This window comes from Streptomyces solicamelliae (assembly GCF_045348655.1).
GTDB lineage: Bacteria > Actinomycetota > Actinomycetes > Streptomycetales > Streptomycetaceae > Streptomyces > Streptomyces solicamelliae.
In genome coordinates this window covers 5155204-5269107 of the sequence record NZ_CP160404.1, presented here as the reverse complement: position 1 = coordinate 5269107, position 113904 = coordinate 5155204, and the positions used below count along the sequence as shown (strand labels likewise).

Genomic DNA, 113904 nt, shown 5'->3' with positions numbered 1-113904 from the left:
CTCCTGGAGGCGGCCGGGGTGGTGCGCAAGCTGTGGGTGGACCCGCCGGCCGGGCACGGTTTCGAGTCGGTGGCGGAGCGTACGGCGCGGCAGGCGGCGGCGATGGAGGCTCATGGGGCGGTGTCGTCCGCGGCCCTCGACGCCCGCGAGGAGCTGCTCGCCGGGGACGCCGAGTCCGTCCTGCTGCACGGCTGCTTCCGGCAGGGCAAGGTCCTGGCCGGGGACCGGGTGCCGTGGCTGGCGGTGGGACCGGAGCCGCTGGTCGGAGAGCGCGCGTACGACCTGGCGCGGCTGGTACGGGACCGGGTGGAGGACCTGGTCGCGGCGAGCGCGGGCGCGTCGGCGGCCCGGCGGCGGCTGAACCGGCTCGCGGACTCGGTGGACGTGGACCGGGAGCGGCTGCGCGGCTGGACCTTGTTCCGCGCGGTGGAGTCGGCGACGCGTTGGCTGGCGGCGGGGCGGCGGCCGGAGGCGGAGCTGCTGCTGGAGTTCGCGGGCTGGCTGTGAGTTCGCGAACCGACTGCGGGGGAATACCCTTTTTGTAGCGATTTCGCTCGGCTCGGACCTCTGGGGGTCGAGATGGTCGAGGAGCTGTTGGCGGTAGCGGCGGGTGTGGCAACGGCCGCCGTCGTGTACGGAGCGGCTGCGGCGCGCGTGGTGAAGCAGTACGAGCGGGGCGTGGTGTTCCGCTTCGGGCGGCTGCTCAGTGAGGTGCGCCAGCCCGGGTTCACGATGATCGTTCCGGCGATCGACCGGCTGCACAAGGTGAACATGCAGATCGTGACGATGCCGGTGCCCGCGCAGGAGGGCATCACCCGGGACAACGTGACCGTGCGGGTGGACGCGGTCGTGTACTTCAAGGTGGTCGACGCGGCCGAGGCGCTGGTGCGGGTGGAGGACTACAAGTTCGCGGTCTCGCAGATGGCGCAGACCTCGCTGCGCTCGATCATCGGCAAGAGCGAGCTGGACGATCTGCTGTCCAACCGGGAGAAGCTCAACGAGGGCCTGGAGCTGATGCTGGACTCGCCGGCGATCGGATGGGGCGTGCAGATCGACCGGGTCGAGATCAAGGACGTCTCGCTGCCGGAGACGATGAAGCGGTCGATGGCCCGGCAGGCGGAGGCGGACCGTGAGCGGCGGGCTCGGGTGATCAACGCGGACGCGGAGCTGCAGGCGTCGAAGAAGCTGGCCGAGGCGGCGCACCAGATGGCGGACGCGCCGTCGGCACTGCAGCTGCGGCTGCTGCAGACGGTGATGGCGGTGGCGGCGGAGAAGAACTCGACGCTGGTGCTGCCGATCCCGGTGGAACTGCTGCGCTTCCTGGAACGCGGCTCCGCGACGCCCCCGCCGGCGCCCGCGGCCCCGGTGACCCAGGCCCCGCCGGTCACCCAGGCCCCGCTGCCGGGCCTGGAGCCCAGCCCCGCGTATCTGCGGGGCGCGGCGGACGCGGCCGACGGGATCGACGCGATCGAGGACCTGGCGGGGGCGCCGGTGGAACCGGCGCCGAAGGAGGAGGAAGACGGGTAGGCGACGGGGGTAGGCGACGGGTTCGAAACGACCGAAGGGGCAGGGCCGACGGCCCTGCCCCTCACGCGTCAGGCAATCACGCCGTCAGGCGGGCGATGGCCTCGTCGACGGTCAGCTCCTCGCGCTCGCCGGTGCGGCGGTCCTTCAGCTCCACGACGCCCTCCGCCGCGCGGCGGCCGGCGACGAGGATCTTCGGGACACCGATGAGCTCGGAGTCGGTGAACTTCACGCCCGGGGAGACACCCGCGCGGTCGTCGACCAGGACGCGCAGGCCCGCGGCCGAGAGCTTCTCGGAGACCTCGAGCGCCAGCTCCGTCTGGAGCGCCTTGCCCGCGGCCACGACATGGACGTCCGCCGGGGCGACCTCCGCCGGCCAGCACAGGCCCTTGTCGTCGGCGGTCTGCTCCGCGAGCGCGGCGACGGCGCGCGAGACGCCGATGCCGTACGAGCCCATGGTCACGCGGACCGGCTTGCCGTTCTGGCCGAGCACGTCCAGCTTGAGGGCGTCCGCGTACTTGCGGCCCAGCTGGAAGATGTGACCGATCTCGATCGCGCGGTCCAGCTTCAGGCCGGTGCCGCACTTGGGGCAGGGGTCGCCCTCCTGGACGACGACCACGTCGACGTACTCGGAGACCTCGAAGTCACGCCCCGCGACGACGTTCTTCGCGTGCATGCCCTCCTTGTTGGCGCCCGTGATCCACGCCGTGCCGGGCGCGACCCGCGGGTCGGCGAGGTAGGTCACCTTGTCCAGGCCCTGCGGGCCGACGTAGCCGCGCACCAGGTCGGCGCGCTCGGCGAAGTCCGTCTCGGTGACCATCTCGACGGTGGCCGGGGCGAAATGCGCCTCGACCTTGCCCAGGTCGACCTCGCGGTCGCCGGGCACGCCCACCGCGACGATCTCGCCGTCGACCTTGACCAGCAGGTTCTTCAGCGTGGCGGAGGCCGGGACGCCGAGGGAGGCGGCCAGGGTCTCGATGGTGGGGGTGTCGGGGGTCGGGATCTCCTCCGCGGCGGGCACCGCGGAGCCGTCGACCGGCTTCAGCTCGTAGGCGATCGCCTCGGTGTTCGCGGCGAAGTCGCAGTTCGGGCAGTCGGCGAAGGTGTCCTCGCCGGCGCCGGCCGGGGCGAGGAACTCCTCGGACTTCGAGCCGCCCATCGCGCCCGCGGTCGCGGCGACGATCCGGTAGTCGAGGCCGAGGCGCTCGAAGACCCGCCGGTACGCCTCGCGGTGCAGCGCGTAGGACTGCGCCAGGCCCTCGTCCTCCAGGTCGAAGGAGTACGAGTCCTTCATCAGGAACTCGCGGCCGCGCAGGATGCCGGCGCGGGGGCGGGCCTCGTCGCGGAACTTCGTCTGGATCTGGTACAGGATCACCGGCAGGTCCTTGTAGGACGAGCACTGGTCCTTCACCAGCAGCGTGAAGATCTCCTCGTGCGTCGGGCCGAGGAGGTAGTCGCCGCCCTTGCGGTCCTGGAGACGGAAGAGCTCCGCGCCGTACTCGTCCCAGCGGCCGGTCGCCTCGTAGGGCTCGCGGGGCAGCAGGGCCGGCAGCGAGACCTCCTGGGCGCCGATCGCGTCCATCTCCTCGCGGACGATGCGCTCGACGTTGGACAGCACCTTCTTGCCGAGGGGCAGCCAGCTCCAGATGCCGGCGGCGGTACGGCGGACGTAGCCCGCGCGGACGAGGAGCTTGTGGCTGAGGACCTCGGCGTCCGCCGGGTCGTCGCGCAGCGTCTTCGCCATCAACTGGGACATGCGCTGGACCGGTGCGTTGGCCATGGTTCTCGTACTCCTGCCGGATGTTTAGGTGATGGCTAGGGGGTGTCTGACAATTCCCCGTGGAAGAAGGAGCGGCGTCCGGTGCGTGCGATCGCAAGGCGCCGGAGAGCCCTCGTAGCGGAGCTACTAGGGCTTTTCGGCAACGCGGCGAGCGTGCGTGCCGGGCGTCGCGACGCCGCGGGGAATTGTCAGACACCCCCTAGGGAGGTTAGCCCCGGCGTGCCCGGTCGCGGAAATCAGTTCAGCGCGGCGGGCCGCAGCAGCGGCAGCGGCGCGCCCATGACCGCGTACGGGCGGGCCGCGGACGGGAAGTGGACCTGACGGGCGAGGTCGCAGTAGCCGAGGCTGCGGTAGAGGCCGCGGGCGGGGCTCTCGGTGTCGATGGCGGAGAGGATCGAGCGGGGCTCCGCGGCGGTGTCGGTGATCGTGGTGATCAGCTCGCGGCCGAGGCCGCGGCCCTGGTGGGCGGGGTGGACGTGGAGCTCGGTGATCACGAAGGACTCGTCGAGCCAGCGGTCGTTGCCGTTGGCGCGCAGATACGGTTCGACGACGGTGGACCACCAGTGGGTGCGGTCGTTGGGCATCCCGTACACGAAGCCGACGAGCCGTCCCTCGGCGGTGGTCGCGCCGTACGCGCGGGCCCCGGGGTTGCGCAGGTGGCGCAGCACGATGTGGTGGCGCACGGCGACCTCGTCGTCGCTCAGTCCGAAGGCGAGGGCCTGTACGGCGAGCGCCTCGTCGACGCGCTCGGCGAGGTCGACCGGTCCGATCGTGATCTCGGCGTCATCCATGCGCGCACCCTACAAGCGCGTCAGAACAGCACGCTCATGAACGCCCCGACCTCCCGGAAGCCGACCCTGCGGTAGGCGGCGCGGGCGGGGGCGTTGTAGTCGTTCACGTACAGGCTGACGACGGGCGCGACGTCGGCGAGCGCGTACCGCAGGACGGCGGCCATGCCGGTCTCGGACAGGCCGCGGCCACGGTACTCGGGGTGGACCCAGACGCCCTGGATCTGGCAGGCCTGCCGGGTCGCGGCGCCGATCTCGGCCTTGAAGACCACCTTGCCGTCCTCGACGCGGGCGAACGCCCGCCCGGAGCCGACGAGTTCGGCGACCCGGGCCTGGTAGAGCAGTCCGCCGTCGCCGGCCATCGGCGAGATGCCGACCTCCTCGGTGAACATGGCCACGCAGGCGGGCATGATCAGGTCCATCTCGTCCTTGCGGACGCGGCGGACCAGCGGGTCGGGCGCGATGTGCGCGGAGGGCTCCTCGGTGACCATCAGCGGCTGGTGGGCGCGGATGTCCCTGGCGGGGCCCCAGCCGGGCTCGAGGAGCTGCCAGAGCCGGGAGGTGGGCTCGGCGGGGCCGACGATGGAGGAGCAGCGGCGGCCGATCCGGCGGGCCCGGTCGGCGAAGGCGCGCACGGCGTCGGGGGTGGCGCAGATGGGGACGAGGTTGGCGCCGGAGTAGCACAGGGAGCGCAGCCGGCCGTCGGTGTACCAGCCCCACATCTCGCCGCCGAGCCGCCAGGGGTCGAGGCCGGCGGCCTGGACGCGGGCGGTGACGAAGGCGTTCTCGACCGGCGCGCTCTCGAGGACGGCGAGGGCCGCGCCGAGATCGCCGGGATCGAGCACCCGGAGGGTGGTCTGCGTCAACACGAGGGCCGCTCCAGCACTCCTTCGCGGCAACGACAGGATGTCGGCCTGCTGATCTGAGGAACTCTACCCGCACTCCCGCCCCGGCACCGCTCCTGCAAGATCCCTCCCGGCCCGCACCGGGCCGACCCCGCAGAGGCGTGCGGGAGCGGGCCCGAGTCCGACGGGAGCGGCCCCGCGTCGGACGGCGAGGGGCCCGCACCCAACGAGGACAGGCCCGCGGGCGGCGAGTACGAGTCGGCGTCCGCCGCGCGGTCGGGATCGCGTCTGCGGGACAGTCCCGCGGCCGACGGGGGCGGGGCCGCGTCCAGGGGATACAGGTCGGCGTCCGCCGGAGACAGACCCGCGGCCGGCGGGTGACGGCCCGCGTCCGGCCGGGACCGTGTGGGCGGAACATGGCGGCGGGCCCGTACGGCCGGGGTCTTCCCGGCCGTACGGGCCCGCTCGTGTGCCTTGTGTCCCGCGGTCAGCCGACGGTGAGGACCTCGGGCTCGCCGGACATGACGCCGTCCTTCTCCATCTGCTCGGCGATCTTCATCGCCTCCTCGATGAGGGTCTCGACGATCTTCGACTCGGGGACGGTCTTGATGACCTCGCCCTTGACGAAGATCTGGCCCTTGCCGTTGCCGGAGGCGACGCCGAGGTCGGCCTCGCGGGCTTCGCCGGGGCCGTTGACGACGCAGCCCATGACGGCGACGCGGAGCGGGACCTCCATGCCCTCGAGGCCGGCGGTGACCTCCTCGGCGAGCTTGTACACGTCGACCTGGGCGCGGCCGCAGGACGGGCAGGAGACGATCTCCAGGCGGCGCTGGCGCAGGTTCAGCGACTCCAGGATCTGGATGCCGACCTTGATCTCCTCGGCCGGCGGGGCGGAGAGGGAGACGCGGATCGTGTCGCCGATGCCCTCGGAGAGCAGCGCGCCGAAGGCCACCGCGGACTTGATCGTGCCCTGGAACGCGGGGCCCGCCTCGGTGACGCCGAGGTGCAGCGGGTAGTCGCACTGCGCGGCGAGCTGGCGGTACGCGTTGACCATCACGACCGGGTCGTTGTGCTTGACCGAGATCTTGATGTCGCGGAAGCCGTGCTCCTCGAAGAGCGACGCCTCCCACAGCGCGGACTCGACGAGCGCCTCCGGCGTGGCCTTGCCGTACTTCGCCAGCAGCCGGGCGTCGAGCGAGCCGGCGTTGACGCCGATCCGGATCGGGGTGCCGGCCGCGGAGGCCGCCTTGGCGATCTCCTTGACCTTGTCGTCGAACTGCTTGATGTTGCCCGGGTTCACCCGCACCGCCGCGCAGCCCGCGTCGATCGCGGCGAAGACGTACTTCGGCTGGAAGTGGATGTCGGCGATCACCGGGATCTGCGACTTCTTCGCGATCGTGGCGAGCGCGTCGGCGTCGTCCTGCGTCGGGCAGGCGACCCGGACGATCTGGCAGCCGGAGGCGGTGAGCTCGGCGATCTGCTGGAGCGTGGCGCCGATGTCGGAGGTGCGGGTGGTCGTCATCGACTGCACCGAGACGGGTGCGTCGCCGCCGACGGCCACGGAGCCGACCATGATCTGGCGGCTCTTGCGCCGCTCCGCGAGCTTGGTCGGAACGGACGGCATACCGAGAGAAATCGCGGTCATCAGCTGTGCAACCCCAAGTGTGGCCTGGTGTGGATCGAGTCCCGTACGGCTGCGGGCTCCGGCCCTACGAGATTACAGCCCCGGGGGTGGGCGGCCCGACACCGCAGGGGTGTCCGGCCGCCCGTACGGACGCGCTCGCGGTCAGGTGATCTTGACCGGATTGACGATGTCGGCGACGAGGACGAGCAGCGTGAAGCAGACGAAGACGCCCGCCACCACGTACGCCACCGGCATCAGCTTCGCCACGTCGAACGGACCCGGGTCGGGCCGCCTGAACAGGCGCGCGGTGTGCCGCCGCAGCGACTCCCACAGGGCGCCGGCGATGTGGCCGCCGTCCAGCGGGAGCAGCGGCAGCATGTTGAACAGGAACAGCGAGATGTTGAACATCACCAGGACGCTCAGCATCATCGACAGGATCCGCTCGGGCGGGGCCTCCACGGCCATGATCTCGCCGGAGATCCTGGCCGCGCCGACGACGCCGACCGGGGAGTCCTGCTTGCGCTCGCCGTCGCCGAAGGCCGCGTCCCACAGGTCGGGGATCTTGCCGGGCAGGGCGATGACCGATTCGACCCCGGACTCCATGAGGTCGGTCATCCGGTCGACGGACTGGCCGAAGGTGAGCGGCAGGACCTCGGTCTTGGAGACGAAGCCCAGATAGCCGGCCTTCACGGTGTCCAGCGGCTGGACGACCTTGCCGTCCTCGTCCTTCTTCAGCACCTCGTTCTCGATGAGCGTCGGGTGCAGGTCCATCCGCTGGCCGCCGCGCTCGATGGTGAGGGTGGCCGGGCCGATGGTGTCGCGGATGCGGTCGGAGAGGGTGTTCCAGTCCTCGACCGGCTTGCCGTTGAAGGCGACGATCTTGTCGCCCTTGAGCAGGCCGGCCGCGTGCGCGGGTGAGACCGGGTCGGTCTTGGCGCAGTTCTCGCGCTGCTCGCCCTTCGGGTTCTGCTCGATGACGCACTTCTGGACGCCGGCGACCTTGGTGGTCTGGGTCTCGTAGCCGAGGACCATCGAGCTGCCGAAGAAGACCACGGCGGCGAGGATCAGGTTCATGAACGGGCCGGCGAACATCACGATCACGCGCTTCCACGGCTTGCGCGTGTAGAAGAGCCGCTTCTCGTCGCCGGGCTGCAGCTCCTCGAAGGACGCCTCGCGCGCGTCCTCGATCATGCTGCGCCACGGCGAGGTGGAGCGGGCCTCGATCTTGCCGTCCTTGCCGGGCGGGAACATGCCGATCATGCGGATGTAGCCGCCGGCGGGGATCGCCTTGATCCCGTACTCCGTCTCGCCCTTCTTCCGCGACCAGATGGTCGGGCCGAAGCCGACCATGTACTGCGGCACGCGGATGCCGAACAGTTTGGCCGTGGAGAGGTGGCCCAGCTCGTGCCAGGCGATGGAGATGAGCAGCCCCAACGCGAACAGCACGATGCCGAGCACCGTCAGGAGTGTGGTCATGCGCGCGCCTCCACGATGGACTTCGCCGCCAGTTCACGGGCCCGGGCGCGAGCCCAGGTCTCCGCTTCGAGGACGTCCGACACGGTGAGCGAGGTTCCCGTGGGGGTGCCGTGCTCGGTGACGACGGCGGTGACCGTGTCCATGATCCCGTTGAACGGCAGCCGGCCGTCCAGGAACGCGGCCACGCACTCCTCGTTCGCGGCATTGAACACCGCCGGGGCCGTGCCGCCCTGCTCGCCCACGTGCCGGGCGAGTCCGACGGACGGGAACGCCTCGGTGTCGAGCGGGAAGAACTCCCAGGTGGAGGCCTTGGACCAGTCGAAGGCGGGGGCTGCGTCCGGTACCCGCTCGGGCCAGCCGATGCCGATGGCGATCGGGCCGCGCATGTCCGGCGGGGTGGCCTGGGCGAGCGTGGAGCCGTCGGTGAACTCGACCATGGAGTGCACGTACGACTGGGGGTGGACGACGACCTCGATGCGGTCGAAGGGGATGTCGTAGAGCAGGTGCGCCTCGATGACCTCCAGGCCCTTGTTGACCAGGGTGGCGCTGTTGATCGTGATGACCGGGCCCATGGCCCAGGTCGGGTGGGCGAGCGCGTCCTCGCGGGTGACGTGCGCGAGCTCCGCGCGGGTGCGGCCGCGGAACGGGCCGCCGGAGGCGGTGACGACCAGCTTGCGCACGTCGGCGCGGGTGCCGGCGGCGAGTGCCTGGAACAGCGCGGCGTGCTCGGAGTCGACCGGGATGATCTGGCCGGGCTTCGCGAGCGCCTTGACCAGCGGGCCGCCGACGATCAGCGACTCCTTGTTGGCCAGGGCGAGGGTGCGGCCCGCCTCGAGCGCGGCGAGCGTCGGGGCGAGGCCGATGGAGCCGGTGATGCCGTTGAGGACGGTGTGGCAGGGGGACGCGGCGAGCTGGGTGGCGGCGTCCGGCCCGGCCAGGATCTCGGGCAGGGGCTCGGCCCCGTACCGCTCCTTCAGCGCCTCCTTCAGCTCCGGCACGGCCTCCTCGCGGGCCACGGCGACCGTGCCGGCCTTCAGCCGGTGCGCCTGCTCGGCGAGCAGCGCGATCCGGCCGCCGGAGGCCGCGAGCGCGGTGACGCGGAAGCGGTCGGGGTTGCGCAGGACGAGGTCGACGGCCTGGGTGCCGATGGACCCGGTCGAGCCGAGGACGACGATGTCCCGGCGGCCTTCGGTGCTGTCGAAGGCGGTGTGCGGGTCCGCGAGAGGAGAGGGGCGAGCGCTCATGCCCCCCATTCTTGCCTCATTCGCGGACCGCTCGTGCCTCAGGCCCGGCCTCAGACCTTGGCGGCGCCCTGGAACTTCTTCCACTGGGCGTCGATCACCTCGGGCGGCACGCCCCCGATGTCCTTGGTGTCCGTGATCTCGCCCCGGAAGGAGAGGGTGGTGGTGCCGGAGCGGACGACGGTGAGGTACTCGTACAGCTTCAGCTTGCCCTTGACGTCGAGGATGGTGAACTTGAACGCGACGGCCTCGTCGCCGAGTTTCGGCGCGGTCAGCGTCTCGACCTTCAGGTACTGCGCCTTCGCGATCGCCCGCTCCTCGGTGAAGCCGCCGGCGCACTGCTTGCCGGCGGTGTCGAGGTTCTTCAGCACGGTGGCGGCGCCGTCCGAGCCGTAGGAGCGCAGGGTCACGCCGACGGTGGTGCCGGTCAGCTCGTCCGGGACGTCGACGTTGCGGTGGACCTCGGCGGCGGGGTCGGGGTCGGCGACCTCCTCGGCGAGGCTGACCAGCGGCTGGCAGACGGCCGGGGCGGCGGTGTACGACTCGCCGAGGGGGGCGCCGAGGGTGTACTCGGAGGCGGTGTAGCGGCCGACCTTCTCGCCGTCGGCGAGGGCGGCGGCGTTCAGCTGCGCCGACGTGAGCGCGCCGGCGGTGTCGGGCGCGGGGGCGCTCGTGCTGGCCTCGGGCTTGGGCTCGGTCCCGCCCTGGGGCTTGTCGTCGCCGCCGGAGCCGTCGCCGCACCCGGCGAGCAGCAGCCCGCCGAGGAGGAGCGCGACGCCCGTCCTCATCCGCGTGTGTGTCCCCGTGGTCCCCGTGCCGAACATGCCCTGCCCCTATCGGTGATGATCGTGAGCCGCCAGATTATCGGCCGTGGGCGGCGCCGAAGGCGGCGTGGAACCCGGGGAAGGTCTTGCGGACGCAGCCGGGGTCGTCGAAGGAGATGCCGGGGGTCCGCAGGGCGGTCACGGCGAAGGACATGACGATCCGGTGGTCGCCGTGGGTGGCGATCTCGACGGGGCCGGTGGGCGTGCCGGGGTGGATCTCGATCCAGTCGGGACCGGTGTGCACCTCGATGCCCAGCCGGCGCAGGTTCTCGGCACAGGCGTCGAGGCGGTCGCACTCCTTGACGCGGGTGTTGGCGACGTCCTCGATACGGACCGGGCCGTCGGCGAAGGGGGCGAGGGCGGCGAGGGTGGGCATGGTGTCGGAGATGTCGCGCATGTTGACGGTGAGTCCGCGGAGCGAGCCGGTGGAGCGGACGGTGGTGCGGTCGTCCTCGACGCGGACGTCGGCCCCCATGCGCCGCAGTACGTCGACGAAGGCGAGATCGCCCTGGAGGGCGTTCGCGCCCAGACCGGGGACGGTGACCTCGCCGCCGGGGAGGAGGGCGGCGGCGGCGAAGAAGTAGCTGGAGGTGGAGGCGTCGGGCTCGACGGCGTAGGTGGTGGCGGTGTAGCCGGTGGGTTCGACGGTGTACGTACGACCGCCCTCGGGGCCGTCCTCGCGGGTGACGCGGGCGCCGAAGGATCGCATCATCGCGAGCGTGATCTCGACGTACGGCTCGGAGACCAGGTCGGTGACGGTGATCGCGAGGCCCTCGGCGGTGAGCGGGCCGAGCATGAGCAGCGCGGTGAGGTACTGGGACGACTGCCCGGCGTCGAGGGTGAGCGCCCCGCCCTTGATGCCGCGGGCGGCGACGGTGAGCGGGTGGTGGCCCTCGCGGTCCTCGTGCGTGAGGTCGACGCCGAGGGTGCGCAGCGCGGTGCTCAGGGGGCCGAGGGGGCGGCGGCGCATCTGGGCGGAGGCGTCGAAGCGGTACGTGCCGTGGCCGGCGGCGGCGAGCGTCGGCAGGAACCGGGCGGTGGTGGCGCCGTCACGGCAGTAGACGTCGGCGGTGTCGTGGGCCGGGCCCTCGGGGCGGCCGGTGATGTGCCAGGCGTCCTCGTCCTGCCGCACCTCGTACCCCAGGGCCTTCAGCCCCTCGGCGAACCCCTCGGTGTCGTCGGACCGGAGCGGCTTGAGCAGGGTGGTGGTCCCGCGTGCGGCGGCGGCGAGGAAGAGCGCGCGAGCGGTGACGGACTTGGAGCCGGGGATGTCGATGACGGTCACGGGAGCATCCTGCCGGGGCACGGCGCGCGAGCGCGCCGCGTTCCGCATGGCGGACCCCCGGGTCCGTCAGGTCGGGCCCGCGCTCGTCTCGCCCCCCGTGTGGGCGGGGAACGGCCACAGCTCAGACGCGGCCGTAGCGTTCGTAGACGACTCTGGGGGCGAAGGTTCTTGTTTCCAGCAGGTCCAGGTGGATCGGGGTGGTGACCGGGGGGAGGAACGGGGTGCCGCCGCCGAGGATCACCGGGCTGCGGAACATGCGGAGTTCGTCGACGAGGCCGAGTTCGATCGCCTGCGCGGCCAGATCCGCGCCGCCGATCTCGACGTCCTTGTCGGTGGCGGCGAGCGCCGCCGCGACCTCCTCGGCCAGCGGCGCCTTCGCGAGCCGGGCGTTGCCCTGGACGCTGTCGAGCGTGCGGCTGAAGACGACCTTCGGGAGGGCGTTCCAGACCTCGGCGAACGCGGCGCCGAGTTCGTTCTCGCTCAGCGACGGGTCCGTCTCCCACACCAGCATGGTCTCGTAGAGCCTGCGGCCGAGCAGCAGGCCGCCGAGTTCGCGGGTCTGCTCGACGTGGAATGCGAATTGCTCGTCACTCGGGACGCCCCAGTCGAACGCCCCTTCGCGGTCCTTGATGAAACCGTCCGTCGAGACGCCCATCGAGTAGATCAGCATGCTGCACGCTCTCCCGTCCGTCAGGGCAGTTTGCGGTGGACGTTCTCGTGGGTCGACGGCCCCGGTTCCGGGTCGGCGATCCAGGGGGCGTCGCCGGACTGGTCGATGACGCCCGCCTCCAGCCAGGTGTACTCGCCCGACAGGACGCCGTCCACGACCCGGCGGTCCACGTCGTCCGTGTTGGACCACAGGCGGCCGAAGAGCTCCTCGACCCGGAGCCGCGACTGGCGGCAGAACGCGTCGGCGAGGCGGTACGCCTCGCGCCCGTGGTCGCCGGAGGCCCGCAGGTGCTCGGCCCGCACGCACGCCGCGCTCATCGCGAACAGTTCCGCGCCGATGTCGACGATCCGGCCGAGGAACGCCTGCTTGGTCTCCATCCGGCCCTGCCAGCGCGACATCGCGTAGAACGTCGAGCGGGCGAGTTTCCGCGAGGTGCGCTCCACGTACCGCACGTGCGTCGCCAGCTCGCCGAACTCCGCGTACGCGCCCGGCACCTGCCCCGCCCCCGCCACCAGCTTCGGCAGCCAGCGGGCGTAGAAGCCGCCCGCCTTCGCGCCCGCCTTCGCCTTGTCGGAGAGCGACTTCTCGGGGTCGATGAGGTCGCCCGCCACGGCAAGATGGGCGTCCACCGCCTCGCGGGCGATCAGCAGGTGCATGATCTCCGTCGAGCCCTCGAAGATCCGGTTGATCCGCAGGTCCCGCAGCAACTGCTCGGCCGGCACGCCACGTTCGCCGCGCGCCGCGAGCGAGGCGGCCGTCTCGTACCCGCGCCCGCCGCGGATCTGGACCAGCTCGTCCGCCATCAGCCAGGCCATCTCGGAGCCGTACAGCTTCGCCAGCGCCGCCTCGATGCGGATGTCGTTGCGGTCCTCGTCGGCCATCTGCGACGCCAGGTCGACCATCGCCTCCAGCGCGAACGTGGTCGCCGCGATGAAGGAGATCTTCACCCCCACCGCCTCGTGCCTCGCGACCGGCCGCCCCCACTGCTCCCGCACCGCCGACCACTCGCGGGCGATCTTCAGACACCACTTCCCGGCCCCGACGCACGTCGCCGGCAGGGACAGCCGGCCGGTGTTCAGCGTGGTCAGCGCGATCTTGAGGCCCGCGCCCTCCGGGCCGATCCGGTTCGCCGCCGGCACCCGGACGCCGTGGAACCGGGTCACCCCGTTCTCCAGGCCGCGCAGGCCCATGAACGCGTTGCGGTGCTCCACCGTGATCCCGGGCGCGTCCGCCTCGACCACGAAGGCGGTGATCCCGCCCCGGTGGCCCTCCGACTTCGGCACGCGCGCCATGACGACGAGCAGGTCGGCGACCACGCCGTTGGTGGTCCAGAGCTTCACGCCGTCGAGGACGTAGGTGTCGTCCCCGTCCGGCACCGCCGTCGTCGCGAGCCGCGCCGGGTCGGAGCCGACGTCGGGCTCGGTGAGCAGGAAGGCGGAGATGTCGGTGGTCGCGAGCCGGGGCAGGAAGGCGTCCTTCTGCTCCTGGGTGCCGAACAGCTTCAGCGGCTGCGGCACGCCGATCGACTGGTGCGCGGAGAGCAGCGCGCCGAGCGCCGGGCTGACGGAGCCGACGAGGGCGAGGGCCTTGTTGTAGTACACCTGGGTGAGGCCGAGCCCGCCGTACTTCGGGTCGATCTTCATCCCGAGCGCGCCGAGCTCCTTCAGGCCGGACACGACCTCGTCCGGCACCCGGGCCTCGCGCTCGATGAGCGCCCCGTCGACACGGGTCTCGCAGAAGTCCTTCAGCCGGGCCAGGAACGCCTCACCGCGCCGCACGTCCTCGTCCGCGGGCAGCGGATGGGGGTGGACGAGGTCCAGGCGGAAGCGGCCGAGGAAGAGTTCCTTGGCGAAGCTGGGCTTGCGCCAGTCCTGCTCGCGCGCCGCCTCGGCGACCTGTCGCGCTTCTCGTTCGGTGACCTTGGGCCGCTGGGTGGGTGCGGTCATGAGGAGCTCACCTCGCCGCTCGTCGGGGCTTGTGGCTACTCGTCCGTCGTACCCGATTTCCGGCGGTTCGGAAAGACGGAGGGCCCGCTTCGTACGCCGCACGGGGCGAAGTCCGTCACTCCAGGGCCCAGCCGTCCTCGCCCACCCGCCGGGCCAGGTCGATCTTCGTGAAGGTGGGGCGGCCCGCCTGCTGGTACTTGTCCTTGACGCGGTCCAGGTAGTACTTGGCCGTGTGCGGGCTGATGCCCGTCCGGCGGGCCGTGGCCTTGAGGGTGAGGCCGGAGGCGTACGCGAGCAGGACCTCGATCTCCTTGGGCGCCAGATGCGGGCGGGCCGGGCCGTCGGCATGGGCCCAGGCGAAGGCCAGTTCCGGGGAGTGCACGGTGCCGCCCCGGGCGAGTTCCCCGACGGCCCGCACCAGCGTCGGCAGGTCGTGGTCCTTGGTCAGATAGCCGCCGGCGCCGGCGGCGACGGCGCCGACGATCTGCCCGCGGTCCGCCACCGTGCTGATGACCAGCACCCGTGCGCCCGCCTCCCTCAGCCGCCGGATGTTGTCGGCCGGTACGGACCCGTCCTGCAGCAGCAGGTCGAGGAGGACGACGTCGCAGGTCGCCCCGGCGGCGAGCAGCCCGTCCACCGTGCCGGCCGCGGCCGTCAGCCGCAGGCCCGGTGCGTCGCCGAGCCACGCGCGCAGCCCGTCGAGCAGCATCCGGTCGTCGTCGACGACGGCCACGTCGATCACACGAGCCGCGTCGGTCACGTCGGTCACGTCGGTCACGCCGGCCACCGCAGCTCCACCCGCGTGCCCTCCCCCGGTGCGCTGTCGACCTCGGCCGCGCCGCCCGCCTCGCGCATCCGGGCGTGCACCGAACACCGCAGGCCGAAACCTTTCATCTCAGCCTCGGCCTCGGGGTCGAAGCCCACGCCCCGGTCGACGACCGTCACCACGAGCGGGCGGCCTCCCTCCCCCTCCGGCCGCCCGGTCACGGTGACGTAGGCGTGGGACGTACCGGAGTGGCGCAGCACGTTGTTGAGCGCCTCCGTCATCGCGTCGGCGAGGGCCGAGGCGGCAGGGGCGGGCAGTTCCGGCACGGCGTGGTACTGGGCGCTGACCCGCAGCCCGAGGCTCTCCGCCGACCGTACGGCGCGCTCCAGGGTGGTGGCCGTGTCCGACGCGGGCTCCCCGTCGGCCTGTTGCCGGACGAGCCGGCGCAGATACGCGGCCTCCCGGGCGCACCGGTCCCGTACCGGCTCCGCCCCGGGATCGGCCCGACCGCTCGCGATGGCCGTCAGAGTGGCCAGCACCGTGTCGTGCAGCGCCCGGTGGTGGGCGATCCGTTCGGCGAGCCGGGCCTGACGGGCCTCGGCCGCGAGCGCCTTCGCGGTCGCCTCGTCCAGCAGGGAGCCCTGGCGGCGCAGGTACCACCAGAAGACGGCCGCCAGCACGGCCGAGGAGACGATCGAGTTGAGGTTGCCGGCCACGACCCCGAACTCCGCGCCGGTCAGCCGGTACCCGACCGCGTGCACCAGGCAGAGGCCGGCCACGACGCCCGCCACGACCGTCCACCGGGCGAACGCCACCGCCGCGACCGCGCTCGAGGAGCCGCCCAGCATCATCACCCACGCGACCTCGGCCGTCGTCACGTCACCCGCGCCCGCGACGAACGGCAGCGCACCGCCCACGACGATCACGTCGGCCGCCGCCGGACCGGTGCCGAACCAGCCGCGTGTCCGGGCCGAGGCGAACACCGCGACGCTGCCCGCCAGCGCCGCGCCGAGGGCGGCCCAGGCCAGTGGCCGGTCCCTCTGGTGCTGGGTGACCGCGACCACCCCGGCCGCCAGATGGCTGGCCCGGTACAGGCCGGTGGCCAGGATCATGAACGACTGCGCGCGCTGGAGCCCCGATCCGAGGCTCACCGCGCGCTTCCCCCCTGCATACGCACGTGCATACGCACTCCCCTTGCGCGCAACCCCCCTGAACGAGCGGTACAGCCGCCCGCCCGGCCGCCACTAGCTTTCCGGTCGGCACCTGTGGCGACGAGTCATCAGATCATCGCCCGGCGTCACGGTGCACGTCGGAATCCGGACAGAGAAGGAAGCCACAGTGGCCCGAACCGCTCGCGCAGGAATCCTCGTCGCCGTCCTGGCGTCGTTGCTGGCCGTGCTGATGCCCGGCACGGCCAACGCCGCGGACCCGCCCATCCGTTACACGACCGACCTGCGGAACGCCGCGATCTACGAGATGCGCGCCTCGTACTCCTGGCAGTGCATGGACGTGCGCGGCGGGTCCACCAACCCGGGCGCGATCATCCAGCGCTACGACTGCAACGGCAAGCTGCACCAGCGCTTCTACTTCACCCAGTCCGGCACGCCGGGGCTGTTCTTCATCGGCACCCTGGGCCGGTACTGCATCGGCGCCAACACGACGCCCGGCCCGGACTACTACAAGACGGTCGTGACCAACTACTGCCAGGGGCCTGGCCAGCACTTCCGCTGGGTCGACCGGGGCAACAACCACTGGGAGATCGTCGAGGCCCAGACCGGTCTGTGCCTGCACGACACCGGACGGCGCGTCGCCATGGAGCTCCGCCCGTGCGGCAACATCACCGAGCCGTACCCGAGCCTGTGGACGCCGCGCTACCACACGCAGTACAACTACGGCAGCATCTGGGGATGAGCGCGAGAAGGCGGCCCGAACCCCCGCACGGTGGGTTCGGACCGCCGGTCTCGGGGGACGGTCCGTGCGGGCGTACGTGTCGGCGTACGCCCGTACGGGCCGTCGGGCGTACTAGAGCGCCAGGCCGGTGAGGACCAGGACGCGCTCGTAGGTGTAGTCGTCCATCGCGTACTTGACACCCTCGCGGCCGACGCCGGACTTCTTGGCGCCGCCGTACGGCATCTGGTCGGCGCGGTACGACGGGACGTCGCCGATGATCACGCCGCCGACCTCGAGGGCGCGGTGGGCGCGGAAGGCGGCCTGCAGGTCGTGGGTGAAGACACCGGCCTGAAGACCGAAGTCGGAGTCGTTGACCGCGGCGAACGCCTCGGCCTCGCCGTCGACCCTGGCCACGGTCAGGACCGGGCCGAAGACCTCGGCGCGGGCCAGGGTGACGTCGGCCGGCAGCTCGGTGAGCACGGTCGGGGCGTACGAGGCACCGTCCCGCTTGCCGCCGGCGAGCAGCTTCGCGCCGGCCGCGACGGCCTCGTCCACCCAGGACTCGACGCGCTTGGCGGCGTTCTCGTCGACCAGCGGGCCGACGTCGGTGGCGTCGTCCGTCGGGTCGCCGGTGACCTGCGCCTCGACGGCCGCGACGATCTTCGGCAGCAGCCGGTCGTACACGGCGGCGTCGGCAATCACGCGCTGCACGGAGATGCAGGACTGGCCGCCCTGGTAGTTGGAGAATGTGGCGATACGGGTCGCCGCCCAGTCCAGGTCGGCCTCCGAGGCCCAGTCGCCGAGGACGACGGCCGCGGCGTTGCCGCCGAGCTCCAGGGTGCAGTGCTTGTGCGGCACGGACTCCTGGATGGCGAAGCCGACCTTGTCGGAGCCGGTGAAGGAGATGACGGGGAGGCGCTCGTCCTGGACGAGGGCGGGCATCCGGTCGTTCGGCACGGTCAGGACGGACCAGGAGCCGGCCGGCAGGTCGGTCTCGGCCAGGATCTCGCCCAGGATCAGGGACGAGATGGGGGTGGCCGGGGCCGGCTTGAGGATGATCGGGGCGCCGACGGCGATGGCCGGGGCGACCTTGTGGGCGCTGAGGTTCAGCGGGAAGTTGAACGGCGCGATGCCGAGGACGACGCCCTTGGGGATGCGGCGGGTGAGGGCCAGCCGGCCGACGCCGCCGGCGTCGGTGTCCAGGCGCTGCGCCTCGCCGCTGTTGAAGCGACGGGCCTCCTCGGCGGCCCAGCGGAACACGGAGACGGCGCGGCCGACCTCGCCGCGGGCCCACTTGACCGGCTTGCCGTTCTCGGCGGAGATCAGCTGGGCGATCTCCTCGGTGCGCTCGACGAGCCGCTTCGACACGTGGTCGAGGGCGGCGGCGCGGACGTGCGCCGGGGTGGCGGCGAACTCGTCCACGACGGCGTGGGCCGCGGCGACGGCCTCCTCGACCTGGGCCTCGGTGGGCACGCTGACCTTGCCGACGAGCCGGCCGTCCCAGGGGGAGGTGACGTCGAAGGCGGTCTCGCCGGTGGCCTCGCGGCCGGCGAGCCAGAAGGCGTGGGTGGCAGTCATTGCGGGCCCGGCCCTTTCGTGTGCGGTCGTCGCGGGAGGGGTGCTCCCGCTTGTCGTCCTTCACGTTAGGGCCGAGCGCGCGCTCGGTGGTTTGTCCGGGATGGAGTGGTGGCGGGTCGGGCCTGTCCGCATTGGCCGAAGGCGGCGCCGGAGGTGGGGCCGGAGGTGGGGCCGGAGGTGGGGCCGGAGGTGGGGCCGGAGGTGGGGCCGGAGGTGGGGCCGGAGGTGGGGCCGGAGGTGGGGCCGGACGCCCGAGGGGTCAGCCCCTGCGTTCCGTCGAGACGATCAGCCCCACGCCGAGCACCACGATCGCGCCGCCGAGGGCGATCGGCAGGGTCAGCGCCTCGCCCAGGATCAGCGCGCCGAGCAGCACCGCGACGACCGGGTTGACGTACGCGTACGTCGCGACCAGTGACAGCGGGGCGGTCTGGAGCAGCCAGGCGTACGCGGTGAACGCGATCAGCGAGCCGAAGAGGACCAGGTAGGCCCAGGCGACCCAGGAGCGGGTGGAGATCTCGCCGAGGTCGAGGCCGTGCTGCTCGCCGCGGAACAGGCCGAGCGCGGCGCACGCGAGTCCGCCGGCCAGCATCTCGTACGCACTCGCCGTGAACGGGTTCTTCGGCATCGGCAGGCGGGAGGAGGTGAACGAGCCGGTGGACCACATCAGCGTGGCGAGGACGACGAGGAGCACGCCGCCCATGTGGACGGCCCCGGTCAGCCCCGGCAGCGTCAGGACGGCGAGCCCCGCGAGCCCCATCAGCACGCCGGCCAGGCCGCCGAGGGTGGGCCGCTCGCCGAACAGGGCCTTGAGGACCACGACCCACGCGGGCACGACGGCGATGAGCAGCGCGGCGAGGCCGGAGGGGATGGAGGTCTCGGCGAGCACGACGAGCCCGTTGCCGCCGAGCAGGAGCAGCACGCCGACGAGGGCCGCGGAGCCGAGCTGCCGCGGGGTCACCTTCAGCGCCCCGATCCCCTGCCGCCAGGCGATGATCGCGGCGAGCAGCAGCCCCGCGACGACGAAGCGGCCGCCGGCGGACAGGAAGGGCGGCATGGTCTCGACGACCACCCGGATACCGAGGTACGTCGACCCCCACACGACGTACACGATCGCGAGCGCCGCCCATATCGCCCCGCTGATCCGCCGGCCGGCGGGCGCGGGGACGGCGGTGACGGGCGTGCGGGACGAGGGCGGTGACGGGACCTCGGAGGCCGGCTCGGCGGCAGGGCTTGTCATGAGCAGGAGCGTAGAGACGCCTGACACGAAAGGCCAAGAATTTTGCCCGAGTTCGGGCAGCGCACGCGGATTTCGGACGCGCTACGCCGTCCCGCCGTCCTCGCCGGTGGCCTTCAGGGCCAGCCACAGCTCCATGCGGACGTCCGGGTCGTCGAGGGAGCGGCCGAGGATCTCCTCGACGCGGCGCATGCGGTAGCGCAGGGTGTGGCGGTGCACGCCCAGGTCCGCGGCCGCGGCGTCCCACTGGCCGTGGCGGGAGAGCCAGGCCCGCAGCGAGGCCACCAGGTCGCCGCGGCCGGTCGCGTCGTGCTCGCGCAGCGCGCGCAGCAGCCCGTCGGCGAAGGCCCGCACCGCGTCGTCGGCGAGCAGCGGCAGCACCGAGCCGGCCGCCAGCTCCTCGTGCTCGACCAGGGCCCGGCCGCGCCGCCGGGCGACCGACAGGGCCTGCTCGGCCTGCTTGTACGCGGCGTTCGCCGCGATCGGACCGGTCGGCGCCGACAGGCCCACCACCAGGGCGGCCTCCTCGGCCTCCCGCTCCGCGTACCCCTCGCAGGCCGCGACGACGGCCCCGCCGTCGCCCGCGAGCACCACGAGCCGGTCATCGTTCTCCGGCACCACGAGCACCGCCTCGCCCGCCCGCGCCGCCGCCGACTCCAGCGCCTCGGTGAGCACCGGAAGCGGCGGCTCCCCGTCCGCCGGAACGCCCGCCGGCTCGGCGATCAGCAGCCGGAACGGGGCGTCGAGCAGCCCTCCGTACAGGTCCCCGGCCACCGCGCGGGCGTGGTCGGGCTGGCCCGACAGCAGCATCCGCAGCACTGCCGCGCCCAGCCGCTGCTCGGCCGCCTGGAGCGAGCGCGAGCGCTCCGTGGTCAGGGTGAGCAGGGCGATCGCCGAGTGCACCGCGTACCGCTCGGCCGTGCCCAGCGGCGCGCCCGTGCCGACCGCGAGGGCGCCGCGCACCCGCCGCCCGGTGCCGAGGGACTGCAGCTCGACCCGGTCGTCGGTGCCGCCGACCACCGCGCTGGCCGGGGCGGGCCGCTCGCGCAGCCGCTCCACGTCCGCGGTCAGCCGGGCGGCCCGGCGCGCCGCCCAGTCCGGGGAGACCGCGAGCACGGCGCCGGACGCGTCGTACAGCGCCGCCCAGCCGTCCACGTGCGCCGCGAGCCGGGCGACCACCGCCTCCGGACCCTCGGCGAGCGCCGCGCGGGTCAGCTCGCGCTGCGCCTCGAAGCCGGCGGTCACCGCGCGGTACTGGTCCGCCGCGATGGCCGCCGACACGGCCTTGCTGATCGCCAGGAAGGGGGTGCGGCGCGGCACTTCGAGCAGCGGCAGGCCCTCCTCGTGGGCCGCGTCGACGAGCGCCTGCGGGATGTCGTCGTAGTTGACGCCGATCGCGAAGCCGAGCCCGACGACGCCCGCGCCGAGCAGCCGCCGCACGTACCGCCGGGTCGCCGCGGGGTCCTCCGCGTCCAGGGTCAGCGCGGTGGTGAGCAGCAGTTCGCCGCCCTCCATGTACGGGACGGGGTCGGCCAGCTCGCTCACGTGCGCCCAGCGCACGGGCGTGTCGAGCCGGTCCTCCCCGGCGCGGACCGTGAGCTTCAGGGCGGAGTGCTGGACGAGGGACGCGAGGGTGGGCGGCATGGGCCGTATCGGACCTTAGGGCAGAGGACCGCCCGGACAGGGGAGTGACCGGGCAGCGGGCGGGCGCCGCTCCGGGGACCGGCGCCCCCGATTCTGCCAGGGCCCCCGGCCCGCCGCGCCCGGTCCCGGAGACCCGCGCGGCGCTCAGCCGCGCAGGTCCACCAGGAGCGGCGGCGTGCTCCCGCCCCGTACATGGGTCAGGGACAGCACGGCGTGCCCGGCCGGCACCTCGTGCGCCAGCTCGGAGGCGGACCAGCGCTCCCGCTCCACCTCGCGCACGGTCACCGCGTCCGTGGTCACCGCCTTGCCGGTGACCATCTTCCGTACGGCGTGCAGCGCGCGGGTCATCGGCTGGTCGGCGAAGACCGTGTGTTGGGCGACCTCGGTGGTCTCCACCCGCTCCGTGCCCCACGCCTCGGCGAAGGCCCGGCCGTCCCAGGTGGTGACACCGGAGAACGCCATCCGGCAGCCGACCGCGGCGAGCAGCTGCCCGTGCAGCGCCTCGGGCACCTCGGCGAGGCTCCGCAGCGCGAGCACCGCGCCCGCGTTCTGCGGCCGCAGCCGCGCCAGACCGCGGACGGTGCCCGGGGTGAGCGCGCCGGCCGCGTCGTCGAGGACCAGGCAGACGAAGTGCTTCCGGCCGGTGTCGGCGCGGGCGACCGTCTCGAACTGGGCGAGCAGCAGCCGGGCGAGCAGCCGCGCGGTCTCCTCGTGCCCGCCCTCCGGCAGCGTGATCCGCACCCGCAGCGGGTGCGCGCCGACGGAACGCAGCGAGAACGGCCGTACCGTGCCGCTGCCCCCGCCGAAGAACTCGGCGAACACGGGCCGGTCCAGCGAGGCCAGCCGGTCGGCGAGCGCCGGGCCGACGTCGGCGACGGTGCCGACCTGGCGGATCCGGGACTCCAGCTCCCGGCGCATGCCGGGCGCGGCGTCCTGCGGCAGCCGGTCGAGCAGCACCTGCAGGGTCTCCGGGCGGGCCTCCAGGAGCTCGCGCAGCGCGGGGACCGTCGGGAACGCGCCGTGCGCCTCCCGGTACGGGCCGATCAGCTGCGCCAGCGCGGTGGCGGCGCGCCGGGTCTCGACGCCCTCGACGTCCCCGACCAGGCCCTCGGCCAGGAGCGCGGCGGCCTCGTCGGGGTCGCCGGCCCCGGCGTACAGGTCGAGGTCGTGGCGGGAGGCCGGGTCGCCGATCCGGATCACGACGTCGTACGCGTCGTCCGGGCCGAGCGGCGCTCCGGGGGCGCCGACGGCGACGACGGCGCAGGCCCCGGTGAGCGCCTGCAGGGTGAGCGCCTCGACGACGGGAGCGGTCAGCCGGCGGGTCTTGCCCGCGCCGGACGGGCCGACGGCGAGCAGCGAGGTGCCGAGGAGCCCGGGGTCCAGGGCGAGCCCGGCGCCGGTGTACGCGTGCGGGGTGCGCTCAGCGGGGGCGTACCGGCCGATGCGGACCTGGCCGAGGAGCAGGTCGTGCTCGCCGGCCCGGCGCGGCAGGTCGCGACCGCCGGAGGGGTGCAGGGCGGTGGCGGCGCCCTTCTCCACGACGGTGTCGACAAGGGCGGCCCGGCGGCGGGCGTCGCCGCGGGCGAGGGTCCAGGCGCGGCTCACGCGCGCGCAGTCCACGTCGTTCATCCGCCCGGCGCGGACCTCGGCGGTGAGCCGTTCCGCGGCCCGCTGCTCACCGGCGGCGCGCAGCTCGGGCCACTGCGAGGCGGGCGCCTGCGGGGCGGCGGCCCGGACGGGCGCGGGGCGGTTCCGCCAGTGGGCCAGGGCCTCGCGCCACTTCCCCACCCGGGCGAACGGCCAGACGACGGCGGCGGTGATCAGCGCGTACAGGGGATACACGAGGAACGGCGAGGTGAGCACGGTGTACCCGTCGCCGATGAGCACGACCAGGGAGAGCACCGGCTGGGCGATCGGCAGCGGGTCCCAGCCGACGCCGAAGGCGTCCGGCCAGACGAAGACCAGCGCCGCGAGCGCGCCGGCCGCGGACAGCGCGGCGCGGGTGCCGGGGCCGAAGCGGTCCAGGTAGTGGTGGATCACCTTGCCCCAGGAGCCGAGGCGGGCGACGGCGTACGCGATGAGCAGGAAGATCACGCCGCTGTACACGACGTGCGCCTCGGCGCCGCGCCAGTCGCGGGGCGAGGTGGTGCCGGAGTGCCACCATTCGGCGGGGGTGAGCGTCTGGAGCGGGATCCAGAGGTACGGGACGGTGCCGCGCCGCCACGCGGACCACAGGATCAGCCCGATGACCAGCGGGATCAGCAGCCCGACGACGGTGATCGGCGCGAGCCGCGCGGGCTCCCGGAGCGGCGGCTCGACATGCCGGAACCGCCAGATCCCGAGCCCGGCCTTCGGCCGCGGCGCGTCCAGCCACTCGGCGACGGCAGCGCCGCCGGCCGCCTCGGGGGCGCGGGCGGGCAGCCCGGCCGGCCTCGGCGGGGTGCTCGGCAGGGGCGGGGCCTGGGCCGGTACGGGCGCCGGGGGGCGGTTCACGGGGGCCGGGGGTGCCTCGCCCTGCGGGCCCCGGGCCTCGTACGTGCCGTCCGTGTCCATGTACCGCTTCCCCCTGACCCGCCGGGCCGCACCCGCGCCGCATCTGTCCGTCCGTCAATCTAGTGCCCCGGCCGGGGAGGTTCACCGTTCTGCGGACGCGTCTCGCGGCCCGGCCGGGCCGGGCGCCGCACAATGGGGACGGCCCCCGGCCGCAGCCCCGCTATGTCCGCTTCGGACAACGCGGCACCCCCAACACTCCCGATCGGCGCATGCCCGCCCCCCGCCCGCCCGCCTAGCCTGCGGAAGAAACCCGCACAGTGCGTCCAGAAAACCCCCAGGAGCCCCGCATGAACGCTGTCCCGCAGGAGCGGCGCGTCGTCACCGCCATCCCCGGCCCGAAGTCGCAGGAGCTTCAGGCCCGCCGCCTCGACACCGTGGCCGGCGGCGTGGGCTCCGTGCTGCCCGTGTTCACGGCCCGGGCCGGCGGGGGCATCATCGAGGACGTCGACGGCAACCGTCTGATCGACTTCGGCTCCGGCATCGCCGTGACCACGGTCGGCGCGTCCGCCGAGGCCGTCGTGCGCCGCGCCACCGCGCAGCTCGCCGACTTCACCCACACCTGTTTCATGGTCACCCCGTACGAGGGCTACGTCGAGGTCTGCGAGGCGCTGGCCGAGCTGACCCCGGGTGACCACGCGAAGAAGTCCGCGCTGTTCAACTCCGGCGCCGAGGCCGTCGAGAACGCGGTCAAGATCGCCCGCTCGTACACCAAGCGCCAGGCCGTCGTCGTCTTCGACCACGGCTACCACGGCCGCACGAACCTCACCATGGGCATGACGGCGAAGAACATGCCGTACAAGCAGGGCTTCGGCCCGTTCGCCCCCGAGGTCTACCGCGTGCCGGTCGCCTACGGCTACCGCTGGCCCACGGGTGCCGAGAACTGCGGCCCCGAGGCCGCCGCCCAGGCGATCGACAACATCACCAAGCAGATCGGCGCCGAGAACGTCGCCGCGATCGTCATCGAGCCGGTCCTCGGCGAGGGCGGCTTCATCGAGCCGGCCAAGGGCTTCCTGCCGGCGATCGTGAAGTTCGCCAACGACAACGGCATCGTCTTCGTCGCGGACGAGATCCAGTCCGGCTTCTGCCGCACCGGCCAGTGGTTCGCCTGCGAGGACGAGGGCATCGTCCCGGACCTGATCACCACCGCCAAGGGCATCGCCGGCGGTCTGCCGCTGGCCGCGGTGACCGGCCGCGCCGAGATCATGGACTCCGTGCACGGCGGCGGCCTGGGCGGCACCTACGGCGGCAACCCGGTGGCCTGCGCCGGCGCGCTCGGCGCGATCGAGACCATGAAGGAGCTCGACCTCAACGCCAAGGCGCAGCACATCGAGTCGATCATGAAGTCGCGCCTCTCCGCGATGCAGGAGAAGTACGAGATCATCGGCGACATCCGCGGCCGCGGCGCCATGATCGCCATCGAGCTGGTCAAGGACCCGGCGACGAAGGAGCCGAACCCGGAGGCCGCCGGCGCGCTCGCCAAGGCCTGCCACGCCGAGGGCGTCCTCGTCCTCACCTGCGGCACCTACGGCAACGTGCTCCGCTTCCTCCCGCCGCTGGTCATCAGCGACGAACTGCTGAACGAGGGCCTGGACGTCATCGAGTCCGCGTTCGCCCGGATCTGACGCTCCGTGTGAAGAGGTTGTGGGGGCACGATGGCGGGATGGAATTCCGCCTGTCGGTCCCCCCGCCCCTGCCGTACGGTTTCTGCAGATGAGAGAAACACCCCGCCCGCAGGGGACTGCGGGCAACGGGGCGGAGCCTCCCCAGCCTCGCCCTGACCGTGCCCTCGCGCACACCACTGGAGCCTCCGGCTCTGGAACTCCTCACCGATCGGACGGTCGCCCGCCCCACACCCCCCGGGGCGCGCGGCAGCCCGGTCCACGCCAAAGGGCAGAAGCAACCCCCCCTGCTTCTGCCCTTTGGCCTTCCTCGCCGGGTCGGGCGAAGCGTCAGGTGCTGTGGCAGAACGCCAGCCGCTCGCCCGCCTCCGCGGGCTGCCCCGGCGAGGACGAACGCCTCACCCGGACGCGACCGAGACCTCCGGGAACGAATAGGAGCGCGGCGATCTCCCGCTGGACAGCGACGGGCAGCCTGAGCCACCTCGTGAACACATTGCCCCCAGGTGGGAACAACGAGCGTCAGGGCGCTCGGTAGATCCACTTCGGCAAGGCGGTCCTCCAGCTCCTCGGCCATACGCTCCAGCCGCTCCGCAGCGTGCACCACCTTGCGTGCTTCAGCCAGTGAGCGCGGCTGGAGCTGCTCCACCTCCGCGCGCTCGGCCCGGATCCTGGCCAACTCTTGCCGCAGACCTGACACCCGATCCGCGCCCCGCTCAGCCGGCGAATGGGCTTCAGGGCACATGAGCGATGCCACCACCACGCCGGTCAGGACCTCGTCCGCACCTTCCTTGTCCAGTGTGACGCAGCCTCGCACCTTGCAGACATAGACGCTCCTGCCGCGCCGGTTCCGAACGGCAATGCCGCCTGCGCAGGCGTCGCACACCAGGACACCGGTGAACGCATGCCGTGGCACGCCGGGGCCCGTCCGGCGCCGGGAGGGATCGTTGACGATGGACTGCACCTCATGGAACAGATCATCGTCAACCAGTCCGTCCCAGGACGCCGACACTACAGTCCCCTTGGTGGTGCGGAGTCCGATGTACGCGACATTGAGAACGAGGTCTCGCATGGTCTCCGCGGAGATCGGCCTGCCGCGGCGCCCTTTGACTCCTTTCGCAGCCCAATCCCGCGCGATCGCGCGAAAACTATCCCCGGCCCGTGTCCGGAGGAACAACTCGACGACCAGTGGTGCCCAGTCAGGATGTGCGTACTGGCGGACCGGGACCAGCTTGCCTTTGAGCGTCGCGTAGTCGCGCTGGAAGCCGAAGGGACAGATCCCGTGAGGCTTACCGGCCAGAGCGCTCGCCCGGCATCCCCGCCGTGTGCGATCGCTGATCTTGGCCGACTCGTACTCGCTGTCCACGGCGTCATCGAGCAGGGAGCGACGATCACGGGCGAGGGTCGGGTCGTACGAACGGCCGTGAGACGTGACGTGGATGCAGACCCCTCGCTCCTCGCAGAGTTCGATCAGCTCCACCCATTCCGCCACGCGACGCGAACCGCGTGAGGGCTCCCAGAGAATCAGCACCCCCGCACCGAAGCATCCCTTCTCGAGGTCGCTCACCAGACGGACGAAACCGTCGCGCTCACGGGAGGCGTACCGGGACGCACTCCCTCGGTCCTCGTACGGCGCGCCGAGCGACATGCCTTCCCGGCAGGCTGCCTCGCGGTTGTCTCTGTGCTGCTCGGGAATGGACCGGGCATTCGTCGCGGAGACCCGGAGATACTCCCGTGCGGTCAGCCCTGTCAGGCTGGTCATCGTGCTACCTCGTTTCCCTGCCGAGCGGTTCCGCCCCAGCAGTACTCCCGATCACGAACCAAGACCCCCTGTTCCAGGCCGTTTCAGCGTATTCATGGCGGTACTGGTCATCTCCCTCGTAACCTGGCAAGTTGCCGTGCGAGGCCCGCTGGCCCGGCTGGACGAGAGAATGTCGCGCGCGGTCGTCGATGCCGTCCCGCGATGGCTGTCCGAGGCCGGGGCGGACCTCGGGAACATGGAGGTCGCGCTTCCGGTCCTGGGGTGCGCGATGGCGTACGCGGTGTGGCAGGGGCGGCGGACGGCCGCGCTGTACGCGGGGCTCGCCATGGCCGCCGTGCCGCTGCTGGTGATCCCGCTGAAGGAGTGGACCGCCCGGCCCGGGCCGCTGGAGCCCTGGGCGCAGGGGTACTTCCCCTCCGGGCACACGGCGACCGCGATGGTCGCGTACTGCGGGGCGGCGATGCTGGTGCGCCGGCGATGGGCGATGCCCGTCGCCTGGGTGCTCACCGCGGCGACGGGCATCGGGCTGATCCTGCGGGGTTACCACTGGCCGCTGGACGTGGTGGCCAGTCTCGGTCTGGGGCTGCTGCTCCTGGCCGCCGGCTCCAGGGGGCGGCGCCCTACGGGAAGTACGCGTCGAAGTTCCGGCTGAACTCCCACTGGTTGTAGCGGTCCCAGTTGATGGACCAGGTCATCAGGCCCCGCAGGCCGGGCCAGGTGCCGTGGGTCTGGTAGGAGCCGCAGTTCTGCTTCTTCGTCAGGCAGTCGAGCGCCTTGTTCACCTCGGCCGGGGTGGTGTGGCCGTTGCCGGCCTGGGTGGAGGCGGGGAGGCCGATCGCCACCTGGTCGGGACGCAGGGCGGGGAAGACGCGTGCGGTGTTGCCGGCGACGGGGAAGCCGGTGAGGAGCATGTCGGTCATGGCGATGTGGAAGTCCGCGCCGCCCATGGAGTGGTACTGGTTGTCGAGGCCCATGATCGGGCCCGAGTTGTAGTCCTGGACGTGGAGCAGGGTGAGGTCGTCGCGCAGGGCGTGGATGACCGGGAGGTACGCACCGGCGCGGGGGTCCTGGCCGCCCCAGGGGCCGGAGCCGTAGAACTGGTAGCCGAGCTGGACGAAGAAGGTCTCCGGGGCCATCGTCAGGACGAAGTCCGGGCCGTACTCGGCCTTCAGGGTCTTGAGCGCCGCGATCAGGTTGACGATCACCGGGGTGGTCGGGTTGCGGAAGTCGGTGTCGCCGGTCTGGAGCGAGAGGGAGTGACCTTCGAAGTCGATGTCGAGGCCGTCGAGACCGTACTCGTCGATGATCTTCGAGACGGAGGCGACGAAGGCGTCGCGGGCCGCCGTGGTGGCGAGCTGGACCTGGCCGTTCTGGCCGCCGATGGAGATGAGGACCTTCTTGCCGGCGGCCTGCTTGGCCTTGATCGCCGCCTTGAACTCGGCCGGCGACTCGACGTTCGGGCATTCGGTCTGCGGGCAGAGGCTGAAGCGGATGTCGCCGGAGGTCACCGAGGTCGGTTCGCCGAAGGCGAGGTTGATGACGTCCCACGAGGCGGGGACGTCGGCCATCCGGGTGTAGCCGGAGCCGTTGGCGAAGCTGCTGTGCAGGTAGCCGACGAGGGCGTGGGCGGGGAGCTTGCCGCCCGGGTCGCCGCCGCCCGTGTCCGCGGCCGTCGTCGCGGTGACGGTCGCCGACTTCGGGGACTCGCCCGCGCTGTTCACGGCGCTGATCTGGAAGCCGTACGCGGTCGAGGGCGCGAGGCCGGTGGCGGTGTACGAGGTGCCGGTGACGGTCGCGAGGAGCGCGCCGCCCTTGTACACCTTGTACGACGTGGCGCCCGACACCGCGGGCCACGTGAGCGGGACCGTCGTGGACGTCGGGGCGCCCGCCGTCAGGCCCGTGGGCGTGGCCGGGATCTGGACCGGGTCGCCGCCGGGGCCGGTGAGGGAGAGGTCGTCGGCCTGGTAGGCGCCGGTGCCGTACCAGCCGTGGGTGTGGACGGTGACGGAGGTGGTGGACGCACCGGTGGTGAACGTGGTCGTCAGCTTCTGCCAGTCGGGGGCGGACTGGGTCCAGGTGGACGCGTCGGCGGTGCCGGTCCCGGTCGCGCCGAGGTACACGTAGCTGCCCCGCACCCAACCGCCCAGCGTGTAGGTGGAGTTGGGCTTCACCGTGATGGTCTGGGTGCAGCGTGCGTTGTCGCTGCCCGCGGGTGTGGCCTGGAGGGCCTTCGTACCGGTGCGGACGGGCGTGCCGACGACGGCGCCGCTGCCGGCGGTGCAGCTCCAGCCGTCGAGGCCGGCCTCGAAGCCGCCGTTGCGCAGGAGTTCGGAGTCGGCGGCCTGGGCCGCGGGGGTGAGCGCGACGAGTCCGCCGGCGGCGACGGCGCCGGCGAGCAGAAGGGTGAGGGGTCCGTTGCGTGCCACGACTTCCTCCGGGGACGGGTGTGGGGAGGTGAGCGCGCCACAGCATGGTCCAGACCAATTGAGTGGTCAAGACCTCTGGACCCGATACGCTGTTCGAAAAGTGGGCGCTACTCCTCTTTCTCCCTTGCCAGTTGGCCCGCCGCCTCGTGCATCGCCAGTTCCAGCAGGGCCGCGTCGGTGAGCGTCCCGGAGCCGTCCGGCGGGATCAGCCATCGCACTCCCCCGGCCGCCCGGCCCGGGTACGGCACGACGATCCAGGTCCCGCCGCCCGCACCCCGCACGCCCGTGCCGCACCAGCGGGTGACGGTGCCCGGCGGTACGAAGAAGCCCATCCGGGCGTCGCCGAAGTCGGCGAGCACCGGGCCGGGCCGGTCCACCAGGCGGGTGAGGACGTCGAGCGTCGGATAGCCGAGCTCGGACGGCAGGATCAGCACGTCCCAGCGCCGGCCGGCGGGCAGCAGCGCCACCCCGAGCGGGTTGCGCTCCCACTCCCACCGGCAGGCGTCGGGGTCCGGCGCCACCGAGACGAGCCACTCCACCGCGGCCTTCGGCCCCGAAGCAGTCATCGCGAACGGTCTCCCTTCGATGCGCGGACACCATGTCCACACGCACTCAGAGAGCGGTCGGCCGCGATCATTACGCGGGTTCGGGGAGGAGAATCCGCAGCGTGGAGGCGCAAAAAGGATTCGCCCGGCGCGCGTGGGGCGCATACCGGGCGGATCAGCCGATGAACCGCCGGTCGACGAACCGTCGGCCGGCGGTCCCGCGAAGCGTCGAACCGTCAGCTGTCGAAGCCCAGACCCATCCGGTCCATGGCCTTCAGCCACAGGTTCCGCCGCCCGCCCCTCTCGTCGGCGCGGGCCAGCGACCACTTGGTGATCCCGATCCCGGCCCAGGCCAGCGGCTCCGGCGGGAACGGCAGCGGCTTGGAGCGGACCATCTCCAGCTCGGTGCGCTCGGTCCGCTCCCCCGCCAGCAGGTCGAGCATCACGTCCGCGCCGAACCGCGTCGCGCCCACGCCGAGCCCGGTGAACCCCGCCGCGTACGCGACCTTGCCGCGGTGCGCCGTGCCGAAGAAGGCCGAGAAGCGCGAGCAGGTGTCGATCGCGCCGCCCCAGGCGTGACTGAAGCGCAGCCCCTCCAGCTGCGGGAAGCAGCGGAAGAAGTGCTCGGCCAGCTTGAGGTACGTCTCCGGACGCTGGTCCATCTCGGAGCGGACCCGGCCGCCGAACTCGTACACGGCGTCGTAGCCGCCCCACAGGATGCGGTGGTCGGCGGTGATCCGGAAGTAGTGGAACTGGTTGGCGCTGTCGCCGAGCCCCTGCCGGTTCTTCCAGCCGACGGAGGCGAGCTGCTCCGGGCTGAGCGGCTCGGTCATCAGCGCGTAGTCGTAGACCGGCACGGTGTAGTGGCGCAGCCGTTTGACCAGGGACGGGAAGACGTTGGTGCCGAGCGCGACGCGGCGCGCGACGATCCTGCCGTACGGGGTCTTCACGCCCATGCCGGGGCCGACCGCGAGCAGGTCCAGCGCGGGGGTGTTCTCGTAGATCCGTACACCCGCCTCCAGGCAGGCCCGCTTCAGGCCCCAGGCCAGCTTGGCCGGGTGGAGCATGGCGACCCCGCGCCGGTCCCACAGGCCGCCGAGGAAGGTCGGCGAGTCGACCTCGGCGCGCACCGCGTCGCGGTCGAGCAGCTCCAGGCCGCCGGCGAGTCCGCGCCGGTCGGCCTCGTCGTACTGCTCCTGCAGCTCCTCGACCTGGTACGGCTCGGTGGCGACGTCGATCTCGCCGGTCCGCTCGAAGTCGCAGTCGATGCCGTAGCGGGCGACGGCCTCCTCGATGGCGTCGAGGTTGGCCTCGCCGAGCTGCTCCAGCTTGCCCAGCTCGTCCGGCCAGCGGGCGAGGCCGTTGCCGAAGCCGTGGGTGAGGGAGGCGGCGCAGAAGCCGCCGTTGCGGCCCGAGGCGGCCCAGCCCGCCTCGTGTCCTTCGATGAGCACGACGTCCCGGGAGGGGTCGCGCTCCTTGGCGAGGAGCGCGGTCCACAGTCCGCTGTATCCGCCGCCGACCACCAGGAGATCGCAGTTCTCGGTGTCGGTGAGGGCGGGCAGCGCTCCGGGCTTGCCGGGGTCTTCCAGCCAGAAGGGGACGGGCCGGGCGTCGGAGAGAGATTGTGCAGCGAGACGCATGGCGACTGGGGCCATGGTTTCCAACTCCTTCAGGTGTTGCTGGGGTTGCTCAGGTTGTCGCGTGTTTCTTCCGCCGGTTGGCGATGACCTGGCCGGCGACGACCACCAGGACGGCGATGACGAACATGGCCGTGCCGATGACGTTGATCTGGACGGGCGTACCGCGCTGGGCCGAGCCCCAGACGAACATGGGGAAGGTGACGGTGTTGCCCGAGTTGAAGTTGGTGATGATGAAGTCGTCGAAGGAGAGCGCGAAGGACAGCAGCGCTCCGGACGCGATGCCCGGCGCGGCGATCGGCAGCGTCACCCGCAGGAAGGTCTGCGCGGGGCCTGCGTAGAGATCGCGCGCGGCCTCCTCGAGCCGCGGGTCCATCGACAGGACGCGCGCCTTGACGGCGGCGACCACGAAGCTGAGGCAGAACATGATGTGGGCGATCAGGATCGTCCAGAAGCCCAGCTCGATGCCCATGTTGAGGAAGAGCGCGAGCAGCGAGGCCGCCATCACGATCTCCGGCATCGCCATGGGCATGAAGATCAGCGAGTTGACCGCGCCGCGGGCCCGGAAGCGGTACCGGACCAGCGCGAAGGCGATCATCGTGCCGAGCACGGTCGCGCCGACGGTCGCCCACAGGGCGATCTGCAGCGAGAGCGAGAGCGAGCCGCACATGTCGGCCACTCCGCAGGGGTCCTTCCACGCCTCCAGGGAGAACTCCTGCCAGGCGTAGTTGAAGCGCCCGGCCGGGTTGTTGAAGGAGAACACCGTGACGACGACGTTCGGCAGGATCAGGTACGCGAGCGTGAGCAGGCCCGCGATGACGACGAGGTTCCGACGGAGCCAGCGCATCAGACCAGGTCCTCCGTTCCCGCGCGGCGGATGTAGACGGTGACCATGACCAGCACGATCGCCATGAGGATGAACGACAGCGCGGCGGCGGTCGGGTAGTCGAGGATGCGCAGGTACTGCGACTGGATCACGTTTCCGATCATTCGGGTGTCCGTGGAGCCGAGCAGTTCGGCGTTGACGTAGTCGCCGCTCGCCGGGATGAAGGTGAGCAGGGTGCCGGAGACGACGCCGGGCATCGACAGCGGGAAGGTCACCTTGCGGAAGGTGGTGGCCGGGGAGGCGTACAGGTCCTTGGCCGCCTCGTGCAGCCGGCCGTCGATCCGCTCCAGCGAGGTGTAGAGCGGAAGGATCATGAACGGCAGGAAGTTGTACGTCAGACCGCAGACCACCGCCATCGGGGTGGCGAGCACCCGGTCGCCCTCGGTGAAGCCGAGCCAGCTGGTCACGTCGAGGACGTGCAGGGTGTTGAGGACGGAGACCACGATGCTGTCGTCGGCCAGGATCGTCTTCCAGGCCAGCGTCCGGATGAGGAAGCTGGTGAAGAACGGGGCGATGACCAGGACGAGCAGCACGTTGCGCCAGCGGCCCGCCCGGAAGGCGATCAGGTACGCGAGCGGGTAGCCGAGCAGCAGGCACAGGACGGTGGCCGTGCCCGCGTACAGCAGGGAGCGGACGAACTGCGGCCAGTACTCCTGGAAGGCGTCCCAGTAGGTCTGGAAGTGCCAGGTGACCTGGAAGCCCTGCTCCAGGGAGCCGGTCTGCACGGAGGTGGACGCCTGGTACACCATCGGCAGCACGAAGAAGACGAGCAGCCAGAGGATGCCGGGCAGCAGCAGCCAGTACGGGACGAGCCGCTTGCGGCGGGAGGGCTTGCGCAGCACCGGCTCGGGCACGGCAGGCGGCGCCTCCTTCGTCAGGGTGGAGGTCACGAGGCGTCCTCCACCGATTCCACACCCGCGTCGCCCACTGTCCCGGCAAGCAGGGACTGCGCCGCGTCCAGACCGAAGGTGTGCGCCGCGTTCCAGTGCAGGACGACCTCGGCGCCGGGCACCAGACGGGTGTCGCGCTCGATGTTCTGCTCGTACACCTGGAGTTCCGCGCCCGCCGGGCTGTTCACCACGTACTGGGTGGAGACGCCGATGAAGGAGGAGTCGACGATCCGGCCGGTGACCCGGTTGCGGCCGTCGGCGATCTGCCCCGCGTCGTCGGCGTGCGCGAGGGAGATCTTCTCTGGGCGGACGCCCACCAGCACCTTGCCGCCGGTGCGGACGGCGTCCGTGCAGCGGTCGCCGGGGACGCGGAGCTTGCCGCCGCCGGCGGTGACCAGGACCTCCGTGCCGCCGGTCTCGACGACCTCGGCCTCGATGAGGTTGGAGGTGCCGAGGAAGTTGGCGACGAAGGTGGTGCGCGGGTTCTCGTACAGGTCGGCGGGGGCGCCGAGCTGCTCGACCCGGCCGCCGTTCATCACCGCGACCTGGTCGGCCATCGTCATGGCCTCCTCCTGGTCGTGGGTGACGTGCACGAAGGTGATGCCGACCTCGGTCTGGATGCGCTTCAGCTCCAGCTGCATCTGGCGGCGCAGCTTCAGGTCCAGGGCGCCGAGCGGCTCGTCGAGGAGCAGCACCTGCGGGTGGTTGATCAGGGCGCGGGCGACGGCGACGCGCTGCTGCTGGCCGCCGGAGAGCTGGTGCGGCTTGTGCTTGGCCTTGTCGCCGAGCTGGACCAGCTCCAGCATCTCGTCGACCTGCTTCTTCACCGACTTGATGCCGCGCCGGCGCAGACCGAAGGCGATGTTCTCGTAGACGTCCATGTGCGGGAAGAGCGCGTAGGACTGGAAGACGGTGTTCACCGGCCGCTTGTACGGCGGGAGGTCGGTGACGTCGCGGTCGCCGAGGAAGACGGTGCCGGTGGTGGGCTCCTCCAGGCCGGCGATCATCCGCAGCGTGGTGGTCTTGCCGCAGCCGGACGCGCCGAGCAGGGCGAAGAACGAGCCCTGCGGCACGGTCAGGTCGAGCGGGTGGACGGCGGTGAAGGCGCCGTAGGTCTTGCTGATCCCGGTCAGACGGACGTCGCCGCCGGTGTTCGTGTCAGTCATGGGTGGGAATCCCGGGGTGTCGAGGGGCTGGACGGAGTCGGGGACCGGCTCAGGCGCCGATGAGCTTGGCGAACTTCTCCTCGTACGCCGTCTCTTCCTTGCTGCTGAGCGAGCGGAAGGCGCGGGACTTCGCGGCCATCGCCTTGTCGGGCAGGATCAGCGTGTTGTTCGCGAGCTCGGGGTCGATCTTGGCGAGCTCGTCCTTCACTCCGTCGACCGGGCAGACGTAGTTGATGTAGGCGGCGAGCTGGGCGGCGACCGGGAGCTCGTAGTAGTAGTCGATGAGCTTCTCGGCGTTGGCCTTGTGTCGCGCCTGGGCGGGGACCAGCAGGTTGTCGGTGGAGGTGATGTAGCCGGCGGCCGGGATCGCGTACTTGATGTCCGGGTTGTCGGCCTGCAGCTGGATGATGTCGCCGGCCCAGGCGAGACAGGCGGCCAGGTCGCCCTTGTCGAGGTCCGAGGTGTAGTCGTTGCCGGTGAAGCGGCGGATCTGCTTGGTGTCGACGCCCTTCTGGAGCCGGCCGATCGCCGCGTCGTAGTCGGCGTCGGTGAAGTTCCCCGGGTCCTTGCCCATGTCGAGCAGGGTCATGCCGACGGAGTCGCGCATCTCGGTGAGGAAGCCGACCCGGCCCTTGAGGGTGGGGTCGTCGAGCAGCTGGGTGACCGAGTCGACCTTCCGGCCGCCGGTGGCCTTGGAGTTGTAGGCGATGACGGTGGAGATGCCGGTCCACGGGTAGGAGTACGAGCGGCCCGGGTCCCAGTCGGGGCGGCGGAACTGGGCGGACAGGTTGGCGTACGCGTTCGGCAGGTTGGCCGGGTCGAGCTTCTGCGCCCAGCCGAGCCGGATGATCCGGGCGGCCAGCCAGTCGGTGACGTTGATCAGGTCGCGGCCGGTCTCCTGGCCGGCGGCGAGCTGGGGACGGATCTTGCCGAAGAACTCGACGTTGTCGTTGATGTCCTCGGTGTACTTGACCGTGATCCCGGTCCGTTTCCGGAACGCCTCCAGCGTCGGGCGGGACTTCTCGTCCTCGCTGATGTCCATGTACTCGGTCCAGTTGGAGAAGGCGACGGTCTTCTCCTTGGCCGAGTCGTCGATGGAGGCGGGCCCCTGGCCCTCCCGCTTGGCCGGCGGGATGCCGCAGGCGCTCAGCCCGGCGAGACCGCCGAGGGTGAGCGCGCCGACGCCGCCCGCGCGCAGCATCGAACGGCGGCTGAGCGCGCCCCGGCCGCTCGTGAGACTGCGCCGCATCGCCGCGATCTGCGCGGCGGACAGGCCTTCGGGCTCGTACTGCTCCATGCGCTGTGCCCTTTCGGAAATGGTGTCGGGCCGCTGGTCGGGCGGCGAAGTTGTTATCTGTCCCCGAAGATCGTGCGGTGCCAGTCCTTCGCGGCGACCGCCGTGTTGTCGAACATGACGTGCTTGACCTGCGTGTACTCCTCGAAGGAGTAGGCGGACATGTCCTTTCCGAAGCCGGACGCCTTGTACCCGCCGTGCGGCATCTCGCTGATGATCGGGATGTGGTCGTTGACCCAGACGCAGCCCGCCTTGATCTCGCGGGTGGCCCGGTTCGCCCGGTAGACGTCGCGGCTCCAGGCGGAGGCGGCGAGTCCGTAGGGGGTGTCGTTGGCGAGCCGGATGCCCTCGTCGTCGCCGTCGAAGGGCAGCACGACGAGCACCGGACCGAAGATCTCCGACTGCACGACCTCGCTGTCCTGCGCCGCACCGGTGATCAGGGTGGGCCGATAGTACGCGCCCTTCGCGAGGTCACCGCCGGGGGCCTCGCCGCCGGTGACGACGGTGGCGTACGCGCGGGCGCGGTCGACGAAGCCGGCCACCCGGTCGCGCTGGGCGTGGCTGATCAGCGGGCCGAGGTCGGTGGCGTGGTCGAAGGGGTCGCCGAGCCGTACGGACTCCATCAGCTCCGCGACCCGCTCCACGAACGCGCGGTACAGCGGGCGCTGGACATAGGCGCGGGTGGCGGCGGTGCAGTCCTGGCCGCTGTTGATGAGGGAGGCGGCGACGGCGCCGTGGGCGGCGGCCTCCACGTCGGCGTCGTCGAAGACGACGAAGGGCGCCTTGCCGCCGAGTTCGAGGTGGAGCCGCTTGACGGTGGCGGTGGCCAGCTCGGCGACCCGCTTGCCGACGGCGGTGGAGCCGGTGAAGGACGTCATGGCCACGTCGGGGTGGCCCACCAGGTGCTCGCCCGCGTCCCGCCCGGCGCCGGTGACGATGTTGACCACGCCGTCGGGGATGCCCGCCTCGGAGGCGGCCTGGGCGAAGAGCAGCGAGGTGAGCGGGGTGAGTTCGGCGGGCTTCAGGACGATCGTGTTGCCGGCGGCGATCGCCGGGAGGATCTTCCAGGCGGCCATCTGGAGCGGGTAGTTCCAGGGGGCGATGGAGCCGACCACGCCGATCGGCTCCCGGCGTACGTACGAGGTGTGGTCGCCGCTGTACTCGCCGGCCGACTGACCCTGCAGGTGGCGGGCGGCGCCGGCGAAGAAGGCGGTGTTGTCCACGGTGCCGGGCACGTCGAACTCGGTGGACAGCTTGACGGGCTTGCCGCACTGCAGCGTCTCGGCCTGCGCGAACTCCTCGGCCCGCGCGGCGAGCACGCCGGCGAAGCGGTGCAGCGCGTCGGAGCGCTCGCCGGGGGTGGCGCCCGCCCAGCCGGGGAAGGCGTCCCGGGCGGCGGCGACGGCGGCGTCCACGTCGGCGGGGGAGGCGAGCTCGTAGTCGTACACGCTGTCGCCGGTGGCCGGGTCGACGACGCTGTGGGTCCTTCCGGACGTACCGGTCCGCAGCCGTCCGCCGATGTACTGCGCCCCGTCCGCGAAGCGGTCCGTTGCCTGGAAGCGGTTGCCCATGACGCTCTCCGTTGTCCCAGCTCGAATTGAGTGCCGATCCTGACAGAGGGATGCCGCCCCAACAAGGGATTCCGTAGTTGCCTTTTTATTACGCGACGGATTCGGTCGACCATGTGTCGAGGCGGCCGGAAAATCTCCGTACGGAGTGTCCGTGGCAGCTGCCAGACTCGCGTGTATGGGGAGCACGGTGAACAGAGAATCACTGACCGAGCAGGTCAAGCGGGGTGACAGGATCAAGTTCCTGCACTTCTGGGGGCACCGGCCGCGGCACGACGGGCAGCTCTCGGCGAGCTGTCTCAGCCAGTGGTGGCCGGCACCGTTCGAGGTCGACGGCATACGCTACGCGACCGCCGAGCACTGGATGATGGCCGGGAAGGCGCGCCTGTTCGGCGACGCGGAGGCGGAGCGGGCGGCGCTGGAGGCGACGAGCCCGGCAGCGGCGAAGAAGGCGGGGCGGCTGGTCCGCGGTTTCGACGACGCGGTCTGGGAGCGGGAGCGCTACGGGATCGTGGTGGACGGCAGCGTGCACAAGTTCGGCTCGGACGACGCGCTGCGGGGGTTCCTGCTCGGCACGGGGGGTCGGGTCCTGGTGGAGGCGAGCCCGCTGGACCGGATCTGGGGCATCGGGCTGGCCGCGGACGATCCTCGCGCCGGGGACCCCACGCGCTGGCGGGGGCTGAATCTGCTGGGCTTCGCGCTGATGGAGGCGCGGGAGCGGCTGCGGCAGGGCGCCTGACGCACGGGCGGCCGGGCGGAAACGCGTGAGCCGGGCCCGTGGGCCCGGCTCGTCCGCGTCGGCGGGTGGATCAGGTGCGGTCGGTGACCACCAGGCTGGTCTGCAGCGGGTCGTCCTCGAGGGTGTTGTCCCGCTCCCACTCGTCGGCGTTCGCGATGATGAAGCCGAAGAGGGCGATCATGGCGATGCCGAAGACGATGCCGATCGAGCCCATGATGATGCCCGCCAGCGCCTGGCCGGCGTTGTTCGCCTCACCGCGCTGGACGCGCTTGCGGCCCAGGATGCCGAAGATCAGCGCGAGCACGCCGAGGACGATGCTCGGGAGGCCGTAGAAGCAGAAGAGGCAGATGGCCAGGATGCCGAGCACCATGCTCGCCGTGCCCATGCCGTTCTGCGGTGCCTGTCCCCAGCCGGGCTGCTGGCCGTAGCCGCCGTAGCCCGGGTAGGCGGGGTAGCCGTACGCGCCCGCGGCCGGCGGCGGGGTCGGCGGCGCGGGGTACCCGTAGGCCGGGCCGGTCGGCGCCACCGGGGGCGGCGGCACGTCGCCCGGCGCCGGGAAGCCCGCGGGCGGGGTCGCCGACGGCATGGCGGCCATCGTCGGCTGGTCGTGCACGGTCGGCGGCGTCGGCGAGGACGGCTGACCGGGCTGCCCGGAGGTCTTGCCGAGGTCGACGCGCTCCGGCGGCGCCCACGGGTCCGCGGGGTCGAACCCGCCCTGACCGCCCTGGCCGCCCTGCGCGGGTCCGCTGCTGTCCGTCATGGTCCTCCCCCATCGTCGTTCGCTCATGCTACGACTTCGCTCGGACAAGGGTGCGGCCCGGGCGCCCGCGGCCCCGCCCTACGATGACCGGATGACCGATCTGCATCCGTTCATCGCGGGCCTGCCCAAGGCCGAGCTGCATGTCCACCACGTCGGGTCCGCGTCCCCGCGGATCGTCGCCGAACTGGCCGCCCGGCACCCCGACTCCAAGGTGCCCACGGACCCCGAGGCCCTCGCCGCGTACTTCACCTTCACCGATTTCGCGCACTTCATCGAGGTCTACCTGTCGGTCGTGGACCTGGTGCGCACCCCGGAGGACGTCCGGCTGCTGACCTTCGAGGTCGCCCGCGACATGGCCCGGCAGAACATCCGGTACGCCGAGCTGACCGTCACGCCGTTCAGCTCGACCCGCCGCGGCATCGACGAGCACGCCTTCATGGCGGCGATCGAGGACGCCCGCCGGGCCGCCGAGGCCGAGCTGGGCGTCGTCCTGCGCTGGTGCTTCGACATCCCCGGCGAGGCCGGCCTGGAGGCCGCCGCCGAGACCGCCCGGCTCGCCGTCACCGACGGCCTGCGCCCCGAGGGCCTGGTCTCCTTCGGGCTCGGCGGCCCCGAGATCGGCGTGCCGCGCCCCCAGTTCAAGCCGTACTTCGACCAGGCGATCGCGGCGGGGCTGTACTCCGTCCCGCACGCCGGCGAGACGACCGGTCCGGAGACGGTCTGGGACGCGCTGAACGACCTGGGCGCGCAGCGCATCGGCCACGGCACCAGCTCGGTCCGGGACGAGAAGCTGCTCGCGCACCTGGCCGAGCACCGCATCGCCCTCGAGGTCTGCCCGACCTCCAACATCGCGACCCGGGCGGTCGCCACGCTGGAGGAGCACCCGATCCGGCGGATGGTCGACGCCGGCGTGCTGGTGACGGTCAACAGCGACGACCCGCCGATGTTCGGCACCGACCTGAACAACGAGTACGCGGTGGCGGCGCGGCTGCTCGGCCTCGACGAGCGCGGGGTCGCGGACCTCGCGAAGAACGCGGTCGAGGCGTCGTTCCTGGACCCGGCCGGCAAGGCCGTGATCGCCGGCGAGATCGACGCGTACACCGCCGCGTGGCTCGCGCGCTGAGCCCCGTGCCGAGCGTTCCCGCCCGCGAGAATGAGGCCATGCGCAACGTCAGAGTCGTCGCCCACCGGGGCGACCCCTACCGCGTCCGCGAGAACACCCTCCGCTCGGTCGCCTCGGCGGTCGGGCGGGGCGCGGACGCGGTCGAGATCGACGTCCGGCTCACCCGGGACGGCGTCCCGGTGCTGCTGCACGACGACACGTTGAAGCGGCTCTGGGGCCACGACCGGCCGCTGTCCGCGCTCTCGTACGCGGAGGTCCGCGGCCTGACCGCCGACGGGATCCCCACGCTGGACGAGGCGCTGGCGGAGGCCGGGGACCATCCGCTGATGATCGACCTGCCCGGCGGGAACGAGGCGTCGGTGCGCGCGATCGTCGGCGCGGTCCACGACGCCGGGGCGGGCGACCGGGTCTCGTACTGCGCGGGCGGCGTGGCGATGCTGCAGGTGCGGGCCGCCGACCCGGCCGCCGAGATCGCCCTGACCTGGACCTCGCTCGCCCCGCCGCGGCCGGTCCTGCTGGACGCGGTGAAGCCGCGATGGCTCAACTACCGCTTCGGTCTGGTCACTTCGGCGCTGGCCGAACGGGTGCACCGGGACGGTCTGCTCCTGTCGGCCTGGACCGCGGACACCCGCCGCACGATGCGCCGACTGATCGCGGCCGGCGCGGACTCGATCACCACCAACCGCGTCGACGCGCTCGTCTCCGAGCTGGGGGGCCGCGGCCGGTAATGGGCGTACGGGGGGACGTACGGGAGTTGGGGGCGCGGCTCCGGTCGCTGGGCGGAGCCAACCCGTGGGCCGTGGACATCGGCCTGGCGGTGCTGGTGCAGGCGGCGGTGACGATGCCGTTCGTGGTGCCCCGCGCGCCGGAGCTGCCGCCGGCGACGTGGGCGGCGTACGGGCTGACGAGTCTGACGGTGCTGCCGCTGGTGTGGCGGCGCCGGGCGCCGTTCACCGTCCTCCTTGCGATCATGGCGGCGAGCGCGCTGTACCAGCTGGCGGTGGACGGGCCGGGGCAGCCGCTGCCGTACACCGGTCTGGTCGCCGTGCACACGATCGCCGCGCTCTGCCCGGCGCGGACCCGGCTCGTGACGGCGGTGCTGCTGACCGTGGCGGTGCCTGCGTCGGTGTGGCTCAACACCCGGTCGGTCCGCGAACTGACCTTCTCGCTCTTCGTGTTCGCGGCGGCGTACGCGTTCGGCCGGCTGGCCGACGCGCGGCAGCGGGCCGCGCGGGTGGAGGCGGAGCGGGCGGCGGCGCGCGAACGGGCGCGGATCGCCCGGGAGATGCACGACATCCTGTCGCACGCGGTGAGCCTGATGGTCGTCCAGGCGGAGGCGGGACCACTGGCGGTGCGCAGCGCGCCGGAGAAGGCGGAGGCGGCGTTCGACGCGATCTCGGAGACCGGGCGGGACGCGATGGCTCAGCTGCGGCGGATGCTGGGCGTGCTGCGGGAGGGCGACGGCCCGGCGCCGCGCGCGCCGCAGCCGGGGCTCGACACCCTGCCGGAGCTGCTGGCGCGGGTCCGGGCGGGCGGTCTGGAGGTGGCGTACGAGACGGCCGGCCGGACGCCCGCCGTCGCACCCGCGCTGGGCGCGACGGTGCACCGGATCGTGCAGGAGGCGCTGACGAACGTGGTCCGGCACGCGGCCGCCGCGTCGGCGACGGTCCGGCTCGACCACAGGCCGGGGCGGCTGACGGTGACGGTGACCGACGACGGGCGCGGGCCGCGGGGCGGCGCGTCCGGCGGGCACGGTCTGATCGGGCTGCGGGAGCGGGCGGCGGCGCACGGCGGCAGGGCCGTCGCCGGGCCGGGTCCGGGCGGCCGGGGTTTCGAGGTGCGGGCCGAGTTCCCGCTGGACGAGCGGGTGGAGGCGGGGAGTTGACGATCCGGGTGGTGCTCGCGGACGACCAGGAGCTGGTGCGCAGCGGCTTCGCGATGATCCTGGACGCGCAGCCGGACATCGAGGTGGTCGCCGAGGCGGGGGACGGGGCGGCGGCGGTCGCGGCGGTGCGGCGGCACGCGCCGGAGGTGGCGCTCCTCGACATCCGGATGCCGGGCACGGACGGCATCGAGGCGTGCCGGGCGATCACCCGGGACACGGACTGCCGGGCGGTGATGCTGACGACCTTCGACGCCGACGAGTACGTGTACGAGGCGCTGCACGCGGGCGCGAGCGGCTTCCTGCTGAAGGACGTGCGGCGGGACGACCTGGTGCACGCCGTACGGGTGGTGGCGGCGGGCGACTCGCTGCTGGCCCCGTCGGTGGCGCGCCGGCTGGTGGAGCAGTACACGGCGGGCGGGCCGGCCCGGCCCGATCCGCGCCTGGACGCGCTGACGGCGCGGGAGCGGGAGACGCTGCTGCTGCTCGCGCGGGGCCGGTCGAACGCGGAGATCGCGGCGGAGCTGGTGGTCAGCGAGCACACGGTGAAGACGCATGTGGGCAACGTGCTGGCGAAGCTGGGCCTGCGGGGCCGGATCCAGGCGGTGATCTGCGCGTACGAGTCGGGTCTGGTGACGCCGGGGACTCCCCCGCCCGGGGGAGGAAGGGGCCGGGCGTAGATCGCCTGAGCGAGCGATCCGCGCCGGCCCCCCGGTCAACAGGATGGGAGCACTGACGAACAGCGTTCCCCGAGCGAGGAGTCGACCATGAATCGGACCGCCCGCACCCTGCTGGCCGCCGCACTCGTCCTGGGTGTCGCGGCCGGCCCGGCGACGGCCACGACCGCGCCGGCCCCCGTCGCGGCGACGGAGGCGGCCGGCACCGCCCGGCTGGAGGCGGCGCTCGCGGGCCTCCCGTCCGCCGACGCGACCGCGGCCCTCGTCCGCGTCGGCGGCACGGAGGGAACGTGGCAGGGCGTCGCGGGCGTGCACGACCTGCGGACGAACCGCCCCGCCGACCCGGGGGCGCGGTTCCGCGCGGGCTCGGTGACGAAGGTCTTCACGGCGGCGGTCGTGCTGCAGCTGGCGTCGGAGGGCCGGATCGACCTGGACCGCCCGGCCCGCGCGTACCTGCCGGAGCTGATCCCGGCGGCGTACGCGGCAGTGACCGTGCGTCAGCTCCTCGACCACACGCACGGCATCCCGGCGCCGGACTTCCCGGGCACGACGGTCGAGGAGTGGTACGAGAACCGCTTCGTCGTGCACCGCCCGCGGGACCTCGTCCGCTCGGCGACGGCGAAGCGGCCGGAGTTCGCGCCGGGCGAGCGCCAGCACTACCTCAACATCGGCTACACGATCGCGGGCCTGCTGATCGAGCGGGTGACCGGCGAGCGGTACGAGGACGTGCTCGCCGGCCGCGTGCTGCGCCCGCTGGGGCTGCGCGACACGTACTCCCCCGGCACGGACCCGCGGATCGCCGGCCGACACAACCACGGCTACCAGTGGATGAAGCAGGACGACGGCACGAAGGCGCTGCGGGACGTGTCGGTCTGGGGCACCACGGACGGCTGGGCGGCCGGCGACCTCATCTCCACCACCGCGGACCTGGAGCGCTTCACCCGGGAGCTGTTCGCCGGCCGGGTGGTCCGCGGGCCCCTCCTGGAGGAGATGTTCACCCTCCCCCCGGTCCCGGACTTCGCGTCGGGCGCGCCGGCCGCGTACTCCGCGGGCCTGTCGATGAAGCGGCTCGGCGGCCGCGAGGTCTGGGGCAAGACCGGCGGCCGCTGGGGCTACAACGCGGCCGTCGCCTCGACCCGCCACGGCGAGCGCACCCTCGTCTACAGCGTCAACTCCACCGACGCCAAGGGCCAGGACATGAACCGGGTCGCCCAGGACCTCATGCTGGCGACGTTCGGAGCGCCGTCTCCGTCTCCTTCGCCGTCTCCCGCTCCAGCCGCTTGATCATCCGGCGGACGATCAGCAGCGGGACGATCCCGAAGACGCCGAACGACATGTCGATGACGGACCACCAGAACGGGATGTCGCGGATCGGTCCGCAGATCAGGGCCAGCGGGATGATGCCGGCGCAGGCGATCATGCCGAACTCGACGACCCAGATGTTGCGGACCGGATCGCGGTAGACGCCGTAGAAGGCGACGGCGATGACGAGGTGGGCGAAGGCCAGCCAGTCGGTGCCGTACAGCACGAAGGGGTACTCGGCGTCCGCCTGTTCCAGGCCGCCGCGAACGCGGGCGATCCACTCGGCGAGGCCGGGGAAGACGTCCGCGACCGGGGCGGCCCAGGTGGTCAACGCGGAGTCGAGGAGGCGGAGTTCGGTCACGAGGGGGAAGGCGGTGAGCCCGCTCAGGACCAGGCAGACGACGAAGAACGCCAGCCAGACACGGATGCGCGCGAGGAGGGCTCTCGGCCCGTTCGAGTCGCTCATGACGGCAGCGTACGCCCCCGTCTGAACGTGTTCAAAACCGGGGTGCGGTGGGCCTGGCGGGCTCGGTGGTTACCGGGCGGGTGCGGTGAGCCTCCTGGCGATCGCGTGGGCGGCGACCGTCGCACCCGCCGCCACCGCCAGCCCCGTCACCGCGTCCCGCGCCCGCGTCGGGCGCAGCACGCCCGCGCGGCGCAGCCGGCCACGGGCCCAGAGCGTGAACGGCACGACGATCAGCGGCGAGGTCACCGAACCGGGGGTGTAGCCGCGTACCGCCGCCGCCTGCGCCAGATGCACCAGGCCGTGCAGCCCAAAACCGTTCAACGCGCCCTGGTACAAGCCGGACCGGCCGCCCGAACGCGCCCCGACCGCCGCGGCCACGCCGACGATCACGCCCATCGCGCCGACCGCCGCCCGGAACTCCCGGTCGTCCACCCGCTCCATCGCCCGCCACACGGCCTCCGGCGCCTGCGGGAACCGCTTCCGCAGCATCGGGACGTTCTCGCGGATCCAGCGCGGTCCGAAGGCGACCTCCTCCGCGTCGTGCAGCGCCCAGGCGAGCAGGAGGCCGTAAGTGACCAGCGGGCCGGGGGTGTCGGGGTTCTCTGCGCTCTTCTCCATACCTCCGGAACTCACCGGCCGACGATCGAGTTCCACCGCTTCGCGAAGTCCCGCCGGTCCGTCGACCCGGACGCCGCGGCCCCGGCACCCTGTCGGTCAGGGTGCCGGGGCCGCGTCAGGGCCGGGCGGTTCAGCCCAGGGACGTCATCACGTGCTTGATGCGCGTGTAGTCCTCGAAGCCGTACGCCGACAGGTCCTTGCCGTAGCCGGACTTCTTGTAGCCGCCGTGCGGCATCTCGGCGACCAGCGGGATGTGGGTGTTGATCCACACGCAGCCGAAGTCGAGGGCCTTGGACATGCGCATCGCGCGGGCGTGGTCCTTGGTCCAGACGGAGGAAGCGAGGGCGTACTCGACGCCGTTCGCGAACTCCAGGGCCTGCTCCTCGTCCCGGAAGGACTGGACGGTGATGACCGGGCCGAAGACCTCGTGCTGCACGATCTCGTCGTCCTGGTTGAGGCCGGAGACGACGGTCGGGGCGTAGAAGAAGCCCTTGTCGCCGACGCGGTGGCCGCCGGCCTCGACCTTGGCGTGGGCCGGGAGGCGGTCGATGAAGCCGGAGACCTGCTTGAGCTGGTTCTCGTTGTTCAGCGCGCCGTAGAGCACGTCCTCGTCGTCCGGCTGACCGGTCTTGGTCTCGGCGGCGGTCTTGGCGAGGGCGGCGACGAACTCGTCGTGGATGGACTCGTGCACGAGCACGCGGGTGGCGGCCGTGCAGTCCTGGCCGGCGTTGAAGTAGCCGGCCACGGCGATGTCCTCGACGGCCTTGGCGATGTCGGTGTCCTCGAAGACCACGACCGGGGCCTTGCCGCCCAGCTCCAGGTGGACGCGCTTGACGTCCTTGGACGCCGACTCGGCGACCTGCATGCCGGCGCGCACGGAGCCGGTGATCGAGGCCATGGCCGGGGTCGGGTGCTCGACCATCGCACGGCCGGTCTCGCGGTCGCCGCAGACGACGTTGAAGACGCCCTTGGGGACGATCTGCCCGATGATCTCGGCCATCAGCACCGTCGACGCCGGGGTGGTGTCCGAGGGCTTGAGGACGACCGTGTTGCCCGCGGCGAGGGCCGGGGCGAACTTCCACACGGCCATCATCATCGGGTAGTTCCACGGCGCGACCTGGGCACAGACGCCGACCGGCTCGCGGCGGACGATCGAGGTCATGCCCTCCATGTACTCGCCGGCGGACTTGCCCTCGAGCATCCGGGCGGCACCCGCGAAGAAGCGGATCTGGTCCACCATCGGCGGGATCTCCTCGCTCGCGGTGAGCGCGACCGGCTTGCCGGTGTTCTCGACCTCGGCGGCGATCAGGTCCTCGGCACGCTCCTCGAAGGCGTCGGCGATCTTGAGGAGGACCTTCTGGCGCTCGGCGGGCGTGGCGTCGCGCCAGGCGGGGAAGGCGGCCGCGGCGGCCTCCATGGCGGCATCGACGTCGGCCTGGCCGGAGAGCGGCGAGGTCGCGTACACCTCGCCGGTGGCCGGGTTGATCACGTCGATCGTGCGGCCGTCGGCCGCGTCCCGGAACTCCCCGTTGATGTAGTTGCGCAGCCGGCGCAGCTCGGTGGTCACTTTGCCACCCCTCCTGTCACGTTCTGTGTCGCACGTCGTCGTGCGTGTCCCAATGGATGAGACACCCAAGCCTAAACGCTCGACCGACGCTTTCAACAGGCCCGAAGCCCACCAACTTCGGATTCAGTGTGATTGCGAACCTCAGACAACGAATTTCATCGCTCTCGGGTTGCCAGACCGACGAACCTCGTGCACAGTGAGGGCGTGGCCAGTCAAAGCACCCACTCCAGAACCGGGACCGGTTCGTCCCCGACGATCGATGCCGTCTCCCTGGCGATCATCGAACAGCTCCAGGAGGACGGCCGCCGGCCGTACGCCGCCATCGGCAAGGCCGTCGGCCTGTCCGAGGCCGCCGTGCGGCAGCGCGTCCAGAAGCTGCTCGACCAGGGCGTCATGCAGATCGTCGCCGTCACCGACCCGCTCACCGTGGGCCTGAGGCGACAGGCGATGGTCGGCATCAACGTCGAGGGTGACCTGGATCCGGTCGCCGAGGCGCTGACGGCCATGCCGGAGTGCGAGTACGTGGTCATGACCGCGGGCTCGTTCGACCTGATGGTGGAGATCGTCTGCGAGGACGACGACCACCTTCTGGAAGTGATCAACAAGCGGATCCGCACGCTCCCCGGCGTGCGGTCCACCGAGAGCTTCGTCTACCTGAAGCTCAAGAAGCAGACCTACATGTGGGGAACCCGATAGCCGTGAGCCAGGACCGCAGCGACCTCTCAAAGTCCGCGTACGACCACCTGTGGATGCACTTCACCCGCATGTCGTCCTACGAGAACAACCCCGTCCCCACCATCGTCCGCGGTGAGGGCACCTACATCTACGACGACAAGGGCAGGAAGTACCTCGACGGCCTCGCCGGCCTGTTCGTGGTCCAGGCCGGACACGGCCGTACCGAGCTCGCCGAGGTGGCCGCGAAGCAGGCCCAGGAGCTCGCCTTCTTCCCGGTGTGGTCCTACGCCCACCCGAAGGCCGTCGAGCTCGCCGAGCGTCTCGCCCACGAGGCCCCCGGCGACCTCAACAAGGTCTTCTTCACCACCGGTGGCGGCGAGGCGGTCGAGACCGCCTGGAAGCTGGCCAAGCAGTACTTCAAGCTGACCGGCAAGCCGACCAAGTACAAGGTCATCTCCCGCGCGGTCGCCTACCACGGCACCCCGCAGGGCGCTCTGTCCATCACCGGCCTGCCCGGCCTGAAGGCCCCCTTCGAGCCGCTGGTCCCCGGCGCGCACAAGGTGCCGAACACCAACATCTACCGCGCCCCGCTCTTCGGCGACGACCCGGAGGCCTTCGGCCGCTGGGCCGCCGACCAGATCGAGCAGGAGATCCTCTTCGAGGGCCCGGACACCGTCGCGGCCGTCTTCCTGGAGCCGGTGCAGAACGCCGGCGGCTGCTTCCCGCCGCCGCCGGGGTACTTCCAGCGGGTCCGCGAGATCTGCGACAAGTACGACGTGCTGCTCGTCTCCGACGAGGTCATCTGCGCCTTCGGCCGCCTCGGCACCACCTTCGCCTGCGACAAGTTCGGCTACGTGCCGGACATGATCACCTGCGCGAAGGGCATGACCTCGGGCTACTCCCCGATCGGCGCCTGCATCGTCTCGGACCGTCTGGCCGAGCCGTTCTACAAGGGTGACAACACCTTCCTGCACGGCTACACCTTCGGCGGCCACCCGGTCTCCGCGGCCGTGGGCCTCGCCAACCTCGACCTGTTCGAGAAGGAGAAGCTCAACCAGCACGTGCTCGACAACGAGTGCAACTTCCTGTCGACGCTGCAGAAGCTGCACGACCTGCCGATCGTCGGCGACGTCCGCGGCAACGGCTTCTTCTACGGCATCGAGCTGGTGAAGGACAAGGCCACCAAGGAGTCCTTCAACGACGAGGAGACCGAGCGCGTCCTGTACGGCTTCCTCTCCAAGGCGCTGTTCGACAACGGCCTGTACTGCCGCGCCGACGACCGTGGCGACCCGGTGATCCAGCTGGCTCCGCCGCTGATCTCGGACCAGTCCACGTTCGACGAGATCGAGCAGATCCTGCGTGCCACCCTCACCGAGGCGTGGACCAAGCTCTGACGATCCCCCGTCATCACGCCGCCCTCACGGCGTGACCCCCGGCCCGGGCATGCCGCCATCCGAGTGGATGGCGGCGGCCCGGGCCGCGTGCTGTCCGTACAAGCGGATCTGAATCCTTACGGTGCCGAGTGACCCACGTGACCCACAGGCCCGTCTCCTCGTTCCCCCTAAAGGGGGAACACACATCAGATCCGACAACGAGGTGTACGCGATGGTGGCCCCACCGGACAACGACGTGCTCTGGGCACGCTCCCTGCACCACTCCCTCGGCGGCACCCCCGCCCTCAGCGGGGTCTCCCTCGGTGTCCGCGAGGGCGAGATCCTCGCCGTCACCGGACCGCGCGGAAGCGGCAAGACGACCCTGCTGCGCTGCCTGTCCGGCCAGCTCGTCGCCGACAAGGGCGAGGTCTGGTTCAACAGCGGGCCCGTACACACCCTGAGCCTCGTCCAGCGCGAGCGGCTGCGCCGCGACAGGTTCGGCTGGATCGACCCCGAGCCGGGACTCGTGCCCGAGCTGACCGCCTGGGAGAACGCCGCCCTGCCGCTGCTGCTGCGCGGCGTCTCGCACCGCACCGCGAAGGCCGCCGCCACGGAATGGCTGGACCGGCTCGACATCGGCGCCGCCGCGCGGAAGCGGCCGCACGACCTCACCCAGTCCCAGCGGCAGCGGATCGCCACCGCGCGGGCCCTGGTCACCACGCCGTCCGTGGTCTTCGCCGACGAGCCCACCGCCACCCTGCACCGCGCCGACGGCGCCCAGGTGCTGCGCACCCTGACCGCCGCGGCCCGCTCGCACCGGATCACCGTGCTCCTCGCCACCCACGACCCCGAGGTGGCCGGGCTCGCCGACCGGGCCGTCGGGCTCGTCGACGGCCGCCGGGTCGCCACCGTCCCGCCGACCGGTTCGGAGGGCCGCGCCGCGTGCTCGCTCTCCGTCTGACCCGGGGCTCCCACCCGCTGGTGCTGCTGCGGCGCCTGCTGGTCGCCGCGGCCGCGGCGGGCGTGGGCTTCCTGCTGCTGTGCACCCTCGGCTACGCCGCCGGGCACCCCGCGCAGGCGCCGGCCTCCTCGCTGCGGCTGCTGTGGTGCGTGATCCCGCTGGCGGCGACCGTGCAGTTCGCCGTCGCCGTGGCCCGTACCGACCCCAGCACCCGGCCCCGCCCCGGACTGTCCGCGGTCGGGCTCGGGCCCGCCCGGCTGACCGCGCTCGCCGCCGCGTCCACGGCGGTCGCCTGCACCCTCGGCTCGGCCGTGGCGCTGCTGTTCTACCTGCACCTGCGGGGCGACATCACCGGGCTGCCGTTCGACGGGGCCGCGGCGGAGCTGCTCGGCGCCGACCGGCCGCTGCCGCTCGCCGCGGCGCTCACCCTGCTCGCCGTCCTGCCGGTGGCCGCCGCGACCGCCGCCGCCCTGGCGCTGCGGCCCCGGCCGGAGCGCGGTTCCGAGGCGCGTGTCGGCGACATGCCCGGCGGGCTGCCCTGGGGCGTGGCGCTGCTGACGTCCGGGCTCGCGGTGGAGACGTACGCGGCGCGCGGCGGGGGCGAGGCGGCGACGCTGCCGGGCCGCTTCGAGGCCGGCCCGGTGGGCGCCCTCGCGGGCTGGGCGCTGACGGCGGCGGGCCTGGCACTCGCGGGCCCGGCGCTCACGTACGTCTCGGGCCGCCTGCTGCAGCTGTTCCGCCCGGGGGCGACGCGGCTCCTGGCGGGCCGGGTGCTGATGGCCGAGGCGGGCCGGATCGGCCGGCCGCTGGGCGTGGTCGCCGCCGTGGCCTCGGCCGCGATCGCCGCGGTGACCGTCGGCGGCCTCGGCCCCGGCGGCTCCGGCCCCCTGACCGCGCTGGGCGCGACGCTGGTCGTCGCCTGCACGACCGCCACGCTGCTGACCGCGGCACTGGAGTCCAAGCAGACCCGCACCCACACCACGGCCGCGCTGACCCGCCTGGGCGCCCCGCCGACGGTCCTGCGTCAGGCGGCGCTGTTGCGGGTTGCGGCGCTGCTGGCGGTGTTCGTCCCGCTGACGTGGACCATCGCCACGCTGGCGGCGGCGCCGCTGAAGGGGTGAGCGTCGTCGGGGCCGTTGGCCGCCCGCGGGTCCGTCGTGGCGGGTCGCGCGCACGCGGCGGAGCCGCATATGTCACAGACCCGCGCCCCTGAAGGGCGCTGCCACGCCGCGGATACCCGCCGACCCGCTCGACAGGCGAACGTCTGCCGGGTCAAGGCGACTCCCCCAGGAGGACGACCTCGTCCGCCGCGAAGTCCACGCCGACCTCCGTGCCCGGTTCCGGGGCGTCCCGGAGGGGGACCTCGGCCTCCAGTGCGGGGGCATCGTCCATCGGGTGGAGGAGGAGGGCGGCGTGGTGGCCGCGGAAGGTGCGGGCCTCGACCGTGCAGGGGAGGCCCTCGCCGGACGGGAGCACGCGGACGCCGGTCGGGCGGATCATCAGCCGCGCCGGACCCTGGGCAGAGCCCTCCGGGACCGGGACCTTGCCCCAGGGGGTGGCCGCGGACTCGCCCGTCACCGTCGCCCCCACGACGTTGTCGAAGCCGAGGAAGCGGGCCACGAACTCCGAGGCCGGCCGCTGCCACACCTCAAGGGGCGTACCGGTCTGGGCGATCCGGCCGTCCCGCATCACCACCACCCGGTCGGCGAGCGCGAACGCCTCGCCCTGGTCGTGCGTGACCGCCAGCACCGTCGTACCCAACCGCCCGAACAGCTGCCGCAGTTCGACGACCAGCCGCTCCCGCAGCCCTCGGTCCAGCTGCCCCAGCGGCTCGTCCAGCATCAGCAGCCGCGGCCGCGGCGCGAGCGCCCGGGCCAGCGCCACGCGCTGCTGCTCCCCGCCGGACAGCTCGGCGACGGCCCGCCGCTCCGCACCCGGCAGACCGACCAGGTCCAGCAACTCCCCCACGCGCGCGGCCTGTTCCGCCCGGTCCACGCCGTGCATGCGCAGCCCGAACGCGACGTTCCCCGCCACGTCCCGCTGCGGGAACAGCTGATGATCCTGGAACATCAGGCCCACCCCGCGCCGGTGCACCGGCACCCCGCTCTGGTCCGAGCCCCCGAGCAGCACCCGGCCGCCGTCCAGCTCCTGCAGCCCGGCGACGGCCCGCAGCAGTGTCGACTTGCCGCTGCCGCTCGGCCCGAGCACGCACACGATCTCGTGCTCGGCGACCTCCAGGTCCACCGCGTCGAGCGCGGCGCGCGCCCCGAACCGTACCGTCGCGCCGTCCAGCCTCAGCATCAGAACTCCCCGGAGGTCCGCTCGGTGCGCAGCCGTTCGAGCAGCAGCAGGGCCACCGCGCACACCGCCATCAGAATCGTCGACAGGGCCATCGCCTGCCCGTAGTTGAGCTCCCCCGGCCGGCCGAGCAGCCGGGCCACCGCGACCGGCAGCGTCGGGTTGTCGGGCCGGGCGATGAACACCGTCGCCCCGAACTCGCCGAGCGACACCGCGAACGCGAACCCGGCGGCGATCAGCAGTGCCCGCCACACCATCGGCAGGTCCACCTCCCGCCAGGCCCGCAGCGGCGAGGCCCCCAGCACGGCCGCCGCCTCCCGCAGCCGCGCGTCGACCACCCGCAGCACCGGCAGCATCGTCCGTACGACGAAGGGCACGCCGACCAGCGCCTGCGCCAGGGGCACCAGGATCCACGAGGCCCGCAGGTCCAGCGGCGGCTCGTCCAGGGTGATCAGGAACCCGAAGCCGACGGTCACCGCCGAGACCCCGAGCGGCAGCATCAGCAGCGCGTCGAAACCGCGCACGAGCCGCCCCGCCCGCGTCGTCAGCGCCGCCGCGGCGAGCCCGCCGATCAGCAGCGCAATGGCGGTGGCGACCAGCGCGTACTCCAGCGAGTTCCCGATCGCCTCCAGCGGCGGCACGAGGAAGGTGCCCGCCTCGTCGAGCGAGCCCAGCGCCCGGTAGTAGCCGAGGCCGTACCCGTCGGGACCGGCGAAGGACCGCTCCACCAGCGTGCCGAGCGGCAGCAGGATCAGCAGCGCCACCGACGCGAGGACCCCGCCGAGCAGCGCCCACTGGCCCGCCCCGCGCGGCCGGCGCGCCGTGCTCCCGGCGGGGACCAGCTGCAGCGCGGTCTCCTTGCGCCGTACCGTCCGGGCGTGCACCGCGAGGATCGTGCCCACGGCCGCGAACTGCACCAGCGTCAGCACCGCCGCCGTCGGCAGGTCGAGCAACCGCGCCGTCTGCCGGTAGATCTCGGCCTCCAGCGTGGAGTACGACGTGCCGCCGAGGATCTGCACGACGCCGAAGGACGTGAACGTGAACAGGAAGACCATCAGCGCCGCCGCGGCCACCGACGGCACCAGCGCGGGCAGCGTCACCCGCCGCCAGGCCTGCCACCGGGACGCGCCGAGGACCCGTGCGGCCTCCTCCTGCCGCGGGTCGAGCTGCGCCCACAGGCCGCCGACGGTCCGTACGACGACCGCGTAGTTGAAGAAGACGTGCGCGAGCAGGATCGCCCACACCGTCGTGTCGAGCCGCAGCCCCCACAGCTCGTCCATCAGCCCGCCCCGCCCGGCCAGCGCCAGGAACGCCGTGCCGACCATGACCGTGGGCAGCACGAACGGCACCGTCACGACGGCCCGCAGCACCGTCTTGCCGGGGAAGTCGAACCGGGCGAAGACGTACGCGCCGGGCAGCGCGACCAGCAGCGTCAGCGCCGTCGACGCGGCCGCCTGCCAGAGCGTGAACCAGAGCACCTCGAGGATGTCCGGCCGGCTCAGCGTCTCGCCGATCCGGCCGAACTGCCAGGTCCCGTCCGTCTTCACGCCGCGGGCGACGATCGACACGACGGGCCAGGCGAAGAAGACCGCGAAGAACGCGACGGGCAGGGCCATCAGGCCGAGCCGCGCCGCGCTCCCGCGCAGGTCCCGGTGGACGGCCGGGGCCCGGCCGACGTCGGGACGGCTTACTTCAGGACGATCGACGACCACGACTGGATCCACTGCTCACGCTTCTCGGCGATCTTCTCAGGAGCCATCGTCTGCGGCTTGGCGATCACCGCCCCGTGCTTCGTGAACAGCTCCGGCAGCGTCGCGTCCTCGGCCACCGGGTTGACGAACATCTGGAGCGGCATGTCGTCCTGGAACTTCTTCGAGATCAGGAAGTCGATCAGCGCCTTGCCGCCCTCGGTGTTCTTCGCCCCGGTCAGCAGGCCCGCGAACTCGGTCTGCCGGAAGCAGGTGCCCGTGGAGACGCCCGTCGGGGCCTCCTTCGGCTGCGGCTCGGCGTACAGCACCTCGACCGGCGGGCTGGAGGCGTACGAGACGACCAGCGGCCGGTCGCCCTTGGCCTTCGCGCCGCCCGCGGAGCCGGAGAACTCCTGGTTGTAGGCGAGCTCCCAGCTGTCGACGGTCTTCACGCCGTTGGCCTTGAGCTTCTTCCAGTAGTCCTGCCAGCCCTCGTCGCCGTACTGCGCGGCGGTGCCGAGCAGGAAGCCGAGGCCCGGGGAGGAGCGCTCGGGGTTCTCCACCACGAGCAGGTCCTTGTACGCGGGCTTCGCCAGGTCGTCGAAGGTCTGCGGCGGGGCGAGCTTCTTGTCGGCGAAGTACTTCTTGTCGTAGTTGACGCAGATGTCGCCGGTGTCGATCGGGGTGACCCGGTGCTTGTCCTTGTCGAGCTGCAGCTCGGCCGGGACCCGCTCCAGGCCCTTGGCCTCGTACGGCTCGAACAGGCCGTTGTCGAGACCGCGGGAGAGCAGGGTGTTGTCGATGCCAAAGAAGACATCGCCCTGCGGGGAGCCCTTGGTGAGGATCTCCTTGTTGAGGGCCTCGCCGGCGTCGCCGCTCTTGAGGACCTTCACGGTGTAGCCGGTCTGCCGCGTGAAGTCGGCCAGCACCTCCTTGGAGGCGTTGAACGAGTCGTGGCTGACGAGCGTGACGGTCTTGGACTTCGTGCCCTCGCCGGAGGTGTCGGCCTTGTCGCCGCCGCAGGCGGCGAGGGTCGTGACGCCGAGCGCCGTGGCGACCGCGACGGCGGCCAGCTTCTTGGTGTGCACTGGATTCCTCCTGGGTGTGACCAGGAAGAGACGCGGCCCTGCCCGCGACCGGAGACCGGTCGCGGGCAGGGCGCAACAGCTCGAGTTAACGTCCGAACTTCCTACCCAGAATGACCTGGGCAAGGTTCAGAGGGTCTGCGGCCTGACGGTGCCGCACTCTCAGCGCTGTGGCGCTCCCCTGTCGGAATATGCAGATGTGTTCGAGCTCAGGGTACAAGCTCAGCGTTCGCTGGCCGCGAGCTGTCCACAGGCACCGTCGATCTCCTGGCCGCGGGTGTCCCGGACGGTCACCGGGACGCCGTGCGCGGCGATGGCCTCGACGAACGCCTTCTCGTCCTCAGGGCGGGACGCGGTCCACTTGGAGCCGGGCGTCGGGTTGAGCGGGATCAGGTTGACGTGCACCCGCTTGCCCTTGAGGAGCCGGCCGAGGAGGTCGCCGCGCCAGGCCTGGTCGTTGATGTCGCGGATCAGGGCGTACTCGATGGAGATCCGGCGGCCGGACTTCTCCGCGTACTCCCAGGCGGCGTCGAGGACCTCGCGGACCTTCCAGCGGGTGTTCACCGGGACGAGGGTGTCGCGCAGCTCGTCGTCCGGGGCGTGCAGCGAGACGGCGAGCCGGCACTTGAAGCCCTCGTCGGCGAACCGCAGCATCGCGGGGACGAGGCCGACGGTGGAGACGGTGATGCCGCGCTGCGACAGGCCGAGGCCGTCGGGCTCGGGGTCGGTGAGGCGGCGGATCGCGCCGACGACGCGGTTGTAGTTGGCGAGCGGCTCGCCCATGCCCATGAAGACGATGTTGCTCAGGCGGGCGGGGCCGCCGGGGACCTCGCCGTCGCGCAGGGCGCGCATGCCGTCGACGATCTGGTGCACGATCTCGGCGGTCGACAGGTTGCGGTCCAGGCCGGCCTGGCCGGTGGCGCAGAACGGGCAGTTCATGCCGCAGCCGGCCTGCGAGGAGATGCACATGGTGACCCGGTCCGGGTACCGCATCAGCACGGACTCGACGAGCGTGCCGTCGTGCAGCCGCCACAGCGTCTTGCGGGTGGTGTCGTCGTCGCAGGAGATGTGCCGGACGACGGACATCAGGTCGGGCAGCAGCTCCCCGGCCAGCTTCTCGCGGGCGGCGGCGGGGATGTCGGTCCACTGGGCGGGGTCGTGCACGTACCGCGAGAAGTAGTGCGTCGACAGCTGCTTCGCGCGGAAGGGCTTCTCGCCGATCGCTGCGACGGCCTCCTTGCGCTCGGCGGGCGTGAGGTCGGCGAGATGCCGCGGCGGCTTCTTGGCTCCGCGGGGGGCGACGAAGGTGAGCTCTCCCGGTGCGGGGCGGGCCATGGCAGGTACTCCTCGTAATGACGAAAGGCGCGCCGCTCGGAGCAGCGCGCCCTTCCAGGGTAACGGCACGGGAGACTTCCGCCCGTGGCCCGTGGTCCGCGATCAGCCGGAGCCGACGAACAGCACCAGCAGCAGCCAGACCACCGGGGCGGTCGGCAGCAGCGAGTCCAGGCGGTCCATGATGCCCCCGTGCCCGGGGAGCAGCGTGCCCATGTCCTTGATGCCCAGGTCGCGCTTGATCATCGACTCGCCGAGGTCGCCGAGCGTCGCGCTCGCCGCCACCGCCAGGCCCAGCAGCAGACCCTGCCACCACGAGCCGTCGTCGATCAGGAACTCCATGCACAGCGCGCCCGCCGCCATCGCGAAGCCCACCGCGCCGAGCAGGCCCTCCCGGGTCTTGCCGGGGCTGATGCGGGGGGCCAGCTTGGTCTTGCCGAAGCGCCAGCCGATCGCGTACGCGCCGGTGTCGCTGACGATCGTGAGCAGCAGGAACGTCAGCACCCGCTGGGCCCCGTCGTCCGCCGTCAGCATCATCGCCACGAACGTCGCCAGGAACGGCACGTAGAACGCGGCGAAGACGCCGGCCGTGACGTCCTTCAGGTAGCCCTCGGGGGGCTCCGTCATGCGCCACACCAGCACCGCGAGGGCGGTCAGCGCCATCGCGACCCAGGCGCCCTCCGCCCCGCGGACGTACCCGGCGACGACCATCGCCGCGCCGCCGACCCCGAGCGGGACGAGCGGGGCCTTGATGCCCTTGCGTTCCTGCAGACGGGTGGTGAGCTCCCAGAGCCCGACGACGACGGCGACCGCTATGACGCCGACGAACGCGGCCTTCCAGATGAACAGCGAGGCGATGATCACGGCGCCGAGTCCGACGCCGACCCCTATCGCCGCCCCCAGGTCACGGCCCGCGCTCTTCTTCTGCGGGGGCGGGGGCGGCGTGGGCATGGGCTCCTGGTCTCCGGCGGCCGGAACATCGGGCACGATGGGCATGGGCGCAGTCTGCTGCGCCTGATGCAGATCGTATGCGGGACCCGCCGGAAGCGGCCCCCCGGGACCCGCCGGGGCGGGTCCCTGGTCGGGTCCCCGGACACCGGCGGGGGCCGGGGGGGCTCCCCAGGAAGAGTCGTTCATCAGACCTCGAGAAGCTCGGCTTCCTTGTGCTTGAGCAGCTCGTCGACCTGCGCGACGTACTTCGCGGTGAGGTCGTCGAGCTCCTTCTCCGCGCGACGGCCCTCGTCCTCGCCGATGTCGCCGTCCTTGATGGCCTTGTCGATGCTCTCCTTGGCCTTGCGGCGCACGGAGCGGATCGAGATCTTCGAGTCCTCGGCCTTGCCCTTGGCGACCTTGATGTACTCGCGGCGGCGCTCCTCGGTGAGCTCCGGGAACGTCACACGGATGATGTTGCCGTCGTTGCTCGGGTTGACGCCGAGGTCGGAGTCGCGGATGGCCTGCTCGATGTTGCGCAGGGCGCTCTTGTCGAACGGGGTCACCACGGCCATGCGCGGCTCGGGCACCGAGAAGGACGCGAGCTGGTTGATGGGCGTGAGGGCGCCGTAGTAGTCGGCCACGATCTTGTTGAACATCGCCGGGTGCGCACGGCCGGTGCGGATCGCGGCGAAGTCCTCCTTGGCGACCACGACGGCCTTCTCCATCTTCTCCTCGGCCTCGAGGAGGGTCTCTTCGATCACCAGTTGCTCCTGCGTGTCGTCGCGTCTTGTCCTGCACGGTGTACGACCGGCAGGGCTTTGTCCATCCCATGGGGTCCCCCCAGGCCCTCAAGGCACTGGGGGAGGGGCGGTACCGGTTTCAGGCCCGGGTGCCCTGGTCGCTCACGAGAGTGCCGATCTTCTCACCCTTCACCGCACGGGCGATATTGCCCTCCGCGAGAAGCTCGAAGACGAGGATCGGGAGGTTGTTGTCGCGGCAGAGCGTGATGGCGGTGGCGTCCGCGACCTTCAGGTCCCGGGCGATCACCTCGCTGTACTCCAGCGCGTCGAACTTGACCGCGTCCGGGTTGGCCTTCGGGTCGGAGTCGTACACGCCGTCGACGCCGTTCTTGCCCATGAGCAGGGCCTCGGCGTCGATCTCCAGGGCCCGCTGGGCCGCGGTGGTGTCGGTGGAGAAGTACGGCATGCCCATGCCCGCACCGAAGATGACCACACGGCCCTTCTCCAGGTGCCGCACGGCACGCAGCGGGATGTACGGCTCCGCGACCTGGCCCATGGTGATGGCGGTCTGGACGCGGGAGTCGATGCCCTCCTTCTCCAGGAAGTCCTGGAGCGCCAGGCAGTTCATGACGGTGCCGAGCATGCCCATGTAGTCGGAGCGGGCCCGGTCCATGCCGCGCTGCTGGAGCTCGGCCCCCCGGAAGAAGTTGCCGCCGCCGATCACGATCGCGATCTCCGCGCCGCCGCGGACGACCGCGGCGATCTCGCGTGCGATGGCGTGCACGACGTCGGGGTCGACGCCGAGGCCGGTGCCGCCGGAGAAGGCCTCACCGGACAGCTTCAGCATGAAGCGGCCGGCCTTGTTGGCGTGGTTGTCGTCGCCCTGTGCGGCGCCCTGGTTCATGGAGATCTCCTCGTGCACATACGACGAAGAAGGCCATTGCCGGTGGGTCCTGGTGTCCCTGCGGCAATGGCCTCCTCGTCAGATCCGCCGTCGTCGGCGCCTGGGCGGCCGGCGACTGCTGTGGAAACCCTAGCGGGCTCCCTGGTCGATCAGGTACCGGCTCAGATGCCGACCTTGATGCGCGCGAAGCGCTTCAGGGTGACACCGGCCTCGTCCAGAACCTTCTGGACGGACTTCTTGTTGTCCAGCGCGTAGGGCTGGCCGAGCAGCGTGGCGTCCTTGAAGAAGCCGTTGACGCGACCCTCGACGATCTTGGCGATCGCGGCCTCGGGCTTGCCCTCGGCGCGGGTGGTCTCCTCGGCGATGCGACGCTCGGACTCGACGACCTCGGCCGGGACGTCCTCCTTGTCGAGGTACTTCGGCGCGAAGGCGGCGATGTGCTGGGCGACGCCCTTGGCGATCTCCGCGTCGGCCTTGTCCAGCTCGACCAGGACACCGATCTGCGGCGGCAGGTCGGGCATGGTGCGGTGCATGTAGACGGAGACGTAGGCGCCGGAGAACTGCGCGAAGCGGTCCAGGACGATCTTCTCGCCGAGGTTGGCGTTGGCCTCGTCGACGTACGCCTGGACGGTCTTGCCGGCCTCGATCTCGGAGGCGAGCAGCGCGTCGAGGTCCGCCGGGGAGGTCTTGGCGACGTGCTCGGCGATCGTGTTGGCGACGGCCTGGAACTTCTCGCCCTTGGCGACGAAGTCCGTCTCGCACTTCAGCTCGACGATGACGCCGGAGGTGTTGTCGTCGGCGATGAGGGAGACCACGGCGCCGTTCTCGGCGGAGCGGCCCTCACGCTTGGCGACACCCTTCTGGCCCTTGATGCGCAGCGCCTCGACGGCCTTGTCGACGTTGCCCTCGGCCTCGTCGAGCGCCTTCTTGCAGTCCATCATGCCGGCGCCGGTGAGCTCGCGGAGCTTCTTGACGTCAGCGGCGGTGTAGTTCGCCATGAGTCTGTATTTCTCTCTCGAAGTCTGAAAGATCTACGAAGATCTACGGGTCAACGGCGGGGGCTTCGTGAGCCCCCGCCGTCGACGACCGAAGTGTGAAGGTCAGGCCTGCTCGGCGTCGGCGGCCGGAGCCTCGGCAGCAGCCGGGGCCTCGGGAGCCTTCTCCGCGTCGTCGGCCTTCTTCTCGCCCTCGAGCAGGTCGCGCTCCCACTCGGCGAGCGGCTCGCCCGCAGCCTTCTCGCCCGGCTTCGAGTCGCCGGTCGCGGCGCCGGAGCGGGCGATGAGGCCCTCGGCGACGGCGTCGGCGATCACGCGGGTGAGCAGGGTGACGGAGCGGATCGCGTCGTCGTTGCCCGGGATCTTGTAGTCGACCTCGTCGGGGTCGCAGTTGGTGTCGAGGATCGCGACGACCGGGATGTGGAGCTTGCGCGCCTCACCGACGGCGATGTGCTCCTTCTTGGTGTCGACGATCCAGACGGCGCTCGGCACCTTCTGCATCTCGCGGATACCACCGAGGGTCTTCTCCAGCTTGGCCTTCTCGCGGGAGAGGACCAGGAGCTCCTTCTTGGTGAGGCCGGAGGCGGCCACGTCCTCGAAGTCGATCGCCTCGAGCTCCTTCAGACGCTGAAGGCGCTTGTAGACGGTGGAGAAGTTGGTCAGCATGCCGCCGAGCCAGCGCTGGTTGACGTAGGGCATGCCCACGCGCGTGGCCTGCTCGGCGATGGCCTCCTGGGCCTGCTTCTTCGTGCCGACGAACATGATGGAGCCGCCGTGCGCGACGGTCTCCTTGACGAACTCGTAGGCGCGGTCGATGTACGACAGCGACTGGAGCAGGTCGATGATGTAGATGCCGTTGCGCTCGGTGAAGATGAAGCGCTTCATCTTCGGGTTCCAGCGACGGGTCTGGTGACCGAAGTGGACGCCGCTCTCCAGCAGCTCCCGCATCGTGACGACGGCCATGGCCGTATCTCCTTGGGTTTTCTCGGTTATGTCCTGACGCCCCGGCGCGCCGTGCCACGAGGGACCGAAAGGCGCTGCCACGACCGGTGAGGGCGGTGGCGGGGCGTGCGAAGTCGACCCGGTGACCCGGGTCGCCATAGGAAGTGTACGGGACCCCGGGCGTCCCGGGTGACGGCGCTGTGCACAACGGGGGTGACGGCACTGTCCACAACCGGGCGGTAATCCACAGATCCGGCGGCCGGCCGGTGGGAGGGTGCGGACGGCGGAAGGCTGTCCCCATGAACGCGACGACGAGCCTCCTGCTGGCCCTGACCCTGCCCCTGGCCGTCATCTGGCCCGTGGGACCACCGCGACCGGAGGTGGTCCGTCCCTGGTCCCCGCCCACGTCCCCCTACGGCCCCGGCCACCGGGGCGTCGACCTGTCGGCCGCCCCGGGCGCCCCGGTCCGCGCGACGGCGGCGGGCACGGTCACGTTCGCGGGCCGGGTGGCCGGCCGCGGGGTCGTCACGATCACGCTCCCGGACACGGGAGACCCTCCGTTGCGGACGACGTACTCCCCGGTGGATCCGGTGGTGGAGCGGGGCGCGGTGGTGGGGGCGGGCGAGGTGGTGGCGAAGGTGGCCGCGGCGCCGGCGCACTGCGAGGCGACCTGCCTCCACTGGGGCCTGCTGAGAGGCGACCTCTATCTGAACCCGCTGTCGTTGCTCGGGCTCCGGCCGTCGCGCCTGCTGCCGGTGACCGGGGTGCCCGTGACCGGCGGACCGGTCAGGACCGGCGGAGGCCCGTGAGGGCCATGGCGACGGCGGCGTCGGCGATGGCGTCGGGGTGCTCGGCCGCGCCGAGCTCGATGCGGCGGACGGCGGCGTCGACGATGCCCTGCAGGAGCATCGCGGACAGGCGTGGCTCGGCCTGCCCCAGGTCGGCCAGGGCCTCGACGATCATGGCGACGAGTCCGCCGTGCGCCGCGCGGATCTTCTCGCGGGCGCCGTCGTCCAGCTCGCCGGCCGAGATCGCGACGACGGCGCGGTGCCGCCGGTCGCCGACGAGGTCGAGCTGCTTGCGGACGTACGCCTCGACCTTGCCCTCGGCGCTCTCCTCGGAGGCCATCGCCGCCTCCACCTCGGCCGCCCAGACCGGGAAGTCCACCGCGCACAGCTCCTCGACGACCGCGGCACGCGAGCGGAAGTACTCGTACACGGAGGAGCGGGCGAGGCCGGTGCGCTCGGCGAGGGCGGGGAAGGTCAGCGCCTCCGTCCCGCCTTCGGACAGCAGGGAGCGCGCGGCGTCGAGCAGGGCGCCGCGCTGCATGGTCCGGTGCTCGGCCACGGAGGCCGCTCGAATCCTGGGCACGGCTCCACTGTACGACCGGGCCCCAGGCGTCAGCGTCCTACATCGGCCAGCTTGGCGCGCAGCTGCAGCACGGACTTGGTGTGGATCTGACTCACCCGGCTCTCGGTGACTCCGAGGACATGGCCGATCTCGGCCAGGGTGAGGCCCTCGTAGTAGTACAGCGTGACGACGGTCTTCTCGCGCTCCGGGAGGGTGTTGATGGCGCGGGCGAGGAGGCGGCGCAGCTCGCGGTCCTCGGCGACCTCGACGGGGTTGTCCGCCGCGGTGTCCTCCAGCGTGTCCATCAGCGACAGCCGGTCGCCGCCCTCGCCGCCCACGTGCAGCAGCTCTTCGAGCGCGACCACGTTCGCCAGTGACAACTGGCTGAAAACCGCGTGCAGTTCCTCCAGCGCGATGCCCATCTCCGCGGCGACCTCGCTCTCCGAGGGCGTGCGGCGCAGCTGCGCCTCCAGGGTGGCGTAGGCGCGCTCCACGTTGCGCGCCTTCTGCCGTACGGAGCGGGGGATCCAGTCCAGGGCCCGGAGTTCGTCGATCATCGCGCCGCGGATGCGGGTGATCGCGTACGTCTCGAACTTGATGGACCGTTCGATGTCGAACTTCTCGATGGCGTCGATGAGTCCGAAGACCCCGGAGGACACGAAGTCGGCCTGCTCGACGTTGGAGGGCAGCCCCACGCTGACCCGGCCCGCGACGTACTTCACCAGCGGCGAGTAGTGCAGGATCAGCTGCTCCCGCAGCCGCTCGTCGCCGGTGTCCTTGTACGCGCGCCAGAGCTCGTCGAGCGATGACGGTGCGGCCGGTCGCACGGCGCCCCGGGCTGCTGGGGGCACCGCGGCGGCGCGGTCAGACCCGGAGGTGTGCTGGGGCATGCGTTGCCTTGTGCCGTTCTGCCGTCTGGGTGGGGATCCTGGCGAGCGTAGCGTGACTGAGCAGTCGCGGTAAGCGAACGCCGGCGGATCGCGCCTCCGCGGGGGGCCGGGCTCGACCGCATCTTCGAACCCGGGCCGGGGCGCGCGTCGGCCCCTCGGATACGGCCGAGAGAACTCGATTGCTCATCTGCCTCACCTTTTCACCCGAATGCTCCAGGTCAAGCACCGCCTCGCCGCATGTTCGACGCGTCTCTGCGCGTGTTCGTCAATCTCCAGTCACCGTTCACCCGTTCTACGAACCCCAGTGAGTGCAGTTCGTACAGACGCGCGACGGTCTCGTCGGGGGGTGTGCCGCCGCGGCGGGCGATCTCCTGGGCGGAGGTCGCGCCCCGCGGGGGCAGGGCCTCGAGGACTCTGGTGCAGTCGGGGCCGAGAAGGTCCCTGGGGAGGACGGGACCTCTGCGGGCGGGGGCCAGTTCGCCCATGGCGCCGACGAGTTCGATCACCTCGTCGGCGTCGGTGACGAGGGTGGCGGGCCCGCGCAGGAGTTCGTGGACGCCCGCGGACACCCCCGAGGTGACGGGTCCGGGGACGCCCATGGTGTGCCGGCCGAGACGCTGGGCGGCACGGGCGGTGACGAGCGAGCCGCTGCGGTACTCGGCCTCCACCACGACCGTCCCCCGGGTGAGCGCGGCGATCACGCGGTTGCGGAGGATGAACCGCGCGGGCGTGGGGTGGCTGCCCGGAGGCAGCTCGCCGAGGACGAGGCCCTGTTCGGAGATCCGCAGGATCAGTCCGGCGTGGCCGCGGGGGTAGGGGGTGTCGATCCCGCAGGCCAGTACGGCGACGGTGGCGCCCTGCGCGGCGAGCGCACCGCGGTGCGCGGCGCCGTCGATGCCGAAGGCCGCACCGGAGACGACCACCCAGCCCCGCTCGGCGAGACCGCCGGCGAGCGTGGTCGCGGTGTGCGCGCCGTACGAGGTGCAGGCCCGGGCCCCGACGACGGCGACGGAGCGGAGCGCCCAGGCCCGCAGGTCGGCGGGCCCCCGCACCCAGAGCCCGAGGGGCCGGGCGTCCCCGAGGTCGTCGAGCTGCCGGGGCCACTCGGCGTCGCCGGGCACGACGAACCGCCCGCCGAGCGCGCCCACGGCGTCGAGGTCCCGCTCGGGCGGGGTCTCGACGGCGGCCTGCGCGGCCCGGTGCCGCCAACCCCGCAGCCGTTTCTCCCCGGTCCCGGGAAAAGACGCGTCCCCGTCACCGAGCAACCGCCCCAGAAACCCGGCCGCCCCGTACCGCCGCACCCACGCCCCCGCCTGCTCGTCCCCCGGCTCGGCCACCCGGGCCAACGCGGCCCGCGCCACCCGCTCGTCTTCGCGCGCCTCGGCCGACGCGCCCGCCGTCGCACCACCGCCCGCGTCGCCCGAGGGCTCGCCGTGCCTCGTTCCCCGCGCCCGGCCCGGGGGCTCCCCCGGCGCCACCTGCGGCCACCCCCCGTCGTGCGGTTCCGTCGGCGGCACGCCACCCGGCCCCGCGTCCGACGACTCCGGACCGCCGATCGCCTGCCCCTCGGGTGTCCGGCCGGTGCCGGCCGGCTCCGGCAACCCCTGGCGTACGCCCCTCGCCTCCTCCGGTGGCTCCCCGTGCCCTGGGTCGTGCGCCGCCCGCGGCCACCCCACGGCGCGGGCCCGGCAGGTCTCCGTCGGCGGTCCGCCCTCGCCGGCGGCCGGGGCCGCTGACGGGACGGTCTGTTCTCGTGCCTCGCTGCGCTCCTCCCCGTTCACCCCCACTCCCCCGTCCCCGCTCCCGCCGGCACCAGGTCCGCGCCTCGGGGAATGCCGGTGCGGAGTTCCAGGGCCAGGGCGACGTCCTGGGCCTCGGGACGGTCGCGGCCGGAGAGGTCGGCGACGGTCCAGGCGACGCGGAGGACCCGGTCCAGGCCGCGGGCCGTGAGAAGGCCGCGTTCGACGTCACGCTCCGCCGCGACGAGGGCGCCGGGTGCGGCCAGGAAGCGGGTGCGCAGTTCGTGGCCGGGGATCTCGCAGTTGACGCGCCAGGGCGTGCCGTCGAGCCGGGCGGCCGCCCTGGCCCGCGCCTCGCGCACCCGGTCGGCGACCACGGCGCTGGTCTCGCCGCGCCCGCCCGGCCCCATCAGGTCGGACCGGGTGACCGGCTCGACCTCGACCCGCAGGTCCACCCGGTCCAGGAGGGGCCCGGACAGCCGCGCCTGGTAGCGGCGGATCACCGACGAGGGGCAGTCGCAGCCCAGGCCCTGCTGCGTGTGCCGGCCGCAGGGGCACGGGTTGGCCGCCAGGATCATCAGGAACCTCGCGGGCAGCCGCACCACCCCGGCCGCCCGGGCGACGACCACGTGCCCCGACTCCAGCGACTGCCGCAGCGCGTCCAGCGCCTTGCCCGAGAACTCCGGTGCCTCGTCGAGAAACATGACCCCGCGATGGGCGAGCGACACCGCGCCCGGCCTCGGCAGCCCGTTGCCGCCGCCCACCAGCGCCTGCATCGTCGCCGAGTGGTGCGGGGCGCAGTACGGCGCGCGGCGCACCAGGGGCTCGCCCGGCGGCAGGATCCCCGCCACCGAGTGGACCGCCGTGACCTCCAGCGACTCCTGCCGGGTGAGCGGCGGCAGCACCGTCGGGAGCCGTTCGGCGAGCATCGTCTTGCCCGCGCCGGGCGGTCCGGACAGCAGCAGATGGTGTCCGCCGGCCGCGGAGACCTCGATGGCGGTGCGGGCGGCTCGCTGCCCCGCCACGTCCGCGAGGTCGGGCCCGTCCCCGGGGTCCGCGGACAGTCCCGTCCCGACCCCGGCCCCCGGCACCAGGAGCCCGGCGAGCATCGCGTCGGGCCGGCCCTGCTGCGCGGGCTCCTCGTCGGGGACGGGTTCGTCGGCGAGGACCGCGATGAGCTGGCGCAGGCTGCGCACGCCCAGTACGGAGACGCCGGGGACCAGCGCCGCCTCACCGGCGGTCTGCTCGGGCACGACGACGTGCTCGTACCCGGCCTCGGCCGCCGCGAGGACGGCCGGCAGGACGCCGCGCACCGGCCGCACCCGCCCGTCGAGGCCGAGTTCGCCGATGAGGACGAGGTCGGCGATGGCCCTCGGATCGATGCGCTCGGCCGCGCCGAGCACCGCCGCGGCGACGGCGAGATCGAACCCGCTCCCGGACTTCGGCACCGAGGCCGGGCTCAGTCCGACGGTCAGCTTCTTCTGCGGCCACTCCGCGCCGGAGTTGACGATCGCCGCGCGGACCCGGTCGCGGCTCTCGGTGAGGCTCTTGTCCGGCAGGCCGACCAGCGTGAACGCGGCGACCCCGGCCTCGAGGTCCGCCTGGACCTCGACGACGACGCCCTCGACCCCGACCAGCGCCACCGAGCAGGTGCGGGCGAATCCCATCACGCCACCCCCTTGGCGTGGGTGAGGTGCGGGGCTCCGCGGTGCGGCAGGACGACGCCGACCAGGTCGATCCGCAACCCGCCCGGCGGCGCTCCGCCGTGCCGGTACAGCCAGCAGTCCGCGAGCCGTTTGAGCCGGGCGGCCTTGCGGGCGGTGACCGCCGCCATGGGGTGCTCGTACGCCCCCTCCCTGCGGGTCTTCACCTCGCACAGGACGACCGTGTCGCCGTCCCGGGCGACGATGTCGATCTCTCCGGCGCGGCCGCAGCGCCAGTTGCGCGCGAGCACCGTCATCCCCGTCTCGACGAGCCGGCGGGCGGCCAGCTCCTCCCCGTACCGTCCGAGCGCCCCCGTGGCCTTGTTCATCGGAACCACCTCCGTCACCGACTGTGACGGACCGCGGCAGTGCGTGGGGGGCTCGGCGGGAGATCTGTGGACGAGCGGGCGGTTGTGGACAACTCCGTCACCCCGGCGGGTGAGGCGATCCCCGGCGCAACGCCCCGCTCAACCCCCGGCTCAGCTGCTCGGCAGCTCGAGGTCGCTCTTGTTGAGCTCCTCGATGTTCACGTCCTTGAACGTCAGCACACGCACCTGCTTGACGAAGCGCGCCGGCCGGTACATGTCCCAGACCCAGGCGTCGGCCATCGAGACCTCGAAGAACACCTCGCCCTGCACCGAGTGCACCTGCATCTCGTAGTCGTTGGTGAGGTAGAAGCGACGCTCGGTCTCGATGACGTATTTGAACAGCCCGACGACGTCGCGGTACTCCCGGTAGAGCTTCAGCTCCATCTCGGTCTCGTACTTCTCGAGGTCCTCGGCGCTCATGGCATGTTCCCCTTCAGCCGTGCGTGCCCCCATTGTGCGCCCGTCACGGGCACCCTCAGTCGTTTTCCGGAACGAGAACGACCGGCGCACTCGGGGGTCCCTCGTCGAGCAGCGTGCGCAGCAGCTCGGCGAGCTTTGTCGGGTACACCGTCTCACGCGCCGCCGACAGTTCGGCGGAAGTCCACCATCTCAGCCCCGTGACACTGCGCTGCTCCAGCTCCGTCAGTCCGCCGGGAGCGACGTCGGTCTGGCGGGTCCTCGCCAGGTAGTACCACTCGTCCTGGTACCAGAGCCGCCCGTCGAACGGGAACGAGCAGGTCCGCTCCCAGAGCACCGGGCCGAGTTCGGCGTCGGTCACCCCGGTCTCCTCGACCAGTTCGCGCAGCGCGGCCTGCTCCCGGGTCTCCTCGCCCTCCACCCCGCCGCCGGGCGTGAACCACCAGGTCCGCTCCGGGTCGTCGGGCTCGAAGCCGTGCATCAGCAGGATGCGGTCGTCCGGGTCGAGCAGCACCACCCGTGCCACCCGCCGCAGCTCCGGCTGCTCCGGGTCCGTCATGCCGCCACCGTCTCCTTCTCGCCCCGCGCCCCGTCCCCGCGCCGCCGTCCGGCCATCCGCGCCAGCGGCCCGTACGCGGCTCCGGCCAGGACCAGCGCCGCGCCGGCCACGACGGCCGTGACGATCCGGCGGACCGGGCCGGGCTCGGAGATCCCGCCGGGCAGGCCGGCGAACCCGGTCGGCCGGGCCAGTACGCCGTCCATCGGCCAGGCGATCGCGTCGACCCGCCCGGTCACCGCCGAGCGCGGCACCGAGCCCTGGCCGGCCTCCTGGAGGTGGACGCGGGAGTCCATCGAGTTGCGCCGCTCGTCGCCGAGCAGGAACAGCTTTCCTTCGGGCACCGTCACACTGAAGTCCTGCCCCACGGTGGCGTCCTTCGACCGCAGATAGGGCTCGTCGACCGGCTTCCCGTTCACCGTCAGCCGGCCGTCGGCGGCGCAGCAGGCGACCTTGTCGCCGCCGACGCCGACCACCCGCTTGAGCATGGGCATGTCGCCCCAGAGCGCCTCGCGGAAGACCACGACGTCGCCGCGCCTGACCTGGCTGCCGTCGATCCGCTGCGCGAGCACCCGGTCGCCGACCTCGACGGTCGGCGCCATGGAGTCGGTCGGCACCGTGTACGGCTGGTACACCAGCGCGCCCCAGACGAAGCCGCCGAGGAAGAGCAGGCAGCCGAGGCCCACCGCGATCCCGGACAGCACACTGCCGACGCGGCCCCCGCCGCGCTCCTGGGTCCGTACCGTTTCGCTCACCGCTGCCCCGCATCCGATCCGATGGTCCGCCGCATCTGGGGTCGGCACCTTAACTCGCCGGTAGGGGTACGAGAAAGGGCCCACCTCACGCACGGGACCCCGTACCGCGACCGGTACGGGGTCCCTGCACGCATCGCCCGGGCGGCTCAGGCCTCCGCGAGCTTCTTCCGGCGCCACAGCACCAGCGGCACCGCGCCGGCCAGTCCCGCCGCGCCCGGCGCGACGGCCAGGGCCTGGCTCAGGCCCGGCTGGTCGAAGGTGTCCGGAACGGGCAGCGTGGACCAGCGGGTGACGGGCCAGGCGACGACGATCGCGCGGCCGACGACGTCCTCGTTGGAGACGGTGCCGCCGCCGGGCAGCTCCTGGTGCCAGCGCGAGTCCATCGAGTTCTGCCGGTTGTCGCCCATGACCCAGATCCGGCCCTCGGGGACCTTGATCGGGCCGAACGGCTTGTCGCCGCAGGGCGTCGAGCCGGGCTTGATGTACGAGGTCTCGTCCAGCTCCTTGCCGTTCAGGATCACCTTGCCGCCCTCCTTGCACGACACGGTGTCCCCGCCGACCGCGATGACCCGCTTGATCAGGTCCTTCTCCTCGGCGGACGGCATCAGGCCGATGAAGCTCAGGAACTTCTGCAGCACGTTCGGGTCGGGGGTGGGCTCGCCCTCCAGCCAGCCGCCCGGGTCGTGGAAGACGACGACCTCGCCGCGCTCCGGCTCCGATCCGAACCAGGGGGTCAGCTTGTCGACGAGCACCCGGTCACCGCGCTTGAGCGTGTCCATCATCGACTCCGACGGAATCGAGAACGCCTGCACGAGGAAGGTCTTGATCAGCAGCGCGAGGAGCAGCGCGATGCCGATGAGCAGCGGCAGCTCCTTCCAGAAGGAGCGCTGCGGCCTCCGGCCGGGGTGGTCGTCCGCGGTCTCGTCGCGCCCCGCGCCGTCGTCGGCCGGAGGCTCGCCGGCGGCGCTCCCCGGTCCGTCGTCGGTCATGGCCGCGGGCGACTGGCCGAGCTGCTCAGGCCTCTTCTCGGGCTCGTCGTGTCCGGATCGTGCCCCGACGGCCAAATCCCCCACATCCACTCCTCAGTCCGTGCAATCGCCTGCCCCGGAACAGGGTCAGGCCCACCACTCCCATAACGAGCGGGAGTTCCGCAGGGGTCGGGAGCCAGGGCAATCCGTTCAGATTCCGCGAGGACACACTATGCGACACGCCGCTCGCCGACGTAGATCCCTGCTGTGTGTCCGGGACGGCGGCGAAGGTCTCGCGCTCTTCCAGGGTCCGCCAGTGCGACACGGGCCAGACGATGGAGAACGCGCGTCCGACCACCTGTTCTTCTGCGACCGTCCCCTGCCCGGGCTCGTCGAGGTGGAAACGCGAGTCGGCCGAGTCGGAGCGGTGATCGCCGAGGACGAAGATACGGCCGGCCGGCACCTTCACCTCGAACTTGATCTTCGAGGGCTCGTTGCCGGGGAACAGGTACGGCTCGTTCAGCGGGACGCCGTTGACGGTGATCCGGCCGTCCTTGCCGCAGCACTTCACGGTGTCGCCGCCGACGGCGACGACCCGCTTGATGAGGTCCTGCTCGTCGGCGGACGGCAGGAGCCCGATGAAGGTGAAGAACTGCTTCACCTGCTTGACGCCCACGGGGTCGTCGGCGGGCGGCGTGAGCTCCTGCTGGAGCCAGCCGCCGGGGTCCTTGAAGACCACGACGTCGCCGCGCCGGGGCTTGTTGCCGAACCACGGCGTCAGCTTGTCGACGAGCACCCGGTCCTGGACCTGGATCGTCTGCTCCATGGAGCCGGACGGGATGACGAACGCCTGCACCAGGAAGGTCTTCAGGACCAGGGCTATGAGGATCGCCACCGTGACCAGCAGCGGGATCTCCTTGGCGGCGGAGCGCTGCCGCCGCCGCTTGACCTTGCGCGCCAGCCTGCGCCGCTCGGCGCGGCCGGGCAGCGCCCGTCCGCCGTCGGTGGGCCGGGAGCCGGTGGGCAGCCGGGTGTCGGAGCGGTGGCCGGCCGCGCGCCGCCCGCGGTTACCCATGGCCGCCCGCCCCGGCGGGTACGGTCCCGGGCGCGGGCACCCGCGCGAAGGCGTCGGTGCCGGCCAGGGAGGTCCAGCGGGCGAAGGGCCAGCCGATCCAGTCCACCCGGCCGATCACCCGGTCGACGGGCACCATGCCGCCGCCCGGGGAGCCGAGGTGGTCGCGGGAGTCGCTGGAGCGGCTGCGGTGGTCGCCCATGACCCACAGGGTGCCGTCGGGGACGACGATGTCGAAGGGGACCTTGGAGGGGGCGTCGCCGAAGAACACGTACCGCTCCTCGACCTGTGTGCCGTTCACCCGGATCCGGCCCTCCTTGTCGCAGCAGACCACGCGGTCGCCGCCCACGCCCACCACCCGCTTCACGAAGTGGGTCTCGTCGGGCTCCGCGAGACCGAGGGCGGCGCCCGCCCCCTGCAGCAGCGCGGCCACCGGGTTCTCCTCGGCGGGTTCCCGTACGAAGGAGTCGGTGCCGTCGAAGACCAGTACGTCGCCGCGGCGCGGTTCGTCGCCGAAACGGTACGCCAGCTTGTTCACGAGGACCCGGTCGCCGATCTGCAGCGTGGGCTCCATGGAGCCGCTGGGGATCAGGAAGGGCTGCAGTACGAAGTGGCTCAGGAGCAGCAGGAAGAGCGTGCAGGCGATACCGGTCAGCCCGGCGCCCCGCCAGGAGAGCCGGCCGCGCGCCGGACCGGCCGCGGCGTCACCCTCCGGAACGCGCGCGGAGCGCGACCGCTCCTCCGGTGTGGAGGGGCGGTCGCGCTCCGTGTGCTGTGCTTCGGTGTCCATCGGGGCCAGAGCCTATCCGGCCGACCTGTGGACCCGAACGCGCGACGGTGAGCCGGTGGCTCAGTTGTCGCGCTTCTCCTTGATCTTGGCAGCCTTGCCGCGCAGCTCACGCAGGTAGTAGAGCTTGGCGCGACGGACGTCACCGCGGGAGACGAGCTCGATCTTCTCGAAGATCGGGGAGTTCACCGGGAAGGTGCGCTCGACGCCGACGGAGAAGGAGACCTTGCGGACCGTGAAGGTCTCGGAGACGCCCGAGCCCTGACGGCGGATGACGACACCCTTGAACTGCTGGATACGGGAGCGGTTGCCCTCGATGACGCGGACGTGCACGTTGATCGTGTCACCCGGGCGGAAGGCCGGGACGTCCGAGCGCAGGGAGGCGGCGTTCACACCGTCGAGAAGAGAAGCCATGTTCTTCGTCTGCTTTCTTCGCACGACGCCACAGGTCGCCGGGCGGGAGTTTCGAGGAGATTCGGGAGCCGTCCCGCTCGGCCGCGACGGTCCCCCTGTGGCAGGAGCGCGGTACGGGCGTACGACAGCGGCCTATTCTTCCACGGCCGGGGCCTTGCGCCAAAATCGGCCGCCGGGCTCGGGGGCCCAGCCCAGGATGGAGAGCAGTTCGCGGTCCTTCTTGTCGAACGCGGCGGGGTCGCAGCGCTCGATCAGGTCCGGCCGGTTCTCGACGGTGCGCCGGAACGCCTCGTCGCGCCGCCAGCGGGCGATCTTCCCGTGGTGGCCGCTGAGCAGCACGTCCGGGATGTCCCGGCCGCGCCACCGGGGCGGCTTGGTGTAGACGGGACCCTCCAGCAGGTTCGCCATGGCGCCCGGCGCGAAGGAGTCGTCGCGGTGGGACTCGGCGTTGCCGAGCACGCCGGGCAGCAGCCGGGCGACGGCCTCGGTGATCACCAGGACGGCCGCCTCGCCGCCGGCCAGCACGTAGTCGCCGATGGAGACCTCGTGGACCGGCATGCGGGTGGCGTACTCGTCCATGACCCGGCGGTCGATGCCCTCGTAGCGGGCCGGGGTGAAGATCAGCCAGGGGCGTTCGGAGAGCTCGACGGCGAGCTCCTGGGTGAACGGCCGGCCGCTGGGGGTGGGGACGACGAGCACGGGCTCGCGGGCGCCGGCCTCGTAGCCGTCGGCGAGGGCCTGGTCCAGGGCGTCGCCCCAGGGATCGGTCTTCATGACCATGCCGGGGCCGCCGCCGTACGGGGTGTCGTCGACGGTGTGGTGCCGGTCGTAGGTCCAGTTCCGCAGGTCGTGGACGTGGACGTCGAGCGGGCCGCGGGCACGGGCCTTGCCGACCAGCGAGACGTTCAGCGGTTCCAGGTACTCGGGGAAGATCGTGACGACGTCGAGCCTCATGCGCGGTCGCCCTCCGCGGCCTTCGCGTCCCCGGAGCCCGCAGCGGCCGCGTCGGAGTCCTCCGCGCCCTCGGCGTCGCGGGCGGACGCGATCTCCGCGCGGTCGTCGATCAGACCCGGCGGCGGGTCGATGACGGCCCGCTGCTCGTCCAGGTCGATGTCGGTGACGATCTCCTCCACGAACGGGATCATCAGCTCGCTGCCGTCGGGCCGCTCGACGATGAACAGGTCCTGCGAGGGCAGGTGGGAGATCTCGGAGATCCGGCCGATCTCGGTGCCGTCGGCGAGCACCACGTCCAGGTCGATCAGCTGGTGGTCGTAGTACTCGTCATCGTCCTCGGGCCGCTCGTCCGGGTCGATCTCGGCGATCAGCAGGGTGTTGCGCAGCGCCTCTGCGGCGTTGCGGTCCCGTACGCCCTCGAAGCGCAGCAGCAGCCTGCCGCTGTGCACCCGGCCGGTCTCGATGGTCAGCGGCCCGGTGGCGGACGGGTCGGTGAGCAGCACGGCGCCCGGTCCGAGCCGCAGCTCGGGCTCGTCCGTGCGCACCTCGACGGTGACCTCGCCCTTGATGCCGTGGGCGCGACCGATCCGCGCGACTACCAACTGCACTGGCTCAACTCTCCCCTTTTTGCGGCTGGACCTTGCCTCCCCCAGACTCCGTCCGGGGGCACCCCCACTCGCGGAGGTGGTACCTCGCCGTCCTGGTTGCTCAATTGTCGCTTGCGATCGTGGGTGAGAACGACAAAGGCCGGGGAGGCGATCAGCCCTCCCCGGCCCGTGCCGGTGTCAAACTTCAGCGGACCTGGTCCACGTCGACGAGGTCGACACGGATTCCACGGCCGCCGATGGCGCCCACGACGGTACGCAGCGCACGCGCGGTGCGGCCGTTGCGGCCGATCACCTTGCCGAGGTCGTCGGGGTGGACCCGGACCTCGAGGACGCGGCCGCGGCGCAGGTTGCGCGAGGCGACCTGCACGTCGTCGGGGTTGTCGACGATGCCCTTCACGAGGTGCTCGAGAGCCTCCTCGAGCATGATCAGGCCTCGGTCGACTCGGTGGACGCGGCCTCGGCCTCGTCCGCCTTCTTGTCGGCCTTCTTCGCCTTCGGGGTGATGGCCTCACCCTTGGCGTCGTCGCCCTCGAGGGTCTTGGCGAACGCGTCGAAGGAGGCGCGCTTGTCCTCCTTCGTCGCCGGCTGCAGCAGCGGCGCCGGGGCCGGCAGGCCCTTGTGCTTCTGCCAGTCGCCGGTGAGCTTCAGGATCGCGAGAACCGGCTCGGTCGGCTGGGCGCCGACGGACAGCCAGTACTGCGCGCGCTCCGAGTCGACCTCGATACGCGACGGGTTGTACGTCGGGTGGTACAGACCGATCTCCTCGATGGCCCGGCCGTCACGGCGGGTGCGGGAGTCGGCGACGACGATGCGGTAGTGGGGCTGGCGAATCTTGCCGAGACGCTTCAGCTTGATCTTGACTGCCACGGGAGTGGTGTCTCCTGGTGTTGACGTGGTTGGGCACATGAGATGCCACGTGGGGTTGCGGTACTCGGGTGCCCGATGGACGCGTCAGCCGGAGGAGAGAGGGGTCCTGTGCGACTGTCGAGTACAGCTAGCCATTGTGCCATACGCGCAAGCCGCGGGACGCCCCGGCCCCCGGGGGCCGTCCCGCCCGGCTCATCTCGCCGCGCCCACCGTCTCCGGGATGCGGAACGGCTTGCCGCAGCCTCCGCACACGATCGGCGCCTGCGCGAGGACCGACGGCACCACGCGCACGTTGCGCCCGCAGTCGCAGACCGCCTTCACGCGCACGCCGCCGCCGGACGAGCCGTGCCGGGCGGCGGGCCCGCGGAAGGAGCGCTTGGTGTCGGCGGCGGTCGCGACGGTGTGCGCCTTGAGGGCGCGCTGGAGTCTCTCCATCGTCGGCCGGTAGCGCCGCTTCGCGTCGGGGGTGAGCGTGACCAGGGAGAAGCCGCTGCTGGCATGCGGCTCCTCGGGATGGTCCAGGCCCATCTCCTCGGCGATCGCGAGGAAGCGTCGGTTGTGGTAGCGGCCGGCGCGTGAGGTGTCGCGGACACCCCGGGCGGCGGCGATGCCGTGGACTGCCTCGTGGAGCAGTCGCTCGAAGGAGAGCTCGGCGCCGCAGGCGGACGACGACTCTCCGATCAGGGACTCGGGCGCGGCAAGGTCCGGCAGCTCGGGGTGGTGCCGCTGAATGTCGGCCCACGCCTGTGCCAGCTCTGCGGCGAGAACAGGTGGTGTCGTGCTCACGTCGCGTACAACGAGCCGGAACGCCCCCGGGTTCCATTCCGGGGCATCCCAAATAATTTGCACGTACCCGTCAGTTGCCGTTGATGCGTCCCGACGAGGGCGGGTGCGCCGATCTGCGGAGAAGCCGCACAGCTCGCATCAAGCCGGTACGTAGTGGCGCGTACGCCCCGGCGCGTGGGCGGCGGGTGCGCGCGGGTGACCCGGCGTGTCGCAGTGACCCTAGCGGCTCGACCGGAGGCGTGGAGCACCACCCCCGCCCGGACGCAAGGCGGCGCGACCACTGGACGCGGGGACGGATGGGGAGTTCCCTGACATACGGGGGGTGTGTGCGCCTCGCGCACACAGGAACACGCACGGACACGGGGGACACGCACGTTCGTCACGCACGCCCGGCCATGACATGGACCTTCGCCGATTGGGGCCCCTTCCATGACACCTACCCTCGTCCGGCACGACCCGGTCCGGGACTGGGTCGAGATCCAGGAACGGATGCTCGCCCCGCTGTACGAGGCGGTCTACGAGCGCCTCGCCGTGGGTCCCGGCACCCGGCTGCTCGGCCTGGACTGCGGCGCCGGGCTCGCGCTGCTCATGGCGGCGGCCCGCGGCGCCCGCGTGGCCGGCGCGGACCGGGACGCCGCCCGCCTGGCGCACGCCCGGCGGAGACTGGCGGGCCACGGCGCGGCCCTGGACGAGGACCGGCCGGCCCCTGGCCCGTACGACGTCGTGACGGCGTTCCACCGCGCACCGGCCGGCTTCGCCCTCGACCACGCGGTACGCGGCGCGGCCGTGGTGCTCGCGGGCTGGGGGCCGCGGGAGCGGTGCGCCTCGGCGGCGGTGCTGGCGGAGGCGGGCGCGGAGTGGACCGGCGCGGCGCACGACGACCTGCCCGCGCGGGCGGCCCGTGCGGGCCTGCGCCCGGAGGGCTCGGGCCGGGTGGCCTGCCCGTTCGGCTACGCGGATCCGGACAGTGCGGTCCGCGGCCTGCTGTCGACGGGCGCCCTCGACGCGGCCGCGGCGGCGACCGACCCCGCGCGCGTCGAGAAGGAACTGACCGAGGCCCTCCACCCGTACGTGCGCCGCGACGGCACGGTGTGGATGCCGAACGTCTTCACGTACGTGATCGCCCGCGTGCCCTAGGGCCTGTCCGGCGGTCCGGCCGTGATCCGCCGGACAGGCCCTAGGGGTGGTCCGGGCCGATCACGCCCGTGCCCGGACGGGGACGGGCCGCCGGGCCCCGAGGACGTACGGGCCACCTCACGACCTCGGGGACGGGCCGCCGGGCCCCGAGGACGTACGGGCCACCTCACGACCCCCGTCGCCGGGCTCGCCGCGGCCGCGTCCTCCCCCGCGGTCCTACTCCTCCTTCGCCAGGCGCGGGATGCCCGCCGCCCGGTACGCCGCCGCCTCCTCCAGCGTCTCGTACTCGAGCAGCGCCTGGGCCAGGGCGTCGAGCTTGTCGCGGTTCTCGCGGAGCTGGCGGAGGGCGCTCTCGTAGCACTCGTCGACGATCCGCCGCATCTCGCTGTCCACCGTGTCCAGCGTCCCCGGCGCGGCCGACAGGCCGTACGCCTGCTGGGCGTCGCCCGGGATCGCCGTCAGCCGGCCCACCCGTTCGCTCATGCCCCAGCGCCCGACCATCCCGCGGGCGATGTTGGTGACCTGCTCCAGGTCGCTCTCCGCGCCCGTCGTGATCACGCCGAAGACCAACTGCTCGGCGGCCATCCCGCCGAGCGCGCCGATGATCCGGCCGCGCAGGTACTCCTCGGTGTACGCGTACTTGTCGCCCTCGGGCGTCGACAGTGTGACGCCGAGCGCCCGGCCACGCGGCACGATGGTGACCTTGCGGACCGGGTCGGCCCCGGGCTGGAGCATGCCGAGCAGCGCATGGCCGCTCTCGTGGTACGCGGTCCGGCGGCGTTCCTCGGGCGGGATCACCAGCGGCCGCTCCGCACCGAGCTGCACCTTCTCCAGCGCGTCCGACAGGTCCGACTGCGTGACCGCCTCCTGCCGTCGCTTGACCGCGAGCAGCGCGGCCTCGTTCGCCAGGTTGGCCAGCTCCGCGCCCGTCATGCCGGGCGTCGTACGGGCGACCTGCCCCAGGTCGACGCCCTGCGCCAGCGGGATCTGCCGGGTGTGGATCCTGAGGATCGCCTCGCGCCCGGTCAGGTCCGGCGAATGGACGTGCACCACCCGGTCGAAACGGCCGGGCCGGGTCAGCGCCGGGTCAAGGACGTCCGCGCGGTTGGTCGCCGCGAGCACGATCACGCCCTCCGAGCCGGTGAAGCCGTCCATCTCGGTGAGGATCTGGTTGAGCGTCTGCTCCCGCTCGTCGTGCCCGCCCATGCCCGCGCCGGCCCCGCGGGCCCGGCCGATGGTGTCGATCTCGTCGATGAAGATGATCGCGGGGGCCACCTTCCGCGCCTCCGCGAACAGCTCCCGCACCCGGGACGCGCCGACGCCCACGATCATCTCGATGAACTCGGACGCGGACGCGGAGAAGAACGGCACCCCCGCCTCCCCCGCCACCGCCCGCGCCAGCAGCGTCTTGCCGGTGCCCGGCGGCCCGGCGGCCCGGCGAGCAGCACACCGCGCGGCATCTTGGCGCCCATGGCGCGGTACGCGGCCGGGTTCTTCAGGAAGTCGACGACGTCGTTGAGCTCGCCCTCGACCTCGTCGATGCCGGCCACGTCCTCGAACGTGGTCCGTTTGCCGCCCTCCAGCTCCACCGGTTTCGGCGGGGCCTTGCGGCCGAGCATGCCGCCCGCGCCGCCCATGCCCGTACTCATCCGGCGGGCGATGAACACCCACAGCAGGACGAGCAGCACCATCGGGGCGAGTGAGATCAGCAGGTTGGCGAGGAAGCTGCGCTCCTGGACGACCGGCTCGGCGGTGACCGTGACGCCCTTCTGGGTCAGCGAGTTCCACAGCTCGTCGTCGGCGAAGGCCGGCCGCTGGGTGACGAACTTGGTGTAGTCGCCCTTGTCGCCGTTGGGCAGCGGCTGCTTGTTCTTCAGCTCGCCCTGGATCGCGTCGCCCTTGGAGTAGATCTTGGTGACGTTGCCCGCCGTGACCTGCTTGCTGAACTCCGTGTACGAGATCGTCGGCTCGTCGCCGCGGTTGAAGAACGACAGGACGAGGTTGGCGATCAGGTACACGACCAGCGCCATCAGGATCAGTCCGCCCCAGCCGCCGGGCATCTTCCTCCGGGCCGGCGGGGGCGGCGGGGCCCCCTCGGAGCGCCACGGCTGGTCGGTGCGGTCGCGCGGGGGTACGGAATTGGCCACGGGCTCATTATTCGAGAGCCCGGCAATCAGGGCATTCCGGGCGAAGCACGGGCGTGAAGGAGGCCCGGGGGCACAGCTCCCGGGCCTCCTTCACACGTACGGGCTACCGCAGGTCAGCCCATGAACTTCTTGAACTCGTCCGGCAGCTCGAAGTCCTGACCGCCCTGGCCGGCCGCCGGCAGCCCGAACGCTCCGCCCGCCTGGGCCTGGTCGCGGCGCTCCTGAGCTGCCTGCTCCTCGGCCTTCCGCTTCATCGGGTTGCCGCTCTTGCGCTTGCCCTTGGCCTGCTTCTGCTGCTTCTTCTGACGGCCGGGGCCGCCGCCCATGCCCGGGATCCCCGGCATGCCGGGCATGCCGCCGCCCTGGGCCATGCGGGACATCATCTTGCGGGCCTCGAAGAACCGCTCGACCAGGCCCTTCACCGCGCTGACCTCGACGCCCGAACCACGGGCGATGCGGGCGCGGCGCGAGCCGTTGATGATCGTCGGGTCCTGGCGCTCGCCCGGGGTCATCGACTTGATGATCGCGGCGGTGCGGTCGACGTCGCGCTCGTCGATGTTGTTGATCTGCTCCTTCATCTGCGCCATGCCGGGCAGCATGCCGAGGAGCTTCGAGATGGAGCCCATCTTGCGGACCTGCTCCATCTGGGCGAGGAAGTCGTCCAGCGTGAAGTCCTGGCCCTTCTTCGAGGCCAGCTTCGAGGCGACCTTGGCGGCCTCCTCCTGGCTGAAGGTCTGCTCGGCCTTCTCGATGAGGGACAGGATGTCGCCCATGCCGAGGATGCGGGACGCCATGCGGTCCGGGTGGAACGCGTCGAAGTCGTCCAGCTTCTCGCCGTTGGAGGCGAACATGATCTGCTTGCCGGTGACGTGCGCGATGGAGAGCGCGGCACCACCGCGGGCGTCGCCGTCGAGCTTCGACAGCACGACGCCGTCGAAGCCGACGCCGTCACGGAAGTCCTCGGCGGTGTTGACCGCGTCCTGACCGATCATGGCGTCGACGACGAAGAGCACCTCGTCGGGGGACGTGACGTCGCGGATGTCCGCGGCCTGCTGCATCATCTCGGCGTCGATGCCGAGGCGGCCGGCGGTGTCGACGATGACGACGTCGAACAGCTTGGTGCGCGCGTACTCGATCGAGTCCTTGGCCACCTGGACCGGGTCGCCGACCCCGTTGCCCGGCTGCGGACCGTAGAACCCGACGCCCGCGCGCTCGGCGACGACGCCGAGCTGGGTGACGGCGTTGGGACGCTGGAGGTCACAGGCCACGAGCAGCGGGGTGTGCCCCTGGGCCTTCAGCCAGAGACCGAGCTTTCCGGCGAGCGTGGTCTTACCGGCACCCTGGAGACCGGCGAGCATGATCACGGTCGGGCCGGCCTTGGCGAACCGCAGACGGCGCGTCTCGCCGCCCAGGATCGTGATCAGCTCGTCGTTGACGATCTTGATGAACTGCTGGCTGGGGTTCAGCGCCTTGGAGACGTCGGCCCCGAGGGCGCGGGTCTTGACCTGCTTGATGAACTCCCGGACGACCGGAAGAGCGACGTCCGCCTCGAGGAGGGCGATGCGAATCTCCCGGGCCGCGCCGTCGATGTCGGCTTCGGTGAGGCGGCCTTTGCCCCGGAGGGTCTTGAAGGTATTCGCCAAGCGGTCGGAGAGAGTATCGAACACGGCGCTCGTCGGTCCTTGGGGTCGGGGGCGGAGAATCGCCCTCCAGGGTATCCGGCCCCGCCAAGGATTCGTCCCCGCCCACCGGATCGGGTGAGCGGGGACACATCCCCGCGGGTGCGGGAGGCACGTCCGCGAAGCCGTCGGCCGGGGTCACGCGCGCAGTGCGGACTCCAGGGCCATGGCCACCTCGCTCGCGTCCTCCGGGGCGAGCGCGGCGCCGGAGACGTCCGTGACGTAGAAGGCGTCCACCGCGTTCGCCCCCAGCGTCGACACGTGCGCGCTCCTGACCCGGACCGCCGCGCCCTCCAGCGCGCGCCCGATCCTGTGCAGCAGGCCGGGGGCGTCCTGGGCGCGGACCTCGATGACCGTGGCGTGGCGGGACGCGGCCGGGGCCACGGTGACGCGCGGGGGCGGGGCCTGCAGCCCGCGGCGCCGGGGGTACGCCGCCTCGCGCTCCGCGAGGCGGGCGGGGATGTCCAGGGAGCCGTCGAGCGCGCGGATCAGGTCGGCGCGCAGGCGCGCGGCCTGCGGCAGGGAGCCGTACTCGGCGGCCACCCGCCAGCTCAGCAGCAGGACGGCCGTGCCGGTGCCGCCGAGCTCCTCCGGGAGTTCCACCGCGCTCAGGTCCGCGGCACGGACGGTCAGCCGGTGCAGGGCGAGGACGCCGGCCGCCGCGGGCAGGACGCCCGGTTGGTCCGGGACGGCGATGAGGAGTTCCACGCCTAGCGGCTCCGGCTCGTCGGACTCCTCCCCCGCCTGCTCGGTACGCAGCGTCAGGGTCGGCTCCCCCGTGCGCAGGGCCTCGATGGCGAGACGTTCCTGCTCGGCGCCGGGCGCGGCCGGCTCGGGCTCCGCGACGGGCTCCCCCGCCAGGACCGCGCCGACCCGCTTCACCAGGTCGGCGACCAGCGAGGCGCGCCAGGAGGACCAGGCGGCGGGCCCGGTGGCGAGGGCGTCGGCCTCGGTGAGGGCGTGCAGGAGTTCCAGCGTGCCCACGCTGCCGACCGCGTCCGCGACGGACCTGACCGTCGCCGGGTCGTCGAGGTCGCGCCGGGTGGCGGTCTCGACGAGCAGCAGGTGGTGGCGTACGGCGGTGGCGATGACGGCGACGTCGGCGCGGTCGAAGCCGATCCGGGCGGCGAGGTCACGGGCGATGGTCTCGCCGGCGACGGAGTGGTCGCCGGGCCAGCCCTTGCCGATGTCGTGCAGCAGGGCGGCGACGAGCAGCAGGTCGGGGCGGCCGACGCGGCGGGTGAGGGAGGAGGCGCGTACGGCGGTCTCGACGAGGTGCCGGTCGACGGTCCAGGTGTGGACGGGGTTGCGCTGGGGCCGACAGCGGACGCGTTCCCAGTCCGGCAGCAGGCGGGTGATCAGGCCCTCGGCCTCCAGCGCCTCCCAGACGGGCACGGTGGCCTCGCCCGCGCCGAGCAGGGTGACGAGCTCCTCGCGGGCCTCGGCGGGCCAGGGCACCGGCAGCGGCTTGGCCGCGGCGGCGAGCCGGCGCACGGCGTGCAGCGAGACCGGCAGCCCGGACTGGGCCGCGGCGGCGGCCGCGCGCAGCGGCAGGACGGGGTCGCGCTCGGGTTTGGCGGTGAGCGCGAGAACGGCCTCGCCGTCCATCTCGACGACGCCCTCGGCGAGCGGGGTGCGCGGTACGGGCGGTTTGCCGCCGCCTCGGCCGAGGAGGCCGCGCAGCCGGGGCCGGGCGGAGCGGGCCCGCAGGACGCGGCCCACCTCGCGCCAGGTGACGTCGGACGCGTACGAGACGAGGCGCGCGGCCTCGTACACCTCGCGGAGCAGGGTGTCGGCGTCGAGCAGGCCGAGCTCCCCGGCGACGGCGTCCTGTTCCTGCAGGGCGAGCCGGTCGGTGGATCGGCCGGTGGCGAGGTGGAGGGCGTCGCGGGCGTCGAGGAGCCGGCGGCGGGCCCCTTCGAGGCCCTCGCGCGGGGCGTCGGCGACCCAGGAGGCGGCGACGGCGCGCAGGGCGGTGGCGTCGCGCAGACCGCCGCGGGCCTCCTTGAGGTCGGGTTCGAGGAGGTACTGGAGCTCGCCCGCCCGCTCGGCGCGCTCGCGGCAGAGCGCGTCGAGCTCGGGGAGCCGCTTGGGGGCCTGGTTGCGCCAGTCTGCGAGGACAGCGGTGCGCAGCCCGGCGGTGAGGGCGTGGTCGCCGGCGAGGGGCCGCGCGTCGAGGAGGCCGAGCTGGACCTTGAGGTCCTCGCCGGCGGTCTTCCGGGCCTCGGCGGGGGTGCGGACGGAGTGGTCCAGGTCCAGGCCGAGGTCCCAGACCGGGTACCAGATCCGGTCGGCGAGCGCGGAGACCGCGGCGGGGTCGGCGCTGCCGTCGTGCAGGAGCAGCAGGTCGAGGTCGCTGCGCGGGGAGAGTTCGCCGCGTCCGTAGCCGCCGACGGCGACGAGGGCCGTGCCGCGCGGCGGTGCGGCCGCGGCGAAGAGCGCCGCCAGCCAGTCGTCGGTGATCCGGGCCAGGGCGGCACGGCGCGGCGGCCCGGACCGCTCCTTCTCGGTGAGAAGGCGCAGCCGGGCCGCCGCGTAGCCACCGGGTCCCGAGTCTTCCGTTTCCTTGCTCGTCTCGACGCTCGTCACCCTGCGGCTCCTTATGTCGGTGCGTTACAGCGCGTCGGGGCCGCGCTCGCCGGTGCGGACCCGTACGGCGGTGTCGACGGGCACGCTCCAGACCTTGCCGTCTCCGATCTTGCCGGTACGGGCGGCCTTGACGACGACCTCGATGAGCTGTTCGGCGTCCTCGTCCTCGACCAGGACCTCGATGCGGATCTTGGGGACGAGGTCGACCGTGTACTCGGCACCGCGGTAGACCTCGGTGTGGCCGCGCTGGCGGCCGTAGCCGCTGGCCTCGGTGACGGTGAGGCCGTGGACGCCGAAGGCCTGCAGGGCCTCCTTGATCTCGTCCAGCCGGTGCGGCTTCACGACTGCGGTGATGAGCTTCATGCATCCACCTTCTTGTTCTGCGGGGCGGCGGGGGCGGGCGCGGCGGAGGTGCTGCGCGAGGACGCGCCGCCGCCGGCTCCGCTGAAGTCGTACGCGGTCTCGGCGTGCTCGACCTGGTCGATGCCGGAGACCTCGTCGTCCTCGCTGACCCGCATGCCCATCGTCTTGTCGATGATCAGCGCGAGGATCGCGGAGGCGATCAGAGAGTAGGCGAGGACGGCGAAGACGCCGATGGCCTGCTTGACGAGCTGGTCGACGCCGCCGCCGTAGAAGAGGCCCTTGGCGTCGGACTGGACGCCGCCGGTGGCGAAGAAGCCGACGAGCAGGGAGCCGACGATGCCGCCGACGAGGTGGACGCCGACGACGTCGAGGGAGTCGTCGTAGCCGAACTTGTACTTGAGGCCGACGGCCATGGCGCAGAGCAGACCGGCGATGGCGCCGATGGCGATCGCGCCGAGCGGGGAGCAGGAACCGCCGGACGGGGTGATGGCGACGAGGCCGGCGACCGCGCCGGAGGCGGCGCCGAGGGTGGTGAAGGCGCCGTGCCGGACCTTCTCGTAGAAGAGCCAGGCGAGCATGGCGGCGGCGGTGGCGACCTGGGTGTTGACGAACATGACCGCGCCGACGCCGTCGTCGTTGCCGAGCCACGAGCCGGCGTTGAAGCCGAACCAGCCGAACCACAGCAGGCCGGCGCCGAGCATGACCAGCGGGAGGCTGTGCGGGCGCATCGGGTCCTTCTTGAAGCCGACGCGCTTGCCGATGACCAGGATCACGCCGAGCGCCGCGGCGCCCGCGTTGATGTGCACGGCGGTGCCGCCGGCGAAGTCGATGACGCCCATCTCGAAGAGCCAGCCGCCGGCGCCCCAGACCCAGTGGGCGACGGGGAAGTAGACGACGGTGACCCACAGGGCGATGAACAGGGCCCAGGCGGTGAACTTGACGCGGTCCGCGAGGGCGCCGCTGATCAGGGCCGGGGTGATGATCGCGAACATCAGCTGGAAGACGGCGAAGACGTACACCGGGATGGTGTAGCCGTCCCAGAGCTCGGTGACGCCGATGTCGCTGAACCCGGCGTACTCGGTGGACCAGCCGACGACGGAGCCGATGTCCGTGCCGAAGGCGATGCTGAAGCCGTAGAGCACCCACAGGATCGTGACGATCCCGAGGCTGATGAAGCTCATCATCAGCATGTTGAGGGTGGACTTGACGCGGACCATGCCTCCGTAGAAGAAGGCGAGCGCCGGGGTCATCAGCATGACCAGGGCGGAGCAGATGAGCATGAACCCGGTGTTGGCGGCAGAGAGCTCGGGGGCTTCTGCGGCCAGGGTCGTGATGGCTGGTGCCATCGGCGTCTCCTCGTCGTCGGTACGGCCTGTGCGGGGCGTTGGCCGGGAGCGGCTCGGCCAATGAGGGGTGGCCGGTTATGCGCCAGAGATTCGCGCAGCGCCGTTTCACGTGATGCCGCTCGATGTTTCGCGGCAGTGACGAAGGGAGGGGGCGTGTTACGCGCCTGTGAACGTGCGGGTCACGGGGATGTAACGGCGGTACTCTCCCGGGACCTCCCCGGGGCCGGTCCCCGGTGTTCTCCGGGCCGTGGCCGTACACACAACCGGCCGCGCCGGGACCCTGTGACCTGGCGGCGGGGGAGCCGAGTCGGGCAGTGAGGGTCGTACGGCGCGGCCGGAGCCTGCGGTGCCCCTGGTACGGGGAGGGTCAGACCGCCTCGGCGGTCTCGGGGAGGAGCTGGGTGAGCCGGTCGGTGAGCCGGGCGACCTCGGGGACGTCGCCGAAGTCGCGGGCCGCGGTGTCGACGGTCTTGCGGAGCCGGGTGTTGACCCGCTCGGAGCGGACGCTCTTGGCGACCTTCAGGGCCTGCTCGGCGAGGGCGACGGACTGCTCGGGCTCGCGCTTGAGCAGGTGCACGGTCGCCATGCCGACGAGGTTGAGCGCGTACGACCGCTGGTGGACGGAGTCCTTGGCGAAGAGGTCGACGGCCCGCTGCATGACGGGTTCGGCGAGCGAGGCGTACGTCGGGGAGCGGCCGGCGACGTAGGCGAGGTCGCGGTAGGAGTGCGAGTTCTCGCCGTTGAGCTCGGCCTCGGAGAAGAAGCGGATCCAGTCGGGCTCGGGCTCGCCGTCGAGGCCGATGTCGGCGAAGGTGTCCTCGGCCATCCGGACGGCGCGCTTGCACTTGCTGGGCTGGCCCATGTTGGCGTAGGCGCGGGCCTCCATCGCATACAGCATGGACTGGGTGCGCGCGGTGGCGCAGTCGCGGCTGCCGTACTGGGCGAGGTGGATGAGCTCCAGGGCGTCGTCGGGCCGGCCGAGGTGGATCATCTGGCGGCTCATGGAGGAGAGGATGTACGAGCCGAGGGGCTTGTCGCCGGCCTCCTTGGCGGCGTGCAGGGCGAGGACGAAGTACTTCTGGGCGGTGGGCTGGAGGCCCACGTCGTAGCTCATCCACCCGGCGAGTTCGGCGAGTTCGGCCGCGCAGCGGAACAGGCGGCGGGCGGTGTCGGACGGCTGGGGCTCCTGGAGGAGGTCGGTGACCTCGTGGAGCTGGCCGACGACGGCCTTGCGGCGCAGTCCGCCGCCGCACTGGGCGTCCCACTGGCGGAACATCACGGTGGTGGACTCGAGCAGATCGAGCTCGGGCTGGGAGAGCCGATGGCGGCCCGCGGGGGCCGGTTCGGCGGGGCCGGAGTCGGCCGTCGGGGTGGGTACCAGCCAGCGCTGCATCGGCTCGATGAGGCCGGGTCCCGCGGCGAGGGCGAGGGAGCTGCCGAGGAAGCCTCGCCGGGCGAGCATCAGGTCGCTGCGGGAGAACTCGGAGAGCAGCGAGACCGTCTGGGGCCCGGCCCACGGGAGGTCGACGCCGGACACGGAGGGCGACTGGTGCGCGGCGCGCAGCCCGAGGTCCTCGACGGCGACGACGGCGCCGAAGCGCTCCGAGAACAGCTCGGACAGGATCCGCGGGATCGGCTCGCGCGGCTGCTCGCCGTCGAGCCAGCGCCGGACCCGCGAGGTGTCGGTGCTGATGTGGTGCGCGCCCATCTGGCGTGCCCTGCGGTTCACCTGACGCGCCAGCTCGCCCTTCGACCAGCCGCTGCGCACGAACCACGAACTCAGCTGCTCGTTGGGGCGCTTGCCGGCAGCTGTACCGTCTGCGCCGTTGCCGCTCACTGGAACGCCCCCATCCACCTTCATGCCCTTGGTGCCCTTGTCACGCGAACTCTCCTCAGGATGCCGTGAATTGTGGCCTCCGTGTGCCGTTCGTGCCCCTTCGAACAGGAAACCGGGTTGCCTCCGGCATACCCACGAGTGCGGGAAAACCGTCTACTCGTGTACTGAAAGTAATCCTACGATCACCCCCTCGGCCATGGCGATTCAAGAAACGCCACCATTCGCCACCCCTACGGATGAACTCGCCGGGCGCGGAACGCGATTCACTTGACATGCGACGATCCGGGGTCGATGCACGGGGGTGTACGGCGGCGCGCGCCACACCTCGCACCACCCCTCCCGTTTCCGCACGCCAGCTCACCCAGACGAGTCCGGGCCCGGGCGCGACGGAGCGTCACGGAGGCACTCCGGCTCGTAACCACCGGCGAGTTCGACCCGTTGGAGGGGGCATGGGCTTCACGATCGGCGGCATTCGTGAGTTGCGGTCCGGCTCGCGGCGGCGCGGCCGTACGACTGAGGGCACAGCGGTGGCGGAGTACACCGGACTGTGGGGCTGGGACGTGGTCCCGGGGGCGCGGGCCGCGTCCGGCAGGTGCTCCTGCGGCGATCCGGCCTGTCCGGCGCCCGGGGCGCATCCGCTGCGGTACGCGGCAGCGGTTCCGGCGGGCGCGGGCCTGGGCGACGCGACCAAGGCATGGGCGGAGTACCCGGGGGCGGCGCTGCTGCTGCCGGTGGGCCGGGCCTTCGACGTGATCGAGGTGGCGGAGGCGGCGGGCCGGCGGGCGCTGGTGCGGCTCGAACGGATGGGGCTGCCGCTGGGGCCGGTGTGCGTGACGCCGACCGGCCGGGCGCAGTTCTTCGTCGCGCCGGGCGCCGCGGAGGAGCTGCCGCGGCTGCTGTACCGGATGGGCTGGGACGACGCGGACCTGGACCTGCACTGCCTGGGCCCGGGGGCGCACATCACCGCCCCGCCGTCGGACCTCGGCGGTCTCGGCCCGGTGCGCTGGCTGCGGCCCCCGGCCCTGGACACGGCGGGCACGCCGCCGCAGGCCCGGCTCCTCGTGGGCACGCTGGCGTACATCTGCCACCGCAGCCACGCATAGGACAGCCCTCGTTCGGAACGCACGACACGACGAAGGGCCCCGCGGAAACAGCGGGGCCCTTCGTCGCACCTCTCGTCCTGAACGTTCCCTCAGACGCCGTCAGTCGCCGATCAGGGCGTCGACGAAGGCGCCGGGCTCGAAGGGGGCCAGGTCGTCCGGGCCCTCGCCCAGGCCGACCAGCTTGACCGGGACGCCCAGCTCGCGCTGGACGGCGACGACGATGCCGCCCTTGGCGGTGCCGTCGAGCTTGGTGAGCACGATGCCGGTGATGTCCACGACCTCGGCGAAGACCCGGGCCTGGATCAGACCGTTCTGGCCGGTGGTGGCGTCGAGGACGAGCAGCACCTCGTCGAGCGGGCCGTGCTTCTCCACGACACGCTTGACCTTGCCGAGCTCGTCCATCAGACCGGTCTTGGTGTGCAGCCGGCCGGCGGTGTCGATGAGGACGACGTCGGCCTTCTCGGCGATGCCCTCCTTGACCGCGTCGTACGCGATCGACGCCGGGTCGCCGCCCTCGGGACCGCGCACGGTACGGGCTCCGACGCGCTCGCCCCAGGTCTGGAGCTGGTCGGCGGCCGCGGCACGGAAGGTGTCGGCGGCGCCGAGGACGACGGACTTGCCGTCGGCGACCAGGACACGGGCCAGCTTGCCGGTGGTGGTGGTCTTGCCGGTGCCGTTGACGCCGACGACCATGACGACGCCCGGGACGTCCTCGGGGCTCTCGGTCTTCACCGCGCGGTCGAAGTCGCCGAGCAGGGCGACCAGCTCCTCACGGAGCAGTCCGCGGAGCTCCTCCGGGGTGCGGGTGCCGAGGACCTTGACGCGCTCGCGCAGCCGGTCGACCAGTTCCTGGGTGGGGGCGACGCCGACGTCGGCGGTGAGGAGGGTCTCCTCGATCTCCTCCCACGTGTCCTCGTCGAGGTGCTCGCGGGAGAGCAGGGTGAGCAGCCCCTTGCCCAGCGAGTTCTGCGAGCGGGCGAGCCGGGCACGGAGCCGGACCAGCCGGCCGGCGGTCGGCTCGGGCACCTCGACGGCGATCGGGGCCTCGGCCTCGGCCTCGGCCTCGGCCTCGGCCTCCGCTTCCGCCTCGGCGGTAGGGAGATCGACCTCCTCGATGGTGCGGCGTGGTTCTTCCCGCGGCGCCTCCGCCTCCTCGCCGACCTGCGGTTCGGCGGGCGGGGCAGTGAGGGTCGGCGGGGTGGGCGGCGCCTCGGTCGGCGGCAGCTGCTTCTTCTTGCGACCGCTGATCACGAGCCCGCTGGTCACGGCGACCGCGACGACCAGAGCGATGACTACAGCAAGGATGAGTTCCATAACGCCTCCAGTATGGCGTGACCGGATCCGACCGCCGCCGTTCTCCCATGGGGCGCTGCCCTGCGGGCCGGGCTGGTCCGCCGTTCGGCGGCATGCCGGCGGGAAGCCCGGTGGGCGGAGTCACAACCCGTCCGGTATCGGATCGGTTGCGGTGCGCGACCGATGCGCACCCGTTTGAATCTGACGTCGCGTCAGCTAGAGTCCCCCCGCCGTCGGACACCCACCGCGGAGGGGGACCTCATGCCGTTCACCGTCGTCCGGTTCAATCTCGTCGACCCGCACGCCACCCCCGAATCGCTCGCCGCCCGCTACCGCGCCGCCCTGGACATGGCCGCGTACGCGGACGGGCACGGCGTCGACACCGTGCAGACGGAGGAGCACCACGGGGCCGAGAACAACTGGCTCCCCTCCCCCTTCGCCTTCGCCGCCGGCGTCTTCGGGGCCACGCGGAAGATCGCGGTCACCGTCTCCGCGATCATCGGCCCGCTGCACGACCCGCTGCGGCTCGCCGAGGAGATCGCCGTCCTGGACCTGATGAGCCGGGGCCGCCTGGTCACCGTCGCGGGCATCGGCTACCGGCCGGAGGAGTACGAGGCGCTCGGCGTCGACTGGGGGCGGCGCGGCAAGCTGCAGGACCTGCTCCTGGAGACGCTGCTGCAGGCCTGGACCGGCGAGCCGTTCACGTACCGGGGGCGTACCGTGCGGGTCACACCGCGCCCGTACACCCGGCCGCACCCGATGCTGCTGGTCGGCGGCTCCTCGCAGGCCGCGGCGCGGCGGGCGGCCCGGCTCGGGCTGCCGTTCTTCCCGAGCGCGCACCTGCCGGAGCTGGAGACGTACTACACGGAGCAGTGCGCGCGGTACGGGACCGAGGGCTGGATGATGATGCCGGGCGAGGAGACCCCGCTGCTGCACCTGTCGGAGGACCCGGACCGGACGTGGGCCGAGTACGGGGAGCACTTCCTGCACGAGGCGCGGACGTACGCCTCCTGGCAGTCGAAGGACATCCGCAGCGCCGTGCGGTCGACCGCCTCGACCGTGGCGGAGCTGCGGGCGGAGGGCGTGTACCGGATCGTGACGCCGGACGAGTGCGTGGAGCTGGGGCGGCGCCTGGACAGCCTGGTCCTCCATCCGCTGTGCGGCGGGATGCCGGTCGACGAGGGCTGGCGGAGTCTGCGGCTGCTCTGCGAGAGGGCACTGCCCCGGCTCGGGGCGTCGGGCCTCGAACCGGGGCAGTGAAGGGGAGAGGGGCAGCGGGGTCTCAGCCCATCTCCTCCAACGCCTTGCCCTTCGTCTCCTTGACGTACCGCAGCACGAAGGGGATCGAGAGCACGGCGAAGACCGTGTAGATGACGTAGGTGCCGGAGAGGTTCCAGTCCGCGAGGGACGGGAAGCTGGCGGTGATGGCCCAGTTCGCGATCCACTGCGCGGAGGCGGCGACGCCGAGGGCGGCGGCGCGGATCCTGTTGGGGAACATCTCGCCGAGGAAGACCCAGACCACCACGCCCCAGGAGAGGGCGAAGAAGAGCACGAAGACATGGGCGGCGACGAGGGCCACGACTCCCTGGGTGGTGGGCAGCTTGCCGTCGACGAGGTCGGCGGAGAAGGCCCAGGCCTCGAAGGCGAGCGCGATCGCCATGCCGGCGGAGCCGACGAGGGCGAGCGGCCGGCGGCCGACCCGGTCGACCAGGACCATCGCGATCACGGTGCCGATGATGTTGATGATCGACGTGGTGAAGGAGTAGAGGAACGAGCCCTCGGGGTCGATGCCGACGGACTGCCAGAGCGTCGCGGAGTAGTAGAAGGCGACGTTGATGCCGACGAGCTGCTGGAAGACCGACAGGCCGATGCCGACCCAGACGATGGGCAGCAGCCGGTAGCGGCTGCCGGCGACCAGCAGGTCCTTGAAGGTGGACTTGTGCTCGCTGCGCATGGCCAGCTCGATCTCGGCGACGCGGTGGTCGAGGTCGACGCTGTGGCCCTCCACCTCGGCGAGCACCTCCTTGGCCCGGGCGATCTTCCCTACGGAGATCAGGAAGCGCGGGGACTCGGGGATGGCGAAGGAGAGCAGGCCGTACAGCATCGCGGGCACGACCATGACGCCGAGCATCCACTGCCAGGCCTCCAGGCCGCCGATCTCGCCGCGCTGGTCGCCGTCGGCGAGCTGCAGGATGCCGTAGTTGACGAGCTGGGAGATCGCGATGCCGGTGACGATGGCGGCCTGCTGGAAGGAGCCGAGCCGGCCGCGGTAGGCGGCGGGGGCGACCTCGGCGATGTACGCGGGGCCGATCACCGAGGCCATGCCGATGGCGAAGCCGCCGATGATCCGCCACATCGCGAGGTCCCACAGCGCGAAGGGCAGCGCGGAGCCGACGGCGCTGACGGTGAACAGCACGGCGGCGATCTGCATGCAGCGGATGCGGCCGATGCGGTCGGCGATCCGGCCGGCGGTGGCGGCGCCGAAGGCACAGCCGATCAGCGCGATGGCGATGACCTGGGCGAGGGTGCCGGAGCCGATGTCGTACCGGTCGCGGATCGCCTCGACGGCGCCGTTGATGACGGAGCTGTCGTACCCGAAGAGGAAGCCGCCCATCGCCGCGGAGGCGGTGATGAAGATGACGTGACCGAGGTGGTCCGGATGGGCCGCTCGGCCCTCGGAGGGCGGCGGCGTGGGCGCCTTCGCTGCGCTGGTCACATGGACTCCTGGGGGCCCGGGCGGCGTCGCCGGGGGTGGGGGGCGTGCCTTCCAGTGGCGCACAACTTGAAGCGGCCCACCACTTGAAGGCAAAAGCAACGCGACAGAGACTATGCCTTCAAGTTTCGAAGTCAACACCGGGGTATGAGTCTCGGTGAGGGAACCCGGCATGAAAAGATCTTCAACTCTTGAACCAAAGTCGCAGAGGGAGTGACTTGCTCAGCGCAACCGCTGACTGATCACCTTCGAGACGCCGTCGCCCTGCATGGACACGCCGTACAGCGCGTCCGCCACCTCCATCGTCCGCTTCTGGTGCGTGATCACGATCAGCTGCGAGGACTCCTGGAGCTCCTGCATGATCCGGATCAGCCGCTGGAGGTTGGTGTCGTCCAGCGCCGCCTCGACCTCGTCCATCACGTAGAACGGGCTGGGCCGGGCCTTGAAGATGGAGACCAGCAGGGCCACGGCCGTCAGCGAGCGCTCGCCGCCGGAGAGCAGCGACAGCCGCTTGACCTTCTTGCCCGGCGGGCGTGCCTCCACGTCGACACCCGTGGTGAGCATGTTGTCGGGGTCGGTCAGGATCAGCCGGCCCTCGCCACCGGGGAACAGCCGGGAGAAGACCCCCTCGAACTCGCGGGCGGTGTCCCGGTACGCCTCGGTGAAGACCTGCTCGACGCGCTCGTCGACCTCCTTCACGACCTGGAGCAGGTCGGTCCGGGTCTTCTTCAGGTCCTCGAGCTGTTCGGAGAGGAACTTGTGGCGTTCCTCCAGCGCCGCGAACTCCTCCAGGGCCAGCGGGTTCACCTTTCCGAGCTGCTGGTACGCCCGTTCGGCGGCCTTGAGCCGCTTCTCCTGCTCGGCGCGGGCGAAGGGCCGCGGCTGGTTGCGCGGATGCTCGGGATCCTCGGGCAGCTCCTCGCCCTCGGCGGGCGGGGACGGCGGTACGGGCTGGTCGGGGCCGTACTCGGCGACCAGGCCGGCCGGCTCGACGCCGAACTCCTCCAGCGCCTTGGCCTCCAGCTGCTCGATCCGCAGCCGCTTCTCCGCGCCGAGGACCTCGCCCCGGTGGACGGAGTCGGTGAGCTTGTCCAGCTCGGCCTTCAGGTCGCGGCCCCCGGCGCGGGCCTGCGCCAGGCCCTGCTCGCGGGCGGCCTTGGCGGCCTCGGCGAGGGCGCGCTCCTGTTCGGCGCGGACCACGGAGACCTCGACGTGGGCGAGCAGCGTGCGGGCGCCGGCGGCGACGGCCGCCGCGACCTCGGCCTCGTGCCGGAGCCGGGCGCGGCGCTGGGCGGCGCGGGCGCGGGCCTCGCGTTCGGCGCGGGCGCCACGGTCGAGGGAGTCGGCCCGGCCGGCCAGGCCCTTGACCCGCTCCTCGTGGGTGCGGACCTGGAGCCGGGCCTCCATCTCGGTCTGGCGGGCGTTGGCGCCGTCGGCGGCGAGCCGGTCCCGCACGAAGGTGTCGGGCTCCTCCTCGGCCGGGGCCTCCTCCGCGACGAGCAGCCGCTCGGTCAGTTCCTCGGCGTCGATCAGCGCCTTGTCCAGGGCCTCCTGGGCGCGGGCGGCCGCCGCGGCGGCCCGCTCGGCCTCGCCGACGGCCCCGCGCGCCTGGCCGGCGAGCCGGCCGAGCCGCTGGGCGACCGCGGACTTCTCCCGGTCGGCGGCGCGGCGCCGCTCTGCCAGCTCCTCGACCAGCACGGCAGCGGCCCGACGGTGGTCGGCCGCGGCCTCCTGCGCCTCGGCCAGCTCCGTACAGCGCACGGCCAGCTCGTCCAGTTCGGCCGCGGCCTCGTCCACGGACGCCTGCACTTCGAGCAGGCTGGGCGCCCCGGCGGAGCCGCCCTGTGCGAAGTGCGCCCCGAGCAGGTCCCCTTCGGCGGTGACCGCGGTCAGCCGGGGGTGTGCGTAGACGATCTCCTCGGCCTCTTCGAGGGACCCGACGACCACGATCCCGTCGAGCAACCGCCTTACGGAGCCGAGGAGTTCGGCGGGCCCCTGGACGTACTGGGACACGGGCACGAGCCCGTCGGCAGCGGCACCCGCCGGCCACTCCGCCCCCGTCACCAGGAGCGCAGCACGCCCCGCGTCCTGCTTGCGCAGCAGGCGCAGGGCCTCGGCGGCGGCCCGCGGGTCGGCCACGGCGACCGCGTCGGCGGCGGCGCCGAGGGCGGCGGCGACCGGGACCTCGAAGCCGGGGTTGACCGTCAGCAGTTCGGCGGCGGGGCCGAGCAGGCCGGTCAGGGTGTCGCGGGCGGCGAGCAGCGCGCCGGTGCCGTCCTTGCGGCGCAGGCCGAGGGCGAGGGCCTCGTGGCGGGCCTGGGTCGCGGCCCGGCGGCGCTCGGCGGCGGTGGTCGCCTCGCGGGCGGCGCTCAGCGCAGCCTCCGCGTCGGCCAGTGCGGCCCGCGCCGTCTCGTGCCGCTCCCCCAGTTCGGAGTCGTCCGCGTCGAGCCCGTCGACCTCGGCCTTGAGCTGCTCGTACTCCTCCTGGGCCGCGGCCGCGCGCTCGGCGGCCTCGTCCCGGGCGGCGGCCAGCCGGTCGATCTCGGCCTGCGCGGACGCGGCGCGCGAGCGGGCGGCGTTGGCCTGCCCGTGGAGCCGGGCGAGACCCTCGCGGCGGTCGGCGATGGCCCGGGCGGCGTCCTTGAGCCGGCGTTCCTCGACGGCGAGTTCGCGCTCCAGTTCGGCGCGGTGGGCGACGGTGTCCTCCAGGGCCCGCTCGGCCGCCTCCAGGGCGGCCTCCAGTTCCGCCTCCTGCTCGCGGATCCGGGCGGCCTCGCGCTCCATGTCCTCGGGGTCGCGGCCGCGGCGTTCCTCGGCGGGCTGCGCGGTGGCGCTCTTCACGCGGGCGTCGGCGAGGGAGACGGTGCCGCGCACCCGCTCGGCGAGCTGGGAGAGCTCGTACCAGGTCTGCTGGGCGCGCTGGAGCCGCGGAGCGAGCCGCCGTACCTCGTCCTCCAGCTCGGCCTCGCGGGTCTGCGCCGCCTTCAGCTCCGCCTCGACGCTCTCCTTGCGCGCGAGCAGCGCGGCCTCGTCGGCGACCTCGGCGCTCAGCGCCTGGCGCAGCCGTACGAGGTCGTCGGCGAGCAGCCGCAGCCGGGCGTCGCGCAGGTCGGCCTGGATGACGGCGGCGCGGCGGGCGACCGCGGCCTGCCGGCCGAGCGGCTTGAGCTGGCGGCGCAGTTCGTCGGTGAGGTCCTGGACGCGGGCGAGGTTGGCCTGCATCGCGTCGAGCTTCCGCAGCGCCTTCTCCTTGCGCTTGCGGTGCTTGAGGACGCCGGCCGCCTCCTCGATGAAGGCGCGCCGCCCCGTGGGGTCGGCGTGGAGCACGGAGTCGAGCTGGCCCTGGCCGACGATGACGTGCATCTCGCGGCCGATGCCGGAGTCGGAGAGCAGGTCCTGGATGTCGAGCAGCCGGCAGGTGTCGCCGTTGATCTGGTACTCGCTGCTGCCGCCCCGGAACATGATCCGGGTGATGGTGACCTCGGCGTAGTCGATGGGCAGCGCGCCGTCGGAGTTGTCGATCGTCAGCGAGACCTCGGCGCGGCCGAGCGGCGGCCGGCCAGTCGTGCCGGCGAAGATGACGTCCTCCATCTTCCCGCCGCGCAGCGACTTGGCGCCCTGCTCGCCCATGACCCAGGACAGCGCGTCCACCACGTTGGACTTGCCGGAGCCGTTCGGCCCGACGACACACGTGATGCCGGGCTCGAACCTCAGCGTGGTGGCCGAGGCGAACGACTTGAACCCGCGGAGGGTCAGGGCCTTGAGGTGCACGCCTGCGGACTCTACCGGCCCGCCCGTCGCCCACCACCACGCTTCCGATGAGGCACTGTCGCGCCGCCCCTTCCGTTTCGCGTTTCACCCATGAACGTGCAGGGCAGATCAGTCGGTAAGCCTGGGCGAACGCCCGGTGAACCGGGGGTGCGGGGGGTCACGGACGACGGCGGGCAAGAAAGAAGGGACGCCAAGGCGTCCCTTGCATATCTAGCGTTGCAGATAGCGTGAGTGTTTCTCACCTGCGCCCGGTGAGGGGCAGCTGGTACGTCAGGTGAGCGCAGGCTCCGCCTTGGGTACGTCGATGTCGAGCTGAGCGGCGGCAGCGTTGAGCGCGTCGTTCTCGGACTGGATCCGAACGAGCTCGGACTCGAGGTCTTGGACGCGCTGCTGGAGCCGTCGCATCTCGGCGAGGAGTCGCGGGTCGGAGCCGCCGACGTAACCGAGAAGCGCCTTTGCCATGATGGATGGTCCTCCACACTGAGTGACCGACCGAAGCGGTGTGGGTCGTGAGGGATTCGCACCCGCGGTGCTCGGCAGTACTTCTTGTCGTGCCGGTTCTTACTGCCAAACAGCTAAGGTGCGCGGGGCTTCAAGAGTCTCACCAAAAAGTTTGACGGTCAACACGATCACACCCCGTATCGGCGGACGACCGGGGGGCAGCGGCCGCATGCCCATGCGGCGGCGCCTCGCAACTCGGTGCCCGGGGGGCGTGGAGATCATCCTTCCTCGCCCGGCGCGGCCTGACAAGTGCTTCTCGGCAATCACCAGGCCGTTTCCGTCCCAGAGGGGTGCACGGCACCGGCGCACGGGGAGGCGCACGATTCCGCCCGATGGCCTTGCGGGACCGCCGGGCGGAGTACGCGCGGCAAGATCATCAACGCTCGACGAAGCCTTCGTAGCCGCCGCGCGGTGTGCCCCAGATCTCAGTGACGCCGTCGACGCGACCGGGCGTGTCGCCGGAGCGGAGCCAGTCGAGGAGACGGTGGCAATTCTCACTCGGACCCTCGGCCACGACCTGCACCCGGCCGTCGTCGAGGTTCAGGGCGAAGCCCACGAGGTCTCCGATCTCCAGAGCGTTTGCCCTGGTGAACCATCGGAAGCCCACTCCCTGTACTCGGCCGCGCACCCAGGCGGTGAGCCGTACTTGTTCGTTCATGGCTGCACGCTAACCGGCCAATTGCACACGGAGCACTCCACCCCCGGCCGTCTTCGCGTACAGTCCCGACCCAATGGACTCACCCTTTCGGGCGTGTCGAATTGACAGTCGCACACGAAGCGATCACGAGTCGGTCAGGAAGAGGAAGGCGGAGCACATGGGACGCCATCGACGGAAGCGCGGGAGCAAGCCCGTGCGCACCGGGCTGCTCGGCGTCTCCGCCGCGATGGCCGTCGGCGCGGTCGCGGTCGCGTCGGGCCTGCTGCCCGGCGGCGGTGACACGTACGAGGTCGGCGGGGCCGACAAGGCCGCGCAGGCACAGGAGCGGAAGATCGCGGAGCTGGTGACCCAGCAGGGCGGCGCGAGCGCCACCCCGTCGCAGTCCGCCCCGGCGGCGCCGCGTACCCCCGCGCAGTCCGCGGCCCCGAAGGCCGAGCCGACCCCGACGAAGACGGCCACGCCGAAGCCGAAGCCGAAGCCCACCAAGGCGTCGACGGCCCCGAAGCCGGCGAAGACGAAGACGAAGACCGAGACCCCGGAGCCGAGGAAGACCACGGAGCCGAGGAAGCCGACGAAGCGCGTCACCGTCCCGGCGCAGACCGCCCGCGACGTGGCCGCCGAGGCCGAGGTCCTGCGCCTGGTGAACGCCGAGCGCGCCAAGGTCGGCTGCCAGGCGGTCTCCCCGAGCCCGTCGCTCGGCCGGCTGGCCGGCGCGTTCAGCGCCGACATGGCGAACCGCGCCTTCTTCGACCACACCGACCCGGACGGCGACACCCCCTGGGACCGCGCCGACCAGGCCGGCGTCACCGGCCTCGGCGGCGAGAACATCGCCCGCGGCCAGGCGGACGCCGCCGCGGTCATGACCGCCTGGATGAACAGCGACGGCCACCGCGCCAACATTCTGAACTGCGACTACACCCGCCTCGGCGTCGGCGTCCACTACGCCGCCGGCGGCCCCTGGTGGACCCAGGACTTCGCCTACTGACCCGACGCACAGCGCTCACTCCTGGTGAGCGCTGTGCGCGCGTAAGCTGAAGGTCATGACCGAGAGCCTTGCCTTCGACGTGTTCGCGCGCGGGTGTGCCTCGCGCGAGACGCTGGAGCACGCGACCGGGCGGTGGGGCACTCTCACGCTGGCCGCGCTGTACGCGGGGTCGTTCCGGTTCAACGAGTTGCGTCGCCGGGTCGACGGGGTCAGCGAGAAGATGCTGGCGCAGACGCTGCACGCCCTGGAGCGGGACGGGCTGGTGCACCGGGAGGCGCAGCCGGTGAATCCGCCGCGGGTGGACTACCGGCTGACCCCGCTCGGCGAGTCCGTCGCCGCGCGGCTCGTGGAGCTGATCGCCCTCGTCGAGGGGCGGATGCCCGAGGTGCTGGCCGCCCGCGAGCAGTACGACGCGCGCTAGGGCCGGTCCGGCGGATCAGGGTCGCCCGCCGGCCACGCTCCGCCGGACAGCCCCTAGGGGCGCGGCGGGCGCTGGCAGCGGGGGCAGAAGTAGCTGGAGCGGTTCATCCAGGGCCGGCGCCGCATGGGCGTACCGCACCTGCGGCAGGGTTCGTCCTCGCGTCCGTACGCGTCGAGCGACCGGTCGAAGTAGCCGGACTCGCCGTTCACGTTCACATACAGGCTGTCGAAACTGGTGCCGCCCGCGGCCAGCGCCGCGTTCATCACATCCCGCACATGACCGAGGAGCTCCGCCGAGCGGGGCCGCGTCATCGTCGCCGTCGGCCGCTCGTAGTGCAGCTTCGACCGCCACAGCGCCTCGTCCGCGTAGATGTTGCCGACCCCGCTGATCAGCGACTGGTCGAGCAGCGCCCGCTTGATCGTCGTACGCCGCTGCCGCAGCGCGCTCTGGAACCCCGCGTCGTCGAACGCCGGGTCCAGCGGGTCGCGGGCGATGTGCGCGATGACGTCCGGCAGCCCGTCCGGCGTGTTGTCGTGCAGCGACAGCCCGCCGAAGGTCCGCTGGTCGACGAACCGCAGCTCGGTCCCCCGCGCGTCGTCGAACCGGACCCTGATCCGCAGGTGCTTCTCGTCGGGAGCCTCGTGCGGCTGCACCAGCAGCTGACCGCTCATGCCCAGATGCCCCAGCACGGACGCGTCCGCGTCCGCCAGCGGAATCCACAGGTACTTGCCCCGGCGCATCGCCGTCCCGAACCGGTGCCCGGCCAGCCGCGCCGCGAAGTCCGCGCCGCCCGCCGGATGCCGGCGCACCGCGCGCGGGTGCAGGACCTCGACCTCGGCGACCGTCCGTCCGGCGACCCAGCGTTCGAGCCCTCGGCGCACGACCTCGACCTCGGGCAACTCGGGCACGGGACAACTCCTCACATCGGATGACGGCAGCCTATCGCCGCCCGGAAACGACTCCGCCCGCCCCTCGAAAGGGGCGGGCGGGGTGGTTCGAAGGATCAGGCCGAGGGAAGTCCGGCGGGCTTCGGCGCCCCGCCGTCCTGCTCCGGCCCGGCGGACTCGGCCGCGGCCTTCGCCGCCGCCTCCCGCTCGGTCGCGGCGGCCTTGATGGCCGTCCAGGCCGACTCGGCAGCCTGCTGCTCCGCTTCCTTCTTGCTGCGGCCGGTGCCGGTGCCGTACGAGACACCACCGACGCGGGCGGCAGCAGTGAAGGTCTTCTCGTGGTCCGGACCCTCCTCGCTGACGAGGTACTCCGGAACGCCGAGACCCTCGGAGGCGGTGAGTTCCTGGAGGCTGGTCTTCCAGTCCAGGCCGGCGCCGAGGTTCGAGGACTTCTCGATCAGCGGGTCGAAGAGCCGGTGCACCAGCTCGGACGCCGCGTCGAGGCCCTGGTCGAGATAGACCGCGCCGATCACCGCTTCGAGGGTGTCGGCAAGGATGGACGCCTTGTCCCGGCCCCCGGTGCCCTCTTCGCCCCGGCCGAGCCGGATGAAGGAGCCCAGGTCGAGGCCGCGACCGACCTCCGCCAGCGCACGCGAATTGACCACCGCGGCCCGCAGCTTGGCCAGCTGGCCCTCGGGCAGGTCGGGGTGGGTGCGGTACAGCGTGTCCGTGACCACCAGGCCGAGCACGGAGTCCCCGAGGAACTCGAGACGCTCGTTGGTGGGCAGACCGCCGTTCTCGTACGCGTACGAGCGGTGCGTCAGCGCACGCACCAGAAGGGCGGACTCGAGGTGATACCCGAGCCGCCCTTCCAGAAGCGTGTGGGACGAGGCGTTGTCCGTCTTGTCGGACTCAGACATCGTGCCTCTCACCAGCCACTCAGACCGAGAGGACCTGGCGCTTGTTGTAGGTGCCGCAGCTCGGGCACGCGATGTGCTGCTGCTTCGGCTCCTGGCAACGCTCACACGAAACCAGGGTGGGGACCGCAGCCTTCCACTGCGACCGGCGGTGGCGCGTGTTGCTGCGCGACATCTTCCGCTTCGGAACAGCCACGGCTACTTCTCCTGCTTCTCGTCGACGCCAGCTTCGGCGCCGCTCATGTTGTCCTTCTCATCGGTTCCCAGCGAACCGGCGAGTCCCTGCAGTGCCGCCCAACGCATGTCGACGGCGTCGTGGTGGTGGCCCGGGTTCTCGTTCAGGTTGATTCCGCATTCGGAACACAGACCTTCACAGTCCTCCCGGCACACCGGCTGCATCGGCAGTGCGAGCACCACCGCATCGCGCAGCACGGGTTCGAGGTCGAACATGCCGTCCTCGAGAGGAATCATGTCCTCGTCGTCCTCGGCTTCGTCGTCCGCGGCCTTGGAACGGCCCCGGTCGTCGGAGTCGGGGTACGAGAACATCTCCTGGAAGTCCACGTCGAGGTCGAGCTCGACGGGCTCCAGACACCTTACGCACTCGCCCTCGGCCGATGCACGGGCGGTGCCTGTGACGAGCACCCCTTCCATGACCGACTCCAGGCGGAGCTCCAGCTCGACGGGCGTGCCCTGCGGCACCCCGACGACCCCTTCGACCCCGAGGTCGCGAGGCGCCTCGACCGTCCGCGAGAGCCGCTGCAGGGCACCAGGACGCCGCCCCAGCTCGTGTGTGTCGAACACGAGGGGGTTGCGGTGGTCGAGGCGCGTGCTCAGGGCTCTTCCTGCTTTCGGTTCGTGAGGGGCTGCCGGACTTGGGCAGCACGGATCGCGGACATGCGCGCGACCGAACAGCCAGGATACTGGACGCTTCGCCCAGCTCCCAATCCGGGCTCACTGCCCCTGTTCGTACCGCCTCAGCTGCTCCAGGTCGATCATGCTCGTGTCGAAGAAGCTGGTCTCGTCCAGCGCGGCGGCCTGCTGCGGCTGCTGCTGGTAGTACTCAGGCTGCGCGTCGTAGGGCGCGGCGTAAGCCGCTCCGGCGGAGCCGTCACTCGCGACGGAGTACGGATCGGCGACCTGCTGCTGGTACCCGTACGGGTCCTGCTCATAGAGCTGCGCGGCGTAAGCCGCTCCGGTGGAGCCGTTGCTTGCACCGGGATACTGCGGCTGCTGCTGGTAGCCGTACGGATCGGCCTGCGCGGGGATCTGCGCAGCAGGCTGCTGCTGGGGCTGCTGGGCCTCCGGCGCCGGGTCGGCCAGCTGCGCGAGCTGCGACAGATAGTCCGCGTCGCTCGTGTGCACCGGGTTCCCGGCCGCGTCCTGCAGGGCGATGTGCTCGCCCAGCGCGTCGGTGGCGATCCGCCCGTGCAGCTTCTGCCGGCCCCGGCCGACGGCCTCCAGGGTCTTGCTGAGCACCGCCTCGAACGCGGCCAGCTTGGCGTCCACGTAGTCGTCGGCGCGCTGGACCAGCGTCTGCGGGTCGGAGCTGTACTCGGGGGCGTCCTCGTCGGCGTACCCGTGCTCGTCGAGGCCCGGGCCCCGGCCGAGCAGCTTCTCGCGGCCGCGGTCCACCGACCCGATGGTCTTGTTGAGCACGACCTCGAAGTTGGCCAGCTTGGAGTCGACGTAGTCGTCGGCCTCGGTACGGATCTCCTCCGCCTCCCGGCGGGCCTCGGTGAGGATCCGGTCGGCCTCGTCCTGGGAGTGCCGGGCGACCTGGGTGCCGGAGACCAGCGAGCCGCGCTCGGCGTGCGCGGCCTCGATGATGCGCTCGGCCTCCTGACGGGCCCGCTCGACCATCTGCGCGCTGTCGCCGATGACCTCCTGGGCCTGCGCCAGGGAGTTCGGCAGGGCCTCCCGCACCTCTTCGAGCATGGCGAGCAGTTCGGCGCGGTTGACCACGCAGGACGCCGACATGGGCATGGAGCGGGCGCTTTGGACCGCCGAGACGATCTCGTCGAGCTTCTTCTGCACGTCCACCTGGTGCTCGCCATTCTCTACAGCCGGTTGGAGACGGACGGGACGACTGTATGCGCAGTCGTCGCCGCTCCGACACCGGGTGACGGACTGTCAGCGTCCGTGGCGCAAGGTCACTCCTGGGCGCGCCGCTCGGCGAGCCGTTCGGTGAGCCGGGGAAGCACCGTCGGCGGCACCAGATGGGCGACGTCGCCACCCCACGCCGCGACCTCCTTGACCAGCGAGGAGGACAGGAAGCTGTAGGTGGGATTGGTGGGCACGAACAGCGTCTCCACGCCGGTCAGCCCGTTGTTCATCTGAGCCATCTGCAACTCGTAGTCGAAGTCGCTGACGGCCCGGAGCCCCTTGACGATGGCGGGGATGTCCCGCTGCTTGCAGAAGTCGACGAGCAGTCCGTGGAAGGCCTCCACCCGGACGTTGCCGAAGTCCGCGGTGACCTCGCGGATCAGCTCGATCCGCTCGTCGACCGTGAACAGTCCCTTCTTGGACTGGTTGATCATCACGGCCACGTACACCTCGTCATACAGCTTGGAGGCTCGGGCGATGATGTCGAGATGTCCGTTGGTGATGGGGTCGAATGACCCCGGACAGACGGCGCGGCGCAACTTGGGTCCCTCGCTCTCCGGTCCGGTCATGGCGCGTCTTCGCACGTGACGGCGGCGCGACCGTACCAAAACGTTCCCTCGCCGTAACGACGGGACCGCAGCGGCTCGAAGCCGGCCGGCCACACGAACTCACCGCCCCTGGTGCTGCGCTCCACGGTGACGAGAGCATCCTCGGTGAGCCAGCCCCCCGAGCGCAGTGTGAGCAGAATCTCGCGAAGATCGTCGTCCGACACCGCGTACGGCGGGTCGAGGAACACGATGTCGTACGCCTCTCCCGGCGCCCCGCCCACGACCTGCTCGGCCTTCCCGGCCCGCACGTCGGCCCCGGGCAGCCCCAGCGCCCGTACGTTCTCCCGCACGGTCCGCACGGCCCGCTGATCGGCCTCCACCAGCAGCGCGTGTGCGGCGCCCCGCGACAGGGCCTCGAGCCCCACCGCCCCGGACCCGGCGTACAGATCGGCGACCCGCACCCCGTCCAGGGTCCCCAGGAAGGCCTCCCAGGTGGAGAACAGGCCCTCGCGCGCCCGGTCGGAGGTGGGGCGGGTGCCGTTGCCCGGAGGCACGGCAAGGCGGCGTCCGCCGGCGGCGCCGGCGATCACGCGGGTCATCTGGGGGTCCTGTCCTTCGCGGCGGTCTGTGCCTCCACGATAGGACGAGGTCACCCCTTGTCGAGGTACTCCTCCCGCTCCTCGTCCAGCAGCGCGCCCAGCGCGACCCGCAGCTCGGGGTGCCGCTCGAGCTCCGGATCCGCCTCCACGACGGCCGTGGCCTCCTCCCGAGCGGCGACGATCACGTCCTCGTCGTCGATCACGGCGAGCATCCGCAGACTGCTCCGCACCCCGGACTGCGCCTGCCCGAGCACATCGCCCTCGCGCCGCTGCTCCAGATCGATCCGGGACAACTCGAACCCGTCCAACGTGGAAGCCACCGCGTTCAACCGCTGCCGAGCAGCACTGGCCTCAGGCATCTCACTCACCAGCAGACACAGACCGGCCGCAGACCCACGCCCCACCCGCCCCCGAAGCTGATGCAGCTGCGACACTCCGAACCGATCCGCATCCATGATCACCATCGCGGTGGCATTGGGCACGTTCACCCCCACCTCGATCACCGTCGTCGCCACCAGCACATCGACATCCCCCGCCGCGAAACGCCGCATCACGGCGTCCTTGTCATCGGGATGCATCCGCCCGTGCAGCACCTCGACACGGAGCCCGGCGAGCGGCCCTCCGGAAAGCTGCTCGGCGACCTCCAGGACGGCGAGCGGCGGCCGCTTCTCGGCCTCGTCCTCGGCGGACTTCTTCTTCGGCTCCTCCTCGTCACCGATCCGGGGACAGACCACGTACGCCTGGTGACCGTTCTCCACTTCCTCGCGCACGCGCTCCCAGGCCCGCGCGAGGAAATGCGGCTTGTCGGCAGCCGGCACCACGTGACTGGCAATGGGGGACCGCCCAGCGGGCAACTGATCAAGAACAGACGTCTCAAGATCACCGAAGACGGTCATGGCAACGGTCCGCGGAATGGGCGTAGCCGTCATCACCAACAGATGCGGCGGCTGCTTCCCCTTCCCCCGAAGCGCATCCCGCTGCTCCACACCGAACCGATGCTGCTCATCGACCACAACCAGCCCCAGGTCGTGGAACTGCACCTTGTCCTCGATGAGCGCATGGGTCCCGATGACGATCCCGGCCTCACCGGTCACGAGATCCAACAGGGCCTGCCGCCGAGCAGCAGCCCCCATGGACCCGGTCAGAAGCACGACCTTCGTGGCATGCTCCGCTCCCCCGAGCATCCCGCCCTCCGCCAGCTCACCCATCATCTCGGTGACCGACCGGTGGTGTTGCTGCGCCAGCACCTCGGTAGGCGCCAGCATCGCGGCCTGCCCCCCGGCATCCACCACACCGAGCATGGCCCTCAGCGCGACCATCGTCTTCCCGCTGCCGACCTCCCCCTGAAGCAGCCGATGCATCGGATGCTCGGCGGCAAGCTCGCCGAAGATCTCCCGGGAAACCCTCACCTGCCCCTCGGTCAAGGTGAACGGCAACGTGGCATCGAACGCATCGAGCACCCCGCCCTCCACCGGCCTGCGCGCCACCGCCGGCAACTGACCGTCGGCATGCCGCCTCCGCGCCAACGCGACCTGAAGCACGAAGGCCTCGTCCCACTTCAGCCGCTGCCGCGCATCCTCGATGTCGGCCTTGGTCCGAGGCCGATGAACCTTCTGCAGCGCCTCGCTCAACCCCACCAGCCCGCGCCCTTCCCGCAACGCGACAGGCAGCGGATCCACAGCCTCCACAGCACTCGGCAAGGCGGCATCCACGGCCTTGGCGATCTTCCACGACTCCAACTTCGTCGTCGCCGGATAGATCGGAATCAGAGCCCCGGCCCAAGCCGCCACATCCTCCCCGTCCCCCCGCAGCAGCTCGTACGCCGGATGGGCAAGCTGCAGCTTGCGGTTGAACAGCGACACCTTGCCGGCGAACATGGCCCGCGTCCCCGGCAGCAGGTCCTTGTGCGGCTTGTGGACCCCCTTCCCGAAGAACACGAGCTGCAGCCGCCCGCTGCCATCCGTAATCGTGACTTCGAGCCGCTGCCCGCGCCCCTTGGCCGAGTTGAAGGTATGCACCCGCGCATCGGCGACCTGAGCGACGACCGTCACATGCTCGTCCAGCGGCAGCTCGGACAACGCGGTCAGCTCGCCCCGCTCCGCGTACCGCCGCGGGTAGTGGTGCAGCAGATCGCCGACCGTATGCAGATCGAGTGCCTCGGCCATGACCTTGGCGGTCGGAGGACCGAGGACTTTCTTCAGGGGTTCGTCGAGCGCAGCCACGAACCCATTGCACACCACGGCACCGACAAGGGCGTACGGCGGCGCACCCGGCAACGGACGGGGGCGGGGGACGTGGAGGGGGTCGCGTTCGGGACGTAGAGCGTGATTTGTGGCGCACGAGAAACGCACAGAACATCAAGCGACCCGCACGCGCCGTAAATCATGCAGTCCCGAACGCGACCCCCGGAACGTCCCACGCGGCGCCGAAGCGGGGTACGGCGGCGCACCCGACATCGAACACACGGACCCGCCCTACTCGACCCCGATCAGCAACGGCCCCGCACCGACCCCCGCGTGGTACACCACCGTGTCCACCGCCAGATACGCCCGCCGCACATGAGCCTCCAAGTCGGACGCCAGCCCCTCCGGCGCCCCCTCCCCCACGATCAGCGTCACGAGCTCCCCACCCGCCGACAGCATCCGGTCGAGCACCGTGCGGGCGGTCTCCGTCGGATCGTCCCCGATGACCGCCACGTCCCCCTCGATCAGCCCCAGCACGTCCCCGGCCTGGCAGACGCCCGCCGACGTGAACGACTGCCGCTCCGCCACGGCGAGTTCGGCGTACCGCGTCGCACCGGCCGCCGCCGTCATCGCGACCACGTCCTCGTCGAACCGCCGGTCCGCCTCGTGGACGGCCAGCGCCGCGATGCCCTGCACGGCGGCCCGCGTCGGGATGAGCGCGATCCGCACCCCCTCCGCCCGCGCCCGCTCCGCCGCAGCCGCCGCCGTGGGCCGCAGATCGGCGTCGTTCGGCAGCAGCACGACCTCCCGCGCATGCGCCCGCCGGATCGCGTCGACCAGCTCGTCGCTCGCCGGCGGCCGCGCCCCCGGCGCCGCCAGCACCGTCGTCGCCCCCGCCTCCCGGCACAGCTCGGCCAGCGCCTCCCCGGGCAGCACGGCCACGACCGCCCGCTGGACCTGCTCCGGCCGCGCCGCGTCCCCGCCCGCGAAGTGCGTGATCCGGATCCGGTACGGCCGCCCCGCCTCGACACCCGCCTCCACGGCGGCGCCGGCGTCGTCGCAGTGCACATGGACGTTCCACAGCCCGTCCCCGCCCACCACAACCAGGGACTCCCCGAGCGCGTCCAACCGCTCCCGCAGCCGCGCGACCTCCGCGTCCCCGGCCTCCAGCAGGTAGATCACCTCGAAGGCCGGCCCACCCTCCACCGCGCAGTCGCCCGTGACAGGAGCCACGACGGCGGGAGCCACGACGGCGGGAGCCACGACGACCGGGGACAGATCCGCAAGCGGACCCTCGGCCTCCCCCGACACCGCCTCGACCAACGCTCCGAGCACCGTCACCAGACCGCGTCCACCGGCGTCCACGACCCCGGCCCGCTCGAGCACGGCCAGTTGTCCGGGCGTCGCCTCCAAGGCCGTCCGCGCCCCCTCGTACGCCCTCCTGGCCACCACCACGAGCTCCCCGCCGCCGGCCGCGGCGTGCGCGGCGGCCGTGGCCACGCTGAGGATCGTGCCCTCGACGGGGTGGGCCACGGCCTGCCGGGCCGCGTCCGCCGCCGTGGCGAGCGCGCGGGCGAGGTCGTCGCCGTCGCACCCTCCCGCCAGCACCGACGCCACACCCCTCAGCAACTGCGACAGGATGGTCCCGGAGTTCCCCCGCGCCCCGATCAGCGCACCGTGCGCCATGACGCGCACGGCCTCCGGCGCGTCGGACACGCCTCCCTCCGCGAACGCGGCGTCCAGTGCCCGCGCGGCGGACTCCACCGTCAGGTACAGGTTCGTCCCGGTGTCCCCGTCGGCCACCGGATAGACGTTGATCGCGTCGATCGCCTCGCGCTCGCGCCCCAGCGCCGCCAGTGACAGGGAGCACCAGCTCCGGACCGCTGCGGCGTCGAGTGTCTGCGCGGTCTGCGGCACCTGGTGATCCTCCTGCTGGGTGGCCTTCTGCCGGCCGGCCTGGGGTGGGGTGGCGGCGGGCTGCACCGCAGGGTAGACCCGGCCGCCGAGGAGGCCGGGGGCGGGGCCCGGGGACGACATGGTAGTTTCGTTCCACGGGAGCAGTCGTTGTATGCTGCTTCGGTTGCCCGGCAGTAGTCGGGCCATTCCCCGGCAAGCCACTTCAGATCTCTGATTCCGGTGCGCCGGATTTCACTGTAAATCTGAAGTCTTTGGAGTGACCCGTGGCTGCCAACTGCGACGTCTGCGGCAAGGGGCCGGGCTTCGGCAACAACATTTCGCACTCGCACCGCCGTACGTCTCGTCGCTGGAACCCGAACATCCAGCGCGTGCGTGCCGTGGTCGGTCGGACGCCGAAGCGGCTCAACGTCTGCACCTCGTGCATCAAGGCCGGCAAGGTCTCGCGCTAACGCCGACGTTTCGTCGTAGCGCAGCCCCTGCGGTTGCCTTGAAGGCCGGTTCACCTAGGTGAACCGGCCTTTCGCCGTACCCGCACACAGAACGGGGCGCACAGAACCAGCCGCAGCCGCACAGAACCCATGCTCACAACCACCGCACAGAACCCCCTATCCCCGGAACCGCCACCCGTGATCCACGGGCCCGATCCCGCCCCCCAGAGCGAACCCGGCCTCGATCGCCCCCGTCACGTACGCCTTGGCCTCCCGCACCGCCTCCGGCACCGTGAGCCCCTTCGCGAGGCCCGACGCGACCGCGGAGGCGAGCGTGCACCCGGTCCCGTGGGTGTGCCGGTTGTCGTACCGAGGCGCCCGGAACCAGTGTTCCTCGGCACCGTCGGTCAGCAGATCCACGGCCTCGACGCCCCCGGGCAGATGCCCGCCCTTGATCAGCGCCCACCGCGACCCGTACTCCAGCACGGCCGCGGCGGCCGCCCGCATCCCGTCCTCGTCCTCCACCACCAGCCCGGTGAGCTGCGTCACCTCGTCGAGGTTCGGCGTGGCGACGGTCGCAACGGGCAACAACCGCGCCCGCACCGAGTCCAGCGCGGACGCGGCGAGCAGCGAGTCCCCGTGCTTGGAGACCCCCACAGGGTCGACGACCACGGGCGCGGCGGTGGCGGCCAGCAGCTCCGCCACCGTCTCCACCAAGGCGGCCGACGCGAGCATGCCCGTCTTCACGGCCTGGACGCCGATGTCGTCGACGACGGCCCGGTACTGGGCCCGCACCGCCTCCTCGGGCAGTTCCCAGGCCCCCTGGACGCCCAGCGAGTTCTGCGCGGTCACCGCGGTGATCACGCTCATCCCGTGGACGCCCAGCGCCAGCATGGTCTTGAGGTCGGCCTGGATCCCGGCCCCACCCCCCGAGTCGGACCCGGCCACGGTCAGCACCGAGGGGGGTCTCACTCCGTCCCCCCGAAGTGGTCCCAGCCGCCCTTCGTGTGCCACGGCGCCCCGTCCACCGTCACCTGTGGCAGCGCGGACGGGTTGAGCACCTCGCCGATCACCTTCCACCGCGCCGGCAGCTTCACGTCCGGCGGGAAGGTGGCCACGATGGCGTGGTCCTCGCCGCCGGTGAGCACCCACTGCAGCGGGTCGACGCCGACGGCCTGACCGATGTCGTTCATCTGCGTGGGGATGTCGATGAGCCCGGACCGCAGGTCGATCCGCACCTTGCTGGCCTCGGCGATGTGCCCGAGGTCCGCGATGAGCCCGTCGCTGACGTCGCACATGGCGGTCGCGCCCAGACCGGCGGCGGCGGGACCCGCGTGGTACGGGGGCTCGGGCCGCCGGTGGGCCTCGACGAAGGCCCGCGGCGACCGGAAGCCCCGGGAGAGCACCGCGTACCCGGCGGCGGACCAGCCGAGCCACCCGGTGTACGCGACGACGTCGCCGGGCTGGGCGCCGCCCCGCGTGACGGGCTCGTGGTTGCGCAGGTCGCCCAGCGCGGTGATCGACACGGTGATGGTGTCGCCGCGCACGACGTCGCCGCCCACCACCGCCGCGCCCGCGACCTGGCACTCGTCCCGCAGCCCGTCCATCAGCTCGACCGGCCAGGTCACCGGCAGTTCGGCCGGGACGACGAGCCCGAGCAGCAGCGCCGTCGGCACGGCGCCCATGGCCGCGATGTCGGCGAGGTTCTGCGCGGCGGCCTTGCGGCCGACGTCGTAGGCCGTCGACCAGTCGCGGCGGAAGTGACGTCCTTCGAGCAGGATGTCCGTGCTGGCCACCACGCGCCGGTCGGGCGCGGAGACGACGGCCGCGTCGTCGCCGGGTCCGATGCGTACCGCCGGGGTGGCGGTGAGCCGGGAGGTGAGCTCCTTGATGAGCCCGAACTCCCCCAGCTCGCCGACTGTGCCCTTCACCGCGTCTCACCTCGTGTCGTCGTGCTCGTGTCCGTCGGGCCGGCCTCGGGGCCGCCCTTGGGGTCGCGAGCCGTCACTGCCGTGGGTACGGTCGAGTTGACCGTCAACTTCTGTCGTGCGTACGCCACACCGCGCGCTCCCACCGCCGCGCGGGTCTCCCCGCTGCGCTCGGGGACGCGGTAACGTGGCGAACCTTTACATCGGGTTCTGATCTCGATCCCCGCAACGATCCTCGCGGCCGCCCTGGAGGTTCCGTGGTACAGGCGTACATCCTCATCCAGACCGAGGTGGGCAAGGCGTCGCTCGTCGCCGAAGCCATCTCCGAGATCCCGGGGGTGATCCAGGCCGAGGACGTGACGGGTCCGTACGACGTGATCGTCCGCGCGCAGGCGGACACGGTCGACGAGCTCGGCCGGATGGTGGTGGCCAAGGTCCAGCAGGTGGAGGGGATCACCCGTACCCTGACCTGTCCGATCGTGCATCTGTAGCCCCCGTCTACCCTTGGCCGGTGATGACTTCCCACCGGCCCTTCGGTCTGCCCGTCGCCGCCCAGCGTGTCGCCGCGCTGCCCGCAGCGGCGCTGCTGCTGGCCGTCGCGGGCTGCTCCCCGACGGACGCGACGGCGTCCGTCCCGGTTCCCAGCCCGCCGGCCGAGGAGGCCGCCTTCTGCCGTGCGCTGCACGACGCGCTTCCGCAGACCCTGTCGGGTTTCGACCGGAGCGAAGCGGAACCGGAGTCGGACCTGACCGCGGCCTGGGGAGACGGGGCGATCGTACTGCGCTGCGGGGTCCCGCGGCCCGAAAAGATGAGCGATCCCCAGGCGTCGGGCGTCGACGTGAACGGGGTCGGCTGGCTCCTCGAGGTCCGGGACTCCGGCGCGCCCCGCTTCACCTCGACGTACCGGAAGGCGTACGTCGAGGTGACGCTGGACGAGCGCTTCACCCATGACACGGGCCCGCTCACCGGCCTGGCGGGGCCGGTGGCACGAACGGTCCCCAAGAGCCTCTGAGGGCTGCCCCGCTAGCGCAGCCCGGTGGACCGGGTGAGCGCCGCCTGGATGAGCCGGTCGACGAGCTCCGGGTAGGAGACGCCGCTCTCCTGCCACATGCGCGGGTACATGGAGATCGGCGTGAAGCCCGGCATCGTGTTGATCTCGTTGATGACGAAGTCGCCGTCCTCGGTGAGGAAGAAGTCGGCGCGGACCAGGCCCTCGCAGGACACGGCCTCGTACGCGGCGACGGCCAGGCGCTGGACCTCGGCGGTGGCGTCGTGGCCGATCGGCGCGGGGACGAGTCCGGAGGCCGAGTCGATGTACTTGGCCTCGAAGTCGTAGAAGTCGTGGTCGGTGACCGGCGGGATCTCCGCGGGCACGCTGGCGCGCGGGCCGTCCTCGAACTCCAGGACGCCGCACTCGATCTCGCGGCCGCGGATCAGCGACTCGACGATGACCTTCGGGTCGTAGCGGCGGGCCTCCTCGATCGCCTCGTCGAGGCCGGCGAGGTCGTCGACCTTGGTGATGCCGACGGAGGAGCCGCCGCGGGCCGGCTTCACGAAGAGCGGCCAGCCGTGGTCGGCGGCGAACTCGACGATCTTCTTCCGGGCGGCGGCCGGGTTCTGCTCCCACTCGCGCGGCCGGACCACGACGTACGGGCCGACCGGCAGACCGAAGGAGACGAAGACCCGCTTCATGTACTCCTTGTCCTGGCCGACGGCGGAGGCGAGCACGCCCGCGCCGACGTACGGGACTCCGGAGAGCTCCAGGAGGCCCTGCAGGGTGCCGTCCTCGCCGTACGGGCCGTGGAGCATCGGGAAGACGACGTCGACCTCGCCGAGCGCCTTCGGCACGGTGCCGGGCTCGGTCAGCACGACCTCGCGGTCGGCCGGGTCGACGGGCAGGACCACGCCGCCGGTCTCGGACTCGGCGAGCTCGGCGACGCTCGGCAGCCTGCGGTCGGCGATGGCCATCCGCTCGGGGGCGTCGGCGGTCAGCGCCCAGCGCCCGTCCGTGGTGATGCCGATGGGCAGCACGTCGTACTTGTCCCGGTCGATGGCGCTCAGGACGGCGCCGGCGGTGACGACGGAGATGGCGTGCTCCGAGCTGCGGCCGCCGAAGACGACGGCCACGCGCGGCTTGCGGGGGCTCTGGGTGTTCTCGCTCATATCGCGATGAGAGTACCTGAGGGTCGTTTCCCGGCCGAGAAGGCCGTGCGCACCCTCACGGCACCTCCCCCGGTCAGCGCCGTTCGGCCTTGGCGCTGCGGGACATGAGCTCCTTGAGCCCGACGACGGGCGGCTTGCCGTCGTGCACGATCGAGACGACCGTCTCCGTGATCGGCATGTCGACGCCGTGGCGGCGGCCCAGATCGAGCACGGACTCGCAGGACTTGACGCCCTCCGCGGTCTGCTTGGTGACCGCGATGGTCTCCTCCAGGCTCATCCCGCGCCCCAGGTTGGTACCGAAGGTGTGGTTGCGGGAGAGCGGCGAGGAGCAGGTGGCGACGAGGTCGCCGAGGCCGGCGAGACCGGAGAAGGTCAGCGGGTCGGCGCCCATGGCGAGGCCGAGCCGGGTGGTCTCGGCGAGGCCGCGGGTGATGAGCGTGGCCTTGGAGTTGTCGCCGAGGCCCATGCCGTCGGCGATGCCGACGGCGAGGCCGATGACGTTCTTGACCGCGCCGCCGAGTTCGCAGCCGACGACGTCGGTGTTGGTGTACGGCCGGAAGTACGGGGTCATGCAGGCGCTCTGGAGCCGCCGGGCGACCGTCTCGTCGGCGCAGGCGACGACCGAGGCGGCGGGCTGCCGGGCGGCGATCTCCTTGGCCAGGTTGGGGCCGGTGAGCACGGCGACGCGGTCGGCGGGGACGTCCGCGACCTCCATGATGACCTCGCTCATCCGCTTGGCGGTGCCGAGTTCGATGCCCTTCATCAGGGAGACGAGCACGGTGTCCGGGGCCAGTTTCGGCGCCCAGTCGGCGAGGTTGGCGCGCAGGGTCTGCGAGGGGACGACGAGGACGGTGAAGTCGGCGTCGCGGGCGGCCTCGGCGGGGTCGGTGGTGGCCCGCAGGTTCTCCGGGAGTTCGATGCCCGGCAGATAATCCGGATTCATCCGGGTGGTGTTGATCGCGTCGACGGGCTCGGCGCGGCGGCCCCAGAGGACCACCTCGCAGCCGGCGTCGGCGAGGACCATGCCGTACGCGGTGCCCCACGAGCCCGTGCCGAAGACCGCCGCCTTGACGGGACGAGTCACTTGGTTCCCTCTCCTGCGGCCTTGCGCCGCTGTTCCAGCCGGGCCTGGCGGTGGTCGTACGGGGTCTCGGGCGCCTGCTCGCCGCGGACCTGCTCCAGGAGCACGGTGATCGCGGCCATGATGACCTCGGTCGCCTCCCGCAGGACCTCGGGCGTGGGCTCCTCGCCGTAGAACCGGGAGAGGTCGACCGGGGGCCCGGCCTGCACGATGAGCGTCTTGCGCGGGAACAGGTTGAGCTTGTTCTCCGTGGCGTACGGCGGCATCGCGAGGTTGGCGCCCCACTGGGCGACCGGGATGACCGGGGCCTTCGTCATCAGCGCGACGCGGGCGGCGCCGGTCTTGCCGGCCATGGGCCACATGTCGGGGTCGCGGGTGAGGGTGCCCTCCGGGTAGAAGGCGACGCATTCACCGCGCTCGATGGCGTCGACGGCGGCGCGGAAGGCGTCCAGGGCGTTCGTGGTCTCCCGGTAGACGGGGATCTGACCGGTGTTGCGGAGCATCATGCCGACGAACGAGCCCTTGAAGAGGGCGGCTTTGGCGAGGAAGCGCGGGACCCGGCCGGTGTTGTACTGGTAGTGCGCGTAGGAGAGCGGGTCCAGGTACGAGTTGTGGTTCACCGCGGTGATGAAGCCGCCGTCGTCGGGGATGTGTTCCGTTCCGCGCCAGTCCCGCTTGAACAGAACCACCAGCGGCGGTTTTGCGATGGCCGCCGCCAGGCGGTACCAGAAGCCGATTCTGCGGCGGGACACTCGGACACCTTCCTCTGGGACTGGCATGCAGGGGGTCAAGTGTCGCCCCATGCTCCTGGTCTGTCGAGAACACGGTACGCCCCGGTGAGGAGCCCAGCCCTCCGGGTCGAGGCGGGGTCGCGACAGAATGGGCCGCGATGAACACCGATCCGGACGGGGGCTGGTCCCTGGTCGTGCCGCTGAAGCCCCTTGCGCTGGCGAAGAGCAGGCTCGCCGCGGCGGCCGGCGAGCGGCTGCGGCCGCGTCTGGCGCTGGCGTTCGCACAGGACACGGTGGCGGCGGCGCTGGCCTGCGGGCGGGTGCGGGATGTGGTGCTCGTCACGGACGACCCGGTGGCCTCGGTGGCCCTTGCGGCGCTGGGGGCGCGGATCGTGCCGGACTCCCCTGCGGCCGGGCTCAACGCGGCGCTGGCGCACGGGGCGCGCGAGGTGCGGCGGGGGCGGCCGGGGGCTCGCCTCGCGACCCTCAACGCGGATCTGCCGGCGCTGCGGCCGGTGGAGCTGGACCGGGTCCTGGCAGCGGCGGAACAATTCCCGCGGGCATTTCTCGCGGACGCCGCGGATATCGGTACGACTTTCCTTTCGGCCGATTCCGGGTTCGAATTGCGCCCGGCTTTCGGGGGTGCTTCACGTCTCCGGCATTTGTCGTCGGGCGCGGCGGAAATCCGACTCGCGGGGGTGGATTCGGTGCGCCGGGACGTGGACACCGGCGAGGATCTGGCGGCGGCACTCGCACTGGGCGTCGGCCCGCGGACGGCGGCCCGCTGGGCGCCGTCGAACGGCTAGCGCCCCGGCAGGCGACGTCCGCCCCGTCGCGACGGCGCGAACGTCGCCTGCCGGGGCGCTAGGCTGCGGTTCATGCAGGCGACCGCGTACACGTACGACTCCGAGACCCGCAGCGGCAGTGTGCTGCTGGACGACGGCACCCCGGTGGAGTTCGGCGCCGCGGCCTTCGAGGCGGGCGGCCTGCGGCTGCTGCGTCCGGGGCAGCGGGTCCGGATCGAGACGGAGGGCCAGGGCGCGGGGATGCGGATCACGCTGGTGACGCTGGTGACGCTCTGACGCGTACGGCGTTCTGACCTGCCGGTCTTCGGAACGCGCCGC

The 113904-nt window shown here is 72.0% G+C and carries 104 protein-coding genes, 3 pseudogenes and 1 riboswitch (1 of these 108 only partly in view); of the genes and pseudogenes, 27 read left to right on the top strand and 80 right to left on the bottom strand.

The window, feature by feature from the left end:
• Both ABZO31_RS24620 and ABZO31_RS24615 read left to right on the top strand, forming a co-directional pair.
• On the top strand, positions 1-507 hold the 3' portion of the coding sequence (locus ABZO31_RS24620; protein ID WP_406863447.1) for an aminoglycoside phosphotransferase family protein. It extends 375 nt beyond the left edge of the window; only the last 507 of its 882 coding nucleotides appear in the window; the start codon falls outside the window, past its left edge; it ends in the stop codon at positions 505-507.
• A gap of 72 nt (positions 508-579) precedes the next feature.
• Positions 580-1527 carry a slipin family protein gene (locus tag ABZO31_RS24615; protein ID WP_406863446.1) on the top strand — a complete coding sequence of 316 codons (948 nt, stop codon included), beginning with the start codon at positions 580-582 and terminating at the stop codon, positions 1525-1527.
• Positions 1528-1603: 76 nt separating this feature from the next.
• Here the strand turns inward: ABZO31_RS24615 and ABZO31_RS24610 are convergent, their stop codons facing one another.
• The 12 genes from ABZO31_RS24610 to ABZO31_RS24555 all read right to left on the bottom strand — a co-directional run bounded on the left by ABZO31_RS24610 (position 1604) and on the right by ABZO31_RS24555 (position 15920).
• Positions 1604-3304, bottom strand: coding sequence for a proline--tRNA ligase (locus ABZO31_RS24610; RefSeq protein WP_406863445.1), 1701 nt, complete (start codon positions 3302-3304; stop codon positions 1604-1606).
• Positions 3305-3540: 236 nt separating this feature from the next.
• Positions 3541-4095, bottom strand: a complete 555-nt coding sequence (locus ABZO31_RS24605; RefSeq protein ID WP_406863444.1) for a GNAT family N-acetyltransferase — start codon at positions 4093-4095, stop codon at positions 3541-3543.
• Positions 4096-4115: 20 nt separating this feature from the next.
• The gene (locus tag ABZO31_RS24600; RefSeq protein WP_406863443.1) at positions 4116-4961 is read right to left on the bottom strand and encodes a GNAT family N-acetyltransferase; all 846 of its coding nucleotides are present in this window, start codon (positions 4959-4961) and stop codon (positions 4116-4118) included.
• A gap of 463 nt (positions 4962-5424) precedes the next feature.
• Positions 5425-6582: a flavodoxin-dependent (E)-4-hydroxy-3-methylbut-2-enyl-diphosphate synthase gene (ispG, locus tag ABZO31_RS24595; RefSeq protein ID WP_406863442.1), complete on the bottom strand. Its 1158-nt coding sequence runs from the start codon at positions 6580-6582 to the stop codon at positions 5425-5427.
• 141 nt (positions 6583-6723) lie between these two features.
• Positions 6724-8037 (bottom strand): M50 family metallopeptidase, encoded by a 1314-nt coding sequence (locus ABZO31_RS24590; protein WP_406863441.1) that lies wholly within the window; start codon positions 8035-8037, stop codon positions 6724-6726.
• Positions 8034-9281 carry a 1-deoxy-D-xylulose-5-phosphate reductoisomerase gene (dxr, locus tag ABZO31_RS24585; RefSeq protein ID WP_406863440.1) on the bottom strand — a complete coding sequence of 416 codons (1248 nt, stop codon included), beginning with the start codon at positions 9279-9281 and terminating at the stop codon, positions 8034-8036. Before dxr ends, ABZO31_RS24590 begins: the two co-directional genes overlap by 4 nt.
• Before the next feature lie 50 nt (positions 9282-9331).
• The gene (locus ABZO31_RS24580; protein WP_406863439.1) at positions 9332-10066 is read right to left on the bottom strand and encodes a hypothetical protein; all 735 of its coding nucleotides are present in this window, start codon (positions 10064-10066) and stop codon (positions 9332-9334) included.
• Between the two features lie 73 nt (positions 10067-10139).
• Positions 10140-11387, bottom strand: coding sequence for a 3-phosphoshikimate 1-carboxyvinyltransferase (gene aroA / locus ABZO31_RS24575; protein WP_406863438.1), 1248 nt, complete (start codon positions 11385-11387; stop codon positions 10140-10142).
• A 121-nt stretch (positions 11388-11508) separates the two neighbouring features.
• Positions 11509-12057 (bottom strand): dihydrofolate reductase family protein, encoded by a 549-nt coding sequence (locus ABZO31_RS24570; RefSeq protein WP_406863437.1) that lies wholly within the window; start codon positions 12055-12057, stop codon positions 11509-11511.
• A gap of 20 nt (positions 12058-12077) precedes the next feature.
• Positions 12078-14003, bottom strand: a complete 1926-nt coding sequence (locus ABZO31_RS24565; RefSeq protein ID WP_406863436.1) for an acyl-CoA dehydrogenase family protein — start codon at positions 14001-14003, stop codon at positions 12078-12080.
• A 115-nt stretch (positions 14004-14118) separates the two neighbouring features.
• Positions 14119-14781 (bottom strand): helix-turn-helix transcriptional regulator, encoded by a 663-nt coding sequence (locus ABZO31_RS24560; RefSeq protein WP_406863435.1) that lies wholly within the window; start codon positions 14779-14781, stop codon positions 14119-14121.
• On the bottom strand, positions 14778-15920 hold the full coding sequence (locus ABZO31_RS24555; RefSeq protein WP_406863434.1) for a sensor histidine kinase: 1143 nt from the start codon (positions 15918-15920) through the stop codon (positions 14778-14780). The genes ABZO31_RS24560 and ABZO31_RS24555 overlap by 4 nt, the downstream gene beginning before the upstream one ends.
• A 187-nt stretch (positions 15921-16107) precedes the next feature.
• On the opposite strand from ABZO31_RS24555, the gene ABZO31_RS24550 reads away from it, so the two are divergent.
• Positions 16108-16680, top strand: coding sequence for an RICIN domain-containing protein (locus ABZO31_RS24550; protein ID WP_406863433.1), 573 nt, complete (start codon positions 16108-16110; stop codon positions 16678-16680).
• A gap of 111 nt (positions 16681-16791) precedes the next feature.
• On the opposite strand, the gene ABZO31_RS24545 is transcribed toward ABZO31_RS24550, so the two are convergent.
• The 4 genes from ABZO31_RS24545 to ABZO31_RS24530 form a co-directional block, all read right to left on the bottom strand.
• Positions 16792-18237 carry an aldehyde dehydrogenase family protein gene (locus ABZO31_RS24545; protein WP_406863432.1) on the bottom strand — a complete coding sequence of 482 codons (1446 nt, stop codon included), beginning with the start codon at positions 18235-18237 and terminating at the stop codon, positions 16792-16794.
• Positions 18238-18496: 259 nt separating this feature from the next.
• A complete protein-coding gene (locus ABZO31_RS24540) occupies positions 18497-19474 on the bottom strand; it encodes an EamA family transporter (protein WP_406863431.1) in 978 nt (325 codons plus the stop codon).
• Positions 19475-19555: 81 nt separating this feature from the next.
• Positions 19556-21115, bottom strand: coding sequence for a PucR family transcriptional regulator (locus ABZO31_RS24535; protein ID WP_406863430.1), 1560 nt, complete (start codon positions 21113-21115; stop codon positions 19556-19558).
• A gap of 144 nt (positions 21116-21259) precedes the next feature.
• Complete coding sequence (locus ABZO31_RS24530) at positions 21260-23668, bottom strand: ATP/GTP-binding protein (RefSeq protein ID WP_406863429.1); 2409 nt, start codon at positions 23666-23668, stop codon at positions 21260-21262.
• A 287-nt stretch (positions 23669-23955) separates the two neighbouring features.
• Here ABZO31_RS24530 and gabT point away from each other — a divergent pair, with 287 nt between their 5' ends.
• Complete coding sequence (gene gabT / locus ABZO31_RS24525) at positions 23956-25290, top strand: 4-aminobutyrate--2-oxoglutarate transaminase (RefSeq protein WP_406863428.1); 1335 nt, start codon at positions 23956-23958, stop codon at positions 25288-25290.
• An 88-nt stretch (positions 25291-25378) separates the two neighbouring features.
• Positions 25379-25576 (top strand): annotated as a pseudogene (locus ABZO31_RS24520) (phosphoesterase); the annotation flags it as partial.
• A 669-nt stretch (positions 25577-26245) separates the two neighbouring features.
• On the opposite strand, the pseudogene ABZO31_RS24515 reads toward ABZO31_RS24520, so the two are convergent.
• Positions 26246-27046 (bottom strand): annotated as a pseudogene (locus tag ABZO31_RS24515) (recombinase family protein); the annotation flags it as partial.
• 94 nt (positions 27047-27140) lie between these two features.
• Here ABZO31_RS24515 and ABZO31_RS24510 point away from each other — a divergent pair.
• A complete protein-coding gene (locus tag ABZO31_RS24510) occupies positions 27141-27698 on the top strand; it encodes a phosphatase PAP2 family protein (RefSeq protein WP_406863427.1) in 558 nt (185 codons plus the stop codon).
• Here ABZO31_RS24510 and ABZO31_RS24505 read toward each other — a convergent pair.
• From ABZO31_RS24505 to ABZO31_RS24470, 8 genes are all read right to left on the bottom strand, one after another.
• Positions 27667-29472, bottom strand: coding sequence for a chitinase (locus tag ABZO31_RS24505; protein ID WP_406863426.1), 1806 nt, complete (start codon positions 29470-29472; stop codon positions 27667-27669). The genes ABZO31_RS24510 and ABZO31_RS24505 overlap by 32 nt on opposite strands.
• Before the next feature lie 107 nt (positions 29473-29579).
• Complete coding sequence (locus ABZO31_RS24500) at positions 29580-30038, bottom strand: hypothetical protein (RefSeq protein WP_406863425.1); 459 nt, start codon at positions 30036-30038, stop codon at positions 29580-29582.
• A 215-nt stretch (positions 30039-30253) separates the two neighbouring features.
• Positions 30254-31672, bottom strand: coding sequence for an NAD(P)/FAD-dependent oxidoreductase (locus tag ABZO31_RS24495; RefSeq protein WP_406863424.1), 1419 nt, complete (start codon positions 31670-31672; stop codon positions 30254-30256).
• Positions 31673-31706: 34 nt separating this feature from the next.
• The gene (locus ABZO31_RS24490) at positions 31707-32501 is read right to left on the bottom strand and encodes an ABC transporter permease (protein WP_406863423.1); all 795 of its coding nucleotides are present in this window, start codon (positions 32499-32501) and stop codon (positions 31707-31709) included.
• Positions 32501-33430, bottom strand: coding sequence for an ABC transporter permease (locus ABZO31_RS24485; protein ID WP_406863422.1), 930 nt, complete (start codon positions 33428-33430; stop codon positions 32501-32503). Before ABZO31_RS24485 ends, ABZO31_RS24490 begins: the two co-directional genes overlap by 1 nt.
• On the bottom strand, positions 33427-34596 hold the full coding sequence (locus ABZO31_RS24480) for an ABC transporter ATP-binding protein (protein ID WP_406863421.1): 1170 nt from the start codon (positions 34594-34596) through the stop codon (positions 33427-33429). The genes ABZO31_RS24485 and ABZO31_RS24480 overlap by 4 nt, the downstream gene beginning before the upstream one ends.
• Before the next feature lie 49 nt (positions 34597-34645).
• The gene (locus ABZO31_RS24475; RefSeq protein ID WP_406863420.1) at positions 34646-35893 is read right to left on the bottom strand and encodes a polyamine ABC transporter substrate-binding protein; all 1248 of its coding nucleotides are present in this window, start codon (positions 35891-35893) and stop codon (positions 34646-34648) included.
• 53 nt (positions 35894-35946) lie between these two features.
• Entirely contained in the window at positions 35947-37461 is a 1515-nt protein-coding gene (locus tag ABZO31_RS24470) for a gamma-aminobutyraldehyde dehydrogenase (RefSeq protein WP_406863419.1), read from the bottom strand.
• Between the two features lie 175 nt (positions 37462-37636).
• Between ABZO31_RS24470 and ABZO31_RS24465 the strand changes: the two genes are divergently transcribed.
• Positions 37637-38197, top strand: a complete 561-nt coding sequence (locus tag ABZO31_RS24465) for an NADAR family protein (RefSeq protein WP_406863418.1) — start codon at positions 37637-37639, stop codon at positions 38195-38197.
• Between the two features lie 70 nt (positions 38198-38267).
• On the opposite strand, the gene ABZO31_RS24460 is transcribed toward ABZO31_RS24465, so the two are convergent.
• Positions 38268-38957: a DUF4190 domain-containing protein gene (locus ABZO31_RS24460; RefSeq protein WP_406863417.1), complete on the bottom strand. Its 690-nt coding sequence runs from the start codon at positions 38955-38957 to the stop codon at positions 38268-38270.
• Between the two features lie 91 nt (positions 38958-39048).
• Here ABZO31_RS24460 and ABZO31_RS24455 point away from each other — a divergent pair, with 91 nt between their 5' ends.
• From ABZO31_RS24455 to ABZO31_RS24435, 5 genes are all read left to right on the top strand, one after another.
• Positions 39049-40080, top strand: coding sequence for an adenosine deaminase (locus ABZO31_RS24455; RefSeq protein ID WP_406863416.1), 1032 nt, complete (start codon positions 39049-39051; stop codon positions 40078-40080).
• A gap of 38 nt (positions 40081-40118) precedes the next feature.
• On the top strand, positions 40119-40808 hold the full coding sequence (locus tag ABZO31_RS24450) for a glycerophosphodiester phosphodiesterase (protein WP_406863415.1): 690 nt from the start codon (positions 40119-40121) through the stop codon (positions 40806-40808).
• On the top strand, positions 40808-41965 hold the full coding sequence (locus tag ABZO31_RS24445; protein WP_406863414.1) for a sensor histidine kinase: 1158 nt from the start codon (positions 40808-40810) through the stop codon (positions 41963-41965). The genes ABZO31_RS24450 and ABZO31_RS24445 overlap by 1 nt, the downstream gene beginning before the upstream one ends.
• Positions 41962-42642, top strand: coding sequence for a response regulator (locus ABZO31_RS24440; protein WP_406863413.1), 681 nt, complete (start codon positions 41962-41964; stop codon positions 42640-42642). The genes ABZO31_RS24445 and ABZO31_RS24440 overlap by 4 nt, the downstream gene beginning before the upstream one ends.
• An 87-nt stretch (positions 42643-42729) precedes the next feature.
• Positions 42730-43923: a serine hydrolase domain-containing protein gene (locus tag ABZO31_RS24435; RefSeq protein ID WP_406863412.1), complete on the top strand. Its 1194-nt coding sequence runs from the start codon at positions 42730-42732 to the stop codon at positions 43921-43923.
• On the opposite strand, the gene ABZO31_RS24430 is transcribed toward ABZO31_RS24435, so the two are convergent.
• The 3 genes from ABZO31_RS24430 to ABZO31_RS24420 form a co-directional block, all read right to left on the bottom strand.
• The gene (locus ABZO31_RS24430; RefSeq protein ID WP_406863411.1) at positions 43859-44407 is read right to left on the bottom strand and encodes a hypothetical protein; all 549 of its coding nucleotides are present in this window, start codon (positions 44405-44407) and stop codon (positions 43859-43861) included. The genes ABZO31_RS24435 and ABZO31_RS24430 overlap by 65 nt on opposite strands.
• 69 nt (positions 44408-44476) lie before the next feature.
• Positions 44477-45025 (bottom strand): HXXEE domain-containing protein, encoded by a 549-nt coding sequence (locus ABZO31_RS24425; RefSeq protein ID WP_406863410.1) that lies wholly within the window; start codon positions 45023-45025, stop codon positions 44477-44479.
• Between the two features lie 130 nt (positions 45026-45155).
• Positions 45156-46592, bottom strand: coding sequence for a gamma-aminobutyraldehyde dehydrogenase (locus ABZO31_RS24420; protein WP_406863409.1), 1437 nt, complete (start codon positions 46590-46592; stop codon positions 45156-45158).
• A gap of 204 nt (positions 46593-46796) precedes the next feature.
• Between ABZO31_RS24420 and ABZO31_RS24415 the strand changes: the two genes are divergently transcribed.
• The 4 genes from ABZO31_RS24415 to ABZO31_RS24400 all read left to right on the top strand — a co-directional run bounded on the left by ABZO31_RS24415 (position 46797) and on the right by ABZO31_RS24400 (position 50722).
• On the top strand, positions 46797-47288 hold the full coding sequence (locus ABZO31_RS24415) for an Lrp/AsnC family transcriptional regulator (RefSeq protein WP_406863408.1): 492 nt from the start codon (positions 46797-46799) through the stop codon (positions 47286-47288).
• On the top strand, positions 47273-48661 hold the full coding sequence (locus ABZO31_RS24410; protein ID WP_406863407.1) for an aspartate aminotransferase family protein: 1389 nt from the start codon (positions 47273-47275) through the stop codon (positions 48659-48661). The genes ABZO31_RS24415 and ABZO31_RS24410 overlap by 16 nt, the downstream gene beginning before the upstream one ends.
• Positions 48662-48872: 211 nt before the next feature.
• Complete coding sequence (locus ABZO31_RS24405; protein ID WP_406863406.1) at positions 48873-49601, top strand: ABC transporter ATP-binding protein; 729 nt, start codon at positions 48873-48875, stop codon at positions 49599-49601.
• The gene (locus ABZO31_RS24400; RefSeq protein WP_406863405.1) at positions 49583-50722 is read left to right on the top strand and encodes a hypothetical protein; all 1140 of its coding nucleotides are present in this window, start codon (positions 49583-49585) and stop codon (positions 50720-50722) included. The genes ABZO31_RS24405 and ABZO31_RS24400 overlap by 19 nt, the downstream gene beginning before the upstream one ends.
• 151 nt (positions 50723-50873) lie before the next feature.
• Here ABZO31_RS24400 and ABZO31_RS24395 read toward each other — a convergent pair whose 3' ends face one another.
• From ABZO31_RS24395 to rpsB, 9 genes are all read right to left on the bottom strand, one after another.
• Entirely contained in the window at positions 50874-51902 is a 1029-nt protein-coding gene (locus tag ABZO31_RS24395) for an ABC transporter ATP-binding protein (RefSeq protein WP_406863404.1), read from the bottom strand.
• Positions 51902-53515 carry an ABC transporter permease gene (locus tag ABZO31_RS24390; RefSeq protein ID WP_406865460.1) on the bottom strand — a complete coding sequence of 538 codons (1614 nt, stop codon included), beginning with the start codon at positions 53513-53515 and terminating at the stop codon, positions 51902-51904. Before ABZO31_RS24390 ends, ABZO31_RS24395 begins: the two co-directional genes overlap by 1 nt.
• A gap of 71 nt (positions 53516-53586) precedes the next feature.
• A complete protein-coding gene (locus ABZO31_RS24385; protein ID WP_406863403.1) occupies positions 53587-54675 on the bottom strand; it encodes a thiamine ABC transporter substrate-binding protein in 1089 nt (362 codons plus the stop codon).
• An 80-nt stretch (positions 54676-54755) separates the two neighbouring features.
• Positions 54756-54865, bottom strand: a riboswitch (TPP riboswitch).
• 29 nt (positions 54866-54894) lie between these two features.
• A complete protein-coding gene (gene rlmN, locus ABZO31_RS24380; protein WP_406863402.1) occupies positions 54895-56007 on the bottom strand; it encodes a 23S rRNA (adenine(2503)-C(2))-methyltransferase RlmN in 1113 nt (370 codons plus the stop codon).
• Positions 56008-56109: 102 nt separating this feature from the next.
• Positions 56110-57141 (bottom strand): phosphatidate cytidylyltransferase, encoded by a 1032-nt coding sequence (locus ABZO31_RS24375; protein ID WP_406863401.1) that lies wholly within the window; start codon positions 57139-57141, stop codon positions 56110-56112.
• Entirely contained in the window at positions 57141-57698 is a 558-nt protein-coding gene (frr, locus tag ABZO31_RS24370) for a ribosome recycling factor (RefSeq protein ID WP_406863400.1), read from the bottom strand. Before frr ends, ABZO31_RS24375 begins: the two co-directional genes overlap by 1 nt.
• A 118-nt stretch (positions 57699-57816) precedes the next feature.
• Positions 57817-58581 (bottom strand): UMP kinase, encoded by a 765-nt coding sequence (gene pyrH, locus ABZO31_RS24365; protein WP_406863399.1) that lies wholly within the window; start codon positions 58579-58581, stop codon positions 57817-57819.
• A gap of 161 nt (positions 58582-58742) precedes the next feature.
• On the bottom strand, positions 58743-59579 hold the full coding sequence (gene tsf / locus ABZO31_RS24360) for a translation elongation factor Ts (RefSeq protein ID WP_406863398.1): 837 nt from the start codon (positions 59577-59579) through the stop codon (positions 58743-58745).
• A gap of 102 nt (positions 59580-59681) precedes the next feature.
• Positions 59682-60539: a 30S ribosomal protein S2 gene (rpsB, locus tag ABZO31_RS24355; protein WP_406863397.1), complete on the bottom strand. Its 858-nt coding sequence runs from the start codon at positions 60537-60539 to the stop codon at positions 59682-59684.
• A 278-nt stretch (positions 60540-60817) separates the two neighbouring features.
• Here rpsB and ABZO31_RS24350 point away from each other — a divergent pair, with 278 nt between their 5' ends.
• Positions 60818-61327 carry a peptidoglycan DD-metalloendopeptidase family protein gene (locus tag ABZO31_RS24350; protein WP_406863396.1) on the top strand — a complete coding sequence of 170 codons (510 nt, stop codon included), beginning with the start codon at positions 60818-60820 and terminating at the stop codon, positions 61325-61327.
• Here ABZO31_RS24350 and ABZO31_RS24345 read toward each other — a convergent pair.
• The 17 genes from ABZO31_RS24345 to ABZO31_RS24265 form a co-directional block, all read right to left on the bottom strand.
• Positions 61305-61865 carry a TetR/AcrR family transcriptional regulator gene (locus ABZO31_RS24345; protein WP_406865459.1) on the bottom strand — a complete coding sequence of 187 codons (561 nt, stop codon included), beginning with the start codon at positions 61863-61865 and terminating at the stop codon, positions 61305-61307. The two genes, ABZO31_RS24350 and ABZO31_RS24345, sit on opposite strands and share 23 nt — an antisense overlap.
• 53 nt (positions 61866-61918) lie before the next feature.
• The gene (gene whiG, locus ABZO31_RS24340) at positions 61919-62758 is read right to left on the bottom strand and encodes an RNA polymerase sigma factor WhiG (RefSeq protein WP_406863395.1); all 840 of its coding nucleotides are present in this window, start codon (positions 62756-62758) and stop codon (positions 61919-61921) included.
• 218 nt (positions 62759-62976) lie between these two features.
• Positions 62977-64236, bottom strand: coding sequence for a DNA-processing protein DprA (gene dprA, locus ABZO31_RS24335; protein ID WP_406865458.1), 1260 nt, complete (start codon positions 64234-64236; stop codon positions 62977-62979).
• Positions 64237-64535: 299 nt separating this feature from the next.
• Positions 64536-66164, bottom strand: a complete 1629-nt coding sequence (locus ABZO31_RS24330) for a YifB family Mg chelatase-like AAA ATPase (RefSeq protein ID WP_406863394.1) — start codon at positions 66162-66164, stop codon at positions 64536-64538.
• Positions 66164-66529, bottom strand: coding sequence for a YraN family protein (locus ABZO31_RS24325; protein WP_406863393.1), 366 nt, complete (start codon positions 66527-66529; stop codon positions 66164-66166). Before ABZO31_RS24325 ends, ABZO31_RS24330 begins: the two co-directional genes overlap by 1 nt.
• 150 nt (positions 66530-66679) lie before the next feature.
• A complete protein-coding gene (locus ABZO31_RS24320; protein WP_055510545.1) occupies positions 66680-66988 on the bottom strand; it encodes a DUF2469 domain-containing protein in 309 nt (102 codons plus the stop codon).
• A 55-nt stretch (positions 66989-67043) separates the two neighbouring features.
• A complete protein-coding gene (locus tag ABZO31_RS24315; RefSeq protein ID WP_406863392.1) occupies positions 67044-67544 on the bottom strand; it encodes an NUDIX hydrolase in 501 nt (166 codons plus the stop codon).
• Positions 67541-68296 carry a signal peptidase I gene (gene lepB, locus ABZO31_RS24310; protein WP_406863391.1) on the bottom strand — a complete coding sequence of 252 codons (756 nt, stop codon included), beginning with the start codon at positions 68294-68296 and terminating at the stop codon, positions 67541-67543. Before lepB (ABZO31_RS24310) ends, ABZO31_RS24315 begins: the two co-directional genes overlap by 4 nt.
• A 146-nt stretch (positions 68297-68442) precedes the next feature.
• Complete coding sequence (gene lepB / locus ABZO31_RS24305; RefSeq protein WP_406865457.1) at positions 68443-69360, bottom strand: signal peptidase I; 918 nt, start codon at positions 69358-69360, stop codon at positions 68443-68445.
• Complete coding sequence (gene lepB, locus ABZO31_RS24300; protein WP_406863390.1) at positions 69311-70339, bottom strand: signal peptidase I; 1029 nt, start codon at positions 70337-70339, stop codon at positions 69311-69313. Before lepB (ABZO31_RS24300) ends, lepB (ABZO31_RS24305) begins: the two co-directional genes overlap by 50 nt.
• Positions 70332-71126 carry a signal peptidase I gene (gene lepB / locus ABZO31_RS24295; RefSeq protein WP_406863389.1) on the bottom strand — a complete coding sequence of 265 codons (795 nt, stop codon included), beginning with the start codon at positions 71124-71126 and terminating at the stop codon, positions 70332-70334. The genes lepB (ABZO31_RS24300) and lepB (ABZO31_RS24295) overlap by 8 nt, the downstream gene beginning before the upstream one ends.
• 60 nt (positions 71127-71186) lie before the next feature.
• Positions 71187-71537: a 50S ribosomal protein L19 gene (rplS, locus tag ABZO31_RS24290; RefSeq protein WP_406863388.1), complete on the bottom strand. Its 351-nt coding sequence runs from the start codon at positions 71535-71537 to the stop codon at positions 71187-71189.
• Between the two features lie 132 nt (positions 71538-71669).
• Positions 71670-72491: a tRNA (guanosine(37)-N1)-methyltransferase TrmD gene (trmD, locus tag ABZO31_RS24285; RefSeq protein ID WP_406863387.1), complete on the bottom strand. Its 822-nt coding sequence runs from the start codon at positions 72489-72491 to the stop codon at positions 71670-71672.
• Positions 72488-73099 carry a ribosome maturation factor RimM gene (gene rimM, locus ABZO31_RS24280; protein WP_406863386.1) on the bottom strand — a complete coding sequence of 204 codons (612 nt, stop codon included), beginning with the start codon at positions 73097-73099 and terminating at the stop codon, positions 72488-72490. The genes trmD and rimM overlap by 4 nt, the downstream gene beginning before the upstream one ends.
• Positions 73100-73283: 184 nt before the next feature.
• Positions 73284-73523 (bottom strand): RNA-binding protein, encoded by a 240-nt coding sequence (locus ABZO31_RS24275; RefSeq protein ID WP_005311361.1) that lies wholly within the window; start codon positions 73521-73523, stop codon positions 73284-73286.
• A 2-nt stretch (positions 73524-73525) separates the two neighbouring features.
• On the bottom strand, positions 73526-73966 hold the full coding sequence (gene rpsP / locus ABZO31_RS24270) for a 30S ribosomal protein S16 (RefSeq protein ID WP_406863385.1): 441 nt from the start codon (positions 73964-73966) through the stop codon (positions 73526-73528).
• A 192-nt stretch (positions 73967-74158) separates the two neighbouring features.
• Positions 74159-74752: a hypothetical protein gene (locus ABZO31_RS24265; protein ID WP_406863384.1), complete on the bottom strand. Its 594-nt coding sequence runs from the start codon at positions 74750-74752 to the stop codon at positions 74159-74161.
• 429 nt (positions 74753-75181) lie between these two features.
• On the opposite strand from ABZO31_RS24265, the gene ABZO31_RS24260 reads away from it, so the two are divergent.
• Complete coding sequence (locus ABZO31_RS24260) at positions 75182-75889, top strand: methyltransferase type 11 (RefSeq protein ID WP_406863383.1); 708 nt, start codon at positions 75182-75184, stop codon at positions 75887-75889.
• Positions 75890-76105: 216 nt separating this feature from the next.
• Here ABZO31_RS24260 and ftsH read toward each other — a convergent pair.
• The 6 genes and pseudogenes from ftsH to ABZO31_RS24230 form a co-directional block, all read right to left on the bottom strand.
• Positions 76106-78036, bottom strand: a pseudogene (gene ftsH, locus ABZO31_RS24255) (ATP-dependent zinc metalloprotease FtsH).
• Between the two features lie 113 nt (positions 78037-78149).
• Positions 78150-79703, bottom strand: a complete 1554-nt coding sequence (gene ffh / locus ABZO31_RS24250) for a signal recognition particle protein (protein ID WP_406863382.1) — start codon at positions 79701-79703, stop codon at positions 78150-78152.
• A gap of 150 nt (positions 79704-79853) precedes the next feature.
• Entirely contained in the window at positions 79854-82304 is a 2451-nt protein-coding gene (locus ABZO31_RS24245; RefSeq protein WP_406863381.1) for a [protein-PII] uridylyltransferase, read from the bottom strand.
• Positions 82305-82328: 24 nt separating this feature from the next.
• Complete coding sequence (locus ABZO31_RS24240) at positions 82329-82667, bottom strand: P-II family nitrogen regulator (RefSeq protein WP_030117734.1); 339 nt, start codon at positions 82665-82667, stop codon at positions 82329-82331.
• The gene (locus ABZO31_RS24235; RefSeq protein WP_406863380.1) at positions 82664-84013 is read right to left on the bottom strand and encodes an ammonium transporter; all 1350 of its coding nucleotides are present in this window, start codon (positions 84011-84013) and stop codon (positions 82664-82666) included. Before ABZO31_RS24235 ends, ABZO31_RS24240 begins: the two co-directional genes overlap by 4 nt.
• Positions 84014-84380: 367 nt before the next feature.
• The gene (locus tag ABZO31_RS24230) at positions 84381-85850 is read right to left on the bottom strand and encodes a hypothetical protein (RefSeq protein WP_406863379.1); all 1470 of its coding nucleotides are present in this window, start codon (positions 85848-85850) and stop codon (positions 84381-84383) included.
• A 449-nt stretch (positions 85851-86299) separates the two neighbouring features.
• Between ABZO31_RS24230 and ABZO31_RS24225 the strand changes: the two genes are divergently transcribed.
• Positions 86300-86953: a bifunctional DNA primase/polymerase gene (locus ABZO31_RS24225; RefSeq protein ID WP_406863378.1), complete on the top strand. Its 654-nt coding sequence runs from the start codon at positions 86300-86302 to the stop codon at positions 86951-86953.
• A 99-nt stretch (positions 86954-87052) separates the two neighbouring features.
• Here ABZO31_RS24225 and ftsY read toward each other — a convergent pair whose 3' ends face one another.
• Complete coding sequence (gene ftsY, locus ABZO31_RS24220; RefSeq protein ID WP_406863377.1) at positions 87053-88267, bottom strand: signal recognition particle-docking protein FtsY; 1215 nt, start codon at positions 88265-88267, stop codon at positions 87053-87055.
• A gap of 240 nt (positions 88268-88507) precedes the next feature.
• On the opposite strand from ftsY, the gene ABZO31_RS24215 reads away from it, so the two are divergent.
• Positions 88508-89506: an LLM class flavin-dependent oxidoreductase gene (locus ABZO31_RS24215; RefSeq protein ID WP_406863376.1), complete on the top strand. Its 999-nt coding sequence runs from the start codon at positions 88508-88510 to the stop codon at positions 89504-89506.
• A gap of 22 nt (positions 89507-89528) precedes the next feature.
• On the opposite strand, the gene ABZO31_RS24210 is transcribed toward ABZO31_RS24215, so the two are convergent.
• The 4 genes from ABZO31_RS24210 to ABZO31_RS24195 all read right to left on the bottom strand — a co-directional run bounded on the left by ABZO31_RS24210 (position 89529) and on the right by ABZO31_RS24195 (position 95889).
• Positions 89529-90962 carry a sugar porter family MFS transporter gene (locus ABZO31_RS24210; RefSeq protein ID WP_406863375.1) on the bottom strand — a complete coding sequence of 478 codons (1434 nt, stop codon included), beginning with the start codon at positions 90960-90962 and terminating at the stop codon, positions 89529-89531.
• 219 nt (positions 90963-91181) lie between these two features.
• Positions 91182-94730 (bottom strand): chromosome segregation protein SMC, encoded by a 3549-nt coding sequence (gene smc, locus ABZO31_RS24205; protein WP_406863374.1) that lies wholly within the window; start codon positions 94728-94730, stop codon positions 91182-91184.
• A gap of 270 nt (positions 94731-95000) precedes the next feature.
• A complete protein-coding gene (locus tag ABZO31_RS24200; RefSeq protein ID WP_406863373.1) occupies positions 95001-95192 on the bottom strand; it encodes a hypothetical protein in 192 nt (63 codons plus the stop codon).
• Between the two features lie 415 nt (positions 95193-95607).
• Positions 95608-95889 carry an acylphosphatase gene (locus tag ABZO31_RS24195; protein ID WP_406863372.1) on the bottom strand — a complete coding sequence of 94 codons (282 nt, stop codon included), beginning with the start codon at positions 95887-95889 and terminating at the stop codon, positions 95608-95610.
• 157 nt (positions 95890-96046) lie between these two features.
• Between ABZO31_RS24195 and ABZO31_RS24190 the strand changes: the two genes are divergently transcribed.
• Together ABZO31_RS24190 and ABZO31_RS24185 are read left to right on the top strand one after the other, a co-directional pair.
• On the top strand, positions 96047-96874 hold the full coding sequence (locus ABZO31_RS24190; protein WP_406863370.1) for a CAP domain-containing protein: 828 nt from the start codon (positions 96047-96049) through the stop codon (positions 96872-96874).
• 55 nt (positions 96875-96929) lie between these two features.
• Positions 96930-97295, top strand: coding sequence for a winged helix-turn-helix transcriptional regulator (locus tag ABZO31_RS24185; protein ID WP_406863369.1), 366 nt, complete (start codon positions 96930-96932; stop codon positions 97293-97295).
• 53 nt (positions 97296-97348) lie between these two features.
• Here ABZO31_RS24185 and mutM read toward each other — a convergent pair whose 3' ends face one another.
• The 9 genes from mutM to ABZO31_RS24140 form a co-directional block, all read right to left on the bottom strand.
• The gene (gene mutM / locus ABZO31_RS24180; protein WP_406863368.1) at positions 97349-98203 is read right to left on the bottom strand and encodes a bifunctional DNA-formamidopyrimidine glycosylase/DNA-(apurinic or apyrimidinic site) lyase; all 855 of its coding nucleotides are present in this window, start codon (positions 98201-98203) and stop codon (positions 97349-97351) included.
• Positions 98204-98298: 95 nt separating this feature from the next.
• Positions 98299-99102: a ribonuclease III gene (gene rnc, locus ABZO31_RS24175; RefSeq protein ID WP_406863367.1), complete on the bottom strand. Its 804-nt coding sequence runs from the start codon at positions 99100-99102 to the stop codon at positions 98299-98301.
• A gap of 19 nt (positions 99103-99121) precedes the next feature.
• Positions 99122-99295 carry a 50S ribosomal protein L32 gene (gene rpmF, locus ABZO31_RS24170; RefSeq protein ID WP_030496967.1) on the bottom strand — a complete coding sequence of 58 codons (174 nt, stop codon included), beginning with the start codon at positions 99293-99295 and terminating at the stop codon, positions 99122-99124.
• Between the two features lie 2 nt (positions 99296-99297).
• A complete protein-coding gene (locus ABZO31_RS24165) occupies positions 99298-99900 on the bottom strand; it encodes a YceD family protein (RefSeq protein WP_406863366.1) in 603 nt (200 codons plus the stop codon).
• Positions 99901-100050: 150 nt separating this feature from the next.
• Positions 100051-101139 (bottom strand): DivIVA domain-containing protein, encoded by a 1089-nt coding sequence (locus tag ABZO31_RS24160; RefSeq protein ID WP_406863365.1) that lies wholly within the window; start codon positions 101137-101139, stop codon positions 100051-100053.
• A 110-nt stretch (positions 101140-101249) separates the two neighbouring features.
• Positions 101250-101741, bottom strand: coding sequence for a pantetheine-phosphate adenylyltransferase (gene coaD, locus ABZO31_RS24155; RefSeq protein WP_406865456.1), 492 nt, complete (start codon positions 101739-101741; stop codon positions 101250-101252).
• Positions 101742-101767: 26 nt separating this feature from the next.
• Positions 101768-102349, bottom strand: a complete 582-nt coding sequence (rsmD, locus tag ABZO31_RS24150) for a 16S rRNA (guanine(966)-N(2))-methyltransferase RsmD (protein WP_406863364.1) — start codon at positions 102347-102349, stop codon at positions 101768-101770.
• A gap of 50 nt (positions 102350-102399) precedes the next feature.
• Positions 102400-104514 (bottom strand): ATP-dependent DNA helicase RecG, encoded by a 2115-nt coding sequence (recG, locus tag ABZO31_RS24145; RefSeq protein ID WP_406865455.1) that lies wholly within the window; start codon positions 104512-104514, stop codon positions 102400-102402.
• 309 nt (positions 104515-104823) lie between these two features.
• Positions 104824-106449 carry a DAK2 domain-containing protein gene (locus ABZO31_RS24140; protein WP_406865454.1) on the bottom strand — a complete coding sequence of 542 codons (1626 nt, stop codon included), beginning with the start codon at positions 106447-106449 and terminating at the stop codon, positions 104824-104826.
• 263 nt (positions 106450-106712) lie between these two features.
• On the opposite strand from ABZO31_RS24140, the gene rpmB reads away from it, so the two are divergent.
• Complete coding sequence (gene rpmB / locus ABZO31_RS24135) at positions 106713-106898, top strand: 50S ribosomal protein L28 (RefSeq protein ID WP_003957616.1); 186 nt, start codon at positions 106713-106715, stop codon at positions 106896-106898.
• Positions 106899-107054: 156 nt separating this feature from the next.
• Here rpmB and thiD read toward each other — a convergent pair whose 3' ends face one another.
• Together thiD and ABZO31_RS24125 are read right to left on the bottom strand one after the other, a co-directional pair.
• Positions 107055-107849, bottom strand: coding sequence for a bifunctional hydroxymethylpyrimidine kinase/phosphomethylpyrimidine kinase (gene thiD, locus ABZO31_RS24130; protein ID WP_406863363.1), 795 nt, complete (start codon positions 107847-107849; stop codon positions 107055-107057).
• Positions 107846-108808: a thiamine-phosphate kinase gene (locus ABZO31_RS24125; protein WP_406863362.1), complete on the bottom strand. Its 963-nt coding sequence runs from the start codon at positions 108806-108808 to the stop codon at positions 107846-107848. The genes thiD and ABZO31_RS24125 overlap by 4 nt, the downstream gene beginning before the upstream one ends.
• 254 nt (positions 108809-109062) lie before the next feature.
• On the opposite strand from ABZO31_RS24125, the gene ABZO31_RS24120 reads away from it, so the two are divergent.
• Together ABZO31_RS24120 and ABZO31_RS24115 are read left to right on the top strand one after the other, a co-directional pair.
• A complete protein-coding gene (locus ABZO31_RS24120; RefSeq protein WP_406863361.1) occupies positions 109063-109296 on the top strand; it encodes an Lrp/AsnC family transcriptional regulator in 234 nt (77 codons plus the stop codon).
• Between the two features lie 23 nt (positions 109297-109319).
• Positions 109320-109817, top strand: a complete 498-nt coding sequence (locus ABZO31_RS24115; RefSeq protein WP_406865453.1) for a DUF3515 domain-containing protein — start codon at positions 109320-109322, stop codon at positions 109815-109817.
• 11 nt (positions 109818-109828) lie between these two features.
• Here ABZO31_RS24115 and ABZO31_RS24110 read toward each other — a convergent pair whose 3' ends face one another.
• The 3 genes from ABZO31_RS24110 to ABZO31_RS24100 form a co-directional block, all read right to left on the bottom strand.
• Positions 109829-110968: a D-alanine--D-alanine ligase family protein gene (locus ABZO31_RS24110; protein WP_406863360.1), complete on the bottom strand. Its 1140-nt coding sequence runs from the start codon at positions 110966-110968 to the stop codon at positions 109829-109831.
• 73 nt (positions 110969-111041) lie between these two features.
• Positions 111042-112052: an NAD(P)H-dependent glycerol-3-phosphate dehydrogenase gene (locus ABZO31_RS24105; RefSeq protein ID WP_406863359.1), complete on the bottom strand. Its 1011-nt coding sequence runs from the start codon at positions 112050-112052 to the stop codon at positions 111042-111044.
• Positions 112049-112801, bottom strand: coding sequence for a lysophospholipid acyltransferase family protein (locus ABZO31_RS24100; protein WP_406863358.1), 753 nt, complete (start codon positions 112799-112801; stop codon positions 112049-112051). The genes ABZO31_RS24105 and ABZO31_RS24100 overlap by 4 nt, the downstream gene beginning before the upstream one ends.
• 137 nt (positions 112802-112938) lie before the next feature.
• On the opposite strand from ABZO31_RS24100, the gene cofC reads away from it, so the two are divergent.
• Together cofC and ABZO31_RS24090 are read left to right on the top strand one after the other, a co-directional pair.
• Positions 112939-113586 (top strand): 2-phospho-L-lactate guanylyltransferase, encoded by a 648-nt coding sequence (gene cofC / locus ABZO31_RS24095; RefSeq protein WP_406863357.1) that lies wholly within the window; start codon positions 112939-112941, stop codon positions 113584-113586.
• 72 nt (positions 113587-113658) lie between these two features.
• Entirely contained in the window at positions 113659-113862 is a 204-nt protein-coding gene (locus ABZO31_RS24090; protein WP_406863356.1) for a hypothetical protein, read from the top strand.
• Positions 113863-113904 lie beyond the last annotated feature (42 nt).

Coding starts and splice junctions, on each gene's coding strand:
- ABZO31_RS24480 (WP_406863421.1), bottom strand. CDS start 34,596: ATGACTGACACGAACACCGGCGGCGACGTCCGTCTGACCGGGATCAGC.
- ABZO31_RS24615 (WP_406863446.1), top strand. CDS start 580: ATGGTCGAGGAGCTGTTGGCGGTAGCGGCGGGTGTGGCAACGGCCGCC.
- rsmD (WP_406863364.1), bottom strand. CDS start 102,349: ATGACCCGCGTGATCGCCGGCGCCGCCGGCGGACGCCGCCTTGCCGTG.
- ABZO31_RS24115 (WP_406865453.1), top strand. CDS start 109,320: ATGACTTCCCACCGGCCCTTCGGTCTGCCCGTCGCCGCCCAGCGTGTC.
- gabT (WP_406863428.1), top strand. CDS start 23,956: ATGAACGCTGTCCCGCAGGAGCGGCGCGTCGTCACCGCCATCCCCGGC.
- rlmN (WP_406863402.1), bottom strand. CDS start 56,007: ATGGCCCGCCCCGCACCGGGAGAGCTCACCTTCGTCGCCCCCCGCGGA.
- ABZO31_RS24435 (WP_406863412.1), top strand. CDS start 42,730: ATGAATCGGACCGCCCGCACCCTGCTGGCCGCCGCACTCGTCCTGGGT.
- ABZO31_RS24315 (WP_406863392.1), bottom strand. CDS start 67,544: ATGACGGACCCGGAGCAGCCGGAGCTGCGGCGGGTGGCACGGGTGGTG.
- ABZO31_RS24470 (WP_406863419.1), bottom strand. CDS start 37,461: ATGGGCAACCGCTTCCAGGCAACGGACCGCTTCGCGGACGGGGCGCAG.
- recG (WP_406865455.1), bottom strand. CDS start 104,514: ATGGCCGAGGCACTCGATCTGCATACGGTCGGCGATCTGCTGCACCAC.
- ABZO31_RS24275 (WP_005311361.1), bottom strand. CDS start 73,523: ATGCTCGAGGAGGCTCTCGAGCACCTCGTGAAGGGCATCGTCGACAAC.
- ABZO31_RS24190 (WP_406863370.1), top strand. CDS start 96,047: ATGGGACGCCATCGACGGAAGCGCGGGAGCAAGCCCGTGCGCACCGGG.
- ABZO31_RS24350 (WP_406863396.1), top strand. CDS start 60,818: ATGAACGCGACGACGAGCCTCCTGCTGGCCCTGACCCTGCCCCTGGCC.
- ABZO31_RS24330 (WP_406863394.1), bottom strand. CDS start 66,164: ATGGGATTCGCCCGCACCTGCTCGGTGGCGCTGGTCGGGGTCGAGGGC.
- ABZO31_RS24565 (WP_406863436.1), bottom strand. CDS start 14,003: ATGACCGCACCCACCCAGCGGCCCAAGGTCACCGAACGAGAAGCGCGA.
- ABZO31_RS24445 (WP_406863414.1), top strand. CDS start 40,808: ATGGGCGTACGGGGGGACGTACGGGAGTTGGGGGCGCGGCTCCGGTCG.
- ABZO31_RS24495 (WP_406863424.1), bottom strand. CDS start 31,672: ATGGCCCCAGTCGCCATGCGTCTCGCTGCACAATCTCTCTCCGACGCC.
- ABZO31_RS24225 (WP_406863378.1), top strand. CDS start 86,300: ATGGGCTTCACGATCGGCGGCATTCGTGAGTTGCGGTCCGGCTCGCGG.
- ABZO31_RS24610 (WP_406863445.1), bottom strand. CDS start 3,304: ATGGCCAACGCACCGGTCCAGCGCATGTCCCAGTTGATGGCGAAGACG.
- ABZO31_RS24215 (WP_406863376.1), top strand. CDS start 88,508: ATGCCGTTCACCGTCGTCCGGTTCAATCTCGTCGACCCGCACGCCACC.
- ABZO31_RS24510 (WP_406863427.1), top strand. CDS start 27,141: ATGGCGGTACTGGTCATCTCCCTCGTAACCTGGCAAGTTGCCGTGCGA.
- trmD (WP_406863387.1), bottom strand. CDS start 72,491: ATGAGGCTCGACGTCGTCACGATCTTCCCCGAGTACCTGGAACCGCTG.
- ABZO31_RS24590 (WP_406863441.1), bottom strand. CDS start 8,037: ATGACCACACTCCTGACGGTGCTCGGCATCGTGCTGTTCGCGTTGGGG.
- rplS (WP_406863388.1), bottom strand. CDS start 71,537: ATGGCTTCTCTTCTCGACGGTGTGAACGCCGCCTCCCTGCGCTCGGAC.
- ABZO31_RS24545 (WP_406863432.1), bottom strand. CDS start 18,237: ATGACTGCCACCCACGCCTTCTGGCTCGCCGGCCGCGAGGCCACCGGC.
- ABZO31_RS24535 (WP_406863430.1), bottom strand. CDS start 21,115: ATGCCGCCCACCCTCGCGTCCCTCGTCCAGCACTCCGCCCTGAAGCTC.
- ABZO31_RS24110 (WP_406863360.1), bottom strand. CDS start 110,968: ATGAGCGAGAACACCCAGAGCCCCCGCAAGCCGCGCGTGGCCGTCGTC.
- ABZO31_RS24430 (WP_406863411.1), bottom strand. CDS start 44,407: ATGAGCGACTCGAACGGGCCGAGAGCCCTCCTCGCGCGCATCCGTGTC.
- ispG (WP_406863442.1), bottom strand. CDS start 6,582: ATGACCGCGATTTCTCTCGGTATGCCGTCCGTTCCGACCAAGCTCGCG.
- ftsY (WP_406863377.1), bottom strand. CDS start 88,267: ATGGAACTCATCCTTGCTGTAGTCATCGCTCTGGTCGTCGCGGTCGCC.
- ABZO31_RS24455 (WP_406863416.1), top strand. CDS start 39,049: ATGACCGATCTGCATCCGTTCATCGCGGGCCTGCCCAAGGCCGAGCTG.
- ABZO31_RS24540 (WP_406863431.1), bottom strand. CDS start 19,474: ATGACAAGCCCTGCCGCCGAGCCGGCCTCCGAGGTCCCGTCACCGCCC.
- cofC (WP_406863357.1), top strand. CDS start 112,939: ATGAACACCGATCCGGACGGGGGCTGGTCCCTGGTCGTGCCGCTGAAG.
- dxr (WP_406863440.1), bottom strand. CDS start 9,281: ATGAGCGCTCGCCCCTCTCCTCTCGCGGACCCGCACACCGCCTTCGAC.
- lepB (WP_406863390.1), bottom strand. CDS start 70,339: ATGGGTAACCGCGGGCGGCGCGCGGCCGGCCACCGCTCCGACACCCGG.
- ABZO31_RS24450 (WP_406863415.1), top strand. CDS start 40,119: ATGCGCAACGTCAGAGTCGTCGCCCACCGGGGCGACCCCTACCGCGTC.
- ABZO31_RS24390 (WP_406865460.1), bottom strand. CDS start 53,515: ATGGCCCTGCCCGTCGCGTTCTTCGCGGTCTTCTTCGCCTGGCCCGTC.
- ABZO31_RS24475 (WP_406863420.1), bottom strand. CDS start 35,893: ATGGAGCAGTACGAGCCCGAAGGCCTGTCCGCCGCGCAGATCGCGGCG.
- rnc (WP_406863367.1), bottom strand. CDS start 99,102: ATGTCTGAGTCCGACAAGACGGACAACGCCTCGTCCCACACGCTTCTG.
- ABZO31_RS24260 (WP_406863383.1), top strand. CDS start 75,182: ATGACACCTACCCTCGTCCGGCACGACCCGGTCCGGGACTGGGTCGAG.
- ABZO31_RS24605 (WP_406863444.1), bottom strand. CDS start 4,095: ATGGATGACGCCGAGATCACGATCGGACCGGTCGACCTCGCCGAGCGC.
- ABZO31_RS24325 (WP_406863393.1), bottom strand. CDS start 66,529: ATGAACAAGGCCACGGGGGCGCTCGGACGGTACGGGGAGGAGCTGGCC.
- ABZO31_RS24490 (WP_406863423.1), bottom strand. CDS start 32,501: ATGCGCTGGCTCCGTCGGAACCTCGTCGTCATCGCGGGCCTGCTCACG.
- ABZO31_RS24465 (WP_406863418.1), top strand. CDS start 37,637: ATGGGGAGCACGGTGAACAGAGAATCACTGACCGAGCAGGTCAAGCGG.
- ABZO31_RS24570 (WP_406863437.1), bottom strand. CDS start 12,057: ATGCTGATCTACTCGATGGGCGTCTCGACGGACGGTTTCATCAAGGAC.
- ABZO31_RS24320 (WP_055510545.1), bottom strand. CDS start 66,988: ATGAGCGCCGAGGACCTCGAGAAGTACGAGACCGAGATGGAGCTGAAG.
- ABZO31_RS24395 (WP_406863404.1), bottom strand. CDS start 51,902: ATGCTGAGGCTGGACGGCGCGACGGTACGGTTCGGGGCGCGCGCCGCG.
- ABZO31_RS24530 (WP_406863429.1), bottom strand. CDS start 23,668: ATGGACACGGACGGCACGTACGAGGCCCGGGGCCCGCAGGGCGAGGCA.
- ABZO31_RS24200 (WP_406863373.1), bottom strand. CDS start 95,192: ATGGCAAAGGCGCTTCTCGGTTACGTCGGCGGCTCCGACCCGCGACTC.
- ABZO31_RS24195 (WP_406863372.1), bottom strand. CDS start 95,889: ATGAACGAACAAGTACGGCTCACCGCCTGGGTGCGCGGCCGAGTACAG.
- ABZO31_RS24090 (WP_406863356.1), top strand. CDS start 113,659: ATGCAGGCGACCGCGTACACGTACGACTCCGAGACCCGCAGCGGCAGT.
- rpsB (WP_406863397.1), bottom strand. CDS start 60,539: ATGGCCGTCGTCACGATGCGGGAGCTGCTGGAGAGCGGCGTCCACTTC.
- ABZO31_RS24375 (WP_406863401.1), bottom strand. CDS start 57,141: ATGAACGACTCTTCCTGGGGAGCCCCCCCGGCCCCCGCCGGTGTCCGG.
- tsf (WP_406863398.1), bottom strand. CDS start 59,579: ATGGCGAACTACACCGCCGCTGACGTCAAGAAGCTCCGCGAGCTCACC.
- ABZO31_RS24580 (WP_406863439.1), bottom strand. CDS start 10,066: ATGAGGACGGGCGTCGCGCTCCTCCTCGGCGGGCTGCTGCTCGCCGGG.
- ABZO31_RS24500 (WP_406863425.1), bottom strand. CDS start 30,038: ATGACTGCTTCGGGGCCGAAGGCCGCGGTGGAGTGGCTCGTCTCGGTG.
- whiG (WP_406863395.1), bottom strand. CDS start 62,758: ATGCCCCAGCACACCTCCGGGTCTGACCGCGCCGCCGCGGTGCCCCCA.
- ABZO31_RS24425 (WP_406863410.1), bottom strand. CDS start 45,025: ATGGAGAAGAGCGCAGAGAACCCCGACACCCCCGGCCCGCTGGTCACT.
- ABZO31_RS24185 (WP_406863369.1), top strand. CDS start 96,930: ATGACCGAGAGCCTTGCCTTCGACGTGTTCGCGCGCGGGTGTGCCTCG.
- ABZO31_RS24235 (WP_406863380.1), bottom strand. CDS start 84,013: ATGGCACCAGCCATCACGACCCTGGCCGCAGAAGCCCCCGAGCTCTCT.
- lepB (WP_406863389.1), bottom strand. CDS start 71,126: ATGGACACCGAAGCACAGCACACGGAGCGCGACCGCCCCTCCACACCG.
- ABZO31_RS24460 (WP_406863417.1), bottom strand. CDS start 38,957: ATGACGGACAGCAGCGGACCCGCGCAGGGCGGCCAGGGCGGTCAGGGC.
- ABZO31_RS24405 (WP_406863406.1), top strand. CDS start 48,873: ATGGTGGCCCCACCGGACAACGACGTGCTCTGGGCACGCTCCCTGCAC.
- ABZO31_RS24240 (WP_030117734.1), bottom strand. CDS start 82,667: ATGAAGCTCATCACCGCAGTCGTGAAGCCGCACCGGCTGGACGAGATC.
- pyrH (WP_406863399.1), bottom strand. CDS start 58,581: ATGAACCAGGGCGCCGCACAGGGCGACGACAACCACGCCAACAAGGCC.